The 115343-nt window shown below is 38.4% G+C and carries 99 protein-coding genes, 2 tRNA genes, 3 pseudogenes and 1 riboswitch (1 of these 105 running past the window's edge); of the genes and pseudogenes, 33 read left to right on the top strand and 71 right to left on the bottom strand.

Annotated features, from left to right (window positions below; genetic code table 11):
- The 3 genes from BSO02S_RS14115 to BSO02S_RS14105 all read left to right on the top strand — a co-directional run.
- Nucleotides 1–171: the 3' portion of a hypothetical protein gene (locus BSO02S_RS14115; protein WP_066068294.1), read on the top strand. Its footprint begins 21 nt before the window's first position; 171 of the gene's 192 nt are visible here — the last part of the coding sequence; its start codon lies off the left edge, out of view; it ends in the stop codon at nucleotides 169–171.
- 120 nt (nucleotides 172–291) lie between these two features.
- Nucleotides 292–1203 (top strand): PucR family transcriptional regulator, encoded by a 912-nt coding sequence (locus BSO02S_RS14110; protein WP_066068292.1) that lies wholly within the window; start codon nucleotides 292–294, stop codon nucleotides 1201–1203.
- 107 nt (nucleotides 1204–1310) lie between these two features.
- On the top strand, nucleotides 1311–2411 hold the full coding sequence (locus BSO02S_RS14105) for an ABC transporter ATP-binding protein (RefSeq protein ID WP_066068290.1): 1101 nt from the start codon (nucleotides 1311–1313) through the stop codon (nucleotides 2409–2411).
- A gap of 50 nt (nucleotides 2412–2461) precedes the next feature.
- Here BSO02S_RS14105 and BSO02S_RS14100 read toward each other — a convergent pair whose 3' ends face one another.
- A complete protein-coding gene (locus BSO02S_RS14100) occupies nucleotides 2462–2704 on the bottom strand; it encodes a hypothetical protein (protein WP_066068287.1) in 243 nt (80 codons plus the stop codon).
- Nucleotides 2705–3052: 348 nt separating this feature from the next.
- On the opposite strand from BSO02S_RS14100, the gene BSO02S_RS14095 reads away from it, so the two are divergent.
- The gene (locus BSO02S_RS14095) at nucleotides 3053–3259 is read left to right on the top strand and encodes an alpha/beta-type small acid-soluble spore protein (protein ID WP_066068285.1); all 207 of its coding nucleotides are present in this window, start codon (nucleotides 3053–3055) and stop codon (nucleotides 3257–3259) included.
- Nucleotides 3260–3337: 78 nt separating this feature from the next.
- Here the strand turns inward: BSO02S_RS14095 and fumC are convergent, their stop codons facing one another.
- The gene (gene fumC / locus BSO02S_RS14090; protein ID WP_066068282.1) at nucleotides 3338–4717 is read right to left on the bottom strand and encodes a class II fumarate hydratase; all 1380 of its coding nucleotides are present in this window, start codon (nucleotides 4715–4717) and stop codon (nucleotides 3338–3340) included.
- Nucleotides 4718–5006: 289 nt separating this feature from the next.
- On the opposite strand from fumC, the gene BSO02S_RS14085 reads away from it, so the two are divergent.
- Nucleotides 5007–5627 carry an NAD(P)-dependent oxidoreductase gene (locus tag BSO02S_RS14085; RefSeq protein WP_066068279.1) on the top strand — a complete coding sequence of 207 codons (621 nt, stop codon included), beginning with the start codon at nucleotides 5007–5009 and terminating at the stop codon, nucleotides 5625–5627.
- Between the two features lie 50 nt (nucleotides 5628–5677).
- On the opposite strand, the gene BSO02S_RS14080 is transcribed toward BSO02S_RS14085, so the two are convergent.
- The 5 genes from BSO02S_RS14080 to sigY all read right to left on the bottom strand — a co-directional run bounded on the left by BSO02S_RS14080 (nucleotide 5678) and on the right by sigY (nucleotide 10975).
- Complete coding sequence (locus tag BSO02S_RS14080; protein ID WP_066068276.1) at nucleotides 5678–7693, bottom strand: ABC transporter ATP-binding protein; 2016 nt, start codon at nucleotides 7691–7693, stop codon at nucleotides 5678–5680.
- Nucleotides 7690–9447 carry an ABC transporter ATP-binding protein gene (locus BSO02S_RS14075; protein ID WP_066068274.1) on the bottom strand — a complete coding sequence of 586 codons (1758 nt, stop codon included), beginning with the start codon at nucleotides 9445–9447 and terminating at the stop codon, nucleotides 7690–7692. Before BSO02S_RS14075 ends, BSO02S_RS14080 begins: the two co-directional genes overlap by 4 nt.
- A gap of 470 nt (nucleotides 9448–9917) precedes the next feature.
- Entirely contained in the window at nucleotides 9918–10121 is a 204-nt protein-coding gene (locus BSO02S_RS14070; RefSeq protein WP_066068271.1) for a sigma-Y antisigma factor component, read from the bottom strand.
- Nucleotides 10114–10464: a YxlC family protein gene (locus BSO02S_RS14065; protein WP_066068268.1), complete on the bottom strand. Its 351-nt coding sequence runs from the start codon at nucleotides 10462–10464 to the stop codon at nucleotides 10114–10116. The genes BSO02S_RS14070 and BSO02S_RS14065 overlap by 8 nt, the downstream gene beginning before the upstream one ends.
- Nucleotides 10418–10975 (bottom strand): RNA polymerase sigma factor SigY, encoded by a 558-nt coding sequence (gene sigY, locus BSO02S_RS14060; RefSeq protein ID WP_066068266.1) that lies wholly within the window; start codon nucleotides 10973–10975, stop codon nucleotides 10418–10420. Before sigY ends, BSO02S_RS14065 begins: the two co-directional genes overlap by 47 nt.
- A 208-nt stretch (nucleotides 10976–11183) precedes the next feature.
- On the opposite strand from sigY, the gene BSO02S_RS14055 reads away from it, so the two are divergent.
- Complete coding sequence (locus BSO02S_RS14055) at nucleotides 11184–12086, top strand: nuclease-related domain-containing protein (protein WP_066068263.1); 903 nt, start codon at nucleotides 11184–11186, stop codon at nucleotides 12084–12086.
- A gap of 400 nt (nucleotides 12087–12486) precedes the next feature.
- Here the strand turns inward: BSO02S_RS14055 and BSO02S_RS14050 are convergent, their stop codons facing one another.
- From BSO02S_RS14050 to thiT, 6 genes are all read right to left on the bottom strand, one after another.
- A complete protein-coding gene (locus tag BSO02S_RS14050) occupies nucleotides 12487–14565 on the bottom strand; it encodes a transglycosylase domain-containing protein (RefSeq protein WP_066068260.1) in 2079 nt (692 codons plus the stop codon).
- A 145-nt stretch (nucleotides 14566–14710) separates the two neighbouring features.
- Nucleotides 14711–15166, bottom strand: coding sequence for a helix-turn-helix transcriptional regulator (locus tag BSO02S_RS14045; RefSeq protein WP_066068254.1), 456 nt, complete (start codon nucleotides 15164–15166; stop codon nucleotides 14711–14713).
- Between the two features lie 109 nt (nucleotides 15167–15275).
- Nucleotides 15276–15431, bottom strand: a complete 156-nt coding sequence (locus BSO02S_RS14040; RefSeq protein WP_066068251.1) for a FeoB-associated Cys-rich membrane protein — start codon at nucleotides 15429–15431, stop codon at nucleotides 15276–15278.
- Between the two features lie 21 nt (nucleotides 15432–15452).
- Nucleotides 15453–17456, bottom strand: coding sequence for a ferrous iron transport protein B (feoB, locus tag BSO02S_RS14035; protein WP_066068248.1), 2004 nt, complete (start codon nucleotides 17454–17456; stop codon nucleotides 15453–15455).
- Nucleotides 17456–17680: a FeoA family protein gene (locus BSO02S_RS14030; RefSeq protein ID WP_024030721.1), complete on the bottom strand. Its 225-nt coding sequence runs from the start codon at nucleotides 17678–17680 to the stop codon at nucleotides 17456–17458. Before BSO02S_RS14030 ends, feoB begins: the two co-directional genes overlap by 1 nt.
- Before the next feature lie 163 nt (nucleotides 17681–17843).
- Nucleotides 17844–18431, bottom strand: coding sequence for an energy-coupled thiamine transporter ThiT (thiT, locus tag BSO02S_RS14025; protein WP_066068478.1), 588 nt, complete (start codon nucleotides 18429–18431; stop codon nucleotides 17844–17846).
- A 76-nt stretch (nucleotides 18432–18507) separates the two neighbouring features.
- Nucleotides 18508–18614, bottom strand: a riboswitch (TPP riboswitch).
- Nucleotides 18615–18815: 201 nt separating this feature from the next.
- On the opposite strand from thiT, the gene BSO02S_RS14020 reads away from it, so the two are divergent.
- From BSO02S_RS14020 to BSO02S_RS14000, 5 genes are all read left to right on the top strand, one after another.
- Complete coding sequence (locus BSO02S_RS14020) at nucleotides 18816–19943, top strand: histidine kinase N-terminal domain-containing protein (protein WP_066068245.1); 1128 nt, start codon at nucleotides 18816–18818, stop codon at nucleotides 19941–19943.
- Nucleotides 19944–20068: 125 nt separating this feature from the next.
- The gene (locus BSO02S_RS14015; protein ID WP_066068241.1) at nucleotides 20069–20623 is read left to right on the top strand and encodes a GNAT family N-acetyltransferase; all 555 of its coding nucleotides are present in this window, start codon (nucleotides 20069–20071) and stop codon (nucleotides 20621–20623) included.
- 156 nt (nucleotides 20624–20779) lie between these two features.
- Nucleotides 20780–22087, top strand: a complete 1308-nt coding sequence (locus BSO02S_RS14010) for a hemolysin family protein (protein ID WP_066068238.1) — start codon at nucleotides 20780–20782, stop codon at nucleotides 22085–22087.
- A gap of 304 nt (nucleotides 22088–22391) precedes the next feature.
- Nucleotides 22392–23744: a hemolysin family protein gene (locus BSO02S_RS14005; protein ID WP_066068235.1), complete on the top strand. Its 1353-nt coding sequence runs from the start codon at nucleotides 22392–22394 to the stop codon at nucleotides 23742–23744.
- A 112-nt stretch (nucleotides 23745–23856) separates the two neighbouring features.
- Nucleotides 23857–24042 carry a hypothetical protein gene (locus tag BSO02S_RS14000; protein WP_066068232.1) on the top strand — a complete coding sequence of 62 codons (186 nt, stop codon included), beginning with the start codon at nucleotides 23857–23859 and terminating at the stop codon, nucleotides 24040–24042.
- 74 nt (nucleotides 24043–24116) lie between these two features.
- Here BSO02S_RS14000 and BSO02S_RS13995 read toward each other — a convergent pair whose 3' ends face one another.
- Entirely contained in the window at nucleotides 24117–24413 is a 297-nt protein-coding gene (locus BSO02S_RS13995) for a hypothetical protein (RefSeq protein WP_066068229.1), read from the bottom strand.
- 505 nt (nucleotides 24414–24918) lie between these two features.
- Here BSO02S_RS13995 and BSO02S_RS13990 point away from each other — a divergent pair.
- Entirely contained in the window at nucleotides 24919–25230 is a 312-nt protein-coding gene (locus BSO02S_RS13990) for a HesB/YadR/YfhF family protein (RefSeq protein WP_066068226.1), read from the top strand.
- A gap of 48 nt (nucleotides 25231–25278) precedes the next feature.
- Here the strand turns inward: BSO02S_RS13990 and BSO02S_RS13985 are convergent, their stop codons facing one another.
- Entirely contained in the window at nucleotides 25279–25803 is a 525-nt protein-coding gene (locus BSO02S_RS13985) for a hypothetical protein (protein ID WP_066068225.1), read from the bottom strand.
- Between the two features lie 285 nt (nucleotides 25804–26088).
- Between BSO02S_RS13985 and BSO02S_RS13980 the strand changes: the two genes are divergently transcribed.
- The 3 genes from BSO02S_RS13980 to BSO02S_RS13970 all read left to right on the top strand — a co-directional run bounded on the left by BSO02S_RS13980 (nucleotide 26089) and on the right by BSO02S_RS13970 (nucleotide 29016).
- Nucleotides 26089–27054, top strand: coding sequence for an AtpZ/AtpI family protein (locus BSO02S_RS13980; protein ID WP_066068223.1), 966 nt, complete (start codon nucleotides 26089–26091; stop codon nucleotides 27052–27054).
- Between the two features lie 178 nt (nucleotides 27055–27232).
- Entirely contained in the window at nucleotides 27233–28489 is a 1257-nt protein-coding gene (locus BSO02S_RS13975; protein ID WP_066068220.1) for a DUF445 domain-containing protein, read from the top strand.
- 161 nt (nucleotides 28490–28650) lie between these two features.
- Entirely contained in the window at nucleotides 28651–29016 is a 366-nt protein-coding gene (locus tag BSO02S_RS13970) for a cytochrome-c oxidase (protein ID WP_066068217.1), read from the top strand.
- Nucleotides 29017–29103: 87 nt separating this feature from the next.
- On the opposite strand, the gene BSO02S_RS13965 is transcribed toward BSO02S_RS13970, so the two are convergent.
- The 4 genes and pseudogenes from BSO02S_RS13965 to BSO02S_RS13950 form a co-directional block, all read right to left on the bottom strand.
- Nucleotides 29104–29952, bottom strand: a complete 849-nt coding sequence (locus BSO02S_RS13965) for a TIGR03943 family putative permease subunit (RefSeq protein WP_066068214.1) — start codon at nucleotides 29950–29952, stop codon at nucleotides 29104–29106.
- An 11-nt stretch (nucleotides 29953–29963) separates the two neighbouring features.
- A pseudogene (locus BSO02S_RS13960) lies at nucleotides 29964–30853 on the bottom strand (permease).
- 152 nt (nucleotides 30854–31005) lie between these two features.
- Complete coding sequence (locus BSO02S_RS13955; RefSeq protein WP_084375031.1) at nucleotides 31006–31803, bottom strand: 5'-nucleotidase, lipoprotein e(P4) family; 798 nt, start codon at nucleotides 31801–31803, stop codon at nucleotides 31006–31008.
- 141 nt (nucleotides 31804–31944) lie between these two features.
- Nucleotides 31945–33342: an amino acid permease gene (locus tag BSO02S_RS13950; protein ID WP_066068211.1), complete on the bottom strand. Its 1398-nt coding sequence runs from the start codon at nucleotides 33340–33342 to the stop codon at nucleotides 31945–31947.
- A 341-nt stretch (nucleotides 33343–33683) separates the two neighbouring features.
- On the opposite strand from BSO02S_RS13950, the gene BSO02S_RS13945 reads away from it, so the two are divergent.
- The gene (locus BSO02S_RS13945) at nucleotides 33684–34922 is read left to right on the top strand and encodes a PucR family transcriptional regulator (RefSeq protein ID WP_066068208.1); all 1239 of its coding nucleotides are present in this window, start codon (nucleotides 33684–33686) and stop codon (nucleotides 34920–34922) included.
- Nucleotides 34923–35049: 127 nt separating this feature from the next.
- Nucleotides 35050–36183 (top strand): alanine dehydrogenase, encoded by a 1134-nt coding sequence (gene ald, locus BSO02S_RS13940; RefSeq protein ID WP_066068205.1) that lies wholly within the window; start codon nucleotides 35050–35052, stop codon nucleotides 36181–36183.
- Between the two features lie 47 nt (nucleotides 36184–36230).
- On the opposite strand, the gene BSO02S_RS13935 is transcribed toward ald, so the two are convergent.
- Nucleotides 36231–37646 (bottom strand): SpoVR family protein, encoded by a 1416-nt coding sequence (locus BSO02S_RS13935; protein ID WP_066068201.1) that lies wholly within the window; start codon nucleotides 37644–37646, stop codon nucleotides 36231–36233.
- A gap of 108 nt (nucleotides 37647–37754) precedes the next feature.
- Nucleotides 37755–38738, bottom strand: coding sequence for a M14 family zinc carboxypeptidase (locus BSO02S_RS13930; RefSeq protein ID WP_066068198.1), 984 nt, complete (start codon nucleotides 38736–38738; stop codon nucleotides 37755–37757).
- A 141-nt stretch (nucleotides 38739–38879) separates the two neighbouring features.
- On the opposite strand from BSO02S_RS13930, the gene BSO02S_RS13925 reads away from it, so the two are divergent.
- Nucleotides 38880–39134 carry a YhdB family protein gene (locus tag BSO02S_RS13925; protein ID WP_066068191.1) on the top strand — a complete coding sequence of 85 codons (255 nt, stop codon included), beginning with the start codon at nucleotides 38880–38882 and terminating at the stop codon, nucleotides 39132–39134.
- Nucleotides 39135–39251: 117 nt separating this feature from the next.
- Here the strand turns inward: BSO02S_RS13925 and BSO02S_RS13920 are convergent, their stop codons facing one another.
- The 3 genes from BSO02S_RS13920 to BSO02S_RS13910 form a co-directional block, all read right to left on the bottom strand.
- Entirely contained in the window at nucleotides 39252–39974 is a 723-nt protein-coding gene (locus BSO02S_RS13920; protein ID WP_066068188.1) for an SDR family oxidoreductase, read from the bottom strand.
- Between the two features lie 47 nt (nucleotides 39975–40021).
- Entirely contained in the window at nucleotides 40022–41764 is a 1743-nt protein-coding gene (locus BSO02S_RS13915) for a phospho-sugar mutase (protein ID WP_066068185.1), read from the bottom strand.
- Between the two features lie 208 nt (nucleotides 41765–41972).
- Nucleotides 41973–42359, bottom strand: a complete 387-nt coding sequence (locus tag BSO02S_RS13910) for a YhcU family protein (protein ID WP_066068181.1) — start codon at nucleotides 42357–42359, stop codon at nucleotides 41973–41975.
- Between the two features lie 116 nt (nucleotides 42360–42475).
- Here BSO02S_RS13910 and BSO02S_RS13905 point away from each other — a divergent pair, with 116 nt between their 5' ends.
- Complete coding sequence (locus tag BSO02S_RS13905; protein ID WP_066068177.1) at nucleotides 42476–43399, top strand: RluA family pseudouridine synthase; 924 nt, start codon at nucleotides 42476–42478, stop codon at nucleotides 43397–43399.
- Nucleotides 43400–43475: 76 nt separating this feature from the next.
- Here BSO02S_RS13905 and BSO02S_RS13900 read toward each other — a convergent pair whose 3' ends face one another.
- Nucleotides 43476–43733, bottom strand: a complete 258-nt coding sequence (locus BSO02S_RS13900) for a GlsB/YeaQ/YmgE family stress response membrane protein (protein ID WP_066068174.1) — start codon at nucleotides 43731–43733, stop codon at nucleotides 43476–43478.
- 364 nt (nucleotides 43734–44097) lie between these two features.
- Between BSO02S_RS13900 and BSO02S_RS13895 the strand changes: the two genes are divergently transcribed.
- The gene (locus BSO02S_RS13895; protein WP_066068172.1) at nucleotides 44098–44715 is read left to right on the top strand and encodes a DUF47 domain-containing protein; all 618 of its coding nucleotides are present in this window, start codon (nucleotides 44098–44100) and stop codon (nucleotides 44713–44715) included.
- An 11-nt stretch (nucleotides 44716–44726) separates the two neighbouring features.
- A complete protein-coding gene (locus tag BSO02S_RS13890; RefSeq protein ID WP_066068169.1) occupies nucleotides 44727–45728 on the top strand; it encodes an inorganic phosphate transporter in 1002 nt (333 codons plus the stop codon).
- Nucleotides 45729–45801: 73 nt separating this feature from the next.
- Here the strand turns inward: BSO02S_RS13890 and BSO02S_RS13885 are convergent, their stop codons facing one another.
- The 6 genes from BSO02S_RS13885 to deoC all read right to left on the bottom strand — a co-directional run bounded on the left by BSO02S_RS13885 (nucleotide 45802) and on the right by deoC (nucleotide 53730).
- Nucleotides 45802–49035, bottom strand: a complete 3234-nt coding sequence (locus BSO02S_RS13885) for a hypothetical protein (protein WP_066068167.1) — start codon at nucleotides 49033–49035, stop codon at nucleotides 45802–45804.
- Nucleotides 49032–50444: a glycosyltransferase family 2 protein gene (locus BSO02S_RS13880; protein WP_066068164.1), complete on the bottom strand. Its 1413-nt coding sequence runs from the start codon at nucleotides 50442–50444 to the stop codon at nucleotides 49032–49034. Before BSO02S_RS13880 ends, BSO02S_RS13885 begins: the two co-directional genes overlap by 4 nt.
- 3 nt (nucleotides 50445–50447) lie before the next feature.
- Nucleotides 50448–51485 carry a HEAT repeat domain-containing protein gene (locus BSO02S_RS13875; RefSeq protein WP_066068162.1) on the bottom strand — a complete coding sequence of 346 codons (1038 nt, stop codon included), beginning with the start codon at nucleotides 51483–51485 and terminating at the stop codon, nucleotides 50448–50450.
- A gap of 69 nt (nucleotides 51486–51554) precedes the next feature.
- Nucleotides 51555–52358, bottom strand: coding sequence for a pyrroline-5-carboxylate reductase (gene proC / locus BSO02S_RS13870; protein ID WP_066068160.1), 804 nt, complete (start codon nucleotides 52356–52358; stop codon nucleotides 51555–51557).
- A gap of 24 nt (nucleotides 52359–52382) precedes the next feature.
- Nucleotides 52383–52895 carry a DUF3189 family protein gene (locus BSO02S_RS13865; RefSeq protein WP_066068157.1) on the bottom strand — a complete coding sequence of 171 codons (513 nt, stop codon included), beginning with the start codon at nucleotides 52893–52895 and terminating at the stop codon, nucleotides 52383–52385.
- A gap of 160 nt (nucleotides 52896–53055) precedes the next feature.
- Nucleotides 53056–53730, bottom strand: coding sequence for a deoxyribose-phosphate aldolase (gene deoC / locus BSO02S_RS13860; protein WP_066068155.1), 675 nt, complete (start codon nucleotides 53728–53730; stop codon nucleotides 53056–53058).
- Between the two features lie 472 nt (nucleotides 53731–54202).
- Here deoC and BSO02S_RS13855 point away from each other — a divergent pair, with 472 nt between their 5' ends.
- Nucleotides 54203–56359, top strand: coding sequence for an MMPL family transporter (locus BSO02S_RS13855; protein WP_066068152.1), 2157 nt, complete (start codon nucleotides 54203–54205; stop codon nucleotides 56357–56359).
- A gap of 64 nt (nucleotides 56360–56423) precedes the next feature.
- On the opposite strand, the gene BSO02S_RS13850 is transcribed toward BSO02S_RS13855, so the two are convergent.
- Nucleotides 56424–56765 carry a cupin domain-containing protein gene (locus tag BSO02S_RS13850; RefSeq protein WP_066068148.1) on the bottom strand — a complete coding sequence of 114 codons (342 nt, stop codon included), beginning with the start codon at nucleotides 56763–56765 and terminating at the stop codon, nucleotides 56424–56426.
- Between the two features lie 258 nt (nucleotides 56766–57023).
- Here BSO02S_RS13850 and BSO02S_RS13845 point away from each other — a divergent pair, with 258 nt between their 5' ends.
- The 3 genes from BSO02S_RS13845 (at nucleotide 57024) to BSO02S_RS13835 (ending at nucleotide 59917) form a co-directional block, all read left to right on the top strand.
- Nucleotides 57024–58139: a metallophosphoesterase gene (locus BSO02S_RS13845; protein ID WP_066068145.1), complete on the top strand. Its 1116-nt coding sequence runs from the start codon at nucleotides 57024–57026 to the stop codon at nucleotides 58137–58139.
- Nucleotides 58140–58347: 208 nt separating this feature from the next.
- Nucleotides 58348–59628, top strand: a complete 1281-nt coding sequence (locus BSO02S_RS13840; protein ID WP_066068142.1) for an ArsB/NhaD family transporter — start codon at nucleotides 58348–58350, stop codon at nucleotides 59626–59628.
- A 10-nt stretch (nucleotides 59629–59638) separates the two neighbouring features.
- Nucleotides 59639–59917: a hypothetical protein gene (locus BSO02S_RS13835; protein ID WP_066068140.1), complete on the top strand. Its 279-nt coding sequence runs from the start codon at nucleotides 59639–59641 to the stop codon at nucleotides 59915–59917.
- 49 nt (nucleotides 59918–59966) lie between these two features.
- Here the strand turns inward: BSO02S_RS13835 and BSO02S_RS13830 are convergent, their stop codons facing one another.
- From BSO02S_RS13830 to BSO02S_RS13795, 8 genes are all read right to left on the bottom strand, one after another.
- A complete protein-coding gene (locus BSO02S_RS13830) occupies nucleotides 59967–60614 on the bottom strand; it encodes an urease accessory protein UreH (RefSeq protein WP_066068138.1) in 648 nt (215 codons plus the stop codon).
- Nucleotides 60615–60644: 30 nt separating this feature from the next.
- The gene (gene larC2, locus BSO02S_RS28300) at nucleotides 60645–61118 is read right to left on the bottom strand and encodes a nickel pincer cofactor biosynthesis protein LarC2 (protein ID WP_084375025.1); all 474 of its coding nucleotides are present in this window, start codon (nucleotides 61116–61118) and stop codon (nucleotides 60645–60647) included.
- A 56-nt stretch (nucleotides 61119–61174) separates the two neighbouring features.
- A complete protein-coding gene (gene larC, locus BSO02S_RS28295) occupies nucleotides 61175–62014 on the bottom strand; it encodes a nickel pincer cofactor biosynthesis protein LarC (protein ID WP_066068135.1) in 840 nt (279 codons plus the stop codon).
- Nucleotides 61995–62768 carry a nickel pincer cofactor biosynthesis protein LarB gene (gene larB, locus BSO02S_RS13815; RefSeq protein WP_066068131.1) on the bottom strand — a complete coding sequence of 258 codons (774 nt, stop codon included), beginning with the start codon at nucleotides 62766–62768 and terminating at the stop codon, nucleotides 61995–61997. Before larB ends, larC begins: the two co-directional genes overlap by 20 nt.
- Before the next feature lie 16 nt (nucleotides 62769–62784).
- On the bottom strand, nucleotides 62785–64260 hold the full coding sequence (locus tag BSO02S_RS13810) for a gluconokinase (protein ID WP_066068129.1): 1476 nt from the start codon (nucleotides 64258–64260) through the stop codon (nucleotides 62785–62787).
- 152 nt (nucleotides 64261–64412) lie between these two features.
- On the bottom strand, nucleotides 64413–65216 hold the full coding sequence (larE, locus tag BSO02S_RS13805; RefSeq protein WP_066068127.1) for an ATP-dependent sacrificial sulfur transferase LarE: 804 nt from the start codon (nucleotides 65214–65216) through the stop codon (nucleotides 64413–64415).
- An 88-nt stretch (nucleotides 65217–65304) separates the two neighbouring features.
- Entirely contained in the window at nucleotides 65305–66075 is a 771-nt protein-coding gene (locus BSO02S_RS13800; RefSeq protein WP_066068124.1) for an SDR family oxidoreductase, read from the bottom strand.
- Between the two features lie 22 nt (nucleotides 66076–66097).
- Nucleotides 66098–67366 carry a nickel pincer cofactor-dependent isomerase, group 22 gene (locus BSO02S_RS13795; RefSeq protein ID WP_066068121.1) on the bottom strand — a complete coding sequence of 423 codons (1269 nt, stop codon included), beginning with the start codon at nucleotides 67364–67366 and terminating at the stop codon, nucleotides 66098–66100.
- 268 nt (nucleotides 67367–67634) lie between these two features.
- Between BSO02S_RS13795 and BSO02S_RS13790 the strand changes: the two genes are divergently transcribed.
- Nucleotides 67635–68801, top strand: a complete 1167-nt coding sequence (locus BSO02S_RS13790) for an ROK family protein (RefSeq protein ID WP_066068118.1) — start codon at nucleotides 67635–67637, stop codon at nucleotides 68799–68801.
- 37 nt (nucleotides 68802–68838) lie between these two features.
- Here BSO02S_RS13790 and BSO02S_RS27750 read toward each other — a convergent pair whose 3' ends face one another.
- The 7 genes from BSO02S_RS27750 to uxaC all read right to left on the bottom strand — a co-directional run bounded on the left by BSO02S_RS27750 (nucleotide 68839) and on the right by uxaC (nucleotide 75269).
- Nucleotides 68839–69069 (bottom strand): Gfo/Idh/MocA family oxidoreductase, encoded by a 231-nt coding sequence (locus BSO02S_RS27750; protein ID WP_066068116.1) that lies wholly within the window; start codon nucleotides 69067–69069, stop codon nucleotides 68839–68841.
- A gap of 72 nt (nucleotides 69070–69141) precedes the next feature.
- Nucleotides 69142–70302, bottom strand: coding sequence for a Gfo/Idh/MocA family protein (locus BSO02S_RS13780; protein ID WP_066068114.1), 1161 nt, complete (start codon nucleotides 70300–70302; stop codon nucleotides 69142–69144).
- Between the two features lie 267 nt (nucleotides 70303–70569).
- A complete protein-coding gene (locus BSO02S_RS28015; RefSeq protein ID WP_305781559.1) occupies nucleotides 70570–70788 on the bottom strand; it encodes a sugar phosphate isomerase/epimerase family protein in 219 nt (72 codons plus the stop codon).
- A 60-nt stretch (nucleotides 70789–70848) separates the two neighbouring features.
- The gene (locus BSO02S_RS28010) at nucleotides 70849–71193 is read right to left on the bottom strand and encodes a hypothetical protein (RefSeq protein ID WP_235846923.1); all 345 of its coding nucleotides are present in this window, start codon (nucleotides 71191–71193) and stop codon (nucleotides 70849–70851) included.
- 2 nt (nucleotides 71194–71195) lie between these two features.
- Nucleotides 71196–72095 (bottom strand): AraC family transcriptional regulator, encoded by a 900-nt coding sequence (locus BSO02S_RS13770; protein WP_066068111.1) that lies wholly within the window; start codon nucleotides 72093–72095, stop codon nucleotides 71196–71198.
- Between the two features lie 260 nt (nucleotides 72096–72355).
- Nucleotides 72356–73768, bottom strand: coding sequence for an NADP-dependent phosphogluconate dehydrogenase (gene gnd / locus BSO02S_RS13765; RefSeq protein WP_066068108.1), 1413 nt, complete (start codon nucleotides 73766–73768; stop codon nucleotides 72356–72358).
- Nucleotides 73769–73865: 97 nt separating this feature from the next.
- A complete protein-coding gene (gene uxaC / locus BSO02S_RS13760; RefSeq protein WP_066068105.1) occupies nucleotides 73866–75269 on the bottom strand; it encodes a glucuronate isomerase in 1404 nt (467 codons plus the stop codon).
- A 261-nt stretch (nucleotides 75270–75530) separates the two neighbouring features.
- On the opposite strand from uxaC, the gene BSO02S_RS13755 reads away from it, so the two are divergent.
- Nucleotides 75531–76724: an ROK family transcriptional regulator gene (locus BSO02S_RS13755; RefSeq protein WP_066068102.1), complete on the top strand. Its 1194-nt coding sequence runs from the start codon at nucleotides 75531–75533 to the stop codon at nucleotides 76722–76724.
- A gap of 364 nt (nucleotides 76725–77088) precedes the next feature.
- Here the strand turns inward: BSO02S_RS13755 and BSO02S_RS13750 are convergent, their stop codons facing one another.
- The 9 genes and pseudogenes from BSO02S_RS13750 to BSO02S_RS13715 form a co-directional block, all read right to left on the bottom strand.
- Nucleotides 77089–78162: a Gfo/Idh/MocA family protein gene (locus BSO02S_RS13750; RefSeq protein ID WP_066068099.1), complete on the bottom strand. Its 1074-nt coding sequence runs from the start codon at nucleotides 78160–78162 to the stop codon at nucleotides 77089–77091.
- Between the two features lie 55 nt (nucleotides 78163–78217).
- Nucleotides 78218–79381, bottom strand: a complete 1164-nt coding sequence (locus tag BSO02S_RS13745) for a Gfo/Idh/MocA family protein (RefSeq protein ID WP_066068098.1) — start codon at nucleotides 79379–79381, stop codon at nucleotides 78218–78220.
- A gap of 6 nt (nucleotides 79382–79387) precedes the next feature.
- The gene (locus BSO02S_RS13740; protein ID WP_066068095.1) at nucleotides 79388–80899 is read right to left on the bottom strand and encodes a tripartite tricarboxylate transporter permease; all 1512 of its coding nucleotides are present in this window, start codon (nucleotides 80897–80899) and stop codon (nucleotides 79388–79390) included.
- 18 nt (nucleotides 80900–80917) lie between these two features.
- The gene (locus BSO02S_RS13735; RefSeq protein ID WP_066068092.1) at nucleotides 80918–81400 is read right to left on the bottom strand and encodes a tripartite tricarboxylate transporter TctB family protein; all 483 of its coding nucleotides are present in this window, start codon (nucleotides 81398–81400) and stop codon (nucleotides 80918–80920) included.
- A gap of 26 nt (nucleotides 81401–81426) precedes the next feature.
- Complete coding sequence (locus BSO02S_RS13730; protein ID WP_066068089.1) at nucleotides 81427–82473, bottom strand: Bug family tripartite tricarboxylate transporter substrate binding protein; 1047 nt, start codon at nucleotides 82471–82473, stop codon at nucleotides 81427–81429.
- On the bottom strand, nucleotides 82470–83297 hold the full coding sequence (locus BSO02S_RS13725) for a LacI family DNA-binding transcriptional regulator (protein ID WP_066068086.1): 828 nt from the start codon (nucleotides 83295–83297) through the stop codon (nucleotides 82470–82472). The genes BSO02S_RS13730 and BSO02S_RS13725 overlap by 4 nt, the downstream gene beginning before the upstream one ends.
- A gap of 66 nt (nucleotides 83298–83363) precedes the next feature.
- A pseudogene (locus BSO02S_RS28485) lies at nucleotides 83364–83519 on the bottom strand (LacI family DNA-binding transcriptional regulator); the annotation flags it as partial.
- 140 nt (nucleotides 83520–83659) lie between these two features.
- Nucleotides 83660–87763 (bottom strand): discoidin domain-containing protein, encoded by a 4104-nt coding sequence (locus BSO02S_RS13720; protein ID WP_066068083.1) that lies wholly within the window; start codon nucleotides 87761–87763, stop codon nucleotides 83660–83662.
- Nucleotides 87764–87877: 114 nt separating this feature from the next.
- Nucleotides 87878–90934: a leucine-rich repeat protein gene (locus tag BSO02S_RS13715; protein ID WP_066068081.1), complete on the bottom strand. Its 3057-nt coding sequence runs from the start codon at nucleotides 90932–90934 to the stop codon at nucleotides 87878–87880.
- Between the two features lie 611 nt (nucleotides 90935–91545).
- Between BSO02S_RS13715 and BSO02S_RS13710 the strand changes: the two genes are divergently transcribed.
- The 4 genes from BSO02S_RS13710 (at nucleotide 91546) to BSO02S_RS13695 (ending at nucleotide 97885) form a co-directional block, all read left to right on the top strand.
- On the top strand, nucleotides 91546–93900 hold the full coding sequence (locus BSO02S_RS13710) for a TIM barrel protein (RefSeq protein ID WP_066068078.1): 2355 nt from the start codon (nucleotides 91546–91548) through the stop codon (nucleotides 93898–93900).
- Nucleotides 93901–94114: 214 nt separating this feature from the next.
- Nucleotides 94115–94780 carry an FMN-dependent NADH-azoreductase gene (locus BSO02S_RS13705; RefSeq protein WP_066068075.1) on the top strand — a complete coding sequence of 222 codons (666 nt, stop codon included), beginning with the start codon at nucleotides 94115–94117 and terminating at the stop codon, nucleotides 94778–94780.
- Between the two features lie 192 nt (nucleotides 94781–94972).
- Nucleotides 94973–96454, top strand: coding sequence for a sensor domain-containing diguanylate cyclase (locus BSO02S_RS13700; protein ID WP_066068072.1), 1482 nt, complete (start codon nucleotides 94973–94975; stop codon nucleotides 96452–96454).
- A 171-nt stretch (nucleotides 96455–96625) separates the two neighbouring features.
- Nucleotides 96626–97885 carry an ATP-binding protein gene (locus BSO02S_RS13695; RefSeq protein ID WP_066068069.1) on the top strand — a complete coding sequence of 420 codons (1260 nt, stop codon included), beginning with the start codon at nucleotides 96626–96628 and terminating at the stop codon, nucleotides 97883–97885.
- Between the two features lie 55 nt (nucleotides 97886–97940).
- Here BSO02S_RS13695 and BSO02S_RS13690 read toward each other — a convergent pair whose 3' ends face one another.
- The 10 genes from BSO02S_RS13690 to queG all read right to left on the bottom strand — a co-directional run bounded on the left by BSO02S_RS13690 (nucleotide 97941) and on the right by queG (nucleotide 108804).
- On the bottom strand, nucleotides 97941–98933 hold the full coding sequence (locus BSO02S_RS13690; RefSeq protein WP_425320385.1) for a CAP domain-containing protein: 993 nt from the start codon (nucleotides 98931–98933) through the stop codon (nucleotides 97941–97943).
- A gap of 123 nt (nucleotides 98934–99056) precedes the next feature.
- Complete coding sequence (phnF, locus tag BSO02S_RS13685) at nucleotides 99057–99779, bottom strand: phosphonate metabolism transcriptional regulator PhnF (RefSeq protein WP_066068065.1); 723 nt, start codon at nucleotides 99777–99779, stop codon at nucleotides 99057–99059.
- Nucleotides 99772–100524, bottom strand: coding sequence for a glucosamine-6-phosphate deaminase (nagB, locus tag BSO02S_RS13680; RefSeq protein ID WP_066068062.1), 753 nt, complete (start codon nucleotides 100522–100524; stop codon nucleotides 99772–99774). The genes phnF and nagB overlap by 8 nt, the downstream gene beginning before the upstream one ends.
- Complete coding sequence (gene nagA, locus BSO02S_RS13675) at nucleotides 100511–101719, bottom strand: N-acetylglucosamine-6-phosphate deacetylase (RefSeq protein ID WP_066068059.1); 1209 nt, start codon at nucleotides 101717–101719, stop codon at nucleotides 100511–100513. The genes nagB and nagA overlap by 14 nt, the downstream gene beginning before the upstream one ends.
- Before the next feature lie 113 nt (nucleotides 101720–101832).
- Entirely contained in the window at nucleotides 101833–102321 is a 489-nt protein-coding gene (locus tag BSO02S_RS13670; RefSeq protein WP_235846922.1) for a protease inhibitor I9 family protein, read from the bottom strand.
- Nucleotides 102322–102446: 125 nt separating this feature from the next.
- A complete protein-coding gene (gene yhbH, locus BSO02S_RS13665; protein WP_066068056.1) occupies nucleotides 102447–103613 on the bottom strand; it encodes a sporulation protein YhbH in 1167 nt (388 codons plus the stop codon).
- 339 nt (nucleotides 103614–103952) lie between these two features.
- Nucleotides 103953–105848: a PrkA family serine protein kinase gene (locus tag BSO02S_RS13660; RefSeq protein ID WP_066068053.1), complete on the bottom strand. Its 1896-nt coding sequence runs from the start codon at nucleotides 105846–105848 to the stop codon at nucleotides 103953–103955.
- Nucleotides 105849–106174: 326 nt separating this feature from the next.
- Nucleotides 106175–106648 (bottom strand): tRNA (uridine(34)/cytosine(34)/5-carboxymethylaminomethyluridine(34)-2'-O)-methyltransferase TrmL, encoded by a 474-nt coding sequence (gene trmL / locus BSO02S_RS13655; protein WP_066068050.1) that lies wholly within the window; start codon nucleotides 106646–106648, stop codon nucleotides 106175–106177.
- A gap of 74 nt (nucleotides 106649–106722) precedes the next feature.
- Nucleotides 106723–107586, bottom strand: a complete 864-nt coding sequence (locus tag BSO02S_RS13650) for an amidase domain-containing protein (RefSeq protein ID WP_066068047.1) — start codon at nucleotides 107584–107586, stop codon at nucleotides 106723–106725.
- Between the two features lie 69 nt (nucleotides 107587–107655).
- Nucleotides 107656–108804 carry a tRNA epoxyqueuosine(34) reductase QueG gene (gene queG, locus BSO02S_RS13645; protein WP_066068044.1) on the bottom strand — a complete coding sequence of 383 codons (1149 nt, stop codon included), beginning with the start codon at nucleotides 108802–108804 and terminating at the stop codon, nucleotides 107656–107658.
- Between the two features lie 107 nt (nucleotides 108805–108911).
- Between queG and BSO02S_RS13640 the strand changes: the two genes are divergently transcribed.
- On the top strand, nucleotides 108912–109583 hold the full coding sequence (locus BSO02S_RS13640) for a B3/B4 domain-containing protein (RefSeq protein WP_066068042.1): 672 nt from the start codon (nucleotides 108912–108914) through the stop codon (nucleotides 109581–109583).
- A 79-nt stretch (nucleotides 109584–109662) separates the two neighbouring features.
- Here BSO02S_RS13640 and BSO02S_RS13635 read toward each other — a convergent pair.
- Nucleotides 109663–109736: transfer RNA gene (locus tag BSO02S_RS13635), tRNA-Gly, on the bottom strand.
- A 235-nt stretch (nucleotides 109737–109971) separates the two neighbouring features.
- Between BSO02S_RS13635 and BSO02S_RS13630 the strand changes: the two genes are divergently transcribed.
- Complete coding sequence (locus BSO02S_RS13630; protein ID WP_066068035.1) at nucleotides 109972–110454, top strand: hypothetical protein; 483 nt, start codon at nucleotides 109972–109974, stop codon at nucleotides 110452–110454.
- 153 nt (nucleotides 110455–110607) lie between these two features.
- Here the strand turns inward: BSO02S_RS13630 and BSO02S_RS13625 are convergent, their stop codons facing one another.
- The 4 genes and pseudogenes from BSO02S_RS13625 to BSO02S_RS13610 form a co-directional block, all read right to left on the bottom strand.
- Nucleotides 110608–111195, bottom strand: a complete 588-nt coding sequence (locus tag BSO02S_RS13625) for a CalY family protein (protein ID WP_066068033.1) — start codon at nucleotides 111193–111195, stop codon at nucleotides 110608–110610.
- 239 nt (nucleotides 111196–111434) lie between these two features.
- The gene (locus tag BSO02S_RS13620) at nucleotides 111435–114098 is read right to left on the bottom strand and encodes a M14 family metallopeptidase (RefSeq protein WP_066068029.1); all 2664 of its coding nucleotides are present in this window, start codon (nucleotides 114096–114098) and stop codon (nucleotides 111435–111437) included.
- A gap of 508 nt (nucleotides 114099–114606) precedes the next feature.
- Nucleotides 114607–114918, bottom strand: a pseudogene (locus BSO02S_RS13615) (hypothetical protein); the annotation flags it as partial.
- A gap of 318 nt (nucleotides 114919–115236) precedes the next feature.
- Nucleotides 115237–115318: transfer RNA gene (locus tag BSO02S_RS13610), tRNA-Leu, on the bottom strand.
- Nucleotides 115319–115343 lie beyond the last annotated feature (25 nt).

Genomic DNA, 115343 nt, shown 5'->3' with positions numbered 1-115343 from the left:
CTAACAAATCAAGGTTCTGAATATGAAGGCAGGGATAAGGTCTTCATGGATGTTGACCGAATGATTAATGAGGGGATGTCCGGTGGTTCCGTACATGCCCGCCATGATACAACAAATATCGAAGAAGCCCGAGACCTGCATGAAGAACAACCGCCATATGAATGTGATTAGCCCAAATACGATTGGCTGGCCTTTAACTAAAAGAGGCTCAGCCTTTTTATTTTTCTGCCCTTAAACTGTTATAATAGAAGCTATCTGCTTAGAAAATTTTTGATATCGGGGATATGAACGATGCTAAGAAAATTATTGTCTATATATGAGAATTCTATTTTGTTTCCTGGACGACCGGAAAATCCTGATGAGCTACTTTATATCTTCTTTGATGAAGCCGAAAATGATTGGATGGGTATACCTAAAATCGAAGTAAGTGAACGTGAACTTAGTTTGCTAAAAACTCTATATGAATTGGTTGAGGTTCAGTCAGCAACGGTCAATTCTGCTGCAAAAGGCTGGGATAAATTTTTATTGTTGGATGGTCCTCCCCCTCCGAAATATAGTTCTAAGATGTCTTTTCGTTTTATTCAGTTTCATATTAACCGGGATGATGCTAATCATTTAGAAATTGAGTCTGCTTTAAGAGGCTTTTTTACCGACGAAGCCATAATTATTTGGGAAAATGTTAGCCGGGGAATTGTCATTGAGGAAAAGAAACAGATTTCTCTTTCCGAAGAAGAATTGATTTCTATCTCAGAAACTTTAGAAAGTGATTTTTATGTAAAAATATCTTTTTTTATTGGAAAACTTCAACCTTTTTCCATTCAGCTTCGCTCAAAATATTTACAGGAAAAAGAATACTTTTCATTTGTCATTGCCCGTCTAACCCATCCTTATGTCTATACATTTGAGCGGATCTTCCCCGCCTATTTGGCGTTTCATTTGCCTGAGGAATTAACGCGAATGACCAATCAAGGAATAGTAGAAGTATTTAATGAGGACCCGGAGATGTTTTCAACGATAAAAATTTATCTAGAAAATAATTTAAATGCGAGTATGACAGCAAAAAAATTGTATATCCACCGAAACACACTTCAATATCGTATTGATAAATTTACTGAGAAAACAGGGATTGGCTTAAAGGATTTTTATGGAGCATTTACCGTCTTTTTAGCTTGTCAGCTTTTTGAACAAAATCGAAAAAAGTAACAACGTGCCCAAAAAAGCGTTTTCAAACTTTGTGCAACCTGTCTATACTGATTGTTACCCCATTCCTGTAAACTTGTGTTAACAAGTTAAACAGGGAGGCAATACTAATGGCAGAATTAAAATTAGATCATATTTTTAAAATTTATGATAATAAGGTAACCGCTGTTCAGGATTTCAATTTACATATCCAGGATAAGGAGTTTATCGTCTTTGTCGGACCATCCGGCTGCGGAAAGTCTACTACACTTCGGATGATTGCCGGTCTTGAAGATATTTCAAAAGGTGACTTTTATATTGATGGAAAAAGAGTAAACGATGTGGCTCCAAAAGATCGGGATATCGCAATGGTTTTCCAAAACTATGCCCTTTACCCGCATATGACTGTTTATGATAATATGGCATTTGGATTAAAGCTGCGCAAATTTGCAAAGGATGAAATCGACCGCCGCGTACAGGAAGCAGCCAAAATTCTTGGCTTGGAGGCTTACTTAACTCGTAAACCAAAGGCTCTTTCGGGTGGTCAGCGTCAGCGGGTTGCCTTAGGCCGTGCGATTGTCCGTGATGCTAAAGTTTTCTTAATGGATGAACCATTATCGAATCTTGATGCTAAGCTGCGTGTGCAAATGCGTGCCGAAATTGCTAAGCTTCACCGAAGGCTTGATACAACCACCGTCTATGTTACCCATGACCAAACAGAGGCAATGACAATGGCAACACGCTTAGTTGTTATGAAGGACGGGATTATTCAGCAGGTCGGCTCACCAAAAGAAGTGTATGAAAAGCCTGAAAATGTTTTTGTTGGCGGCTTTATCGGCTCTCCAGCAATGAACTTCTTTAATGGTAAACTAGAAGATGGTAAATTTATGATTGGAAAAACCTCTGTTGCTGTTCCTGAAGGAAAAATGAAATTTCTTCGTGAACAAGGATATGTTGGAAAATCCATTATTCTTGGTACTAGACCTGAAGATATCCATGACGAACCCTTATTCATCAATGCATCTAGTGATACAAAGATTAATGCAAAAGTTGATGTTGCCGAGTTAACCGGAGCGGAATTGATGATCTATTCAACCATTGGCGACCAAGACTTCGTTGCCCGTGTTGATTCCCGGGGCGATATCAAGCCTGGCGATAGCTTAGAACTTGCCTTTGATATGAATAAAGCTCATTTCTTTGATGTTGAGACAGAGTCAAGAATCCGCCCTTAGGGTGAAAAATAAATATTTGCTACTAAAGCCCCGTTATCTATGGAACGGGGCTATTCTTTTATAAAAATGATTTCGTCTTTATAACAAGCAGGACAGCGATAAAGATGCGGGCACCTATGTCCGGAATTCGTATTAGAATATCCGTCTTCTAGCTTCATTAAATCAATTTCCATATATGGACTATAATCATCATAAAAATCCATAAGCCTGCCGCTTTCCATCATAGGATTCCCGCAATTTGTGCACATTAAGTAGACTTCCCGTAAACCATTACAGACGGGGCATATCGACATACATTTCACCCTTTTGTTTTAGAAGATAATCTTAGTTTGTGTTATCTTACCTACCATATGTAGAGGAACAAATTACCAGTCAACTTTTTCGAATAAGTCTTTGAAAATTAATCATAATAAATATTACAAAGCAAGCAACCATTACACAAGGATGGATGAAACCAACTAGGGAATAATAACTGGTGCAACTCCGGATTATCCACCCAAACAAAAGAAACTTGAATGAATCTCCAATTTCTAAATAGTTTATCAAAAGTAACATTGATAATATGGGTTAGGCCAAGGTGGCACTAATATGGTTCAATTCCATACTGACCCCAAACTTATTAAGAGGAGTGTTATACAACTATGCCAAGTAACAACAACAACTCTAATCAACTTTTAGTACCAGGTGTTCAACAAGCACTAGACCAAATGAAGTATGAAATTGCTTCAGAATTTGGTGTTAATCTTGGTGCAGATACTACTTCTCGTGCCAACGGTTCTGTTGGAGGAGAAATTACAAAGCGTCTAGTCCAAATGGCTGAATCTCAAATGGGCGGGTTCCAACGCTAATTTTTAGAAAACCCTTTTATACAACAAATAAATAATATGGCTAAGCCCCCTCCTTTATCGGAGGGGGCTTTCATTGTCTTATACCATCTTTTCAGGCTTTATCCATTCGTCAAATTGATCTGAAGTCACATATCCAGTTTTCACCGCCGCTTCCCTCAAGGTGCTTTTTTCTATAAAAGCGAGCTTGGCAATCTTCGCCGCTTTTTCATAGCCAATATGAGGGTTTAAAGCTGTAACCAGCATCAAAGACCGTTCGACATGTTGCTTGATTATTTCTTCGTTTGCTTCAAGGCCTACTGCACAATTTTTATTAAAGGATTGCATTCCATCAGAGAGAAGCCTGATGGATTGGATTAGATTATAAATAATCACTGGTTTAAAAACATTTAGCTCAAAATTCCCTTGGCTTGCTGCAAAACCAATCGTAGCGTCATTGCCAAAAATTTGACACGCTGCCATCGTTAACGCTTCACTTTGGGTGGGATTTACTTTTCCCGGCATAATCGAGCTTCCTGGCTCATTCGCTGGAATGCTTAGCTCGCCAATCCCGCTCCGCGGCCCGCTTGCAAGCCAGCGGACATCATTGGCAATTTTCATTAAATCAGTTGCTAATGCTTTTAAGGCACCATGCACGTAAACAATTTCATCATGACTTGTTAAAGCATGAAATTTGTTTTCTGAAGATTTGAATGGATACCCTGTAAGGACTGAAAGCTGCTGAGCTGTTTTATCACCAAACTGTGGGTCGGCATTAATTCCTGTACCTACTGCCGTCCCACCAATCGCTAAATCAAGCAGGTATTTACTGGACTCCTTTATCATCTGTTCATTCTTTTCAAGCATCGCCCTCCACCCGCTAACCTCCTGTCCGAGTGTCAATGGTGTTGCATCCTGCAAGTGTGTTCTCCCTATTTTCACTATTTTTGAAAAGGCCTTTTCTTTAATCAGCAGTGTTTCTTTTAATTCTTGAATGGCGGGAAGGAGGTTTTCTGTTACCCTTATATAGGCAGCGATATGCATGGCCGTTGGAAAGGTATCATTGGAGCTTTGCGACATATTGACATCATCGTTAGGGTGAACTTTTTCAGGGCTTCCCTGCTCACTCAAAAATAGGTTAGCGCGATTGGCAATCACTTCATTCACATTCATATTGGATTGGGTCCCACTCCCTGTTTGCCAGACCACTAACGGAAAATGTTCATCATACTCACCCTGATGAATTTGATCACATACTTTGGTAATTGCCTTCATTTTTTCTTCATTGAGCTTTCCCAATTGAAAATTGACAATTGCTGCTGCCTTTTTTATAAAAGCCAGGCCATAAATTAGTTCCAACGGCATCTTTTCAGTGCCAATTTTAAAATTGTCCTTGCTGCGCTGTGTCTGTGCCCCCCAATGTTTCTCTTGTGGGACACGGACCTCGCCTAGTGTATCTTTTTCGATTCTAACGTTTTCCATGTCTATACCCCCTCACTAATTCGTACTACTCAATATGTATTCCCATTACTAACCAATTTATTAATAAAAAAACTGCAGACATTTGTCTGCAGCTTATGCGTTATAGATTGTATATCCGATATAATAAGAAAGGATTAAAAAACTACCGATTAATAGTACAATTGAATACTCTGTCATACACATCCCACCCTTAGTAAATTTAATTGCTTAAACAATTTTAAGTTATCATAGGGGGAAGAACGAACAAGTGATAGAAATTACACTTTAGTGACTAAGGAGTGAATTTTTTGTGAACATTTGCCTTTTTGGAGCAACAGGAAGGGTAGGAATGGTTATTCTCGCTAATGCATTAGCCGCGCAGCATTCTGTCCAAGCCTTGGTAAGAGATTCAAAAAAATTAAATCGAGAAGCTGCAGGGGTTTCAGTTTGGGAGGGTAATGTCTTAAACGAGAGCGATATTGCCCAGTCTATCGCAGGCTCTGATGTGGTCATTAGTGCCTTAAATACTGATGGGAGCTCCAAACTTTCTAGATCGATGCCGTTCATAATCAATAATATGAAAAAGTGTGGCATTAAACGAATTATTACGATTGGTACGGCGGGGATCCTACAGGCTCGTTCGCAGCCTGAAATATACCGCTTTCAATCGGCAGAGTCGAGACGGAAAAGCACTCGTGATGCCGAGGAACATTTAAAAGCCTATTTGCTGTTAAAGGATTCCGGGCTCGATTGGACGATTGTTTGTCCTACCTATTTACCGGTTGGCGAAAGGGTGGGTCATTACAGATACGAAAAAGATTATCTCCCCGAAAATCCTTCCTCAATCTCAATCTATGACACCGGCGATTTTGCTTTTCAGCAGCTTTTTAGCAATGAGTTTTTTGGAACACGGGTCGGGCTTACATATTGAAAGCAGGGTGTCAGGCACCAACAAAATGGTGCCTGACACCCTGTGCTTATTTATCCGGCCAGGTCTGTACTGCCTTGCTGGAGCTGATACATTTGATAATATTTTCCCTTATTGGCCATCAATTCATCATGGTTGCCTTTTTCAACAATCGTCCCGCGGTCTAATACAAGAATTTGGTCTGCATGCCGGATTGTCGATAATCGATGGGCAATGATAAACGTTGTTCGGCCTTTTTTCAAGACATCCATTGCTTCTTGAATAAGTGCTTCAGTCTCCGTATCAATACTGGAGGTGGCTTCGTCAAGAATTAGAATCGCTGGATTAAAGGCGAGCGCCCGGGCAAACGAAATCAGCTGCCGCTGTCCGCTTGAAAGTGTACTCCCCTTCTCGATGACCGGCTCGTCATAGCCATTCTCTAAATTCCTGAACACCTTTTCTGCGCCAACTTCCTTTAAGGCCTTCTCGACTTTTTCCCTTGTGATTGAAGGATCATCTAAGCTTACGTTCGAAGCAATCGACCCTGTAAACAGATAGGGATCCTGCAAGACGATACCCATATGATCACGAATTGTTTGGCGCGGAATACTTTCGATATCCCTGCCATCAATTGTAATTTTCCCCTTTTGAGTATCATAAAAGCGGAAAAGTAAATTCATGATAGAGCTTTTCCCTGATCCCGTATGCCCCACAAGGGCAACCGTTTCCCCGTGCTTTGCTTCAAAATTAATATCCTTAAGCACATATTCGCCTTCTTTATAGCCAAATGAAACATGATCAAAGGTTACATTCCCTTTAAAACGTGAAATTCGCTCCGTGCTGACATTTTCACCAGGCTCATCCATCAGCTTAAAGACGCGCTCCCCGGCAACAAGTGCCTGCTCTAAATTAGCTAATTGATTGACTATGCCTGTGACAGGCTGAAAGAGGCGATTAATATAATCCACAAACGCATATAGCACTCCCAGTGAGATGACATTTGAAGGAAGCAGCGCCTGCCCGCCGAAATACCAAATAAATGCCACAAAGACTAGGTTTCTTAAAATCCCAACTAAGTTATGAGAGGTTAAGGCATTTAAACTTAGCATTTTATTTTGGTAGGTAAAATGCTCATGATTTAGCTTTTCAAAATCCGCTTGCGTTTCTTTTTCACGGCCGAAAGCTTGAATAATACTCATCCCCTGAATCGATTCATTGATGGTCGCATTAATATCGCTGTTCCGCGAACGGATGACACGGTTATATTTAGACGCATACTTCCTGTATAGTAACATCCAAGCAAACAGGATTGGTAATAACAATAAACAAAGCGCCGCCAGCTTCGCGTTCAAGATAAATAAGGCAACATAAATACCAGTAATATAAATGGCGCTGGTAAAAAAGGTGGCAAGCACCGTTACATAAAGTTCACGGATGGCTTCGGTATCATTCGTGATCCTTGCTACCACCTTACCGGCAGGCAGATTATCAAAATATTGAATCGGGAGCCGTTGAATATGGCCAAAGACATCTTCACGCATTTTTTGAATGATGCGGTTGGCCGATTTTTGTAAGAAAAAGCGTTCACCGTATTGAAAAATAGCAGATACAACTAAAAGCCCAAAATAGAGAGCTAATAATTGAAAAATCCCAGGGATCTCCGGCTGGTAAAAGGATAATAGTTCATGTCCCTTGAGGATTTCCGCCTGATAGTCTGCCTCTTCAGAACCCCTTTTTATTACTAACGTTCCTGCCTTCAAGCTTCTTTTTCCATCAAATTCAAGCTTTTGGTCAACAAAAACAAATTTTGCCCCCACCTGCAGTATCTGAACTTGTTTTCCTTTTTGTTCATCATTCAAAAAGTACTTTTCCCGTTTATAATACTTCCCGTTATAATGAACTGCCTGTTTGCCATTTTGTGTTTCATACCAGACAGTCTCGATGCCTAAAATATGTTGGTCAATAATATTTTTGGCAATAAACGGTCCTGCCAGGTCCGTTACGACCGAGATGGTCAGCATGAACAATGCAGCAATAATAATTTTTTTATAAGCATAGGCATATCTGAGCAGTCGTCTTCCCGTTGTCATGCTGTCACCCCATTTTCAAGCTTTTTCTCCACCTGTTGGCGTAAAAATTGTTCCTGATACCACCCGTCCTGCTCCAAGAGCTGTTCATGTGTACCTTCTTCGATAATTCGGCCTTCATCCAAGACAATGATATGATCAGCATGCTGGACAGCTGACATTCGATGAGTGGTAATAATCGTCGTTTTTTCTTTCCTTACCTCGCGAATATTATCAATAATGCTTTTTTCTGTTTTGGCGTCGACCGCTGATAGGGAATCATCAAGAATAAGGATTTCCGGATTTTTTATAAGCGCGCGGGCAATCGAGATACGTTGTTTCTGACCACCAGAAAGTGCTACCCCCTTCTCACCAACAAGTGTACTTAAACCTTTAGGAAGCATTTCTAAATCCTTGCGAAAGGCAGCTAAATCAATGGCTGTCTCTAAATCTTCATCACTCGCATCTTTTCTGCCAAAAAGGATATTTTCTTTCACACTTCTGGAAAAAAGCACATGGTCCTGCGGCACATACCCAATCCAGTCACGAACCTGGCTCAAAGTTTGTTCCTCTAATGGAACACCGGCAATGGATAACTCACCTGTACCAAGTGGATACTGCCGTAATAATTGTTTAATAAATGTCGTCTTTCCGCTGCCAGTTTTGCCGACAATCCCTAGTGTCTCCCCTTGAAGCAGCATTACATTAATATTTTCGAGATTATCACCTTTTGAGGATGGATAACGGAAAGATACCTTTTTATAGTCAATCCGATTGGCTGTTGTAACCTCCAGCGGCTGAAGAGGATTGCCGACTTCCGCCTTGTAGTTGAGCGTTTCATTGACACGGTCTAGCGAAGCATTCCCCCGCTGCATCACATTGATTAATTCACCAATCGCAAACATCGGCCAAATCAGCATCCCTAAATAAACATTAAAAGAAACGAGATTGCCTAATGTAATCGCTTGATGGAAAACTAAATAGGCCCCGTAACCAAGTCCAATTAAATAGCTAATTCCAACAAGGATCTTTATTGTGGGATCAAATAAAGCGTCAATCCTCGCGACGTTAATATTTTTATGATAAACATCTTCAGTTAACTGGTGAAACCGGCTGCTATCGGCCTTCTCTTGGACATAGGCGCGAATCACGCGCACCCCGGCGACAGATTCGAGCACACGGTCATTTAACTCCCCGAAAGCATCTTGCGCTTCCATAAAACGAGTATGAATTCTTTTTCCATAAACCTTCATTAAAATGGCCATAATTGGCAGCGGAATAATCGACGCTAAGGTCAGTTTCCAGCTAATGAAAAGTCCCATTGTCATCAGCAATGTCAGCATCCATACACTTGAATCCACGAGTGTTAAGATACCAAACCCTGCAGTATTTGAAATTGCCTTTAAGTCATTGGTGGCCCGGGCCATTAAATCCCCTGTCCGGTTTTTTTCATAAAAGCCCGGAGTCATTTTTAATAAGTGATTCACAAACCTTGAGCGAAGCTTTCTTTCAACGAGGAATGCCCCTCCAAACAAGCGATACATCCATACATAGGTGATGGCGTAGGATGCTATCATGATGAAAAGAAGAATACCAAGATAGCGAAAAATTTTCTCGTTACTGATGATACCGATATGAATATCATCAATCGCCGTCCCAATCAATTTTGGCGGGATAACATCTAAAATACCCACTATAATTAATAGCGTTACCGCTATGGCATATCTCTGCCAATTTTCTTTAAAAAACCAACTTAACTTTTTTAATACTGCGAACATTGTTGTTTTCCCCCTTTTGTTTAACTATCCGCCTGCTGTCTCATCTGTTTTTTGTGCTAGTCTAACCTCTTGTATCATTAACATGTCATGTTCCCCCTCAGTGTTTTTTGATTAAAAAGAGGCATACCGCAAATAGTGCAGTATGCCCCCTTTAAAAATAGAGACAAAAAAACACACGTTACGTTTCAAATAAGAACGCAACCTGTGTTCATGTCATTTGATCAATTAAAATCGAAAAATTAGACAGAAGCTTCTTCAGGACAGGTTACATTCACATATAAAGTTGTTGAATAAAAGTTGTTTAATTTAATCATCACGTAACCCTCCCTTTCCTTTTATTTCTTCCTTTGTTAGATTATCACTGGTTCATTTAAATGTCAATTCCCATTTTTCAGAATTGTCCTGCCCAGACTGCAGTTCCCAAACTTCCTTACCAGGAATGAAATCAGTCGTAACATTCATCATCATTTTCAGCCACCTCTATTTTTATGAAATATTTTTCGAACAAATAGTAAATAAAATAGGGTTGGCATCGGGGCTTGAATTAATCCGACAATTCCCCATAGCCAATAATTATGATTATGTTTCCTCGCATTCATAAATAAATATATGCTTTGCAAGAGCAAAATAACGACAACAACAATTGGAATAAATAATGGAATGTCCTTACTCATTTCTGGTCGCCTTCTTTATTAGCCGAACACTAGTGTAAGACGCGATAAATATTGTCGTTATGATTTGGACAATAACAAAAATAGTTGGCATTTGATAAAGGGAAACAAGCATCCCACTTATAATGATGAATGCTACAATAAAAAATACCGATAAATCTCTGATAAGCTTTCTTCTAGTATGTTGCTGTTCTTCTACTACCATTTGTTCAAACCATTGTAGATTGGGCGTATAAACAGGGAATTGATCGATTTTATTCAATCCCTCATGTAGCTCGTGAATAGCATCAAAGTCTTGTTTATTTTGTTCTTCGCTGTTCAGTATAATGACTTTCTGTTTCTTCACCTAGCTTCAGCTCCCTTCTGACTGACCTTATTCCGTTATGCACCCGTGATTTAACCGTTCCGGGAGAAAGTTTCATCCATTCTCCAATTTCGTCGTATGAGTAACCATAATAATGCTTTAAAATGATCGGAATCCGGACATCCTCCGGCAGTTTCCCAAGCGCATCAAGAGCGTCATTCCATTCCTCATTTCTGCTTTCAAAATGCCATTTCAGCTTACGAAAGACTTCCTCTTGCCCTTTCCAGTTCTTTTCCTTCTTTTTCTTTCTGCATTGGTCTATGTATGAATTCGTCGCAATTGAAACCAGCCAGGTGGTAAATTTACTTTGACCATTATAAAGGTGAATCTTTTGAATACATTTCGCCATTGTCTCCTGTGCTAATTCTTCTGCTGTATCAGGATTCATTGTAATTTTCATTAAATACTTTACGAGAAATGGATAATTTTCTTTAAACAACATGGCAAATGCAAGATGGTCCCCTTCTTTAGCATTTTTAATCAATGCATCCATTCGGAAATAGTCCTCTCTTTCCCCAACATCCTTGCCTATCTCTTTATCTAGTTAGACGTGTGAAACAGCAAATTGTTCATTCTATTTTTATAGCTTCAAGTTTTTTTATGTAAATGTCAATAATTGTACATATGTTTTTTTAGTTTATCGACATTTTTTTTATAAAATGAAACTGATGTTTAGTTTGAATAAAGAAAGGATGTGCCTTATGGCTTATAAGCCGCGGGACGAACGGGGAGAAATAGCGATTTTAAGAATCTTAAATGCTAGAATGGTTTTGTCTGATGATGAAAAATGGAACTACTTGAAGATGAAAAAGGGTTTTGAAGGGGAAGTGATGTTTGATTCTTTAACTGAGAAGCTTCAGTGTGAATGTTATGTTTTAAATGATTTGCTAATTGAGTTAGACAATTCGAAGTTTCAAATTGACACGTTGGTTATTCAAGACACGATACACCTTTTTGATGTTAAAAATTATGAAGGCGATTATAGTTATGAAAACGGTGATTTCTTCTCCAAGTCCGGTAAGTTAACTAGTAATCCGCTTTCCCAATTAAAACGATGTGATTCCTTACTCCGCCAATTGCTTCAAAAATATGGTTATAAACTGACCGTTGAACCGTCGTTAGTGTTTATTAACCCCGAATTCACTCTATATCACGCTACTAAACAAGAACCTATTATTCATCCTACACAGGTTAATGCCCTAATGAAAAAATTAAATTCGTGGACCGGGAAGGTTAACGGAAAACATAAAAAGCTTGCTGATCTATTAGTTTCCCTGCATCAGATTGAATCTCCGTATCCCAGGGTACCCCATTATAGTTTTGAGGGGGTCCGGAAGAAAATGAATTGTTCATTATGCCAATCGTTTTCGGTAACTGTTAATGGGAGGAAGATAGTTTGTGATAATTGCGGGTGCGTGGAGGGTGTCGATGCTGCTGTGTTACGGATTGTGAAGGAACTAAAGCTCCTATTTCCGGAGCGGAAGGTGACTACTAATTTGGTTTTTGAATGGTGTGGAGGGGTTATATCGGTACATATAATTAGAAGGGTTTTACATCAAAACTATAAAACTTTAGGATCTGGCAGGTGGTTATATTACGAGTAATGCCTCGCTTCTCTTTATGGATTACCTGCAACAAGGGTGGGAAATTACCTTTTTTCTCTTATCAGTGGTAGAAAAAATTATGTCATGGGAGTAAAAATCGAAAGAGATCGTTCTACTTTGATTTTTCCTCTCTTTTTTCAGCTAAATATCGAAATAGAACCACTCTACTTCGATGTTTCCCCTCTTTTTCATGCCAATCATTGAAGTAGAACTATTCTACTTCGATGTTTCCCCTCTTTTTCATGTCAATCATTGAAGTAGAACCACTCTACTTCGATGTTTCCCCAACTTTTCCAAGACAACGTTGAATTAGAACTACTCTACTTCAACAATAACCCTCGTTTTTCGGCCATACCTCGAATTAGAAAAAGGGCGCGAACTCCCCCGCGCCCCTAAACCCTCAATGTCCATGCCCATTACCCTTACCTTTACCCTTACCTTTATCCTTACCCTTCCCTTTCCCCTTCTTCCCCCATTTTTCTTTTTGTTTATTCCACTTTTCTTCCCACTTCTGAACCTCATTTTTGAATTTCTCTGGAAAGTCCTTCTTATTCTTTTCTTCTTCTTTCTTCTTTTTCTCTTCAATCAATGGGGCAATATGCGGCACGTTAAAACTTTGGTTAGGTGAATTTCTGAGTGCTGCCGACATCACCTCACGGAAGACAACGGAGGATCCTGTATTGCTCACAGGTGTTATATAATGCTCTGCATCCGTTTTATCATAACCAACCCAAATAGCTCCGACTAATTGTGGTGTATAACCAACAAACCATTGATCCTTTAGACCATTGATTCCTTTTATCGGGACTTGCGTTGAGCCTGTTTTGCCTGCAGTTTCCCGACCAGGGATTTGCGCCGCTTTTCCTGTTCCCTGCTCCACAACACCAAGCAGCATCGTCGTCATATTGTCGGTAACTGCTTTGGTTGTCACCCGTTCTTTTTTCACTTTCCATTCAGCTACCACCTTCCCATCTGCATCCACAATTTTCTTGATCACATGGGCTTTCATTCGTACACCATTATTAGGAAAAACCGAAAAGGCTTCTGCCATATTCAATGGCGAAACACCCTTATGCAAACCACCAAGGGCAATCGATAAATTACGGTCCTCTTTATCTAACTTAATACCAAACCGTTTAATTGAATCTAATCCTTTTTCGATTCCCAGCTCATTTAACATCCAGACAGCCGAAACATTTTTTGATTCCTTTACGGCCTCATACATCGGCACTTCGCCCGCATATTGATGATCATAATTGCTAGGTTCATAATTGCCGAACTTCAGCGGTTCATCCTTTAACATATCCGTTATTTTCCAGCCATCTTCAAGCGCGGGGGTATAAACAGCTAAAGGTTTGAAAGAAGAGCCTGGCTGTGCCTTTAATTGGGAGGCACGATTGTAGCCCCTAAAGGTATGTTCTCCCCTCCCGCCAACAAGAGCCCTTACCCCGCCTGTTATAGGATCTAGTAAGACGCCGCCGCTTTGAATAAGTCGATCTTTTCCCTCCTGAAACAGGGCATCGTTTTGATATGTTTTCTCAAGAGCCGTTTGCATGTCTGGGTCAAGCTCTGTATAAATTTGATAGCCTCCGGTTAACAATTCATCCTGCGAAAACCCGTGGCTATTAATTGCTTCTTCCAATACCTGGTCAACATAGTAAGGGAACTTACCACGGAATGGATCGCCGCCCTTATCATTCAATACCACTTTCTCCTGTTTTGCTTTTTCAAATTGCCGGCTGGAAATATAGCCCTGTTTCTGCATTTGAATTAAAACGATATTTCGTCTTTCAGTGGCCTTTTCCATATGTTCGTACGGATTCAGGGCTGATGGCGCTTTTATTAATCCTGCCAGGAGGGCCGATTCACCGATAGACAAGTCTTTTACCTCTTTGGCAAAATACTTACTAGCGGCCTGTTTAATTCCCCAGGCACCATTTCCGAAATAAATTTGGTTTAAGTACATTTGCAGGATTTCCTGTTTCGAATAGTTCCGTTCAATCTCAAGTGCTAAAAATACCTCCTGCAACTTCCTTTTTACCGTTTTCTGCGATGTGAGTAACGTATTTTTCGTCAATTGCTGCGTTATCGTGCTCCCGCCTTCGACCATCCCTCCTGCCTTTATGTCACGAAATAAAGCCCTTGAGGTTCCAATATAATCGACACCGTGATGTTGATAAAAACGATGGTCTTCAATTGCAACGATGGCATTTTTCATTGATGCTGGGACTTGTTTGATTGAGACACCCTCATTTTTATTGGCAGAAACCTTACTTGCCACTTCCCCACTGCTATCAAAAAACACCGTTGGCTGTGGAAGCTCATCCTTGAGAGCTGATATATCAACACCCTTGGCATAGAAAAATAGAATCCCGAAGAAAACTAAGATAATAACTAACAACGTTAACACGACTAACTGGACCAAATGTCCCTTTCTCCAATTTTTAAAAATACTACGATCTTTATCTTTCAATACCAAATGTATTCATCCTTTATTTTTAATCTACAACAGATATAATTTTCGATTATTTGCTAGTTTTTATGACGGTTTGGCTAAGAAATTACAGCAAACGTCAAAAAAGAAAAGACGGCAGCGGTAAACTCCATCTTTTTTAGTTTATCCCTTATTCACTTTTAGCTAATTCTTTAAAGCGAGATTTTGACTGCTTTTCATTAACACTGCTAAAAACTCGGTAATTTTTTTCATCCAATATCCGATAATGTTTACTAAGAATATTTTGCTGGAGGATAAATCCGTTTTTCTTCGATACAACTTTCCACCATACCCGGCCGCCTAACGTTTTTGTTTTTCTAAAGTCTATCCCTTCACGGGCAACCGTTTCTAGCACTTCAAGCGGCTCATTCCCAAATAAAAATTGAACGGTTTCCGTTTCCCGAAAAAGAGCACAAATCGAAACGGCCGTAGACCAGTTGGCGTGGACCCTGCCTTTTTCAATTTGCACAAGTGTTTTCTTTGAGACACCAATGATTTCAGCCATTTTATCCTGGGTATAACCTGCTTCAGTTCGTATCAGGCGAACTTTTTCGGAAATCTGAATAATAATTTCATCCCTGGTCATGTTAAGCCCTTCCTTCAAATACGTCTAGTGTAATTTTACACAAGTTTATCTAATCATTCAAATAATTGGATTAAAAAACTGCTATCCATCACAGATAGCAGTTTTATATTTATTGTATTTTGGGCGGCATACCGCACTGGCTTGAACATGAATTTTTCAAATCGCATGCAGCGCATTTTCCCTTTTTCGATTTATTAATAAATTTCACCAAAGCCCAGCTTGCGTATCCGAAAATAGCTGCACCTATCACAATACTGGCTATCATTTGCTCCACCTCTTTTTAGAATTACACAAGTCCAAACAATTTACCGCCTTGATAGATGACCAAGGACAAAATATAAGCAAGTGCAAATGCGTAGATCATTGAAAATGCTGTCCATTTTTTCGAGTTAGTTTCTTTATAGATAGTTGCGACGGTTGCTAAGCACGGAATATACAACAAAATGAAAACCATAAAGCTGTATGCCGCAAGCGGTGTATAGTAGCTAGCTAAAAGCCCCTGCAAGCTGGCATCATTAGGGACAAAATAAATAATGTTCATGGTCGAAATGATTGCTTCTTTTGCTAAGAAGCCTGTAATTAATGAAGCAGCAGCCTGCCACGTCCCAAAGCCAATTGGCTCCAGTATTGGTGCGATGACATTCCCAATTGCTGCTAAAAAGCTGTCATCCATATCCACGTTTAAACCATTAGGACCAACATACGATAACAGCCAGATAAAGACGGAGCCGGCAAAAATAAAGGTCCCAGCCTTTCTTACAAAACCTTTAGCTTTATCCCATGTACTTCTCCATAGCGATTGAAACTGGGGAAGCCTGTACGGCGGCAGCTCAATAACGAATAAAGAAGTTTCCGATTTTAGGATGGTAGAAGAAAAAATCTTGGCCAAGATTAATGCAACAACGATACCTAGCACATAAAGACTTAAGACAACAAATGCCTTATTACCTGCAAAAAAGGCGCCAACAAATAATGCATATACTGGCAAACGGGCCGAACAAGACATTAACGGTGTGAGAAGAATCGTTAAAAGTCGCTCCCTTGGTGCCTCAATTGTTCTTGCCGCCATGATTCCAGGTACATTGCAGCCAAAACCAATCATCATTGGAATAAATGCCTTCCCGTTTAGTCCGACTGATTCCATGATTCGGTCCATAACTAAGGCCACTCGTGCCATATATCCAGAATCCTCTAATAACGAGATAAAGAAGAAAAGAATAAAGATCTGCGGAACAAATACGAGAACCCCGCCAACCCCTGCCACTAATCCATTCAAAATCAAGGCTTGAATAAAATCCGAGGCATTAATTGCTGTTAGTACTGTTTCGAACCCGGAAGTAATTGGACCTGTTAACAAGGTATCTAATGCATCCGATAATGGAGTTCCCAGCCAATCAAAGGTCAGCATAAACATTAAATACATAAGAAGCAGGAAAATTGGCATGCCTAAAAATCGATTCGTAACAATGCTGTCAATTTTTTCCGAAAGAGGAATAATCGAATCACTTTTTCTAGCAACATCAACAATGATCTTCTCAATTATTTCTTTTCTTTTTAAATAAATATAATTTGCTAGTGTTTTGAATGTTTTTTGTTCTTGTAATTTAGACTCCAAGTTTGCCGTAATTTCCGTTAGCTTGTGTGGGTCTGCTATTGTTTTAACATAGTCTTTAACATATTCATTGCCTTCAAAATATTGAATCGCAAGAAAACGCGGCGAATGGTTGGTTTTTCCGCTCAATTCTCCGCTTAAGGATGTTATTGCTTCCTCAACCTCTATCCCATAATAAACGAGGTTCTTTTTCGTTGGCTGCATTGATTTTGTAGAGATAGCATCAATTAGCTTCTCACAGCCCTTTCCGCTTCTAGCAACAACGGGGACGACAGGCACGCCAAGAACCTCGGATAGCTTCTGTGCGTCGATTTGAATTCCACGCTTATTGGCGACATCAATCATATTTAGGCCAATTAGAGCTGGCTTTTCAAACTCTAGCAATTGCAGTGTTAACTGTAAATTTCGTTCTAATTGCGACGCATCTAATATATTTAGCAAGCGGTCAACGGATTCATTTAAAAAGAAAGAAGTGACCACACCTTCATCCTTTGATAAGGGATTAAGTGTGTACACACCAGGTAAATCAATTAAGTGTCCAATATTATTTTTGAAAACGCCGACTTTCTTTTCAACTGTTACACCGCTCCAGTTACCAACATACTCATAGGAACCTGTTAGATTATTAAACAATGAAGTTTTCCCAGTATTGGGGTTTCCAATAAGAGCGATTTCCATTATATTCTCTCCACTTCAATCTGAACTGCTTCTTTGCGGCGGATGCCGACACATTGTCCACAAGATTCAATCATAATCGGGCCGCCAAACGGCATCACGCATTTCACACACACTTCTGACCCTTCAGTTATTCCTAAATCAAGCAAACGTCTTTGAACAAGGTGACCCACATGTGAAATGTCAATGATTTTTCCTTTATCTCCTGCTTTTAAAGAACCAAACATGTATATCACCCTATCCTAGGTTAATTGAGAATGATTATCTTTCTATATTGTCATTTTAACACTAAATCCATATAATAAGCACATAAAATTTGTGACAAATGTACGAAAAGTTTTAAAAAAAAAGGAAAGAGTGGGGACCCTTACCTTTCTTTTGCATTTCATATTAATTTTTTTGCAAAATCATTCTTTTTGGGACCGCACTTATAACTAGAATAATAATGATTGCACTGATAATGAAGCTTGGAAGCATGTACGTTCCATTATAAAGGAGTGAGTAAATCGCAACCGGCTGTCCCTTTGGTGCATATTCGCCAAAGAATACAGCCCCGGCGATTACATGGCAAAAATAGCGAAGCAAACTTCCTAAAAAAGTCCCCAAGACGGCATAGGTAATCCATTTACCTTTTTGCCCTTCTTCAAGAGAATTTTTTATTTTTCCTGCGAAAACGCCTGCTAAGCCCACAACTGTAAAAGCAATAAAGTAATCTATTATCCCTTGAATAATTGTATATATTTGTGCAAATCCAAGTATAAACTGTAATAAGCCTAGTAGAAAGCCCGTTAATAGTCCACCTTTCACACCCCAACGGTAGGCCATTAGGAAAATAGGCACCATCGCAATTGAAATAGACCCCCCCTGCGGCCAAATTCTTAAAGATAAAACCCCTGCAACAAAATCCAATAAATAAGCCAGTGCAGTGAATACTGCTACCTCCGTAATAAATAATGTATTACTTCTCTTTTTGTTCACTCCAATTTCCCCCTCAATTTTTTTAAAACAATAAAAAAAGCAATGCAAGACGATAAGGATTGTCTGCACTGCTTTAATATTCAGCAAACCACATCCCTACGCTAGTGTTAACTAACAGGTTCATAGGGTCAGAACTCAAACGTTCACTCTCAGCCGCCATTAGCAGCTCCCCCTGTGGAAATATTCAATTGTTTCCATAACGAATATACTATTGTTTTACCTCTTTTTCAAGGAAAATATTGCAATCTGTAAGTGATTCCTTTAAGACAATTTTAGCATGGACATATTGGGAAAATAATATTAATTTCATTTTATAAAGGATTTTTGCCGTTATCATCGAATTAACACTGTAATTAGTTTTGTCAATTGGATGGGGGAACAAGCATGATTACGGGAGAACAAACGGAGTTAATCGCATTTTTCAAAAAGAATAAAGAGAAATTGGTCCAAGAATGGGAAAATGCCATTGTCGTCAATCATGGGGATCCCTTTTTAAGGAAAATACATGAAAATGGGGAGGACCTATTGGATGTATTACTTAATGTGGATAAATTACCTAAAGAAGAGCTATTGGTTACCATCGAAACTCTTGCGATAGAAGTATCAGAAGAAAGAGTTATCGCCAATGTTAACCTGGGTGATTTTGTATATAATGTTAATCTTGGCAGAACTATTTTATATCGCTATTTTGGTGAAATAGGAATCCCCTGGCCTGATTTACAAGAATCAATGAATATGATTAATTTTTGCTTTGATAAATTTTTATACTATGCCGTTACACATTATTCGGAGGCAAAAAACAAAATTATCGAAGAAAAAACCATGGTCATCGACTCTACTCACCAGGATCGTTTGACACTTCTTGGTCAGATGACATCAAGTTTTATTCATGAATTTAGAAACCCGCTTACTTCTGTTCAAGGATTTATTCAATTGCTTAAGAGTGATTATCCGAATATGAGGTATTTAGAAATCATTTCAGGTGAGTTGGATCAACTTAATTTTCGTATCTCCCAATTCCTGCTTTTATCCAAAAAGGAATTGATTGGGAAAGAAAAAGATTCTTATGGGATTAACAAGCTAATTGGTGAAGTATTAAACTTTCTTTATCCAAGCATTCTCGACAGTAAAGTTAAAATTAAAAAGGAATTAGTTGAGGATATTACACTGAATGGTTATGCTGATGAAATTAGGCAGGTTTTCATTAATATCATTTTTAATGCTATTGATGTGCTTAATCATCATGGTATTCCTAATCCCACAATCGAGATTATCAGTAGTTTAGATAATAAACAGTTTATCACCATTTATATTTCCAATAACGGGCCAGCTATTCCAACAGAATTACAAAAAACCATTTTCGAACCTTTTTTCACAACAAAAAAACTAGGTACTGGTCTTGGCTTATTCGTATGTAAAGAAATTATTGAAAAACATAAAGGACATTTAGTCTGTGATTCTGCGCCAGATAAAACCACATTTTCCATTTCCTTACCTATTTCTAATCTATAGCTGTATTAGTCTTAATCCCACTTTATTTAAAGCAGGGATTTTTTTATTTCTTTATAGAATATTCTTCCGGGTCTCATCTATTCTGCATATGATGTACTAAAATTTTCAATTGGGAGAATAGGCTTATGTTTACATTAAAAGTTGATAATGAAATCGAACTTCAATTGTTCCAGCCACACCATGCCTTAGCACTTTATCAGCTTGTCGAGGAAAACCGCGAACATTTGCGTGAATGGATGCCCTGGGTGGATAGTATGAACTCACCATATCATTTTGAGTCAATTATCCCTGTCTGGCTTAGTCAATTTGCCGAAAGTAGTGGACTAAATGTTGGAATCCTTTACAAAGGGGAGCTTGTTGGTTCGATTGGCTTAACTCAATTGGATTGGTACAACAGTATGACAAGCATCGGCTATTACCTTGCAAAAAAAGCGGAGGGTCATGGGGTCATTACTCGTTCAGTCAAAGCCCTGCTTAACTATTCATTTTTCAAATTAGGATTAAACCGTGTCGAAATTCGCTGCGGCGTTAAAAATATAAAGAGCCAGGCGATTCCCGAAAGGCTCGGATTTATTAAGGAAGGGATCATCCGCGACGGTGAACAATTAAACGGCCACTTTCATGATCTCTTCATTTATAGCATGCTGTCCCAAGACTGGAAAAAACGTCCTCCACATTGAAAGCTTTCCGGTAGACATCATTCAGCTTAAGCTGCCAATTAGGCAGCTAATTTTTTATTTTTCCCTTCTTGATTTGCTAATAGAATTTTTTTTTGAAATAATAAAAAAGAGTAAAACGTAAGCGAGGTGGCAGGCCTTACTATTGTAAGGTAATAGATGATTTGGATGAACTTGGGAATAATTGCACTGCTGATTGCCTTAACCGCATTTTTTGTGGCCTCAGAATTTGCGATGGTTAAAGTCCGCACAACAAGAATTGATCAATTATTATCAGAAGGAAACCAAAAAGCTGAAATAGCAAAGAAAGTAATTTCCAATTTAGACGGCTATTTATCTGCCACTCAAGTTGGAATAACAATCACTTCATTAATATTGGGCTGGTTAGGTGAACCAACAATAAGGAAAATGTTGAATCCTGTTTTTGAATGGATTCAATTGCCGTTATCATTAACGCAGGTTATTTCGTTTATTTTTGCCTTTGCCATCATCACCTTTTTTAATGTTGTTATTGGCGAATTAGCACCAAAAACATTTGCGATTCAAAAGTCCGAGGAAATAATCATGCTGTTTGCCCCTGCCCTAATTTTTTTCTATAAACTGATGTACCCTTTTATTTGGGCTCTTAATAGATCAGCTCGGTTTGTTACTGGCCTGTTTGGAATTCAACCTATTTCAGATCAGGATATGGTCCTTTCTGAAGAGGAATTGCGGATGATTCTTTCGCAAAGCTACGAAAGCGGGGAAATTAATCAATCCGAATATCGGTATATGAATCGTATTTTCGAATTCGATAATCGAATTGCTAAGGAAATCATGGTACCCCGAACTGAGGTTATTACCCTTTCCAAGGATGCAGCCATGGCAGAGATTATTGAAATTGTAAAGGAAGAAAAATACACAAGATACCCTCTTATTGATGGTGACAAGGACAATATTTTAGGGATTGTTAATATTAAGGAAATACTAACCGATTGTATACAGCAAAAATGTAGTGAAGAACAGCCGCTCCTCCCTTATTTAAAGCCGGTTATTCATGTTATTGAAACCATCCCGATTCAGGAATTATTAGTCAAGCTGCAAAAGGACAGAACTCACATGGCCGTTTTATCGGACGAGTATGGCGGTACGGCGGGAATCGTAACGGTCGAGGATATTCTTGAGGAAATTGTCGGTGAAATACGGGATGAATTTGATATTGATGAACTCCCTCTTATTCAAAAAAAAGGCGAAGCCCACTTTATTTTAGATGGCAAGGTCCTCATAACCGAGGTAAACGATCTCCTCGGTACCACGCTCGAAGAGGAAGATATGGACACAATTGGCGGATGGTTTTTAACACAAAAATTTGATGTAAAAAAAGGGGATACCATCGAAAGGGATCAATATGTGTTCAAAATTAAAGAAATTGAAGGGCACCATATTGTATTTATTGAGGTAACAAAATTCCCGGCGTCTCCAGAGTAGGAGACGTTTTTTATAAGTTTAATTTTTGTAATATTTAGCCTATTTTGTTCATATTCACGTTAATTTGCCATAAAATGTAGATATCAACCTGTATCCAAACTAGAACGTTTGACTGTATGGTTTAAATTCTTTATAATTATTGTTAATTTACAAAGTTGTCGAGGTGGTATAATGACCATGAGACAAGATTAATAGAAAACTAGATATTAGAATGAGAAATACCGAAACATGATACGCGTAGATTTTCTTTATAAAACTGGGAGGTGACTCCTTACCCGTTTAAAAACGGGATAAGGGAACTTATTTGGACATATTTAACTTGGTGATTATAGCCATTTTAATTGCTTTAACTGCTTTTTTTGTTACTTCAGAATTTGCCATTGTTAAAATTAGAAGTTCAAGAATTGATCAGTTAATAGAAGAAGGAAATTCGAAGGCTGTTTCAGCAAAAAAGGTGATTTCGAACTTAGATGAATATTTATCCGCCTGTCAATTAGGAATAACCATCACTGCCCTCGGGTTAGGGTGGAAAGGACAATCGACAATCGAGGAGCTGCTTGGCCCCCTTTTCCTTAAAATAAATATTCCTGAAGGCGCAACGCAGATATTATCCATTGGGCTTGCGTTTGCAACCATTACTTTTTTACATGTAGTGGTCGGTGAACTTGCACCTAAAACACTGGCGATTCAGAAGGCAGAACTAATTACCTTAGTAGTGTCTCGTCCGCTTATCCTATTTTATAAGGTCATGTACCCCTTTATTTGGGTACTTAATGGGTCAGCAAGAATTGTTTCCAGCCTTTTTGGACTTAAGCCTGTTTCCGAAAACGAAATTGCCCATACGGAAGAAGAACTTCGAATTATTCTGTCTGAAAGCTATAAAAGCGGTGAAATTAACCAATCAGAGTTTAAGTATGTAAATAAAATCTTTGAATTTGATAACCGAATTGCGAAGGAAATTATGGTTCCAAGGACGGAAATGGTTTCATTGTCTAAGGATGATACTTTAGAGACATTTATTCAGGTATTACGTGTTGAGAAATTTACAAGGTATCCGATCATTGATGGTGATAAGGACCATATTATTGGGCTTGTTAATATTAAGGAAATCATGACCGACTTAATTGGGAATGAAAATCTATCTACTGGAAACTTAGAATACTATACACGTCCAATTATTAGAGTAATAGAGACCATCCCCATCCATGATTTACTTGTGAAGATGCAAAAAGACCGTGTCCATATGGCGATATTAATGGATGAATATGGCGGTACATCGGGACTTGTAACGGTTGAAGATATCCTTGAAGAAATTGTTGGCGAAATTCGTGACGAATTTGATATGGATGAAATTCCAGAGGTTCGGAAAATTAAGGAAAACCATTATATTATTGATTCTAAAGTTTTGGTGACCGAGGTCAATGATTTATTAGGAGTCGAAATTGATGATGAAGATGTGGATACAATTGGCGGCTGGGTTCTTACCGAAAATTATGATGTAAAAGAAGGCGACTTCATTCTTCATGAGACCTATACTTTTAAAATCCTTGATATGGAAGAGCATCATATAAAATATATTGAAGTAACCAAGAATGTTAATAATGAAGAAACAGCCATCAAGCCTTTGGCAATATCCAATTCGGAAGTCCTATCTTAATTAACATATTGTAGACCGATTTTTTCGGTCTATTTTTTTTCGGAAATTATGTGCATATGACCAATCAACAAGCCCGTTGAAAGCATATCCTGCTCATAAGGAGGGATACAAAATGGATCGTTTAGCAAATTTATTTTTAGCTTGTATATTAGCCGGGTTTGCCCTAATTCATATGCCAACAATTTCGTTTTTATCTGGTCTGTCATCATTTTTTCATGATGTCGGGGCACTTGCAATTTTAGTATTTTCTTTTCTTTTACTTTACCTAGGAGTCAAAGCGCTTTTTACCAAGTTATAAGCAATTTTATTATCAATAAAAAAAAGATCAGATTTTTATTCTCTGATCTTTTTTATTTTAAGCTAATATTATGATTATTTGGATTTAATAATGAGTATATCTTCTTCCGCCTTTGCAATTTTCACCAAATGAGAATCAAGGCGCCTATTGACCTGCTGAATTTCGCTATTGTGTGAATCCTCAATCCGCTGAAGTGATTCTTTTATATCAGAAAGGTCGATTTGGTTTACCGCTACCCTGTGCTCAATGCTGTCTACCTTTTCTAATCTCGAAAGTCTTCTCCCGATATTTTCCAGTGTTTCATTGAATGTATGAATTAAACTTTTTATATCTTTCACATTTTCAGTCAACTTTTCGAACTCTTGCTCCATCGTCAAAAACTCCTTTTTTATTTTTCTTTTCTTATTGCCTTTATTTTATCACGGTTTTCACTATAAACATGTTACAAAAACAGCAACAATCGACCTTTGAAAAAACATTTAAATTAATTAAGAAGTTTTTGCCATGGCACTCATATTTTCCATACCCTTAGTACATAGCCCCCTCCTCCACATTGATCAATGAATTTAATCTTTACTTTATAGGGATACAATTCTTTTAATAAATTCCTCCACGTAAGTTATAATTATTGGCTCTTTTAATTAAAGCGCTTTTTACATAATATGTTGTTGATTTTTAGCACAGTTGTGAACGTTTCCAAACAAATAAATGAACATTTTTTTAAATAACCTTTGTTAATGGAAGCCCGTGCCTTATATCACAGGCAAAACAGGTAAAAAGTTATAATCTTTTACTATAAGGAAATGGATAATCAATTCTTGCAGCCATTTCTATCCTTATGACTCATACCCACTAGGAAAAGGTTGGTGTATAAATATGTTTATTTCTATCGATGAAAGAGCAACTTCATGGTTCTCAAGAGAATTCGAATTTAACAAACCATTCAGCATTCGGATGTTCCCCCAATATGCTGGGTTTGGACAGAAGCATAAAGGTTATTGTATGGCTTTTTCAGCTGAACTTCCTGCCAACGTTGGATTTACGAGAGAAGTAAATGGAATTACTTTTTTTGTTGAAGGCAGTGATATTTGGTTTTTTGAAGATACTGAAACATACTTGTCCGTCGATAATCGCGTTGATGAAATACAGGTAACCTTCAAAGAAGAGGCTGTCATTTCAATTAATTAATCCAAAAAAAACAAGCCAGGCTACCTACCGGCTTGTTTTTTTGTCTTTTTAGTTAACTTGTTTATCTAGACCTGGTGCAAGTAATTTTGCGCTTTCAAATATTGTGCCAAGCTTTTGTTCAGCCTCTGTGAAGGCAGCATTCGCTGCATCAAGAGATGGAGTGTCTTTTTTTAATTCTTCTGCTTTAGTATGGTAAGAAGCGGCAAAATCTTTAAGTACTGCCTCAAGGTCAGCCTTTTGATCTTTTAACCCTGTTGGAATCTGATAGTTAGTTAGCTCATCAGCAACAGCGGCAGCTGCCTCACTTGCTTTTGTCCTGTCTTCAGCCGTTGGTAATTCTTCTTGCTTTGCATCTTCCTTGGACACTTTAGCTACATAAGCATTTAAGTCAGCATCTTTTGCATTAATTTTACTTCCAAGGTCCATATAGAACCTGACTAGTTCTTTCTTAACATCAACTTTGGGAGCTGTTGCAGTTTCCTTCTTTTCTGTTTTTGCATCATCTATGCCTGAGCAAGCAGTTAGCCCAATGGCCATCATTAACGCCGCAAGTAATACCAAGAATTTTTTCATATTAAATTCCCCCTGTATCTCTTTTTATAATCCTCATTTATACTATAAAACTACCTTATATTACTATACTACAAAAATTAAACTATACAATGTATATTATGATTTTAATCTTACCAATCTTGTTTGCTGTATTATTTTGAAAATTAGGAATAAATTGTGAAGTATGTTACAATAATGAAATTTTTTGTATATAATAAGGATATAACCAAAGAAACCATTCAGTGGCTGCATTCCATGCACGTAACCGGTCCTTTACACAAAGACTGTATTAAGGGGGGAAATAGCATGAAACACCAGTTTACAAAATACCCGGGCAATGTTCCTGAAAATTTAGAAATAGGATTCGAAGAAACATGGATCTATGTCCATTACAAAATGGGTACCTTTGAAAAAACTGCTTGTCTTTTGAAGAATGAAAATAAATCCGATGAAGCCTATCTTGAAGAATTTTTTGAAGAGAATAAGGTCTCCGAAGAAATGAAAAAAGAGATTAAGGAATTTCTTAAAAATGAAAAGGGTCAAAACGAAAAAAATTGGAATGAATTCGCAAACTTCCTTATGAAAACACTTTCATTGAACATGGTATTTGGGATTACAATTGCACTATCTGTTTATGGTGGTTATAAGCTGGGAGCATTACTAGATGGCCGCTATAATTTTTATCCTGTATTCACATTGATTGGGACATTTTTAGGAATAGGAATTGGTGGATTAACTGTATATTCGATGGTTCATAAATACTTTAAAACTCCTATTCCATTTAGGAAAGAAAAGGAAGATTCTTTATTTTCAGGACAAAAAGATGACAAAGATTACCCCGTTATAGATGCCGGCATAGAAGAGGTTCGTAATGCTGTAAGAAAGTTTTCCGACAATTTGCCAAAAGGTGTTTATCGAACCATCCTTGTACTGGAGGATAACAGTATTGACTTTCAACAGCTTACTTCTTTTCTTGGCGGGATTCCTTCCAAAAAATACTATATGTCTAAGGAAACCTATGATTTATTTGAAGAAAGTGACAAGCAGATTCCAATCGAAATGGATCTAGTTCAAAAAGCAGTTGACTTATACGTGAAGGAACATAAAGAATACCCTATGCTTAAATTCGACCCGCATCACCGGGTGAATTATTATCAGTTATTGCAGGATCGTTATTTAAAAGCAGCGCCTGAAATCCAATTTTATATTACCGACCTTGATGGCCTCATTACACATATCCGACCACAGAAAAAGAAATTGGATAACTCCTAACTCCCCTCACAGTTGAGCGGAGTTTTTATTTTTCTATCATTGGTATAGGAATGTTACCTTTAACTCCCACTATGCCCTCCATTCCATACATCGCGTATAGGAAACTTGCGCTTTTACTAGTGAAATTGAGATAATAGCATTAGGCAACACTATTTATAAAAAATGAGGGGTTACAAAGATGTTAATACAGAAAAATAAATCGCGGCATCTAGCGACTATTTCTCTTGCAGTGATGGGAATTGGTTTTTTGGCAACCATGCCTATACGACATTCACTTTGGGGAACGATCCTGCAGGGTGGTTTTGAAGCAGGTCTTGTTGGGGGACTTGCTGATTGGTTTGCCGTAACAGCATTATTTCGGCATCCACTTGGTATTCCTATCCCACATACGGCGCTTCTGCCGAAAAACCGTAAAAGAATAATCGCAGGAATTATTTCAATGTTAGAAAATGATTGGCTAACCAAGGAGAGCATTCGGAAAAAGATTGAAACCATCAAATTCGCAGAAAAACTATTGGGGCTTATCGATAAGGAACTACCTTCTCCAGCGGTACAAAAAAATTTCACAACCCTTACGCAGCATTTGATAAAAAAGATAGATATAAAAAAAATAGTACCCTTTGTTGAAAAGGAATTAAAATCTCGACTGAATGAAATAGATAGTAAGAATTATCTACCAATGCTTATTGATCAGATAACCATAAGAAAGTATGATGAGAAGACACTCGATTTCATCCTAAAGGAAATTGATGAATGGGCTAGGAAAGAAAGTACAAAATATAAGCTTGGTGGCTTAGCGGTGGATGCCGTGGAAAATATTAAAGCAGATGGGTTTATGCAGTTTGCTTTAAGATCATTTAGTAACCTTGTTAATGAAGAAAAGTTGGGTAATATTATCCAAAATCTGATTCTAAAAGGTGTGGATAGCTATCGCGATCCCTTTAATCAAAATAGACAAACATTGATGATCCATATTCATAAAAAACTGCAATCGATAAAAAGCGATGAAAAGATTTATGAGGAACTTAATAATTTTAAAACACAGTTAATTGCCAAATGGGAACCACACGAACAAATTTCCGATTTATTAACTCAATTACAGCAGAAAGTTTATGAATTCGTGGCAAACCCCCTCTTCTTCGGTGATTATATCCTTCCTCTTATTAAGAATGGTCTAGAGGAAATAAAGGAAAATCCGGAAAAAATGAACCAGTTTGAAACATGGGTCAAGAAACAAATTTCCAGTTTTGTTGATAAAAATCATTCAAAAATCGGCAGACTTGTCGAGGAAAACTTAGAAAGGCTAGATGATAAAACACTCGTTAACATGGTAGAAACGAATGTTGGTAAAGATCTGCAATGGATCCGTGTCAATGGGGCTGTTTGTGGATTTATGATTGGATTAGTTTTAGTCGGGATAAAAGCCTTCTTTTGATTCTTATCTGAAAGAGCAACCTTGAATTATAAAGGGTTGCTCTTTTTCATGCCTCTAAAAAAATACACATCCTGTCCTCCAATGGCCAAGTTCTTTTTCGGCATTTTCCAACATATTTACTACTGTAGTCAAAATATTAAAGTGAAAAAGGGGGCAGGATCATGGCAATAAAGTTTATCAAGATTTCTGTTGTCTATTTTGTCATCGGTGTTTGTATTGGGATGTATATGTCGATGGCACATAATTACACCTTAACTCCTGTACACGTACACATCAATTTATTAGGGTGGATGTCATTGGCAGTAGCTGGTCTCGTTTACGTTGCTTTTCCAAGTGCAGCGCAAACGACATTAGCAAAGGTTCACTTTTGGCTTCATAATATTGCCCTGCCAATCATGATGATTGGGCTTGCATTTTTAGTAACTGGTACAGAAAGTGCCGAGCCTGCGGTTGCGGTCGGCGGCACATTGATGGTTTTGGGGATTATTATATTTGCAATAAATGTCCTTAAAAATGTAAAAAACTAACCTGCCTTTTTGGTATTATTTATTTAATTTGTCGAACTTTAATTACCTTTTAAGCAGATAAAAGACGCCATTCTTGATGGCGTCTTTTTAGTTTCCCTTATAGACGTACTGATCCTTAGGGGCGGATGTCTTTGTCCACTTTTCTACATTTAAAATAGGGATATTGGTTTTAAAGGGTTGATAATATAGCGTCGATATTTTCCCTTTTACGGTAATCCACTCGTCATTACCAAGCTTTGTGCCCGCTGGCATATCGACCAGCATTCCAAAAACCCCGGAGTCAGCAATACAATGAATGATGCCGAAACGAAATACGAAAATCTGATTTTTATCTATTGTCTCAGCATCGTTAAATACAAACCCTTTAAATTCAATTTCTTTATCTAGGAAATCGCCCGGAAAGTTATATATGGTTTCCATCCCATTTAAATAATTTTTATCATTTAGTGCAATCGTTTTTTGATTGACATATTTTTTCTTTTCATTTTTCATACGGGAATCGTATTCATCTTTTGCATAATAAACACTTGTGTCTGGACGCAGGAATTGCTGTTGCATAAACGGATCTCCTTTTCCCTCATCATAGATTGGGAAATGGAAGCCTTTTGCCTTCACAATATTCGAATCAAGGGTTGCAATCGGGAAAAATAATCCAGAAATAATCGGAAACGCGAAAATCGGATAGATCAAAAGCTTTTTGTACCACTTGTCTTCTTTTGAATGATTGTGTCCGCCATGATCATGTTCGCAGCCGGTTTCTCTTGAATGATCCTTGTTCAACATCAAAATTTGGACGATGGTTAAGACTAATAACGCATAACCGGCTATCGCTGATAGGTACGAATACTTCATGTTGATATATTTTGAAATATCACCACTAAGATGCAATTGAAAGATTAAGTAGGTAAAGCCAATTAAAATTAAACTCCTTATCATGGGTCAACCTCCTAAAACAACAAAGAGTACACAAAGACAACAGCAAATACAGATGAAACAATCATAAATACAAGCCGTTTTTTAAATGTAGCCAGCATCATCAATAAATTCTTAATATCAACCATCGGACCAAAAACTAAAAAGGCCAATAATGAACCAGTCGAAAACGTTGTTCTAAAGGAGGAAGCAATAAAAGCATCCGCTTCGGAACAAAGAGAAAGAATAAAGGACAAAGTCATCATAACAAAGGATGATGATACGGGACCTTGACCAATCGAGACAAGCGTGGCCGTTTTCACGTACGTTTGGACAGCTGCTGCAATGAGGGAACCAATCACTAAATACTTCCCCATTGAGAAAAATTCTTCCACTGCATGTTCAAGTGTCCGCCAAACTTTTTGCAGGACAGTTGTTTTTTCTTCGTGATGATGGTGATGATGATAGGATTCTTTAAACGGATTTCCTTTGTAGCGATAAGCAATTAAAATTCCTACTGCAAATGCAACTACAAGCGCTCCAATCGAGCGGAAGATCGGCATTTTCCAGTGTCGCTGCCGAAGGCGATATAAGTTGCAAATAGAACAACGGGATTGATGATTGGAGCGGTTAACATAAAAGCAATTCCCGCTGATATTGGCACTCCTTTTGCGACAAGACGGCTAACAATTGGAACAATCCCACATTCACACGATGGAAATAAGATTCCTAAAAAACTAGCAAAAATCACCGCGAGAACCTTATTTTTCGGCATAATCTTAGCGATCATTTCTTCAGTGACAAATATTTGGATGATCCCAGAAATAAGCACCCCTAAAGTAACAAAGGGCAGGGCTTCAATTAGTATCGAAATAAAGATGGTATTCATCTGTAAAAATGATTGCGGTAATGAGATACCAAACATTGTAGTAGTCCTCCTATATTTCAAGACTCATGGAAACTACTATACTCTCATCCTAATACTACGTCCAACGATAAATATGGGATAACAAGGATAATTTTTCTTTATTAAGACAAAGAAACGCTGCCAACCAAAAATTAGCAGCGTTGTAATTTTTATTGCTGGTAAATTTCTAAGAATTTCTTTCTAAGCTTAGCTTTTTCTTCGTTGGATTTTCTATAATCATAATTATAGATGGCCCCTTCCCAGTCTCCATACATTGGATTTGGAAAGAGAATAAGCTTTTTGCCGAATTCTTCATTATTCCTTTCCACTGCTTGGATCCTTTCTGAAACTGATAACCCCTCAAAACCGCTGAAGTCCCCTAAGTTGTCGCCAAATAACAGGATAATGTCATGTGTCTTCGCTACTTGATTGCGACGTGTTTCCTTTCCTATTTCACCAGGCTGCTGCAGTAAAACATGTGCTGCATCTACCTGAGGCGCACCAACATTTTGTAAATTTTTCATTGTTGCCTGTTTTTGCGCTTCATTACGGTTGGATATGTAGTAAATCGCAACGCCCTTTGAATCAGCATACCGCAAAAATTCAATCGCTCCCGGCAGGGGTTTCGCGTCTCCCCGGCTAAACCACTCATTCCAATTAAACGGCCTGCCCTTACCTGATAATACATACCAGGCTTGATGCGGGCTGTTATCTAATATTGTCTCGTCAATATCGAGGACAATTGCCGGCTTTAAGCTTTTGCCCTTCGGCCTTTTTCTCAAGATGTCATCCAGTCTCATTTTTCCGAGGTAATAGCCTTGATAATATAAGCCTTTTGCCTCCCCCGATTTTTGAAACCAGAGGACAGACATTGTATTCTGTTCTGTAAAACTTTTCACCGGTTCTGCCCTTGCATTATCACAGTAAAAAGAAAACGATAAAACTGCGGCGGCCGCCAGCATAAACATTTTCCTCACAAACACTACCTCCCTTTCATTAATAATGTTAGTATGTGGAATAGTGAAAAATCCAATCTATTTATTGGAATTGTTCTTTAGGTCTCACTTATGAGTCAGAAAAAAATAAGGCCCATTTCTGGACCCCATTTTCTAACTAGCTTGTTTATCGGCAATCTCTGATGTATCTCTTTTATGATATCCTTTAATATAGTAGACAGCTATCAAAAAGGCAATAAAGAGCGGACCAATAATGATTGCAATTCTTGTATCCTGACTATAACCCATGATCCCGATAACAAAAGCCAAAAAGGCTAGTGATAAATAAGAGGAAAAAGGATAGAGCGGAAGCCTATATTTTAAGGATTTTACCTCTGCAGGTTTTAGGCTTTTACGATATTTAAGTTGTGATAAAAGAATCACTCCCCATGTCCATATCGCTCCAAAGGTTGAAATACTTGATAACCAGATAAAAACCTTTGCAGGAACAATGTAATTCAATACCACTCCAATTAATAGTACAGCAGCAGATGCGAGAACTGCTTTACCTGGGACCCCACTTTTTGTCACTTTCCCAAACTCTTGCGGCGCCTCTCCATGCTGAGCTAAATTAAATAGCATCCGTGCCGTACTGAAGATACCACTATTGCACGAAGATAAGGCTGCAGTTAGTACAACAAAATTAATAATTCCAGCCGCGCCCTTAATTCCGATTTGTTCAAACGTGATAACAAATGGGGAGCCTGTTGTCCCAATTTCTTGCCATGGGAAAATTGACATGATCACAAATAGCGCCCCGACATAAAAGATAAGAATACGCCAGAAAACTGTATCAATCGCTCTTGCAAGAGATTTTTCCGGGTTTTTAACTTCTCCAGCAGTAACTCCAATCATTTCTAAACCAAGATAAGCAAACATAACCATTTGTAAAGACAATAATACGCCTTTAATTCCATGTGGAAATAGTCCGCCGTGTTCCCATAGATTAGAAATTCCTGTAGCAATACCGCCGTTTCCAATCCCAAAGAAAATCATCCCGGCCCCAACTACAATCATTGCTAAAATTGTGACAATTTTAATGAGCGCAAACCAAAATTCTAATTCGCCATAAGCTTTTACTGCTAGGAAATTGACCGTTGCCATAATTACTAATGCCGCCAGCGCCCAAATCCAGCGTGGTATAGTTGGAAACCAATATTCCATATAGATCCCAATAGCGGTGATTTCCGCCATACATGTAACAATCCATAAAAACCAATAATTCCAGCCAGTGATAAATCCTGCCAGCGGACCTAAATAATCTCGCGCATATTTACTGAATGAACCAGCTACAGGTTTTTGAATCGCCATTTCCCCAAGCGCTCTCATAATAAAAAACATAATCAGACCTGCAACTGCATATCCCACTAAAATACCAGGACCTGCCATTTTAATTGTTGTTGCAGAACCAAGAAATAAACCAACCCCAATGCATGCCCCTAATGACATTAAGGCAATATGTCTTTCTTCTAGACCACGATGAAGTCCATCACTATGAGTGTTATTACTCATATATTAATCCCCCTTGATAAATAAGCTTCTAATTTCTTATCATCCCACTTTAAGTATTATCTTCTCTTTATTAGAATAGCATTAATATCATTCTTTTTTATAGCAGTTTTTTATCCCAACCCCTCCGCATCGGGTGATAACGCTTTCAATTTTAAGATAAATAAAATATTCACTCTTTTAAAACTTACCTGAAATTATTTTACCATTATCAATTATAAATTCTTTTGTACAAAAACATGAAATTATTTTTTTTTTTTTGTAAAATAAAACATAGACAACTTGATTCTTGCGAGACATGTAAAAGACAACTATATGTCATTCCATAATTGGAGGACCCTACTTTGAACACTAGACTTCATGATCCATTTAAAACTGCCTTTGATAGTTTAGATGAATTCGCCGACCTAATTAGTCAGGTCCTTAAGTGTCCGATTACAATTGAAGATGCAAATCACAGGCTTCTGGCCTATAGCACCCATGATGAACGCACTGACCCTGCAAGAATTTCTACCATCATTGGCCGCAGGGTGCCTGAAAAGGTTATCAATCAATTATGGAAAGAAGGAACAATTCCCGCTCTTTTAAACACGAACGAACCGATTCGGGTAAAAAGCATGAACGATATTGGCCTTAGCAATCGGGTAGCTATCTCTATTTGGAAGCAAGATGAGGTATTAGGATTTATTTGGGCAATTGAAATTGACAAGTTCCTATCAGTAGAGGATTTTAGTCTATTAAAAAAAGCAGCGGATGCCGTAAAAAATAAACTACTACAGCTTCAGACAAGGAAAAATAAAAAAGAAGAGAGTTCGCAAGAATTCTTTTGGAAACTATTAACGGGGCATCTGAAAGCAAAAGATGAAATCATCAAGCACTTCCATACCTTGCAAATCACGCCCCCCACCTCCTTTGCCATTCTTGTTTTTCAGTTCCAGGAAAACATCACTTCCAAGGAGGAGCACTATATCTCTTACCTGTTAAATACAGATCAGCGAATGAAAATCATCCTTTATACAATAGATTGTAATCAACTTATTCTGTTGGTATCAGCAACCGGCCTTGAAAATCCTTTCGATGAACTTGACCACTTTGCGAGGGTGTTTGTCTTGAAAATGAGCGAACGGTATAGAATTAAGGATATTAATCCTGTCTATAGCAGTATTTGTGAGGATTACCAAAAAACCAACAAAGCCTACGAGGAAATTTTGGAAGTTTTTTCGATTAAAGAAAAATTCCCTTTAGAGACAAAAGACATCTTCAATTATCAAAAACTAGGAATTTATCAGCTTTTTGATCTTATTTTAGAAAAAAGAAGAAACGAAGAATATGAAAATTACTCGTTAAAGAGGCTTCATGAATATGACGGGAAGCATAACAGTAATCTCGTTGAAACCTTAGAGGTCTTTTTAAATAAAGATAACAACATTAATGATGCGGCTAAGGAATTAAATGTTCATGCTAACACATTAAATTATCGACTTAAACGAATCAGCGAAATCGGGGCTGTTAATTTCAAGGACCCGAATCAAAAAATAATCCTTTACTTGGATTTAAAATTGGCTAAATACCAGGGGATTTGAACATTTTGTGAAAATCCCCAAAAAGGATGAAAATCTTTCTCCATTCTTAACAAAGAAATTCTTTGGCAATCATTCTATACTTAGCCATAGGAAAACTATTTTGAAGTTAACTGGGGAGGAATAGAATATGTTTATTGGGGTACCTAAAGAAATTAAAAATAATGAAAATCGAGTAGCGCTTACTCCAGCGGGTGTTGTTTCATTCTTAACTGCTGGCCATTCTGTATTAGTTGAAAAGGACGCTGGAATTGGAAGCGGTTTCACCAACGACGATTACGCCAAAGCCGGCGCTGAGATTATTGATAATGCTGAACAAGTGTGGACGAAAGCTGAAATGATTATGAAGGTAAAAGAACCTCTTTCCAGTGAGTACCAATACTTCCGTCCGGGATTAATTTTATTTACATATCTTCATCTCGCAGCTGAGCCCGCTTTGGCACAAGCTCTTAGAGAGAAAGGTGTCATCGCAGTTGCTTATGAAACCGTATCAGTAAACAGAACGCTTCCACTCCTTACACCAATGAGTGAGGTCGCTGGACGTATGGCGGCTCAAATTGGAGCACAGTTCTTACAAAAAAATAACGGCGGCCAAGGAATCCTGCTTGCAGGTGTACCAGGGGTTAACCGCGGCAAGGTAACCATTGTCGGCGGCGGGATTGTTGGAACAAATGCAGCTAAAATGGCCATCGGTTTAGGTGCAGATGTGACCATCATCGACTTAAGTGCTGACCGCTTACGTCAGCTCGATGACATTTTCGGAAATCAAATCAAAACGTTAATGTCTAATCCTTTCAACATCGCTGAAGCCGTTGCAGAAGCTGACCTTTTAATTGGGGCTGTACTTATTCCTGGTGCTAAAGCTCCTAAGCTTGTTAAAGAGGAAATGGTTAAGGCAATGAAGCCTGGTTCAGTGATTGTCGATGTCGCGATTGATCAAGGCGGTATTGTCGAGACAATCGACCATGTAACAACCCATGATAACCCAACATTTGTAAAGCATGGTGTTGTCCACTATTCTGTTGCAAATATGCCTGGTGCCGTTCCTAGAACTTCAACAATTGCTTTAACAAACGTCACGGTTCCATACGCATTACAAATTGCAAATAAAGGGGTTTTCAAAGCCATTTCTGAAAATGCTGCTTTATTGCTTGGCGTTAACGTTGCGAGCGGAGAAATCACTTACGAAGCAGTAGCAAAGGACCTTGGTTATGATTATGTAACTGTAGAAAAGGCATTAGAAAAAGAACTTGCTGCTATTTAATAGGAAATTGAAATCCCCTCAGAAATTTCTGAGGGGATTTTTAATGTTTATAAATACTTTCGGTGAACCCCTTTCCCGTCATAAGTGAACAGCATTTTTCTTTCTTCAATCATTGATTCAATATGAACTGGTCGGCCCCATAGCTGCTGAATATATGGCAATACTTTTTCAAGATATTTCACGTCGAGTTCGACTCCCTCATACCAATGCTTCAAGTACAACTCGCCGTTTTTCATGTAGTCACCTTCATTGACGGTGATATAAGGGAACCCGCCATTTACCCGCATATTTACTAATTGGTCGCGGATTTGCTCCCATTGCTTGTCAACGATTTTATAATCCCTTCCTTGCTTTTGGAAAAGATACATGTCTTCTCTCATCACAAGATCCTTGTTTAAATAATTACGAAGGAAAGAAATATCCGATTCTACTTCCCGCACCTCAAACATTTTTTCCCTGCCTGAGCCCGGAACTGCTCCCCTAAGCTTCATCTCTTCCGTTGGATTATTATAGCGTTCTTCTATATCTTCAAAAATCTTGATTCCTAAGTAGTATGGATTAATGCCCGTTTTCGATGGCTGCACAACTCCAGCATTCAATTTAGCGAATTCAATCGCTTCTCCGCTTGTTAAATCCATTTCCCTTAAAATTCGTTGATGCCAGTAGGATGCCCAGCCTTCGTTCATAATTTTTGTTTCAAGCTGCGGCCAGAAGTAGAGCATTTCCTCCCGCATCATTGTTAAGATATCCCGCTGCCAATCCTCCAGTTCCCTGCTATAGGTTTCGATAAATAGCAGCAAGTCCTTTTCCGGCCTGGGCGGAAATTTCTTTTTGATCGGTTGATTTGACTCTTTATTATCCTTTTTATCTAATCCCCAAAGATCATCGTAAGGCGTGACAATATGGTGTTCCTGATCCTCATCTTCCTCATCGTCCCCAATCGACCAAGATAGGTTTGGTCTCATCAGCGAGGGGTCAATATGTTCATCTATAGCCAACACTGCATCAAGAAAGGTTTCTACTTCCTTTTTTCCATATTTGATTTCATATTGGTGAATTCTTTCAGCTGTAGCTGCCATACTTTCGACCATATCCCGCTTTGTATTTTGAAAGCGAACATTATTTTTAAAAAAGTCACAATGAGCTAAAACGTGAGCGACAATAAGTTTATTTTGAATAAGCGAGTTAGAATCAAGCAAAAAGGCATAGCAAGGATTTGAATTAATAACTAGTTCATAGATTTTACTAAGTCCTAAATCATAATGAAGCTTCATCTTATGAAATTGCTTACCGAAGCTCCAATGCGAAAATCGGGTCGGCATTCCATAAGCTCCAAATGTATAAATGATTTCAGCAGGACAGATTTCATAACGCATCGGATAAAAATCTAAGCCAAAGCCTGTTGCTATTTCAGTAATCTCACTGATGGCGTATTCAAGTTGCTTGCGACCTTCCACATCCATTAGCCACTCCCCCTTTTCCTCTTACCACAATGTATGAAGTAAAAAGGGGAATGATGAAACAAGATAGAGAAACTACTACTATTTTTCCCTTTGCTCCATGAGGTATGACTAGCGCGGGATTTTTTTCGCTTCGGCTGCAAGTTTAAGGCCCACATAGCGATTCCGTTTCCATTCCTCTTTAAAGACAGATAGAGGCGGATTCGTTTCATCGACTAGAAAACTGATTTCAATCGTTAATGCCGGGCGGTGATAGGTGGTGATAAACCAATCAGTGAAGCCGCCGCCAACAGAGTCTTTCGCCGGCTTTGCTAATTTATAGCTGGTCAATCGAGCTATTTTCTTTGCAATCCGCTTATCGCGCTTTAACTGATTTCCATTTTTAAAGTTCCAAAATATTTCCCTTCCTGCTGTATGATAAGCGACTGCAATCGAAGGGTTTATTTCTCTTATAAAGTTAGTTAAAGCCTTGACCTCCTTTGCTTCAAGGGGCTCCTTTCCTTTATAAAATTTATAATATGGCGCTGAAGGGTCTTTATCTAAAGCTTCCCAGCCCGCAGGATACTGTCTATTAAGGTCGATTCCCATGCCATTTGCTTTCCATCTTTTAAAATTGCGTGAGCATTCATTCATTAATATCAATCGTTCTTGATGTTCGGGCGGAAACATCTTTAGATTATTTTGTTGGATAGCGGCGCCGTCTGGATTTAGCATCGGCACAAACCAAATCGATACTTCATTTAAAATATTCGTTGACCTTGTTCCAAACTTCTCTCTTTCTTGAAAGGCATCAGCATACGTCTCAAGCATTTTCATTAAAAGCATACTTGTCAGCCATTCTCGCCCATGATGTGTGCCAATTAAAATGATATTGGTTTCACCTTGCCCTAGCTTCGCAGCCCAAATAGGTTGACCAAAGTGAGTTGATCCAATTGATTTCACTTCAATTTGTTCTTTGTACTTTTCCCGAATTTCCTCAAGGTCGTTTTCTAGCCGTACAAAAGAATAAGGTTTATTTACTTTAACTATTTTGGCCTGTGCAGTGGAAGTAAATGAAAAGAAGATAATAAGAAGAATAAATAAGAATTTAGCCATAAAATCCCCCTTTGCGCACCAAAGTATACAGGTAAATGTTGATAATGCCACTAACATTGAGTGTCCAACATTTTCTGTGAAAGTTATCTTCAAAATGTCATACAATAATCTCAACTCCTAATAAGGAGGAGATAAAAACAAATGAATAAAATGGATTACGACCGAGCGTTATACTACACACATCGATCCGAATGGGATAATTTGCTGATTTTAATGGTACGAACAAAAGACCAATTTTTATCGAAACGAATTGAACAATTCCTGCATGCTTATAATTTTGAACGTGACTACACTGTGATTGAAACGAAACTATATAACCTTCTTCGTTACATCGACCATGCTAACGAAACTGCAGAACCTGATTCAGATGGGATACCGATGTATAGTCTTTCCTGAAAAACCAAGTGGATACTATTTTTTTTGAGGAACCTTTTAACAACCGGACCAAAGAATTCCACCAAAAAAACACGGCTTCCTGAATCGGAAGCCGTGTTTCAATAGGTTTATTTAATCTTACGCTATAGGATATTGTTGAGCGAAGGGGTGTAAGACAATTTCATCAATTAACATATGTTTTGGTGCAGAGGCCATGTAAACAACAGCATTTGCGACGTCCTCCACCTTAAGCCAATCTGTTTTCTCCGGCAAGCCTTGGGTTGAATCGGCAAAATACGTATCCACCATTCCCGGATTGATGGTTCCTACCCTAATTCCGTATTCGCGTACTTCTTGAGCAACTGACCCTGAAAATCCTTGGACCGCATATTTTGAAGCTGTGTATGCCGCTCCATTTGGAATGGTATAGCGGGCAACGTCAGATGAAATGGTAATAATCGTCCCCGATTTTTGATCCTTCATATGTGGGAGAACCGCCTTCGTAGCTAAAAAAACACCCTGGACATTGACCTCAAATACCTTTTTCCACTCGTCAACGGTTACTTCCTCCGTTTGTTTGAAGAAGCCAACACCTGCATTGTTAACGAGCAGGTTTACTGAGCCATAGGCTTCAATGGTTTTCCTAACAACTTCCTCCATGTCTTCTTCTTTTGAAACATCCGCCTGAACAGGGAGGATATTTTCATAACCCATTTTCTTTAAATCTGCAGCAGTTTCGGATACTTGTGAGGAACTGCCAACGATAGCTAATTTCATTCCTTGTTCTGCCAGTTTTGTGGCTATTTCCTTACCTATTCCTCTAGAAGCACCGGTGACAATCGCGATTTGATCTTTAAGCATAATTTTTTCTTCCTTTCATGATGAAATGACTAGCTGTTTTAACTTACTTAAAATTCTCGAACCATTTTTACTTTTTTATCGACTAGATCCATAAAATCCTTCTCAATTGCTGCTAATTTTCTTTTGCTTTCCTCCAGAGTCAGACTATTTACGCCAAAGTAAAATTTCACTTTAGGTTCTGTTCCTGATGGTCGTAAACAAACCCACGAACCATCTTCAAAGGTATATTTTAAAACATTTGATTTTGGTAACTCAATTTTCTCTTCTTTATTATTTGTTACAATAATGCTTGTTAAATAATCTTCCGTGGTTGAAACTTCCAAAGAACCAAGCTTTGTAATTGGCGCGGCACGAAATGATGCTAGTAATCGCTGAATCATTTCTGCCCCATCTTTTCCTTTTAAGGTTAAGGAACGGAGGCCCTCTTGGTAATATCCATACTTTTCAAATACTTGCATTAACCCTTCATAGAGGGACAGGCTTTGTTTTTTATAAAAAGCCGCAACTTCTGTCGCCAATAGGGCTGCTTGAACAGCATCCTTATCGCGGGCAAAGTCACCGATCAAATAGCCGTAGGACTCCTCATAACCGAATAAGAATTTACGATCACCTGCTGCTTCATATTCATTAATCTTTTCAGCAATAAACTTAAATCCTGTTAAGACATCAACTGTTTCTAGGTGATATGCATGAGCAATCTTTCTTCCTATTTCAGAGGTAACGATTGTTTTTAAAACAACCCCATTTTGCGCAAGAATTCCTTTTTCTTTTTTCTGCGAAAGAATGTAATCAAGTAGTAAAGCACCCGTTTGGTTGCCTGTCAGGACAACATATTCGCCCTCTGGATTAAGAACGGCGATACCTAAGCGGTCCGCATCTGGGTCAGTAGCAATTAACAGGTCTGCGCCCACCCTTTTTCCATCACGAATCGCTAATTCAAAGGCAGCATGTTCTTCTGGGTTTGGACTCTTAACTGTTGAAAACTCCGGATCTGGCAGTTCCTGTTCCTTCACGACCGTAACATTTTTATAACCTAACGCGGCAAGGGCAGCACGTACTGGCTTATTCGCTGTTCCATGTAAAGGTGTAAAAACAATTTTCAGATCCGTTTCGTTTGCAAGGCCAGGATTTTCTGAAATCGTTTTTAATTTTTCAATATAAGCCTCATCAATTTCAGAACCGATCGTTTTAATTAACCCTGCTGCTTTTAAATTTTCTTCACAATCGACCTCTATTAATAATTCGTTCGCAATTTCATTTACCTTAGCAATAACCTGATCTGCTGCTTCAGGTGGCAGCTGGCCGCCATCAGAACCATAAACCTTGTAGCCGTTATATTCTGGTGGGTTATGACTTGCCGTAATGACAATTCCTGAAAAAGCTTGTAAGTATCTTAAGGCAAACGATAACTCAGGTGTGGGCCGTAATTCATTAAATACATATGTCTGAATACCTTTTGATGCAAGTGCTTTAGCAGCCTCCATCGCGAATTCCGGCGATTTGTGACGAGAATCAAAGGCAATGACAACGCCGCGATCTTTAGCCTCTTTACCATGTTCCTCTATGTATGCAGCAAGACCCGCAGAAGCCTTGCGGACTGTATAGATATTCATTCGGTTTGTACCAGCCCCTATTTCACCACGCATACCGCCGGTACCGAATTCTAAATTTTTATAAAAGGCCTCTTCAAGCTGTTTTTCATCCGTTTTTAAGTCCGCTAGTTGATTTTGTAATTCCGTATCCAGTCCTTCATATTCCATCCAACTCTTTACAGTTTCTTTCCAATTCATTTGTTACCCTCCAATTTATGTCTACTGTATATTGTTTCTAAGTTCAAGGCCGTTACTCCTCTAAAAGGCACATGAAATTAGCCGACAATTTTCGCAGTTAATCATGGTAAACTTTTTCTATTTCCCCTCTCTATATTACCTTAAATTCTCCAAATAAGTGAATGAAAAAAACAAGCCTGCTTCAAAAGCAGGCTTGTTTCCCTCACCCCTATACAAGTAATTCATTATCCGCTTTTGAATAAATACTTAGCATGTTGATTTTCATACTTTTTACCTCTACAAACTGATCATATTCAAATGGGAAAAACAATCCAAATTCCAGCAGATTATCAACATTTTTATTAAATAGGGTTGAATACTGTTCATCCAGTTGTGAGAATTCAAGAATTGAGATCAATGTTTGAATACACGTCATTACCTGAAAGGCATCTTTTAAGGTGTTAAAATCTTTAGAAGGATGCAAAACCTTTAACTGCTGAAACTGACAAATTTCCTCATCCGTAAAATAGAGAGGAAAAATATTGGAATAAAAATACCTTACAAGCCCATTTATTTCTTCTTCTTGACTTGGTGTTGGGGCAAACACAATTTTCACTTATAACCCACCTTTGCCATCGCTTATTTCTGTCGTATTATATAGGATAAGAATAACATAATTAAATATGAAAATACGGTGGTAATTATAACCGTTTTGATGAAGAAGGAGAATTTATGCTAAAAACAATACGAATGGGTGAATGGTTTCAAATCGTTGTTCCATTGGCATGGGAAGGCAAAACGCTTGAGCAGATATTTCGCCTTGTATGGGAAGCACCTAAAAAATTAACTCATAGTTTCCGAATGGAGGATAAGGTTTTATTAAATGGGGATCGTGCCAATTGGAATATACCGCTGGCAGAAGGTGCTAAACTCCAGTTCAAATTATTTCAGGAAGAGGAATTACATATCATACCTAATTATATGGAGGTTGATATTCTTTATGAGGATGACCATGTTATGGTTGTTAATAAACCGCCATTTATCACCACCCATCCAAACGACCCTGAAGCGGATACAACGTCACTTGTTAACGCTCTGCAATATTATCTGCAATCAAGCGGGGAATTAAGGAACATCCGGCAAATCCATCGACTTGATCGGGATACTTCAGGTGCAATCCTATTCGCTAAGCATGTATTAGCTGGTGCAATATTTGACAGAATGCTCGTAAAACGGGAAATCAAAAGAACGTATCTTGCATTGGTCCATGGACTTCTTCAGCCAAAAAAGGGAATAATTAATGCGCCAATCGGACGGGATCGACATCATCCAACGAAAAGAAGGGTATCTCCTTCTGGACAGGATGCAATAACACATTTTACCGTGTTAAAAGAGGATAAAAACAACCGACAATCGATTGTAAAATGCTGGCTTGATACAGGGAGAACACATCAAATCAGGGTTCATTTAAGCCACATAGGGCACCCGCTAGCAGGGGATATTTTGTATGGAGGAGAACCAGTAGTAAACAGACAAGCCCTTCACGCCGCTAAACTTGAATTTAACCACCCATTTTCTTATGAAAAGATTGAATGTTATGCACCATTTACAGATAAACCGGTTATTTTTAAAAATATAGATATTAATTTGATTTAAATAGCAAAAAATGCTGCTAACAATGAAAAAGCCTCCCGTATAGGAGGCTTTTTCATTTGGCAAGATAATTGTTCGTTTATTTATCAGCTTTTCTAAAGGCTCGCATAATGAAGCTTAGCAGAAGTGCTAGGACTGCCGCCCCAATGATGGCAGGTATTATTGCGAAATTGGCTACATGCGGTCCCCAATTTCCTAAAACCATTGTCCCCAGCCATGCCCCCACAAATCCAGCAATGATATTACCAATAATGCCGCCCGGTACATCTCTTCCTACGATAAGGCCTGCTAACCAACCAATAATCCCACCAATAATTAATGTCCAAATGAAACTCATTTAGAACACTCCTTTTTAGTATTCATTATTTTACTACTTTTTCAGGCAGTATTGGAAAAGTTACTCGTTTTTCGTGCTACCTGTACCTTTAAAATACCCTAATTTCTTTTTTATACTCATTAATGAATAAAATTCCTGTCTTTTTCCCAAAGATGCTTTTTGGTTCTTCATAAATAAAAAAATACATAATTAGGGGAATTTAGGCAAAGGTTAAAAAAGACCTTTAAATTCAAATAAAATATTCAAAACATTCTAATGTTAAGTTTTTGTAAATTACATAAAATTTGTTTCTTTTTTCGACATTTTTCAGATAAAATAATTTGGTTAGTGTACAACTTTTTCTAAAGAAATTGGGGGTAATCGCATGGCATTCAAAAAAATTGACAAGTTTTCAGCATTGCTTAGTAATATTTCCGCAAATTTAAAAGATAGTTCAAATTACTTTACAGATTACAAATTAAAAAATATTAGTGATTTGAAAATTTTTTCGGAGAAAATGAAGGAGTATGAAACCAAGGGAGACACCTACGTTCATGAAGTAATTAAAGAACTAAACGACGCCTTTATTACTCCTATTGAACGTGAGGATATATTGCTCCTTGCCATGAGCATGGATGACGTCCTAGATGGCCTTGAAGGATGTGCAGCGTTATTCGAAATGTATTCGATTACGCAAGCAGATGATTTTATGAAAAAGTTTGTTGATGCTATTCAAAGCAGTGTACAAGAAATTGACAAGGCCGTTGAACTGCTTTCCAATAAAAAGTTGCCGCAAATAAGGGAGCATGCCATAAAAATAAAAGATTACGAATCAAACTGTGATAACATTTTACGCCAGTCGATTAAAAATTTATTTACAGTTGAAAAAGATCCCATCCGAATTATTCAATATAAGGAAATTTACGAAAACCTTGAGGATATTGCTGACTACTGTCAGACCGTTGCTAATACCCTTGAAACCATTATCATGAAAAATGCATAAGGAGCAAAAATATGAGTCTTATATTCATACTAACGATATTAATCGTCATTTGTGCCCTTGCATTTGACTTTATTAATGGTTTCCATGATACAGCAAATGCAATCGCAACATCTGTTTCGACAAAGGCACTAAAACCTCGCCAGGCCATTTTATTAGCGGCAATCATGAATTTTGTTGGTGCGATGACATTTACGGGTGTGGCAAAAACCATCTCAAAGGATATCGTCAATCCATTCGATCTTACGAACGGCTCTATTGTCATTCTTGCGGCGTTAATTGCAGCGATTCTATGGAATTTAATCACTTGGTATTATGGAATTCCGAGTAGTTCTTCACATGCACTAATCGGCTCCATCGCTGGCGCGGCCGTTGCAGCCCAAGGCCTAGGAGTCCTGAACTATAGTGGGTTTATTAAAATTCTTGAAGCACTTATCTTTTCACCAATTTTAGCTTTTGTTGTAGGTTACATTATTTATAGTATTTTTAAAGTGGCTTTTAAAAACTTCAATTTAACTAAAACGAATCGAAACTTTCGTTATATACAAATTGCAACTGCTGCATTGCAATCTTACTCGCATGGAACAAACGATGCCCAGAAATCAATGGGTATTATCACAATGGCCCTAATTGCCAATCAATATCTTCCCAAAAATGCAGATGTTCCACTTTGGGTTCAAGTCTCCTGCGCTATTGCTATGGGTCTTGGTACCTCGATTGGCGGCTGGAAGATTATTAAAACGGTCGGCGGAAAAATCATGAAGATCCGCCCGATTAACGGGGTTGCAGCGGATTTAACTGGTGCGGGAATTATTTTTGGTGCAAGTTTAATCCATCTGCCGGTAAGTACGACACATGTTATTTCATCTGGAATACTAGGAGTAGGATCGGCGCACCGTCTTAAAGGGGTTAAATGGGATACAGCCCAACGGATGCTGATTACCTGGGTGATTACCCTACCAATTACAGCCCTATTAGCAGGAATATTTTACTTTATTCTGAATTTGATTTTTTAAATTCATGGAGTATTCATTGATTGAAAGCTAGAATTACCAACGAAAAAAGCCGGCACAGAGCCGGCTTTTTTCGTTATTCGGTCATTCGAAACGTTTCCTCGATTATTTCATAAGATGTTTTCAAACGTTCATAAAAGGCCGGCTGATTCCATTCGTCCCATTTATATAAATAAGCGTCCTTCAGCTGTATCATCCCGTTAACTACCTGCGGGAATGTTTGATTTAATGTACCCTCTTCTGCCATCGCAGCTGCAACAATAATTCCATTTGTATTCATCTTAGCCGTTAGACCACTTTCCCATATATCACCCATGACTTCTTTTTGACTAGGGTCCGTAAAATTTAAGAGCTGCCACGGGATCCTTCCCTCAATAATTCTTTTATCGCTACTAATACTTACATCTGTTAACGAATCAAAGTTTTTATCGTTTGGATTTCCATCCCCAAACCTTAGTACCCCTGTTTCGTAAGCTTGAAATGGGATGACCTTCTTAGTTGAGGGAATGGTCAATTCTTTGTTAAGAGCCAAACGGATTGGATGAAATACACCATTATTTTTCTTACTAGCATATGGCTCTTCCTTAATCATATGTAAGAGTTTAGCATACTGGTAATAGAACGTATCATAATAACTATCGACGATAATCCTTGAATCCTTAGGACCAGTTAGTTTAATTAAAAAATCAACTCCAAAATCCGTGTTCACCTTCATCTTGTCAGTCAGAGGTATATTGGTTTGCCCTTGGTTTCCAATCGTGTCAAAAAATAAATAAGCTGCTTGCTTTTGAAAGTCAACAGGACGATTATATTTAAGCAGGAAATATAGGTATCCGCTATCAGATGATATCCGTACCTCCCGTAATGGTTCCTTTTTACCAGTTGAATGATAACTAGTTTTCACACCCGCTATATCCCAATCCTTGTCCACACCATCAACAAAAATTCCAGTTTCCTTATTACTAGATTCAAAACCAAGTAAGCCAAAGTGCTGTTCATTTGTTTGCTGGTTATTCCAATACGGCCGTCGATCTGGATTGTCATAATCCATTGTATTCCATGTCCGTTTAAACCACTCATCCTGCCAGGTGAATACAAGTCCGCCCGCATAACCTTCCGAGACAATGGATTGAAATAGCCGTTTATCGATCTTTCCTTGATCTTTTTCTGAATGAAATCCTTGGTTCATTCCTTCCACATTCTTATGGGTCAAACCCCTTGAGGCGGGAACGCCGAATTCAGCCACGAGAACCGGCATTTGATGTGCACTCAGCAGCTCATGTAAATAGCCGGCATAATTATTTTTCATTCCGCTTGGATCCATATAGTTAACATATGACTCCTCATAGTTAAGGAAATCAGGATAGTAGGGATATATGTGATACGAAGCAAATAGCCCTGCATGAAAATGTTCCGACGCTTTAATATGATTGGGATCAATGGAAACCATGTCTTCTTTCTCCAGTGGTTCAGTTGGGTGATTCAACATATCAGTCGTAACCCAGTTTGTAAAACTCAGTGAATGCTGCCATTGGTACTGTTTCGATTCATAATCCGCAGCATAATCCATTAACTTCGCCAGCCAGATTTCAAAGGCGTTAGCAGCTTTCGTTTTGAAATATACCCCTGCAAATTGACTGATATGTGAGTGCAATCCATTCGTGTTTGTTACCATTAATGGGTCCCACTCTGTGCCAACAATCATTCCAAGCACGTATTTCGAAATATCGTATTTATAAACACCAGCGGCATGCCCGGGGCGCTTCGAAAGTTTGGCATTTCCATGAATAATATCAATCATATTTTTAATTTCTAACCTGGCATCCTCCTGATTGACTTTGGCAAAAGCATCTTGAGTATGAAGAAGATTCTCCTCATTCACCCACGTCCCGTGGAATAGGTATAAAGGACTTTTCGCTATTTGGTTGTATTCATAAAAAGCCTCATAAAACTGGGGCGGGTGAAGTGTGTAAATTCTGATGGCGTTAGCATTCATTGAACCAATTTCTTTAAACCAACGAAAGTATTCTTCTTTTGTAATCGCCGTCTCACCAGGGAAAAAGCCCGGTTTCCCTATCCCCATATTAACGCCCTTAATCAAAAAGTTTTTCCATTTCCCCTCTTTTTGAATTTGGATATAGGATTCCCCTGTTCGGCTGTTCGTTTTGAGACCATCACGCTCAACCAATTCCACTTGTTCTTGTTTATTCACATGCCTCAAACCAGTTTTTAAGATATCCTTCATCATTGGCACGTATATTTCCCAATAAAAAGACCCTTTTGCTCCAACATTCCTTTTCCAAGCATCAAAGCCCTTTGTTTGATAAATCTCAGGAACCTCCGATTCATCTGCATAATCACCTGAAAAATAATAAGAAGAATATTTAGCGTTTTGGTGATAAATAACTGCGGGAAATTCAGCAGGGATCCCATAGCCTTTAAGGTCTTTCTTCGTTTTCTCAGAAACCGGGAGCTTATAGGATGCCAAAATTTCATTTTTATCTTTTGCATCAATAATATCAAACCAATACCGATACTTCCCATGAATTTCACGGGTAAAGTGTTTCTTTCCCCTATCTGTTAATTGAAAAAGGAGCCCTTTTTCATTAATCTCCTTTTTTCCAATGACAACAACATAATTATTTTTACTGACAAAAACGAATCCCTCGCCGGTAAGGGACCATTTCTTGTATTGCTTCTGATAATTCTCCTTTACCCATTCTGGTACCTCCGTACTTCCCAGGTCTGGAAAATACCGTCCAATCCAGCCTGACCATTCAACATTAAGCAAATTAGAGATTTTCTCCTTTGCTGTTTCTGTTGTAGGGCTTGCAAACGTATTAAATTCGGCAATTAATGTTTTCCCATTGGAGTGTAGAAGCTCCTTTTCAATTTGATTCACTTCACTGGATTTAAGCCCGCCATAAATTTTTGCAGAACGCTGTCCCGAAAGATTCTGTCCGTAAAAGTCCTTTTTATATACTCCATATTGGTCTGTTAAATAGAATACATCATAGCTTTTTAAATCTTTTGGCATAGGAACAATCGTATATTTCGCTCCTGTTTTTGGTACAAATCCTTTATAATCATTGTTTGCAGAATATGGTTTTAGTCCATTTTTAAAGTATTTAGCATTGTTTAATATCCATACCAGCCCTTTATGTTCCCGGTAGGATGAATTTGGCACGGTTTTGTCAACAATTAACACGTTTAAGTCCTTAGCAGGCTGGATTTTCCATAACCAAAAAGGGCTCGTCAAAAATAGAATTAAAAAAATTGCATAGATAATTAAGTGGGTTTGTTTTTTCATTCTAAAACACCTTTTCTTTTCATTTCCCCCCAGCTTTTGTCCCCTCTAAGCATCTGCCATACCCCTTCACAGCGCCAAAAGACGGTCAAAGGCCTATACCATATGGTTTCTGTTAAAGAATATAGAAATAGCTTGATGATATCAGATACCTTTGGATACTTTGTCAAACTCCACTCTTCTAAAAGAACAGCAGCCATTGAAAAAATCGACCCATATAAACAAGAAAGAAAAAATAATAAAATAGCAAATTCAATATAGATTCCTCCAAGGAATAAACCAAGAATCATAAATATATAGCCGCTTAGTTCAATCATTGGTCCAAAAAACTCAACAATCCAAAAGTAAGGAAAAGCTAGAAGGCCAATCGATCCGTATTTTGGGTTTAAGGTTATTTTCCTATGAATCCATAGGCTTTCAAATAAACCTCGATGCCAGCGTCTTCTCTGTCTGCGTAAAGTGGTGATGTCCTCTGGGACCTCTGTCCAGCAAACAGGATCCTGGACATAAACAATTTTCTTCCTTTGACCCTTTTCTTTTAACAGCCGGTGCATTCTCACGACTAATTCCATATCTTCCCCGACCGTATCCGTTCGATAACCGCCTGCTTCAATAACCCAGCTTTTTGAAAAAACACCAAAAGCACCAGAAATAATCAGCAGGAGATTATGCCTGCTTAAACCAATTCTCCCCATCAAAAAGGCACGTAAATACTCAATGATTTGCATGACAACTAACGGCTTGTCAGATAGGCCGATGTTTTGAATCTGTCCATTTTGAATTTGGCAGCCATTTGCTATTCGTACACTTCCTCCGGAGGCAATCACATCTCCATTAGAATCAATGATCGGTTTCATCACTTTTAACAAGGCATCCTGTTCAAGTACAGAATCACCATCAAGTGAACAAAAATATGGATATTGGGAAAAATTAAGTCCGACGTTAAGAGCATCTGCCTTCCCGCCATTCACTTTGTCGACAAGAAAAAGATGCGCAAAAATGGCCGATTGATAAATCTTTGAAATCGGCTTCGAGTTTACTTGCTTTCTAACTACTCTTTTTATTTCTTTCATATCATAGTGATCAATCATTTTTTTCAGTGTATGGTCAGTTGAGCCATCATTGACAACAATGATTTCATATGTAGGATAATTCACACTTAATAATGAGCGGACACTGTGGACAATTCCAGCTTCTTCATTATAAGCCGGAACGATAATTGAAATCGGTTTTGTATAGATTTCATCCAAATAATCCTCGTACGCCAGAACCCTGTCGAGCTTGTATTCTTTCCGAAGTTGAAACATCGAAATAACCAAAATAACTGAATAAAAAAAAATGACAATCACCATATAAACAGCGATTCCCCAAGCAAAAGTGGTAACGATGTCATCCCACTGAATAATCAGCATAAATTATTCCCCTTTATGAAGCCATTCCCAGGCCATATCTTTTGCAAAAGAATCCTTTGATGATTCTAAAACCAAACGTAAGATCTCTTTCCCATTTAAGAATTGACAAATAGACTGGCCGGCTTGAAATCGAACCCACCATGATTGATCATGCAATAGCTCAATTAATCTTGGGACTCCCTTTTCTTCCTTCAACTTCCCAATTAATTTAGCTGAAATCATCCGTTCCTCCCATTTAGAAGAATAGAGAAGTTCTAAATACGGTTCAATATTTTTTACATAGCCTATTACCGCCAGTGCCTTTAACGCTCTTAGCTTTACTTCTCCAGAATAATTAGAAAAGATATTTTCCAGGAAGGAAAGATAACTTAGTTCTTTTTTTATGGAAATGACATCAACAATTGCCTTTTGTAATGGGAGCTCAGATTTATGAAAATTAAGGACAAACTGATCAAATTGCCTTTGCTCTAAGCGAAGCAAAATATTGCGATACTCGTATTCAGATAAATGGTTATAATGATTTGTAAGTAATTCGAATAATGGCCCAAAATGGAATAAAGCAAGTATCCTCAAAATATGTATAAGTTCTTGATGTGAAAGCCGTCTTCTTTTTAAAAGCATGTAAACATCGTTTAAAAGGTGATCCATTCCGAAATCCTCAATTTGGTAAAGAGTATTCATACGCGTACTCCATCTCATACTTTTAAGCCGCTTTTGATAGTCATCTGTTAGATACAATGCTGCTAATTTCGATAAACGTTTCTTTTCCTCTTCACGTTCTAATACTTTTGTGTAACGGCTAAGCAGCTCTTCGATTGCTTTTCGCTGCAGAGCTGTTTTAGCAGTCAGTTCCCTTGAAAGCCCTCCCTCTGTAAGTATCAAAGAAATGAGTGGATTATATTTTTCTTTGCAGTGATCGATCCTCTTACTTATCTTTATATCCATTGCTTTACGAATCATTAAGTAAACTAATATGATTCCCAATATTCCTATCATCGCCAAGGTTAGGATTGAAAGGATCAACAACTCATTACTTAGCATTTTATTTCATCCCTTTAATTAACCGTTGTATAAAAGGGTCCATTTAATTGGACCCTTAATTTTGAATAGCTACCGTAAATTTTTTGCTTTATTTGTACAGCTCTCCATTGCTTCCATTACAGTCCCCCCGAATTGCCTTTTCTCAAGGACAGCAACGGCTTCAATGGTTGCACCGCCGGGCGTACAAACATTATCTTTGAGTTCTATTGGGTGCTTTCCAGTTTCAAGTACCATTTTTGCCGCACCAAGTACTGCCTGGGCTGCTAGCCTATAGGCTTTATCCCTTGGTATTCCCTGCCTTACGCCCCCATCCGCCATCGCTTCGATTAACATATACACATATGCTGGAGAAGAACCGCTGATCGATGGTACCGCATCCATTAACTTTTCTTCCAGACGTTCCGTTTTTCCGAAAGTAGAGAAGAGATGCTCCACTTCCATAATTTCTTCCGCACTGAGATAAGGATTAGGACAAATGGCACTCATCCCTTCTCCTACTAATGAAGGCGTATTTGGCATCGTCCGAACGGCCTTAACCTCGAAGCCAAATGCACGTTCAAGATCCAATAAGGTAATCCCAGCCGCAATGGTTACGATTATAGCGTTTCGTTTAATATCCCTTTTAATTTCCTCAATTACAGCTGTATGAAGGTCCGGTTTCACAGCAAGGATTAGAATATCAGCAAATTTAGCAACATCAACATTATTTAGTGAACAATAAATACTATACTTTTGTTTAACTTTTTCAATCGTTTGTGCTGATTTTGCACTGGCGATGATATTTTCTCGGGGAATCCTATTTGATTTTATAATCCCTTCTATCATCGCCTGAGCCATTTTCCCGGCCCCAATAAAACCTATCTTTTTTTCCATATTGATCCACACCTTATCATGATCTTACTTATACATTTTGTTATCTAAGATAATTACATTTTCCGCGTAGGTGGTTCTTCCTACCTCTTTCGTATTTTCAACCAAACGAAATATATTATCACAGCATTGCTTCGCACCTTTAACTAACAATGGTACTCCTATAAAATCAATTTTTAAACCTCTCGAGAAAAAGCCACCCATTGACATGACAAAGGGAACTGTTGGCGAAGTATTGGAAAAGACGATTTTTTCATCAAATTTAAATTTCTCTTGCAATAATAAACTCATTTCTTTTAATGCAGGAACCACATATTTATTCCGTTTCCGTCCAATAGTATAAACGGAGTTTCCGTCCTCATCAACCCCGTGAAAAATAAGCTTTCCAAAGTCCTCCTTTGTTAATTTATTGAAAAACTTCACATTTACTATTTCTTCCCTGGTAAGTTTCCGTTCAGATTGTGGTAATTTCTTTAAATGATAGGCCGCCGCTAATGAAGTAGTGTGTGTCCCACCATAATCATTATAGATATATATCATGGTATCATCCCTTATTTTTTATCTATGTATATTATGTTCTTATAACCTCCCTTCAATTCTGTAGTTAAAATAAGAGTTCATAAATAAAAAAAGAGTAGGTAATCGATTGATTAGCTACTCTTTTTTTATTTATATCCTAATGTAACCTACATTTATATCATTAATAATTGCTAGTAGAAAGCTCACCTTTAGCAATCGAAACACCCGAGCTTGCGCCGATACGAGTTGCCCCTGCTTCGATCATTGCAAGTGCATCTTCACCACTGCGGACACCGCCAGATGCCTTCACACCAATTTTAGGTCCTACAGTTTGGCGCATTAAGCGAATATCTTCGACTGTTGCCCCGCCAGTAGAAAAGCCTGTAGAAGTTTTAACAAAATCTGCGCCAGCTTTGACAGAAAGCTCACATGCTCTTATCTTTTCTTCTTTAGTTAGCAGACATGTTTCAATAATAACTTTTGTTAATGCTTTTCCTTTTGCCGCTTCCACAACGGCACGGATATCTCTCTCAACCAAGTCATTCTGTTGATCTTTAAGAGCAGCAATGTTAATGACCATATCGATTTCATTTGCCCCATTTTCAATCGCATTCTTCGTTTCAAAAGCCTTTGTCTCAGGTGTTGCCGCTCCAAGGGGAAAGCCTATGACCGTACATACTTTCACCTCTGGAGTATTGCTTAGCATTTCTGCAGCCGTGCTAACCCACGTAGGATTAATACATACCGAGGCAAACGAGTATTCTTTAGCCTCTTCTACTAACTTTATTATTTCACCCTTTGTTGCATCTGCTTTTAATAATGTATGATCAATCATCCTGACAACATTTTGAGTCATAACTAAATGTCCTCCCTGTAAATAAATTTATATATAAAATTCAATGTCATTACCACAATGTAACTATACCAGAGGATATGAACATTTGTAAATATAAATATGAACAAATGTAAAATAAATATCAAAAAGTACAAAACAGTACCTGATATGCTGTTGCTAGTCCGTTCATTTAAGCAAGAATTGAGCTGTAAAATGATCTTGCAGCTTATTTTTGATATTTTCTCTATTGTGACAAAGATAATTAGTGAAACCACAATATTTACATTTGTAAAATTATCTTTGAACATATTATCATTCCCTCATTTTGGCATGGAACAGGGGAGGAACTTTATGGAACATTGGTACCATACTATAAATAGGAGCTGATGTTAGACTGAATTACGGACACGAAATAGTCGTTTTTTTTACCTTCATTTCTTCCTGTATACTATATTGAGGAAATAGTTTCCAATTAATAAAGGAGTCGATTGCGATGCAGAAATTTTGGGGGTACATATACAGAAATCGTAAATGGGTGCTGATGTTTTGGATTTTTGCCATATTCCTGTTTGGATTTTTTGCCTTGAAATTACCTACTGTTTTAAGCGGAAATGGCTTTGAATATAAAGGAGAATATAATGAAACAAGAAAGCTCCTCGAAAAAGACTTTGGACAAGCCAAATCCTCGATTATCCTAGTTTTCGAAAAAGACAAAAAGATTAGTGATAAAAAGTTTAAAACATTTGTTCAAGACACATTTAATTATTTAAAAAACTTTGATGGAGCCCAAAAGATCACTTCGCCTTTTGAACACGACGGGATGTTCAAGGATCATTATGCCTATGGACTTATTACTTTCAATAAAAAAGCAGAAAACCTTGGAAAGGAAATCGCCGAACTACAGGAAATCCTTCAAAATGAAAAGGGCCTAAAGGTAACGATGACTGGCGAGCCGATTATTGTTCAAGACCTTAATACCGCGAGCCAGGGGGATTTAGCTAAAGCCGAAATGATTGGCCTGCCGATTGCCTTACTTGTCCTTATTCTTGCCTTTGGGGGTCTTATTGCAGCATCAATCCCGCTTGTCATCGGGGTAGTTTCGATATTAACCACAATGGGAACTGTTTATTTCTTTAGTTACGGTGCTGATTTAACCATTTTCATATTAAATATTGTCCCGATGATTGGACTAGCCTTAAGCATTGATTTTGCCTTGTTATTTATCAATCGATATAAAGAAGAAATACAAACCAAATCCATCGAAGATGCCATAAAAATAACGGTTACTACTGCGGGCCGTTCGATAATCTTTTCGGGCCTATGTGTTTTTATTGGATTAGCTGGTCTTTGGTTTATCAGAATTGATATATTTCAAAATGTTGCCCTTGGAGGGATGACTGTAGTATTTATTTCAGCTTTTTGTGCGTTAACCTTTCTTCCCGCATTGCTTGCCGTACTGGGGACAAAAATTAACAACTTAAGTATCCTTAAATTTTCGGAAGAGCAAACAAGTATATGGCATCGATTTGCTAAATTTGTAATGAGGCGTCCAGTTCTAATGGCAGCCGCCGCACTTGCGATCCTTTTGATGGGACTGATTCCGGTTAAACAAATGGTATTGGCCATACCCGGCACTAATTCCCTGCCTCCTAAATACCCTTCACGGGTGGCCATCGAAATATTTAAAGATCATTTTATTGCTAAAGAAAAACGTGATGAGAAAAAAGTGACCATTGTTCTCGAAACAATAGGAAACGTTCTTGAAAAAAACAATCTTAAAACAGTAAGTCAGGTAATAAATAAACTGGAGAAGGATTCACTTGTTTATACGGTGGACTCACCCTTTTCTGCGACGGGAATAAAAGATGTTGAACAACTTCATCAATTGTTTACCCTAGGTGACAAATCAAAAGTTGCACCGGTAATTGACCACTTCATTAGAGAAAATAAAATGCTTTTGGAGGTGTATTTAAAAACGGATGAACATTCAGCCGAGGCAAGACAGTGGGTAACTGATTGGTCCAATAAAGATTTAGGGATAAGGGCTTCGTTCGGCGGTCCGATTAAATTTGAGCAAGAAATATTTGCAGAAATTTATCAAAAAGCTCCATATGGGCTGCTTCTAATCGTCATTTCCACTTTTGTGATTCTACTGGCAGCATTTCGTTCACTGCTCATTCCAATCAAAGCCATTTTAATGAATGTGTTAAGCCTTGGCTGTTCGTTTGGCATCGTCGTCTTGATTTTCCAACAAGGCCATTTTGGGATAACAGCGGTTGATATTGCATTAATTTTACCTGTATTCGTTTTCACACTTGTTTTTGGGCTTTCGATGGATTACGAAGTGTTTTTGATCTCGAGAATCCAGGAATTCTATTTAAAAACAGGTGATAACAGTGAAGCAACCATCTCCGGATTAACCTATACGAGTAAAATTATTACTTCTGCCGCAGCAATTATGATTGTCGTCACTGGTGCATTTGCCTTTACAGGAGTAATGCCGGTTAAACAGCTGGGGGTTGGCATTGCCATTGCGATTTTTATTGACGCGACGATAGTGAGAATGGTCCTGGTTCCTGCCTTGATGAAGCTGTTAGATGATTGGAATTGGTGGTTTTTTGGCGCTAAAAATAAAAGAATGCTTAAATAAAGCAAAAAGCCAGCATAATCTGCTGGCTTTTTGCTTGTCCTAAGCTGCTTAATAACTTCTGATATTAAACGTTTTTAGCGTAAAGTTTACTTGGAATTTCGCTTAATACCACATACAAGCTTACTGATTCACTGCCGATATTCTTAAAGGCCATTTCTTCTTCGCTGCTAACGTGAATTAAATCTGCTTCGGCTACTTCTGTTTCTGCACCATCAATAATGATTGTACCGGTTCCCGTTACAACATAAAGATAAACTTCTGTTCCCGGATGCTTATGTGTTGGAAGTTGCTGACCCGGTAAGAAATTTAATACAAACGCAGTTGTTTCACCTTTTTTATAGATAACTCTTTTTGTAAATCTCTCTACACTATATTCCATAAATGCTTTTACCGAATTCTTTTCCATCAAATATTCCTCCTTATAATTGTTTATACTAATAGTTTAAATGAAAATCATTTTCAATTAAGTGAGTTACATCACTTTGTCTATTATGTCACAAAACTTCCATATTAGTGTAAACGAAAAGCCAGCCAATATAATGGCCGATTTTTCGTTTTAGGATCTACCCATTTTGATAAGTGAAGCACCCATTTATCATAATTCCTTTAGGATAACGAATACTAAGATTACCTTATTATAAAGATTATGATGGAGGTCTTCTAAGTGCACAAACATAAGGTTTCTTTTCTACTCGTTATCCTTTCGCCTTTATGGCTTGCATGTTCTTCCCTTTCATACGCAGCCTCCGGCATCACTGGGCAGGAGGTGGTTGATTTACGCATCCTTGAGACGACAGATTTACATGCAGATTTGGTCAATTATGATTATTATCAAACAAAAGTAAATAACCGTGTTGGACTAGTTAAAACTGCGACGCTCATCCATGAGGCTAGGAAGGAAGTTAAAAATTCCTTATTGTTTGATGATGGTGACCATTTAAAGGGAAATCCGCTCGGTGAATATCTAGCAAGGATTAAAGGAATGCATAAAGGAAAGAAACACCCAGTTTACCGGGCTTTTAATTATTTGGCTTATGACGCTGTCGCAATTGGAAACCATGAATTTAACTATGGACTTGAATTTCTAAATACCGCCTTAAAAGGCGCTAAAATGCCAGTTTTAAATGCGAATGTTATTTCTATAAAAAAAAATAAACCATACTTTACACCATTTGTAATATTAAAAAGGAATCTGGTTGACATAAATGGATCACAGCATGAATTGAAGATTGGAGTTATCGCCTTTATGCCCACCCAAATCATGAAATGGGACAAGGCAAATCTTGAAGGTAGGGTTATTGCCAAACCTATTGTTGAGTCAGCGAAGGAATATATCCCTATCATGAAGGGGGAAGGTGCAGATATCATTATTGTCCTTGCCCATACAGGCATCAGCAGCACACCCTATACTCCTGAATCTGAACACGATGTCTATTATTTGACACAAATTCCGGGAATTGATGTCGTATTGGCCGGCCATTCACACAGCGTCTTCCCAGGACCAGCGTTTACTCATCTTCCCAATACGAATATAGAGACAGGTAACATCAATGGAAAACCAGTAGTCATGGCTGGTGCATTCGGGAATCGCCTTGGGATTATTGATCTTAGACTTGAAAAAAAAGCAAATAAGTGGACGATAATAAAAGGAACATCCTTCACAAGGCCAATTGCAGATGAATCAGGCAAATCCCTTGTAAAGACGGATAAAGGTTTATCTAAATTAGTGAAACCGGATCATGATGAAACGGTTGATTTTATTAAAAGATTGGGGTTATAAGCGGTGAAAATTAATCTTCGTATTAAGCCGGACATAATCTATCGACATAATTATCAAAATTTTCCTTTACAATCTTGGTATAGTTATATAAAATAATAAAGAAAAAATATATGGTGATTTATTAGGGGGAGTCTGTCACTACAGGCTCCCTTTTGCATTTTTTCATTAATAATGAACTGTATAAATACTTGGGAGAAGAGGTCGATAAATGTCAACTCAAGCACTAGTCGCAATTGGCGTATTCCTTATTACATATGCCTTTATCGTCACAGAAAAGATACACCGAACCATCATTGCAATGGCTGGCGGTATCATGATGGTAATTCTCGGAATTATCGGTCAGGAAAAGGCTCTCCACCATATCGATTTTAATACTCTTGGGTTGCTGACAGGAATGATGATTATTGTCGCGATAACATCCGAGACGGGTCTATTCAAATACATAGCGATTTGGGCCGCAAAAAAAGTCAAAGGAGATCCGTTAAAAATTTTACTCGTACTGGGAGTTATTACTGCATTAGGTTCAGCCTTTTTAGATAATGTTACAACAGTTCTATTAATGGTACCTGTTACATTCAGTATTACAAGACAATTACGAGTAAACCCAATCCCCTTTTTGATTACGGAAATAATCGCATCAAATATTGGGGGTACATCTACACTAATCGGTGACCCGCCGAATATCATGCTTGGAAGTGCTGTTAAAGAATTAACATTTATGGCATTTATTAATAATCTGACAGCTATTTCGTTTTTTATCCTTTTTGTTAATATTGCAATTTTAGCTTTCATCTATCGGAAACAGCTGCGTACATCAGCTGAGCTAAAGTCAAGCTTAATGGACTTAGATGAAAAGGAAGAAATCACCGACAAAACCCTTTTAATTAAGTCGTTAATTGCCTTAGCTTTTACTATTATTGGATTCTTCCTGCACCAGCTGCTGCACCTCGAATCAGCAACAGTCGCATTAGCAGGGGCCTTTCTGTTACTGCTATTAACTGGGGAAACGTATCTAGATAAAGCCTTCGTAAAGGTAGAATGGACGACCATCTTTTTCTTTATAGGCTTGTTTGTTTTGGTATCAGGATTAATTGAAACCGGAGTCATTTCATTACTAGCAGACTATTCCGTTCACCTGACCGGAGGAAATGTCGCGTCAACGTCGATATTAATTCTCTGGGTTAGTGCAATTGCCTCTGCATTTATTGATAATATTCCATTTGTGGCAACGATGATTCCCATGATCAAAGATATGGGAGATCTCGGGATCACTAATTTAGAACCATTGTGGTGGAGCCTTTCATTAGGAGCATGTCTTGGTGGAAACGGTACATTAATTGGTGCTAGCGCCAATGTTATTGTTGCCGGGCTAGCCGCTAAAGAAGGCCATTCTATTACTTTTGGTAAGTTTTTGTTAATTGCCTTTCCATTGATGATCCTTTCAATCATAATATGTACGGTTTACATTTACTTAAGGTATTTAATTTAGGGGGAATTTGATGAGAGTGGAGTATAAATACGACGAAAAGCTTCTGGAGCTAAAGGAGACAGCTAACGGGGATGATATTGAGTTCTCGATTATATTATTGGATAGTGAATTAAAGAAAAGACTCACAAAAGTTCGGGCATTTTTCGAGGAAAATAAAACCTTAACAGATATCCTATATTACATCCATCCAAACAATAGGTATCAAGTCATTGTAAGGAAAGACTTTTATAATGAATTTTTAATCCAATTATTTAGGCAACAATTATTGCTTGAGATTAAATGGGTGTAAAAAATCGGCTGCCAGCGTATTGGCAGCCGATTTTTTACACGTTTAATTTTTACTGCGTCCATAATTGAAATAACCCTTCGGTAATTCCAAGATTATACATATAATAGATCCCGAATAAAAAACTTACTGTACCCGTAAGTTTAGTCAGCATACGGTTAACCCCTATGCTTTTTTTACTGAACACAAAAGGAATTCCAATAATTGTTGTAAACATGAGCATACCGATAATCGTCCCGGTACCAAAAATTAAAATATACAAGGCACACTCCCATACAGAGGAAACGGTTGACATAGTTAATAAAACCATCGCGGCACTTCCAGCCAAACCATGAATGAAACCGATAAAGGTAATTTTTATTAAAGATGCTTTCTCATGATTATGCGAGTCCTGTTTCGAATCTTTAATGAAAAGCATACTCTTCATTCCTAAATACACAAGCATGATGCCGACTAGAAATTCGAGTGACATTGCCCATTTATCAGTTAATTCACCCTTCATCAGGACCAGCATCATCCCGACAATGAAAAGTGTGCTCGTATGACCGATTCCCCAGAATACACCAGTTAATGTAGAACGTGATAGTTTTTTACTTTGACCAACCATGGTCGATACCGCGATAATATGGTCCGGTTCGATTGAATGCTTAATACCTAAAATAAATCCTAGGAATAAAACTGAGAAGAAACTCACAATCAAATCTTTCCCCCCTATTTTCTGCTTTCTTTTCTACTCTTCCTGCCCTAATGATTTCCAAACTTGTTCATAAACCCGTTTCAATGGAATGTTATGAAGTCGTGCAATATTTTTGCATTCTTCAAACTCCGGGGCTCTTTGTACGACTTGGCCTTCGTAAATACCCTCTTTTACTGTCACAGGACCCCACTTTGTTAAAACCTTTCTAAACATTCTTTCTAAGCGGTGTACCGTTAATGGATAGTAGCGTACCCCAAGTGTGGTGGTTTCCTTAAATAGAATTTCCTTCATTGTCTTTACATTTTTCTGTGAGCAAAGCAATTGAAGCAACACGCCTGGTCGATTTTTTTTCATATATATGGGTGTATAGAAAACATCATTAGCCCCAGCCTCAAAAAGGAGGTCCATTACATTGCCAAGCCATTCCCCTGGTATATCATCAAGGTTGACTTCCATTTTGACCATTTGGTAATCAAGATGTTCATGATTGGGAGGATGTAAGTCCACTAGACAAACTCCTTTCACATTAAAAAACCATTTTATGTAAGCAATTTCTCATTCATTTACTCACCAATAATCACTCTTAGAACATTTGGGTGGTTATTAAAGGTTTTTGTTCCTGCCCCATAGCCAATTGATTGAATCTGCATAGAAGGAAGAGAACAAAATTCTTCTGCAAGGACTGCCACAATCGCTGCACCCGTTGGTGTCGTAAGTTCCGCTCTAATATCCGATTGTTCAATCGGCACTCCTTTTAAAATTTCAAGTGTGGCAGGTGCGGGTACCGGATAAATCCCATGGTCAATATGGATTTTCCCCGTACCTACAGGAACTGGTGATGACTTAATGACATCTATTTCCAATTGATGAATTAAGATGGCTGCACCGATAATATCAATAATTGAATCAACTGCCCCAACTTCATGAAAATGAACCTGCTCCAACGGTATCCCATGAATATGTCCTTCCGCTTCACCAATTCTTTTAAATATCTTTAAAGCTGTTTCCTTCACTTGATTAGAAAAAGCAGCGCCCTCAATTAATTTTACAATATCTTTATAGGCACGGTGTTCATGGTGATGGTCATGCTCGTGGCCATGACTATGCTGGTGATCATGCTCATGCTCATGCTCGTGGCTATGACTATGGTGATGGTCATGCTCGTGTCCGTGGCTATGCTCATGGTCATGGGAAAGTCCATCATTCAATAACTGCACATCAAACTTTGTACTAGTAATCCCATTCTTTACTATCTTTTTCCATGCTAATTCATACTCATCATCAATATTAAGCTTTTTTAATTCCTCTTCTAACCGATGAGGGTCTGCACCAGCATCAATAAGCGCGCCAATGACCATATCCCCGCTGATTCCTGAAAAACAATCAAAGTAAAGTGTCTTCATTTTTTCCTGCCCCTCTCTGTGCAAGTTGGTGAATTAACACGGCGTTATATCCCCCGCCAAATCCATTATCAATATTTACAACACTAATCCCTGAAGCACATGAGTTTAACATTGTAAGTAACGCAGATAATCCATTGAAGTTTGCTCCATAACCAACACTTGTCGGGACAGCTATAACAGGATGGGAAACAAGTCCACCTACCACACTTGGAAGGGCCCCTTCCATACCTGCCACAACAACTGAGACAGTCGCATTTTGAATTTCCTCAGCATGGCTTAACAAGCGATGAATCCCGGCAACACCTACATCATAAATCCGATGTACACTGCTTCCCAATACTTCAGCTGTTACAGCTGCCTCTTCAGCCACCGGTAAATCAGATGTCCCTGCTGCAATTACTGCAATGTATCCTTGAGAGTTTGTCTTACCCGCTGCTTCCTTCTTCCAAAAAAGAATTCTTGCCGTTTCATTATAAATAAGATATGGAAGTGTGCTACGGATAAGTTCAGCCTTCGCCTTTGCAACTCGTGTGACAAGTACTTCGTCATTTCGTACCCTTAATGCCTGAACAATCGAAATGATTTGTTCCGCTGTTTTTCCTTCCCCATACACGACCTCTGCGAATCCCTGTCGTTTTTTTCGATGGTGGTCAACTTTCGCAAAACCCAAATTTTCAAAAGTTCCTAATTGTTCCTTCGCTTCTGTTATGCTAAGGGTTCCATTTTGAACTTGCTTTAAAATATCCTCAAGCATTCGATTTCCCCCTTTATTACCTAAAATATTTCACCATATCATTTGCTAACATTTCATAGTTCTGATAGATTTTCTTATAACGAATACTGTTTTCCTTGTTTGGAATAGTTGGCTTACCCATTGGAATATTCTGTTTAATCTCTTCAAAAGAATTTACTTTATTAATAGCTACTAATGAAGTCCATGCTGCCCCCCACGCTGCACTGTGGTGACTTTCCGATACATAAATTTCTGCTTCAAAAATATCGGCCATCATTTGCAGCCAAAGCGGCGACCTGGCTAATCCGCCGTTGACATAAACTTTTTCCGGCTCACCTGTTAAGCGCTCCAATGCTTTTCCAATTTGATAGAGATTAAATGTAACTCCCTCAAGGACTGCACGAATAAAATGTTCCCTTTTATGTGTGATGGATACCCCATAAAAATTCCCTTTTGCCCGCTGATTCCAAATTGGTGCTCTTTCGCCATTTAAATAAGGAAGGAAGAGCAAACCCTCTGCTCCTGGAGCAACCTGTCCAGCATCAGAAAGAAATTCGGTAAAACTTCTTTCATCTTTCAATAGATCTTTTAACCATTGTAAGGCAATGCCCCCATTATTGGTCGGTCCGCCAATGATAGATGAATCCTCTGTAAAAGAATAACAAAACGTTTCCTGATTTTCACTAATTTTAACTCCTTTAGTGACTTGCCTGATAGCCCCGCTAGTTCCAACCGAAACAGCCACCTCACCGGGAAGAATCGCACCATTTCCCAGATTCGCCAATTGTCCATCTGCCGCCCCGACAACTACTGGCATTTCTGGTGAAATACCCATTGCTTCCGCTTTATCGCGTTTAATTCCCATTAATACCTTTGTTGGAGGAACGATTTCAGAAAGCTGATTTTCAGTTATACCTGTAAGTTCTAATAGCTCTTGTTCCCACTTATGTGTTGCCGGATTGAATAATCCTGTTGCAGATGCCATCGAATAATCGATTACCCTTTGGCCAAACCAGCATTGGAGTATATACTCCTTTATGGACATAAAATATTTCGCCTTTTGATATGGTTCATACTCCTGCTCTTTCATCCATAATAATTTTACAAATGGTGTCATTGGATGAATCGGTGTTCCTGTTTTGCTGTAAACATTTTTTCCGATTGTATTAATGATATCTTCAGCTTGTTTATAGCTTCTTCCATCTGCCCAAATTAGGGCTGGAGATATTGGCGTTCCCTTATCATTCACACAAAGAAGTGAATGCATTGCAGCAGAAAAGCCAAGTGAGACAATTTCATTTTTCTCAATAGCCGCCTTTTCTATAGCTTCTCTGGTAGCTACAATCGCAGACTGTTCAATTTCAATTGGGTTTTGCTCCACCCACCCCTGCCTTGGGTATGCCGAATTAATCATTTTCTCAACATCTGCTACTAGTTTTCCATGTAAATTAAACACACACGCTTTCACACTTGTTGTTCCAATATCAAGTCCAATTACAAACTCTCTTGACATGCTTCATCTTCCTTTTCACATTACATTATATTGTAGCTCATAATTATCTTTTATTGCTCTTTTTATGATGGTTAAAAGAAAAGGCTCTGGATTATTCCAAAGCCTTTTCTTTTAACAATTACTTATCTGGCCCAAATTGCCGTTAGAAAAGGTCATTGGGCGAGGACCTTATTCATACTTCCGCTCTGATATCCAATTAAATCTAACGTTATATATTTATAGCCATAGCATTGAAGCTCTTTTACAATCGAATCATGATTTTCCAAAACGATTTTCATATCTTTAGGTTCGACTTCAATCCTAGCAATTTCTTGATGTGTGCGGACCCGAACTTGACGAAGTTGAAGGGATTTTAAATACGCTTCCGCTTTTTCCACCTTAGTAAGCTTTTCTTTAGTAATATACTCACCATAGGCAATCCTTGATGATAGACATGCTAAAGATGGTTTATCCCATGTCGGTAAATCAAACTTTTGTGATAGCTCCCTGATGTCTTGTTTAAACAAATCAGCCTCTTGCAGTGGACCACGAATTCCCTTTTCCTTTGCTGCTTGCATACCAGGACGAAATTCATTCATATCGTCAGCAATAACACCATAAATCACATTTTGAAAGCCCATTTCTTCCATAACCGGAAGTAAATGATCAAATAAACTGCTCTTGCAAAAGTAACAACGATTCTTATTGTTCTCCGCGTAACCTGGAATCGCAAGTTCTGACGTTTCAATCACTTGGTGCCTGACACCCATCTTTTCCGCAAGCACTTTTGCCTCTTCAAGTTCACTAGACGGATAGCTTTCCGAGTCCGCTGTTACGGCTAGCACATGATCTACACCTAATGTGTCCAGTGCAGCCTTTAGCAAAAACGTACTATCTACTCCCCCCGAAAATGCGACAACTACCGATTCCATTTCACGGAGAATAGACTGTAATTTTTTGTATTTTTCTGTTAGCATTGTCCTTTTCTCCCCCCACCATGCTCTAATCTATTACCCACCACTTTTAACCTATTTATTAGGTGGTTGATTTATGTGCACTTGTTTATTATATAGTCATGCTGCCAAAGCCGCCATCAACACGAACTAGCGTACCTGTTACAAAGCTTGAAGCTTTTTCAGAGGCAAGCCAAACAGTAGCACCTTGTAATTCTTCCGCTTCACCAAAGCGCTTCATCGGAGTATGACTCATGATGGATTCGATTCGTTCTTTGTCTAATATTTTTCGATTTTGTTCAGCAGGGAAAAATCCTGGAATAATCGCATTAACACGAATTCCATTCTGAGCAAATTCACGTGCTAAAAACTGTGTAACACTGTTAAGTCCTGCTTTTGAAACGGAATACGTAAACACTCTAGAAAGTGGCGTTGTCGATGAGACAGATGAAATATTAATGATACTGCCTTTTCTTTCCTGTTCAATCATTCTCTTTGCAAAAATCTGACAGGTTAACACAATTCCTTTTAAGTTAATATCCATAATTTTATCATACTCATCCATATTCAGTTCAAAAAAAGGTGTGGCACTATTTGTACCAGGTGCATTCAGGAGAATATCCCAACCGCCGGACCACTGTTCAATTTCATTCGCTACGTTAACTAATGAATCCTTTGAACTAACATCTGCTGAAAATGCCTTAGCTTCCCCGCCGCTTGCTTCGATTTCCTTGACAACTTCCTCTGCCTTTTCAAGATTACGGCCGACAATCGCTACTTTAGCGCCGTAATCTGCTAATCCTTTGGCCATTGCAGAACCTAAGACCCCATTCCCCCCAATTGCAATTGCTGTTTTCCCTGTTAAATCAAATAATTGTGCCATATCTCTCTACTCCCCTCATTATTTAAAATAAATTCCCGTTTTCATCAAATGGGAATTCATAAAGGTCTGAAACCTGCTCCATATTTGGATGACTTGCTATATAGTCAAGAAGCTGTTCGGAAACTTCAATTTCACTTAGCTTTAAGGTATTTTTTATTCGAACCAGTTTGACATTATTGAAATCTAATATATTGCATGTTTTAACAGCCGCTTGAATCGATTGTTTATCGTTTGGTAATGTAGTAGCTATTTTTGTTGGAGCTACAACGGTTGATGTTAAACCATTTGCATAGGTTCCTTCTAAATCCATTTTGTCTACTAGGCGTTGGGTCGTAAAATCTGCGGTTCCAACTCCATTGGCATTACCCTCTGATTCATCTGTTACATCGAGTACCACCATTTTGTTAACATCAGGGCCGCCAGTGGCATATGGAGTGGGATAACGACCTGTGATATTTGGATCCATTCCATCCCCGCTAATATTTTTACCAATTTCATCTATTACAAGAACATCCAATTGATCAAAAAATAGCTTTGGCAATAAGGCTTTAGCTTGTGTCTGTAACCCAGCTTCTTTTTCGATAATCTCTTCTTGTGTTAAAGCTTCAACAATTGCCACTTTGTCAAAAGCATTTTCAACAGTAGCAACCCCGAAAAGGAATGGTGTTTTTTCCATGATGATTTTCGCCATTGCTGGCACATTTTCTGCCATATACTTAAAACCCATTTGATGGCATGCTTCGGCTCCTTTTTGTTTCCCTAAGCCGATACTTATCATCTTCATAAGTCCGCTTTCAACAGGGCCCCGGAATGCCGTATGTGGTTTCACCCGATTGATTACCACAATGCCATCAGCTTCTGAAGCATATTTATCGACATATACAGGCAATCCATTCGACAGTTCGCTAATCTTTACTACTTCCATCGATGAGCGAATTTCACAACCCGCGCTTTCCTCTGTAACCCCAAGATGCGCTAACACTTCGCGCTGTCCTTTCGCTGTAGCACCACCATGGCTTCCCATGCTTGGAACGATGAATGGCTTTGCTCCTAATTCCTTTAAGAACTGCACCGTTACGGCAGTTAATTCCACTAGGCGGTCAAGTCCCCTGCTTCCTATAGCGATAGCGATTTCCATGCCAGGCTTGACTGTTTTTCTAATTTGTTCTTGCTGTAATTTTTCTTTTAAAACTGTGCCGAGATCTACAATCTCTTCGTCGTCAAACTTCACTTTTACTTTTGCCATTTTTGGTATTGGAATATCTTTTAATAACTCTTGAAGTATACCCACGGACAAACACACTCCTTTTCAGTATGTAAGAGTTCTACACTGGATAAAATTCCATGTAAATGGTATGTCTATTTCATTAAAAAACTCTTTTGTAATCCCTTTCATTATAATCCTAAATTAATTTATGAATTTATATAACTTAATTTGTTTACCAAACAAACTAATTACCTGTATAATATCATTATGCTAACTTTACGTCAATAATTATGTAGCATAACATACCATTTTTATTAGTCTATTTCAAAAGAAGAAACAAAGGAGGGATTTTATGCTTACCGGCGATGCTGCATATATCAAAAAAATTAACCGTTCTTTAATCATCAGCAAAATTATTGAATATGGGAAGATTTCTAGAGCAGATTTAGCAAAAATTACGGGATTAAATAAGGCAACTATTTCTGTTCAAGCCGCTGATTTATTGGCGGAAGAATTAATTGTTGAAACCCAGCAAGAGCATAAAAATCTTGGCAGAAGGCCAATCATGCTTTCGATTAACGAGCAGGCTGGGTTTGTATTAGGAGTGGACCTTGATAAAAATTCAATTACGTATACACTTGCAAACATTAACGGTTTTCCAGTTCAGACTGATTCAATTGAACTGCAATCCTCTGATTATCTCGTCATTCTTGGACTATTAATTAAGCATATCAAGGCATACAGACAACTATGCGAACAAGCTCGTTATGGCCTGGTAAGTGTGGTTATTGGGATTCATGGAATTGTAAATAAGGATGAGATGATTTATTTTGTTCCCCAACATCAGTGGCATAACAAAAATTTAAAAGATGACTTAATTAATGAACTTGGTATCGATGTATATATTGAGAACAATGCTAATTTGTGCTCATTTGCCGAAAAAGTATACAAACATCACCAAAGTGAGAACTTATTGTCATTAAGTTTGTATTCAGGAATCGGGCTTGGCATAATGGTCAAAGGTGAAGCTCTCAAAGGATATCACGGTTATGCAGGTGAAATTGGACATATGATTGTTGTCCCTGATGGAATTCCTTGTAGCTGCGGGAATATGGGCTGTTGGGAACAATATGCTTCGGAATCAAGTTTACTTAAACGAGTATCTAAACAGCAGAACAAACTCGATTTAAGGTATGGTGATATCCGAAATTTGCTTTTGGAGCAAGAACCTAATACGTGTAAGCAAATGGAGCATTATATTAAGTTTCTTTCAATTGGGATCAATAATATTATTAATCTGTATAATCCAGAGATTTTAGTTATTAATAGTGAATTACTGCGAATATATCCAAATGCTATATCAGAAATCCAGGCTCACCTCACTTCAACCGTTAGCCATTACTGTGAACTACTCATATCAGACCTTGGAAATAAAGCATCCGTAATGGGAGCCTGTGCTTTAGCAATTAAAAACTTTTTAGAAGTCACTAAGTTAAGTTTAACTATTGACAATAGATAAGCCCTCGAATTCAGGGGCTTTTTCTTTCTTCATATTTTCATTTACCTTCGTTAAGATGCTGTCTTTGATCGTAAATTTCCTTTTTCCAAAAGCACCTGCAGCTCAACACTGGAATCGTCTGCATTGGCGTTGGTAGCAAAAAATAATCCCTTTGCATCGCTTCATCTATATCACAGACTGCCACCAACTGGGCATTCGGGTTAGCCTGTATTGCTGGAATATGAATTTTAGAAATATCGCCAAGCCCTATAACTGCTACATTTAGCATTAGCCGATCCCCTTTGCAAACGAACTCAGGAGTACGAAGAATCTGAGTTCGTTTGATTCTAAAAATAAAAGACTATTTTTTAATTGGATTCTTTTTTTCTTCTTCAATCTTCTTGTTTAATTCTGCCAAATATAATTCTTCATCAATCGGAAGCTCTACTTCTTTACCTAACCAGCTTGATAGATGGATGGCATTTGCCAATGCAACACCCTTGATTCCATCACTGCCAGGTGCAATAAGTGGAGTACCATCGACGATATTGGCTGCGAAGTTTTCTAACACTGAAATATGCTGTGCCCCCCAAACACTATTAAATTCGAGCACTTCTTCACTATAGATATCTTCTGGGCCTTGACCTGTGAAAATCTTCATGACATCTGCCCAGCTTATCGTAGCGCTCATTTCAGACTCAGGTGTTTTAAGGCGTTTGATGGTAATCTTCTTACTATCATCGACAACAATTTTCCCCTTATTTCCTAATATTTCAAAACGGTCAGTACCTAGAATATCGTGTGTACACGTAATAAAGACACCGGTTGCTCCATTACCATAGTCAAGTAATGTCGTTACTTCATCTTCAACGGCGATATTTCGTTGGAAGCCGTATTTTACATTGGAATACACTTTTTTAGGCATGCCACAAATCCATTGAAGCAAATCGATTTGGTGTGGTGCTTGGTTGACAAGGACACCGCCGCCTTCGCCGCTCCAAGTTGCTCTCCATGCACTTTGGTCGTAGTAGCCTTGTGGTCTCCACCATGTTGTAATAATCCAGTTTGTCCGACGAATAGTGCCAATTTCTCCATTATCTATTAGCTCTTTCACTTTTTGATAAAGTGGATTTGTTCTTTGGTTAAAAAAGATACCGAATGTTAACTCTGGTTTTGATGCGGCAAATTCGTTTAATTCTTTTACTTGTTTTGTGTAAACACCTGCTGGCTTTTCTACCAATGCATGGATATCCCTTAGTAATGCAGCAATTCCAATCTCTGGGTGCAGATAGTGTGGTACAGTAGTAACGACTGCATCAACATTACCGCTTTCAAGCATTTCAATGTAATTATCATAGAAGGGAACATCAGGGTACTTTTCTGCACACATTTCCTTTTTAGCTGGGTCAATGTCACAAATTGCTCCGAGTACCATGTTTTTAACTTTACCTTCTGCGATAAATCCTGCGTATGTTCCGCCTTGTGCGCCGATACCAATAATCCCTAATCTAATAGTTTTCATATTCATTTCTCCCCGCTTTCTATTTTTTCTAGAATGTTTATTAGTGACTCATATTGAAGCTTATATCCGCCTGCACCATCCAGCCCCTTGTTATCCTTAATTACGTCTGCCGCATCCTCCAGCTCTAAATCTTTCAAAGAATCAAATAGAACTAAGTGAGGCTCAAGCGTTAAAAAGCCTTTGGAACCGCTATGAATTGCCTTTGCTAGAGGATCTAAGGAATTTTACCTTCCCCGGTGCCACAGACTACCTTTTGACTATCTGTTGTTACACATCCTTGATGTGGATATAGACAATATCATCTTTTAGCAAATCGTAGCATTCTTGACTGTCTTCACCGCACTGGACAAAGTTAGCAAAATCAAAAATGGCTTTAAAGGAGGGCGGGCCAACCTCTTTCAAAATCTCCTTACAGCGCCTTCCAATATCACCATAGATATCTTTTTCATTTTCATGCAGGAAAATCAAATCGTATTTTTCCGCAATCGCAGCAAATTCCTTGATCTTACTGAAAACTTCATCTCTATAGCTATCAGTATTTTCTCCTTATGGAATATAAAAGCTGAATATACGGATATACTGAAAATCTAGTAGATTACTAATTTGGCAAAGCGTGTCCAATATCAGCTTTTGTTTCGTAAAGCCTTCTTCGTCATTAATGAACACCTTGCCAATCGGCGATCCAACGGAAGATACACCGATCCCCGCTTTTTTCAGCCTTGGTTGTACACTATCTTTAATCTCTTCTACTGTAAAATCACCAATGTTTTTGCCATCAATACCGCACAATGAAATGTACTTCATACCTAGCTTCGCTACAACTTCAAGCTGGGTATCGAAATCAGAAGAAATTTCATCTGAAAAGCCGGAAATCATTAAATCTTGATTCATTTCTACTGTTCCTCCTTATTTGCTGAATGATTGCTATTTAATCTATTTCTGCGATAATTTGATGGCGTGATGCCTACCTTATCTTTAAAATACCTACTGAAATGCGCTGAACTCTCGAAACCCGAGTGACGAGACACTTCTGCTAATGACCAATTAGGTTCCATTTCCAACAAATATTTCGCTTGATTAACTCGGCACCCCATCAAATACTCCATCACCGTAAAGCCTGTGACTTCCTTAAATACATGCGAAGCATAGTACTTACTCAAATTTAATTCTGCTGCCAAGCGATCCAAACTAACTTTTTCGGTATAGTTTTTATTAATCCAAGATGCCATCGTCTCGGCATGTTGTTCCTTTTCGGTCGGTTTGCTTGGAACATGGGACAATTTCTTTTGACTTATTTTATAAATCGCTATCAACAATTGAACAAACTCAAGCTTCATTTCCGCTAAAATAATCACGTTTTTTTGGCCTGTTTGTTGCCGTTCTTTATCACTGTTCGAAAGCATACGAGCAATCCTCTCAATCCTTTCATCAACGAACTGGGCCGACTCATCATAACCTGTTCTTAAAAGACAATTATTTAATTTTACAAATGGATCTAATACACGCTTGGCTCCAAGGACTGACAATAACTCCTGCAAGTAAGCAGGTGAAAAATGAATAACACTCCTCGTATATGTGCTTTCCGAGCAAGGGTTTGGGTTCGGCTTATGCAAGGTTAAACCATCCATTAATAAAATATCCCCCGGCTGCAAATCATATATCCGATTATTGATTAAATACCTACATTCACCCGCGTGGAAAAAGTAAATCTCATATTCCAGATGTGAGTGAAAATCAAAGGTTGAAGTCGGCATTCCCTGCATTCTATAATGAGCATTTATCCAATTATCCATTTCTCCCACACCTCCTTAGGAAAGCGGTGTCATTTTTTATTAAAAAAGCATGTCAATTAGAGCTTACTCTCATTTTATTGCTTTTTTAAATAAAAAACATTCCCTAAAATTGCTTACTTTGTTGGAATATTTGACTCGAATTGCTTTTTATAGAAAAATTTCAGATAAAAAAAGAGACAAACCCAGCCTTATTTTGTGCTAGTTTTGTCTCTATTAATACTAAAAGGGACTTATTGTTCTATTTTATGGGAACAAACTTTCTATTCCATCCAGTTTGTATGGAAAACTCCTTCTTTATCAATACGCTGATAGGTATGGGCACCAAAGTAATCACGTTGTGCCTGCAATAGATTTGCTGGAAGTGTTTCAGTGCGATAGCTGTCATAGTAAGCAATGGCGCTCGTGAATGATGGCACCGGAATACCACGCTCAATTGCCACAGCAAGAACTTTACGTAACGCTTGTTGATAACTCTCAACAATCTCTTTAAAATATGGATCTAATAATAGGTTCGCTAATGCAGGATCACGGTCATATGCTTCTTTGATTTTTTGTAAGAATTGAGCACGAATAATACAGCCACCACGGAAAATCATCGCAATATCCCCATAACGAAGATTCCAATCGTATTCTTCGGATGCTGCACGCATTTGTGCAAATCCTTGGGCATAGGAACAAATTTTGCTCATATACAGTGCTTTCCGAACCGCTTCAATTAACTCTTCTTTATTAGCATCATAGGCTTTCGCTTCAGGGCCGCTAAGAACCTTACTTGCCTTCACACGCTCATCTTTCATTGCTGAAATACAGCGGGCAAAAACAGATTCTGTAATAAGTGGAAGTGGAACTCCTAAATCTAAAGCATTTTGGCTAGTCCATTTACCAGTACCTTTTTGACCGGCAGTGTCTAGAATTAAGTCAACCAATGGTTTGCCTGTTTCTTCATCTACTTTTGTAAAAATATCTGCAGTAATTTCAATTAAGTAGCTGTCTAATTCACCTTTATTCCACTCAGCAAATACGGTATGAAGCTCTTCAGCACTTAAATTAAGGACATTTTTTAGAATAAAATAAGCTTCTGAAATTAATTGCATATCGCCATATTCAATCCCATTATGCACCATTTTCACATAGTGTCCAGCTCCATTCGGACCAATATAGGTACAGCAAGGGTCTCCTTCCACTTTAGCGGAAATCGCTTCTAAAATAGGCTTCACTAAATCATAGGCTTCTTTTTTACCGCCTGGCATGATGGAAGGACCTTTTAATGCCCCTTCTTCACCGCCGGAAACACCGGTACCGATAAAATGGAACCCTGCAGTTTCTAGTTCCTTATTACGTCTAATCGTATCTTGGAAGAACGTATTTCCGCCGTCGATAAGAATATCGCCTTCTTCAAGATATGGTTTTAACGATTCAATCGTAGCGTCTGTTGCCGTACCGGCCTTAACCATTAATAAGATTTTCCGCGGCTTTTCTAAAGAGTTCACAAATTCTTCAACAGTACGAGCACCGACAAAGTTTTTTCCCTCAGCTTCGTTCTTTAAAAACGCTTCTGTTTTATCATATGAACGGTTAAAAACAGCGACAGAATAGCCGCGACTCTCAATATTTAATGCAAGGTTTTTCCCCATAACCGCTAGACCAATTACACCAATTTGTTGTTGAGACATATCAAAATCCCTTTCCTTTCTCAAAATACTTATTACTCTATTCTAACCTATTTTAAATATTAAGCCTTATAATTAAACTCCGGAAATTTATTAGGTATTATCTTTCTAAAAAATATCTTTCGGCATTATGATAGCAAATATTTAGGACCATTTGCTCCATGTGCTTCATGTCATTTGGCGCCAACCCTTGTTCCACCCAATCGCCAAGAATGTTACAAAGAATTCGACGGAAGTAATCATGACGTGCATATGAAAGGAAGCTTCGTGAGTCTGTCAACATACCAATAAAGTGACTAAGTACGCCAACATTTGCAAAGTCCTTCATTTGTTTTTCCATTCCATCGATGTGGTCCACGAACCACCAGCCCGAGCCTAGTTGAACCTTCCCTGGAACGCCTTCTTCATAGAAGTTCCCCATCATACCTGCTAACACAACATTATCTTTTTGATTTAAGTTAAATAACACTGTTCTTGGAAGTGCGTTTTCCTGATCAAGTGCATCTAGGAAGCGAGACAAGCCTTCCGCCATATTCGCTTCGCCAACGGAATCAAATCCTGTGTCAGGGCCAATTAGCTCTTTCATTTTGGTGTTGTTGTTTCTCATTGCACCCATATGCAGCTGCATAACCCATTGTTTTTCAGCATACATTTTTCCAAGCTCTTTTAAAAGGAAATTTCGATATGCTACTAATTCGTCATTTGTAAGTTGTTCGCCGCTTAAACGTTTATTGAAAATGGCTTCAACCTGCTGCTTCGATGTTTCCACGAATTCCATTTTTTGAATATCATGATCCGATGCCCGGCCGCCGTTTTCATGGAAATAGGCCACTCGTTGTTTAAGAGCAGCTAAAAATCCATCAAGTGTATCAACCTTCACGCCGGAAACTTGCGCTAATTTTTCAATCCAGCTGGTGAATGTTGGACGGTCAATGAATAGTGCCCCATCAGGACGGAATGTTGGTGCAATAATGGTTTTAAAGGATTCGTCATTTCTCAACAATTGATGGTATTCAAGTGTCGATATCGGATCATCAGTAGTGCCAATAAATTTCACATTGGATTTTTCAATAAAAGCTCTTGCACTATATTCGGGCTTTTGTAACTTTTCATTACATTCATCCCAAATTTCACGGGCAGTTTCCGGGCTTAGTACTTTGTCAATACCGAAAAACATTTTTAATTCTAAGTGTGTCCAGTGATAAACAGGATTTCCAATTAAATACGGTACTGTCCCAGCCCATGCTTCGAATTTCTCCCAATCCGCTGCGTCACCAGTAATGTATCTTTCACTAACTCCATGCATGCGCATGGTCCGCCATTTATAATGGTCTCCCGCAAGCCATATTTGGGTAATATTTTCATATGACTTGTTTTCCCATACTTCCTGCGGATTTAAGTGACAGTGGAAATCAAAGATTGGTGCCTCGGCAGCAGCATTTTCATACAATTTGATTGCTGTTTCTGTGTTTAGCAAAAAGTGATTGTTTAAAAAGGACTTCATCATAGTTCCTCCTAATATACTGAAATGGCTACTACTATTGCGCTCTTCTGTAAACCCTTTCAAAGCATTTTAAAAAATAAAATTCGTTTCATTTCTTTTAATTTGTTTAATAAACAAATTAATTACATGAATAATTTATCATTTTTATTAGGTTTAGTCAATTGACAAGTTAATGAATAAATTGAAATCAGAAAAGACCTATTTACTTTAAACCTGTTATAATTGTAGTAGTACTACAGTTGCTTAAATTGGGGGATTTAAATGGTTACCGGTGATGCGGCATACATAAAAAAAATCAATCGTTCTATTATTATCCGCGAAATTGTCAAAGAAGGGATGATTTCGCGTGCAGATCTATCTAAGGTTACAGCCTTGACTAGGGCTACCATCTCAGCACAGGTGGCTGACTTATTGGAAGAGGGTCTGATTGTTGAAACACAACTTGAGTACAATTTTGTTGGCAGAAAGCCGATCATGCTCTCGTTAAACGGCCAAGCAGGCTATGCGCTTGGAATTGACCTCGATTTTGAACAAATTTCCTTTACACTTTCTAATCTTCTTGGTCAGCCAATTTCTTCAACTATAATTGAAATAAAAACCAATGATTATTCAGAGGTATTAAAAATTTTAATTGAACAGATTAATAAATTCAAAGCAGAATACATGGATAGCCGTTATGGAATTGTTGGAATTGTTATTGCCATCCATGGCCTTGTATCTATTGATGAAATTATTCATTATGTACCGCGGTTTAACTGGCATGGTATTTACTTAAAAAAAGATTTGGAAGAAGAAATCGGTATCAAAATTTACCTAGAAAACAATGCGAATCTTTCCTCATTTGCTCAGAGGGTATTTTTTCACCATGAAACGAATAATCTTTTATGCGCCACCCTCTATTCCGGCATTGGCCTCGGGATGATGATGAACTATGAATTTTTTCGGGGACATGACGGTTTTGCAGGCGAAGCCGGCCATATGATTATCATGCCGGGTGGAAAACAATGCAATTGTGGAAATAAAGGATGCTGGGAAAAGTATGCCTCCGAATCAAGCATTTTTGAATATCTTTCTGAAAAAAGAAACATTAAAAATCTTACATATGAACAAATTCAAAGATGGCTTGAAGAAGGTGATGAGGAAGTAACCGAATTAATGGAACATTTTATCTATTACCTTTCGATTGGATTGAATAATATGATTAATATGTACAACCCGGACGTACTCGTTTTGGAGAGTGAATTGTTGCGTATGTATCCGGACTCTCTAAATAAAATTAGAGAAAACCTGAATTCATCCATCAGTCATTATCGTGAATTATTGATATCCCCGATTGGGAAAAAATCATGCGTTTTAGGAGCATGTGCACTAGCAATTAAACATTTCCTTAATGTGCCTATGCTGAATTTGTCCTTGGTTGAACAAAATCAAAATAATACAAACGCAATCATCTAACAGTTTCCCCTCTTTCAAACTTGGTTATCTTTTAAAGTACTTCTAGCAAAAAACATACTCTTTTTATATACTTTTGAAACCCCTTTCAAAAGTATATAAAATTGAAAATAATTTCATCTCGAGAATTTTTATAGTCAATTAATTAGTTTATTAAACTAATCAACCTCAGATTTTTAGAATATCACCGCCTAATAATTTCGCAAATAACTATTTTGTAAGTGCTACGCTTAAAACATTTCAAACCTAGGACCCCTTTCTATACAAACGTTAACAACACAAAAGCTTCCTAGTCGACTAGGAAGCTTTTGTGGTTTATTTATAATGCTCTTCATTTGGTATAACTGTTGTTCTCACTTCTTTTCATTTACTCTACAACCATCGCTTGCTTTTGTGCTAACAGACAAAGTTCAGCAGCTTTAAATGCATGTTCTTGCGTCATGGCACGTTCTGTCCTGTTTAAGCAGTCCAAAATCAATTCTCCAAAGAAAGGATAGCCGACCTTTCCGCTTAGCTCCATGTGATGTTCGCCTTCATCGTTCACCATATACAGGTGATCACCATTAGGATCACGGGCAATATCAATATACTTTCTAAGCTCAATATAGCCTTTTGTTCCTAGGATGGTTAATCTACCATCACCCCAAGACCCTAAACCTTCCGGCGTTAACCAATCTACGCGAAAATAATTGGTTGCTCCGTTGTCACCAAGTAAGGTGGCGTCTCCGAAATCCTGCAGTTCAGGAAATTGCTTACTATGATAATTCGCAACCTTACTATGCAATACCTTAGCATCCTTACATCCAGCAAAAAATAGAAATTGCTCAATTTGATGGCTGCCAATGTCACATAAGATGCCTCCATATTTTTCTTGCTGAAAAAACCATTCCGGCCGTAAATGTGCATTCAACCGATGCGGCCCTAATCCGAGCACTTGAACTACTCGGCCAATTGCCCCCTCTTGAATGAGCTGGCCTGCAAATACAGCACTTTCCACGTGTAAGCGTTCGCTGTAATAAACCATATATTTTTGGCCTGTAGCCTGTACTTTAGATTTCGCCCGTTCCAACTGTTCAAAGGATGTAAAAGGCGTTTTATCAGTAAAATAATCTTTCCCATGATCCATCACCTGAACCCCAAGTGATCCTCGTTCTGAAGGAATAGCTGCTGCCGCCACAAGATGAACATCCGGATCCTGTAAAATTTCTTGAGCTGAGCTCGCTACACTCACTCCTGGATATACTTCACAAAATTGCTTCACCTTTGCAGGGTCTGGATCATAAACCCATTTTAATGTTGCCCCTGCCTCCAATAGACCATTACACTGGCCGTAAATATGCCCATGATCAAGTGCCATCGCTGCAAAAACAAAATCACCTTTGCCTACCACCGGTTGAGGCTTACCTTGTGGAGCGTAATTCATTCCATCGCTTTTTTGCATCTTGAATGTCTCCTCAATTGCCCAATACTATTTTCCAGTTAATAATATGTTACGTTTATAGATAAATCCTTTTGCCTTCTGCCGCTGACCAATAAGCAGCATAGATTGCTTTCGTAGAATCATAGGCTAGGTTAAAATCGGATTTCGGGTTTCGTCCGAAAGCAATACATTCCATAAAATCCTGGAATTCATCCACATAGCCCCTCACATACTCTTCCATAGGACTTACAAACTGCCAGCCTTGCTTGGTTTCTACTTTCTCGCTAATAAAAATATCTTCTAAATTCCTTTCATTAGCGAAATAAGACAGTGCATGGTTATTTGGTGTCATATTACAAATATGTGCACTATCTGGAGTGAAGACCTCGACTAAATTTCTTACTCCCCCAACAATCATATCTCCAGCCATCACAGCTGCCTTCGTCCCATCTGAAAAAGTGATGCTCACATTTGCCCAATCTTCCACATCTACGGGGCGAGCGGCAATAACGCCTCTATCTTGCTCACTCAAATGATTGGTAATGTTCCCGACTTCTGCGACAATGCTTTCAATATGAATTTCTTCATTCCGGGCCTGTGCCTCCACCTGCTTCAAATAAAGCACGGCTGATAATGGGTGACACCCCTGACGGATCAATGCACCGCCACCAGTATGTGCCCAAAGCGCTGCATGAGCAGCGTGGGAGCCACTGTGACTCTCTTCGCCTTTCAACAAGAGGACCTTGCTTTTCCGTGCTTTGATAATTTCTGCACATTTGGTAATAGAAGGAGCATACACCCAATTCTCAGCATACATGAATAACTTGCCGCTTTGCTCGGCGACTTCACGCAGTTTATCCATGCGCTTCATTACATCGTGATACATCTCTTTTTTTGAAACCGTATGCCCAATATTCGCATCTCCTGTTCCATAAAAGCCTGTCATCGGTTTCTCACAAATGACATGCTTACCTGCCTCCAATGCACGAATGATCATGTCTTCGTGGAAGTGCGCTGGAGTACAAATATCTACAACGTCGATTTCTGTATCTTCCAGCAACTGATCAAACCGAGTATAGATTTTTTCTATACCGTATTTGTCTGCAAACGACTGCACCATTTTATTGGTTGATGCCACTGCCTTCAAACAAACATCAATTCCGAAGACCTTTTTATAACTATCGATGTGGATCGCGGCAATAAACCCGCTGCCTACGATACCGACATTCACTTTTTTCATTTATCGTCACCCCGTGATGTTTTTCTTCTTAAAAATAATTGGCTTTAACTTATCAAAAACTTTTAACTGCGCTAAAATCATTAAGATAATACCAATTACGAAGATAAGACACAATGGTCTAGTTAAGAGTGGTGTAAGGCTGCCGTCAGACAATACCAGTGCCCGTCTTAAATTCGAATCAGCCATTGGACCAAGTACGACACCTAGCAAAAATGGAGCAGCTGGATATTTCATTGCTGCTAAAAGCACACCGAGAATACCGAATATGAACATCATGTAAACACTGGTGATTGAGTTGTCAATTACGAATGAACCAACTGCGCAAAATACGAATACGATTGGCATCAGAATTTTTTTGTCAATTTTGAGCATTTTCACAGTATATCGGGAGATAAGTAGTCCCAAAAGCAACATAACTAATGCGCTAGCTACCAAATACATGCTCATTGTATAGATAAATCCAGGAGATTCACTCAACAACAATGGTCCTGGTCTAAATCCGTGTAACCATAAAGCTGCTAGTAATACAGCAGAAGACGTGCTCCCTGGTACAGCTAACGTCAGAACAGGAATCAAGTTTCCGCCAATCGTCGCATTAATACCGGTTTCTGCAGCAATAACCCCTTCATATGAACCTTTACCAAACTCTTCTTTCTTTTTACTGCGCATTTTCGCAGCCCAATACGACAACCAACCTGCGACATCTTCCCCGACTCCCGGGATAATCCCAACAGCGACGCCAAGGAAGCCGGATCGAAATACAGTAGGAAACTTCCCTTTTAAAATCGAAAGTCCCTTTTTTACTCGTAGATCTATGACTTGTTTAATGGCTTTCATTTCTTGATGTTTAAAAGAACTTACGATTTCAGGAAATCCAAACAATCCAATCATTATTGGAATTAATGGAATACCCCCGATTAAGGCCATGCTTCCAAACGTAAATCGTGGATAGGAGTTCAAGGCATCTAGACCAATCTGGGCAACAAATAACCCAATTAATCCGGAAATCCAACCTTTTAAAGAGTCCCCTCCTGATGTCAAACTGCCGCAAATCATGACGCCAAAAACAGCTAGTAAAAAGAATTCCCAAGAACCGAATTTTAGGGATAGCATTGACAGAAGAGGTGTAAGGACTAAGACACATACTGCTCCGAATAAAGTACCGAGGAAAGCAGAGGCATTTCCGAGAAAAATGCCTAATCCTGCTTCGCCCCTTTGTCCAATCTTATAACCATCCACTGCCGTTGCAGCCGCAGCTGGTGTTCCAGGAATGTTTAACAAGATGGCTGTTTGTACTCCTCCCGAGATTGCACCGACATACACCCCGATTAATGATAGGATCGCTGTCTCGGAAGAGATCCCATAAGTCAAACCAGTCAATAGCGCAATTGCCATTGTAGATGTCAATCCAGGGAGTACACCGACTAATAGACCGAAAAACACGGCTAGCACTAGCGTCAGAAGATTAACTGGCGTAACAAGTTGATAAAGCGTGTCGAGAATATATTGTAAGGCCATGTTATTCATCCTCTTTCCTTAAGGTAATGGCACTTTAAAAATAATTTGGAAAAGCGTAAAGATCGATCCGCTTACACAAGCAGATATAATCGTGATTTTTAGAATGGAACCAGCTTCCATCACTTTCATCAAAATAAACATAAATATGAATGAAGATATTAAAAACGGAAATCTAGGAAGTAGAATAAATACGAATAATGCAAGTATTACTATTCCTAGCAACGTATTTAACGTTTCTTTCGTCTTGATGAAACCGGTAAACCAATGTTTGAATGCACTAATATTGCCTGCTATTCCAACATTTTTTAAACATCTTAAAAATAATAATACGGAGCATAGAGCAATCATCGTTCCAATAAATAATGTTAGCAGTCCTGGTGAAGCGTAAAGCGGACCTCCTACATCTTCATGAATTTCCCAGCTATCCCATATAATATAGACAGAAACTAGAAACAAACAAATTGCCGAAATGAAATCGAGATGTTTAATATTCCCTTCCATTTGTTACTCACCTAATTTCATTGGAATTATTTTTTTGGCTTTGCAATCTCAAATTTCTCAGGTGAAACCTTTGCAACGCCACCATCATACAATGCCCAGTCCACAGTAGATGCAAGCTTGTCGACAAATTTCTGTGCTTCGTCACCGCTGTAGCCAAGAACCTCTACACCCTTTTCCTTCGCAAACTTTTTCAACGCTTCACTTTGGATAGCTTTTTTGAACGCTTCATCAATCTTCTTTACAACCTCTTTTGGAGTATCCTTAGGCACCGCGATTCCAAATGTTTCTCCTAATGGAACAATCGACTTCAATTCAGGATTTGTTTCAGCAATAGAAGGTATTGGGTCTACGCCATCAATTTTAAGCGGCTTGTCTGTTAGTGCTGCAAGTCCTTTTAATTTTTTCCCTCTTAGCATATCTACCATTTCCATTGATAATTGTGGAACAAAATCTACTTCGCCGGATAGAGCTGCTAGAATAGCTGGATTTCCTCCTTGGTATGGAACATGTTTGTAATCAAATCCAAGGGATGATTTTAGTACTTCACTAGCGATATGCCCGCCTGTACCAATACCAGCTGTACCAACAGATACGGATCCAGGTTTATCTTTCAAATCTTTTATTAGCGAGTTAACATCTTTGTATTTAGAATCTTCCTTCACAGCAATAACGTTCGGAGAAAGGGTTGCAATCCAAATATTCCAATCGCGGTGTGTTTGTTCTGTATATCCCATAACTGGGTAGCTTACAAATGCCATGAATCCATTGCCCAACATTGTATAGCCATCATGTTTGGCATTCTGTACACTTAGCGTACCTACTGAACCGCTCGCCCCAGGAGTATTAACGACGGAAATGTTTTTTCCAAGCGTCTTGGACATTTCATCTGCTAATGCTCTGGTTGTCAAATCTGTACCTCCACCTGGATTAAATGGGACAACCATGGTAATATCCTTCTCAGGCCAATTTGATTCTTCAGCTTGAAATTTATCAAAAATTTTCGGCCATGCTAGAGCTAGGACAACAACTAGTGCGATTACAATTCCCCATACGATTCCTTTTTTATTTTTCATTGCAATTCCCCCTGAAAGTTTATTTTTTTTACAGAGTCTCCAGGCAAAACTTCGCAGGAAACTTTTTCTTGATGCCAGGTCTGGCTTTCACTTTCTCCTGCTATGTTTTTCAATAAAACTTCTGCAGCGATTTCTCCAATCTGTTGCTCCCCCTGATTAACGCAGGTAAATTTCGGCATACCGAACTGTGCCCAACTAGGCGTACCGATTATAATAACGGACATCTCTTCTGGAATATTTACGTTTTTCTCTCTCAGAAATCGAATTGCACCTTCCGCCAGGATGTGGTGGCCAAATACAACTGCAGTGATATCTGAATCGTAGCAATGCTTCATTAAACGATAACCCGAATCACTTTCAAGACCACCAAGTTGAATCCATTGATGCTCAACTTGCAATCCGGATTCTTCCATTGCATTGAGGTACCCATCTTTCCTGTCTTGAACGTTAATAAAGGTGTCCCACCCAACAAATCCAATCCGCGTATGGCCATTGTCAATTAAATGTTTTGTAGCCGAATATCCACTACCCAAGTTGTCAGAACCGACGAAATCATATTGATTAAGTCCAACCAACGGTCTTTCAAGTATGACGTAAGGAATCCCTAAGTTTCGAAGATGGTCCGTATTTTCTGTTCCTTGGATTGTCGGACTGATGATTAACCCATCTACGCGTTGTTCAATCATTTTTTTAATAATTTCTCTTTCTCTCTCCATATCGTCCACTGTAGTGCTAATGGAAATAAAATAGCCATACCGATGCGCTGCTTCTTCTATTGCAACGATAATCCGCGTGAAAAATGGATTATCGAACTGTGGAACCAATACCGAGAGAATGCCCCGCTCCTTACCCTTTAAGCTACTTGCTACAGCACTTTTTACGTAATTTAGCTCCTTAGCTGCCTGAAGAACTCGTTCTCTTAATTCTGCACTGACGTATCGTCCTTCAGAATCATTTAGAATGTACGATACGGTAGCAATAGATGTTTCTGCCAGCTTGGCAACGTCACGGAGTGTCGTATATTTCTTTTTCGGTTGTTTCTTCAGGATCGAACACCTCCTTTAAGTAAACGTTTACTTCTTTGATAAAAATAAAAGTAAACGTTTACTTAGGACGAAAAAACTATGTAAACGTTTACTTGTTTCTAGTTTAATAGTTACTCAAAATAATGTCAATATCTTTTTTTTCAGAAAACAATATCTCCTTTTGTATTGGGTATCATTCTATTTAATTGATCATTGTTGGTTTTGACGCTGGTTGTTTTTTTTTTTTTCTTGTTTTGATCCTGGTTATTGTTTTGTCCTTGGTTGTTGTTGTTTTGTCCTTGGTTGTTGTTGTTTTGTCCTTGGTTTTGACCTCTACCTTTCCCAGGTTCTTTGTCTCCATTATCACCTGAACCAGGAGCAATCTTTTCTAACCCATCAAGCGCTGCTTTCAATGCATAAAGGGCGTCAGCTAATTCTCGATCTGTCGTAATGCTAGCTAATGCAAATTCAGCTACTTCAATCGCAGCTTGTAGAGTTGTAAAGGAGCTTTCTGTATAGACTGAATCATCATTTATAATCACTTTTGCCTCAGCAATTAGTTTCTTTAGCGGCTCTTTATTGACTGCTTTATCAACGTCAATTGCCCAAAATTTATTAACGTTAGAAGTACCTGTACCAGTTCCAGATCTCGCGCCAAACATCGTTACCCGCAATAATCTAGCTGTTATTCCTTCAGGAAAAATAAATGTTTCATAATCTGATACGGAATCTCCGCCTGCACCAGGGATAACTTCCATCCCCATAATATGTCCATTACCGAGATTATCCCGTTTCCAATCATCTGCCATCACTTTCGTCCAATTATACCCATCATTTGATATTTCAAAATCAAAATAATACGACCTTCTGATTTGTGTGTCCCTAGAATAGCCAACCGAAACACTTTTTATCACAGCAGACTGATCACCAAGGTAAAATCGAACCCAAGGCGTACCTGATGCGGACCATGAAGTCTTTGGATCCCCATCAATTAAATTAAATACTGATGATCCACTTGTACTTGAAGTGATGGGAACATTCTTGTCAATAATCCCATAATTAACGGTGTATACCGAATCCGACTTTCCGTGCATACTCACAGTAAATGTTACGGCACGATTACCATCCACTTCTACAGCGACATTTGCAGTAGAATCCGCAGTATACGTAATCTCTGGCAATTTAGTATAGTCTAATGCCACAGGTACTGTGTATGAAAGAACATCCTTATTAAAATTTTCTATTGGGACACCGTCAACTAAAATCCCTGTTAATGATGCAAACTGAGATGCAAAGTCACCGGATTCATCAATATAGGCAGGAATTTCACTATTATTAACATTATTTACCGCCTCTTGTCCCAACCTATCTTTCAATTGTTGAATAAACAAGCTTTCAGGTGTCACTTTACTTCCATTGCTATACTCATATGCACGGAAATTAGGGACATTTCCCGGATCCACTGCATCCATTACGAATGGAAGTCTTTCCCCTATTTGTCCGAACAAATAATTGGCTGCAAGCGGATTCTGACTGATGATATATGGACCTGTACTATTGTAGAGAGTATAGTTCGCCCCTGACCAACCATGTGCCGTCCCATTATTCCATCTATTTTGCAGATAAATTCGACCTTCAACATTATCAAATAGCCCGCCAGTAGACCATCGCAAATGAGGCTCATTTGCGTCAAATTGATACTCTGCTTTGTTATTGTAAAATACGTTAGGACCAATAATACTACCCATCACAATAAATCCGTGGCGAGTATATCGAGTATAATTTCGTTGATTCAGTACTAATGTACCTCCTGCATTGGTAAAACTATACCGCCGCTCTCCCCCTGTACCTCCTACTGGTTCAAGACAATTCATATCCTGAATAGTAAGCATACTAACTCCAGTTGCAATAGATACAGCAACATCGATGTGATACGTGGTGATCCTTCTTGCCCAAGCATTTTGTGCATTGCCAAAACGAATAGCCAGTTCGGCATGAAGCTCATCATCAAATGATTTATAATCGACCCCAAATGCAGAATTGATCGCTGTAGTTGATGGATTAAATCTCGAGATAATCTGTATGTTCTCCATACCAACATTATTAATTCTGCCAGTAGGATCGTATTTTGTGATGGTAGAAACGCCATACTTCATATCAAGTGCATCTGCCAATGGCTCTGAAAGAATGATCTCATTCGTAACTTGATTGATCGACTTGATTGTGCGCTCCTCATCTTTGTTAACATGTTCGCTATTAACAACGCCATTTACTGCCCACTGATTAGCAGAGGGAACCCCTGGTGCATCAGTAATCACATCCATTTTAAGATCTTGGGCCCAAGCTGCATTAACAGCTCTGCGAATATTAACCGTATCTCCAATACTTAGTCCATTCACAGTTGCAAGTCTTAGAGTATGACCGCCAGCAGGAACATATTGATCAACAACGTCGATTGGGCTTCCGCTTTTTGATGCTGCCGATCCGGAAAAATTAAATATTGCCGTGTTTTTATCATAGGAACTAGCTACCCAAGTAGCAACCACCTTCGTAACGTTTAGTTTTGCTTCCTCTGATTGGGTATAGTCTTTCCAATTAGCAGGGCTTAATGGTGTTGAATGCTTTTCTATGTTCTCATGGTCATCTCCTTCTCCTTTGATGACGATGCCACTTTCAGAAATTTTAATCGTATTACTCACTCTATAGGTACCCGCTTTTAATAATAGGGCCCCTCTAAAACCATTAGAATCAGGTGCAATCCGTCCTAACATATTGACTGCATTTTGAATACGCTCGGTATCGTCAGTTGTATCGTCTTCCGAAGGCTCAAGAATAATTTTGACCGGTACATTTGGAATTTCCACATCGCCGCCTTGATACCCCACATTGGAGTAATCCATCACAGTGTTGCCAAGGTAATCCGGAACATAGACCAATTTATCTTCATTTAAATAAAGCGCTGGATAAGGATTGGAATAGTTGTATTGAGAAATGTCTTCGTCTACGGCTGTGAAATAAATTTTCTCATAGACGGTTTTACTTCCTTTAATTGTCCATTCAAAAACATATGTTCCAAGGATAGAAGCTTCTATATCAGGCGTAATCACCTTTGTCGAGCCGCTTTTAATAGTTTGCTTTGCAATTGTGTAAACGTTTACTCCATTTGGATCCCTTAATTCACCTGACACTTCAATGTCTTCCTTCGCAGTGATATGAATTTTGGGAACAGTTGTATCTTTTTTTACAATAGCTGGGCGCCCAACGGTTAAACTCATGCCATCGTAATCTGGGACAATTTTTGCTAAATCTCCCGTTGGATAGACTGGTTGATTCGATTCACCATCAGTAATCACTTTTTGAAAAACAAAGAAATTATAAATTTCAATCCAGCTACTTGCAAGCTCACCTGTCACCATCACGTATCGGGCTGAAATTGGCGCCTCAAGATTGCTCATAAATACCTTATTACCGTTAGCATCGGGTAATTCCCTCACATCTTGTTCATACGCAAGGTCCCAACCAACAGGTTTACTGTAATTTATAATACCGTCTGCCCCTGAAACGGTTGCGTTGGAAAGCGCAGCCCATTTAGCTGGGTCATCTGTATATTCGACCCGGTATTTCGAATCTTTAAGTCTTGTTGTTAAAGTCCCCACGTTTGTGCCCCAAGCTACACTAAACTGGTCAATCGTTTGAATTTCACCTAGGTCAACGGCAAGCCAAAATGTATCTTTCCCAGCACTAATACTAGCCGGCTTACTTTGAGACTGATCAACTTGATACCCACTGCCAGCATTGCCTGTTGATTCACCGTTAAAGGCGTTCGAAGGCTTAGTATCATTTCTTATTGAACTTACTTTGATGTTGCCCGGAAAAGGGTTTAGTGCTAGGTTCTTCAGAGTAAAATAATTCACTTGAATCCGATACTCTTTCTTTGCATTCCCTTTAATCAGCACAAACTTGTCACCTGTTACAAGCTCGTCTATCTCCTTTTTTGGAATGTCATTTGCATCCAATACCCTTATAACACTAACACCACCAGTGGAAATTTGCTGATCAAGCTTTTCAAAATTTGTTTTTTCTATTACGACAATAGAGTGTGCACTTTCATCAACATTTACAATATTCGGATGATCTTTATTTAACGAAATGGTTAGTTCTTCTGCAGCAGCCTGAACCTTTGTACCTAAAGTGAATTGAAATGATGTCACTGTTAAAATAAACACTAAAATTAGGCTCAGTCCCTTATTTACTCTTTTATACATGCTTTCACTCCTTTGGTTAGAATCATTCAGTAAAAAAAGGGGCTATCCCTCAGGCGATGATCAGTTTGATTACCTTTGGGATAACCCTGGGACATGGGGACAGGAACCTTGTCCCTAATTTATTGGTTCGATGGTTACCGTTACTTCCTTCACTGTTTTCATACCATTTTTCTCAAAGATGAGTGTTACGAAGACTGTTTCGTTTTTCTTGTTTGTATTTTTCTTTTTCATGATCAATCTATTTTTAACGAGATCGATATAATAATTTGGTTCAACGGTATAGCTTATTTTGATGTCGTTGTCCGCCGCTTGCCCCTGTATTAATTTGACGATCTGATTTGTGACATCAGTTTGAGGATTCATTTTTTTGTCGACCATTACTGAACGAATATATTTTTCTGCTTCTGCATTCAAGGCATCATTGGCCCTTGTGACCTCAATCGTATAAGTTTTGGTAGAATTATCCGCTCCCGTTACAACGATCGTAATGGTATTCACCCCTGCGTTAAGCGTAATCGCTTCGCTCGGCTGACCGCTTTCGGCGATCGTTCCGTTCACTTTCACAATCGCCTCTGCCTCTGCTTTTATTGGTGTAAGCGTCAGGCTCGAAACGCTATTAGCTACCTGCTGCGTGTAGCTTGTCTTTTTAGACGTAAAAGTTTCGTTCAACGCACCCGATGACAAACGAATATCACTCAAATCCGAATAAATATCTGGATTTTTTGTCTTTTCCATCGCTGCTTTCATCTTCTGAAGAAATGCTTTTGTTTCTTGATAAGGTGGTTCAGCTAAATCACCAGGATACCCCTCATCGCCAGGATTCCACAACAATTCGACCGGTATATATTCTCCATTTCTTCCATATGAGCTAACCCTCATATCCCTAAAGATTCTTTCCAAATCCATTAACTCAGTTGTTTCTGCCCCGCCTGGCTTTTTCTTAACTTGAAAGTTGTTTGAATACGGAAGGATTAGGGCGATATCGCTATACCAATCATAGCCTCTCGCATCAAGGCTCATAAAATCTCTGTAGTATCCTGTATCGTTCACAATACCAACGTTGTCCCGATTAACCCACTCTAAGAGCTGCAGTACTTGGTTGGCTGTTGCCAGCATATCACCGTGGTTTTGAACACCGATTTGCACACTTGGATAATTTTCTTTCGCAAAATCGGCAATTTCTTGAATGGCAGGAGTAATTCTGTCTTTCGTAACAGAATCCCAGCCTGAGCGTAAAATATCAGCAGAAGGCGGACCAGCAAACACACGGATAACAGGTGCTCCCATTGCATCTGCCACTTGAATATAAAACTTAGCACGCTCAATATCTAAATCACGTCTATTTTGATTCGGATCGGCAAAATTATTTTGAATCCCCGTACCGCTGATCGCAATTCCTATTTCATCTGCATATTCTTTAATCCGTTTAGCGAAGACAAGAATATCTTTTTGTTGTTCTTTTGTTGGCATTGCTGTATTACTATAACCTGGAATGTAATAACATGTTACATCGACTGCATCAAAGCCGTTATCATGTGCCCACTTGATCGCCTCAAAGGTATCCATCGGTTCAGGTGAAGTACGCCCTTGGATCCATGAGTTTAAATTCATGTTAAATGTATACAAGTTTAGACTTGTTTTATAATCACCGTTATAATATGGCAATTTATGATCTAGTCGAAGATGGTTATAATCAGCATCATTGTATTCAGGTGCCCTCTCTACGACAGGAAGTTCATCACCATTTTCTGCAATGAAATCAAAGGCACTCCAGTCAATCATCTCGCTATTTTCAATTTTTACATATCCATCATATGCAGCCCGGTCAGGCACATGAACCGTCATGTCTGTTACATAATTAAACCACAAACCTTGTTTACCTTCAGGAACCGTAAGTGTAGGTGGTTGTGCACCCAAGTACAAGTGCTTTAAGTTTACACAAAAATAGAACGCTCTTTGTTCGATTACTTCCACTTTTGGAAATCTTGCGATTGCAAGTTTGCTGTCACTAGAACCCTTTGTTTGTGCAAAAGCTTGTGATCGAATTATTTTCACATCTGGAAAATTCACTTCTGTTAAACTTTCAAATAAATTGAACGCTTTTACACCAATTTCTGTTACATTCTCCGCTTTAACTTTTGTTAAATATCTGTTGCCTTCAAAAGCATTTTTCGGAATGACACTATTTTCAAAATTAGCTTGATCGACAATATAGAGCTCTTCAAGCTTTTTAAGTCTGCTGGCAATAAAGCTGCAATCAGCAGGAGCTAAAACGCCTCTTTTAATGGTAAGCACTCGGATATCCTCATAATTACCGTTAAAACCAGGAGAATTTTTGATGGCATCCTCTAGTTTTTTTGTATCAAACGTAGCAATCTCAATTTCTTGCGTTGCCGGCGGCCCATCATCGGCGCCTTTCTCGGTATCGTCACCATTTGACATGATGGTGCAGCCGCTACAAATAGTTGTCCAATCTTCATCATCTCTAAAAATTTCGACCGCTCCTGTCGGAACGTAAATAGTTAGTTTACTAGTATCGACATCATTAAACCAATCAGTCGGTTCACCTGGAAATTCATCAAATACAACTGGAAGATACGTTTTATTAAAGGTAAGTGATGTAAGACTTGTGTTTCCCTTGAAAGACATCGGGCTAATTGTGCGAGTTTCGAGAAACTCTGCTGTCTCTAGTGAGCTACAGCCTTCAAAAGCTGATGAACCAATGTTAGCAGTAGCAATACCTATTTTCACTTCCTTTAGATTTTTAAGACCTTTAAACGCATTATTCGGTATTTTATTACCATTCCATGTTAAATAAAGAGGATCATTCGGCTTTTCTATCATAAAGGATGTAAGGTTAATATAGTTACTAAGAAGTCTTCCTTGATAGTTAAAGTCTGCATTCGCAAGTGTTTTCTTTGTCTTACCTGCTTTAATGACAATCTTTTTCAACTTGGCTGCCTGCTCAGGATTGGTGCTGTCAAAGCCGGCATCCTTCAATAGATCAACAAGTCTATCAGCTCTATCAAACGTGATGACAGCTACCCCATCATCGGTATCTAATGCGGCCTGAACGTTTGAGCTTAATGTAAATTGAAGCGAAGTTAAAATTAATAGAAAAGCTAATGTAAGACTTAGTACTTTACGAGCTTTATATTCTTTCTTATACATGTACTTACCCCTCCATTTTGAGTTATTTGCAACCCTAACACCTATCCTATTATGTTTCTCACGATAGATTTTTCCAATAACCCGTTTTCTCACCTCCAAATAAAGTTCTTCCTAAAGCATTTTTTATAACAATCTCATTAGGTAAACGTTTACATATGAAAATAAAAAAATAAAGTAAACATTCAACGTTTACCTCATTGAAAGTAGACTGTAGTAAATCGTTTACATATAAAATAATTAGCAATGTAAACGTTTACTAAACTAAAGTTTATAAGGACCTCAATTCACTGTCAATAGATTTTTCAAAAGAAATATTATTACCTATAATTACAAATAGTTCTTTTGTATCAAAATGTTAAAAATAATTAGAAAATATTGTTATTTAAAAAACCATGTGCTATATTCCAATTGAATTCTAAAGACTTCTATTAAGCTCTCTTCTAGATTTTCTTCAATGTAATGCAAGCAATCTTTACGGTGTTACAAACACTGCTTGGGAGGTGGATAATCTAAAAAAAAATGAAAATACTCCAGAAATTATGTAAACGTTTACTTATTTAAGTAAAAATTTTACATAAATACGATTCATTTACAAGAAGGGGGATTTATACATGTTAAATATAAAAAATATTTATAGTTTAATCCTTACCACAGTAATGCTAATTGCCCTCCTGCCTATTTCAGCAATTGCAGAAGGCAATCCAGATTCAGAAGGTGCGTTATCGATACGTCTTTCACATTCCGGAGGCGAACTAAAAGAAGCAATAAATAGTACTGGAATGGATTTTAAGGACATTACTAGCCTTACCATTACCGATGGTATACTGAACGCCAGTGATGCGAAATTTATTAACGAAAGTCTTATAAACTTGCAAATTTTTGAACTCATTGGAACAGCAGATTTTGAGAATTCTACTGTTCCAGATAAAGCATTTGAAGAAAACCAATCCCTTCAAAATGTAAAATTTCTTAATACTAGCATTCTCGGAGGAAGAGCCTTTTATCAAGGTAGAATCCACGCTGGTAATCTAAAATCAGTTGAACTGCCGAACTTGACTGCCATGGGCAACAGGGCCTTTTATCGAACAACTATTACATCTCTAACCCTAGGAGAAGAACCTCCCGAAATGCTTCCAACGGGATATTGGTTTAAAGATGTAACAAATTTAACGATTTACGTTCCGACCGAAAAAGCGATTGATAAGTATAAAAACAATTGGGATTTCATGGGTTTCAAAATAAAATTAATTGGTGATGAGAGTGTCGACGATGATGAGGGAGCAGATGAGTTACAATTTTACGATTACAAATATGACCAAGATATAGATCAACCGTATACTGGTGAATACTATACGGGTGATTATAAGCTTAGTCTTAATCTGTATAGCTTTAGTTCGAATTTAAGCGCCTGGATGAATAACAAAAATGATGTTCCGCCAATCGATACATTTGATGCACTAAGATTTGCGAAGCAAGCTGGATTTGATGCGGTCGATATCACTGCTTACTATATTCCGGGTTATGATAATAATTCAATGCCTACCAAATCAGATGAAGAAATTTATGATTTCGTCAGGAAATTAAAGGCGCTTTGTAAAGAATTAGGATTAGAAATTAGCGGTACTGGGGTGCAAAACAATTTTGCCGATCCTAATGCCGAAAGACGTGCTCTCGATGTCGAACGTATTAAATATTGGATCGATGTTGCTGCTGAAATGGGGGCTCCTGTTATGCGTGTATTTTCCGGTGATGTACCGAGAGACATCATGAATCATGGATGGGAAGAGATTGCTAGAGACAGAATTGCTCCTCCTATGCGAGAAATTGCAGAATATGGGGCAACGAAGGGTGTAAAAATAGGTCTCCAGAACCATGGAGACATGACTGCAACGGCCGGTCAAACAATCCAAATACTGAAATGGGTCAATCATCCTAACATCGGCATTATTAATGACACCGGTTACTTTAGAAATTTCCTAAGTACAAACTATGGTCATGACTATAATTGGTACCGTGACATCCGAGCTTCGCTCCCTTATTCCAACAACTTCCAAGTGAAAAAGAAAACCGCTGGACAAGAAACAAATGTATGGCTCGATTTTGATAGACTCTTCACAGATATTAGAAACAGCGATTACAGAGGATATATTCCGGTAGAATTGCTTTGGGTACCTGGAGATGAAGGTCATCCTAGCACTCTTGATTCACCGCCAAATGAAGAAATTCAAGGATTTCTCAATAAGGTGAAGGCTTCTTTAGAAAGAACCAAAACAAGTTCAAGAGTGAAAAACATAGAAATTTCAGGGAAGGAAAAACTCCTTATTGGAGAAAATGACCAAGTTCAAATAAATGGAATATACTGGAAAAACAACAAAAAGTCACAGACTGAAAACGTCGTTTATCATAGCTCCGAATCTTCTGTCGCAACTATCGACGGCAATGGAATAATCACAGCATTAAATGAAGGGAAAACAGTGATTACCGCAGAATATGATTCATTTAGAAAACAGTATGTCCTTAATGTAGAAAAACCATCCGCTTTCGTGGATTTAACTTCATTAGAAAAGCTAATTGCAGAGGCAAAAGCCATCAAAAATGACGATGGTAGATATACATCCAGCTCTTATGAAACATTACAAGCTGCGATCGTTACTGCCCAATCAGCATTAGGAACGATTAAAAATGAAGAAGAATTACGTGAGGCACTTAGTGCTTTACAAGCGGCAATCAATGGATTAGTTAAAGTTGAGTCGGATTCAGTAGAAAATGATAATAAAAATGACCACCCGAACGAAGATGCTTTTAAAGATCAGAATCAAGATAAAAACAATCATAGCGGAGGGAATAAACTCCCTAATACTGCAACAAATATGTATACAATGCTATTAATCGGTAGTACATTGTTTATGTTGGGCGCTGTAACCTTGTTTGTATTCAAAAGAAGAAAATTAAAGAATGAACATTGAGTTATGGGCAGATCACTGCCCTCTCTACTAATAATATTTAATAAAAAGCTAGAGGAATTTCTTCCTCAAGCTTTTTATTTGCCCCAAGATTTTCATAGACAATAAATCAGACACATAATGTTCAATAACTTCACCTCTTGTTCAATATTGAGCAAGAGGTTTTTTTCTATAATAAAAGTAATGAATTAAATATATAAAGATGGGTTGTGTTAATGTGAAAAAACTGCTTTATATAACTGCAAATCCAAAAGGGCTGGAAAAGTCAAAGGGATTGCAGATTGGGGAATCATTTCTTGATGCTTTTCGGGAGGAATCTCCAGATGTTGAAATAAAGAAATTCGACTTGTTTACTTTAGATTTTGCCCAAATGGATGCTGATTTGGTGTCAGCGAGAGGAAAATTAGCAGGTTATGGCTATACATTGGATCAACTATCCGAGGTTGAAAGGGAGAAAATAGTAAAAATGCATGCGCTTGCCGATGAATTTATCACGTATGATTACTTTGTTTTTGTTTCTCCAATGTGGAATTTAAGTTCACCTGCCGTATTAAAGGCCTTTTTGGACAATTTATTTATTTCGGGAAAAACCTTTGAACATACTCCTACCGGTCCAAAAGGACTTTTATCAAATAAAAAAGCAATCCATATCCAAACGAGAGGCGGGCAATATACCGGGACACCAATGCAAGAAATGGAATCGGGTGATCGTTATTTAAAAATTGCCCTTCACTTTCTGGGAATTGAAGTACTGGACACGGTTATTGCTGAGGGATTTGATCTAAATCCGCAAAAGGTTCCCGAAATCCTAGCAATGGCAAAAGAAAAGGCAAAAGCAGCTGCAAAAGAATTGGCTAAATACCCTATTGCCGTTCGGCTATAAGAAAATGTACAAAAGCTTCCGCTTGAAAAAAACAGGAGGCTTTTTTATTTTAAAATATAAACATGCATTTCCCATTCTAGCTTTGTCTAAAATAGTTAATTCATAGTATAATTGGAATGCTTTGAAATAACTCAAAGAAATAATATTGCACAATAGCAAGAAGCACTACAATTCGATATCAGGAGAATTTACATGTTAAGAGATTTTGTTTCAAATGCTACACTTTTAATTGCAACCTTTTCAATTATGGGCGTGTTATTTAAAGATAAGCCCTTAAGGTTATCCTCCCCTTTACCCTCTAAGTTATATTGGGGACTTTTTTTTGGGGTCCTCGGGAACATCTTAATGTTGTTTAGTATTGAAATCAACACTGGGATTATTGCCGATTTACGCCACTTGGCTATTGTAATTGCTGCCGCATTTGGCGGATTTATTCCGGCAATCATTGCATCTGTTATTATTGCAATTGGGAGAGTAATCCTTTTCGGTTTTAGTCATGCGGCCATACTCCCATCAATTGGGGCATTATTAATTGGACTCGTTTGTGGGGCGATATCACCGCTTCGGCTTTCTCGCACATTAAAGGCCTTTGTTATGAATCTTTGCGCTTTGTTAATTCTATCAATCATCTTTTTTATTAAAATTGATGATTTACATACCCTTAAAACTCTTTTAACCATTCATTATCTTATTTCATTAATTGGTGGTTTTATAGCGTATCACTTTTTTGTTTTCGTTGTGGATTCAAATGAAACACAATATAAATTAAAAGAAACAGAAGAACGCTTTCGGTTAATAGCTGAATATTCTAGTGACATGATAACAATGCACAATGAAAAGGCTGAGTATATTTACATTTCACCAGCGGTAAAAGAAGTCATTCATTATGAATATCCAGAATTACTTGGGAAAAGAATCGAGGATTTTATCCATCCTGATGATATTGAGGAGACTAAAGAAAGTTTCGAAACAGCACTAAGTGATGGAGGTGCCGAATCCACTTACCGTTATCGTTCCAGCTTTGGCGACTACATTTGGATTGAATCTACGCTCAAGAGTGTCCACTTTGAGGAAGATGGCAGTAAAAGAGTCATTATTGTCTCAAGGAATATTACCGACCGAAAACTAACCCAACAAAAATTACAAGAGGCAAACGAATTACTAAATAGACTATCATATATGGATGGATTAACGGGAATTGCCAATAGAAGATATTTTGATGAAACATTAGAGAAAGAATGGACGAATTGTCTTTCATCCAATTCGCCGCTTACATTAATGATGTTCGATATTGATTACTTTAAAAAATACAATGATACATACGGCCATTTAACTGGGGACTTTTGCTTACAATTGATTGCTCAAACCATTAAAGATCAGATTACAGGTAACTCAGATTTTACTTTCTACCGTTATGGCGGAGAAGAATTCGCACTAATCTTACCTTCAACAATAATCTCGGATGGTATAAAAGTGGCACAGCATATTCAGGAGACAATCCAGTCACTGCACATTCCTCATAGCAGTTCGGAAATTGCAGATAATGTCACATTAAGTATCGGGCTTGGCACCATTGTCCCGACATCTTCAACAAAGCCGCAAGCATTAATTCAAAGGGCAGATTCGGCTTTATATTTATCAAAAACAAAGGGTAGAAATACAATTTCAACTTAATAAAAAGGAAGGCTGATGCGCTCAAGTCTTCCTTTTTATCGTTATTTCCTATATACAGGCCCAAAAACGACAAATTGTTCTATTTTTCCAAAATATTGCGAAAATTTTGTTGTAAATTGTGGAAGATACCTGTAAAATTTTCCTAAGAGCCTTTATTGGACGGTGAAGTTAATGGACATTACCAAACATTTTCTCATAAGCCTTTCCATCTTAATCATATTTTTATTCTTTGTTGTGATCTTTTTAAATAAAAGCAAAAGGTTCACTTTATCAAAACCCTTCATTATCTTTTTCTTTATCGTAATGGTATGGTTTTGTATTCATTTTTCTTACAATCCAATTCCAGTTGCCCGGGCTGATTTAAGAATTATTCCCTTAGTCATCGGTTCGGTATATCTAGGTATTGGACCCATCCTTGCAATAGCAATAATTATTATTAGAAGTTTTTACGGACTAGATTTAGGTCTTTTTCTAACCTTATTCCTATATGCTCCGCTTGGGATTATTCTGTGGCGAATATACCCTATGTTTTGGAGAAAAAGTCCTGAACGCCGAATTCTTTTCACCGTTGCACTAGGGATGATCCTTGGAGCGATGACAAGCGGGGGCATGCTGATCACCCATCCCTATCTTTATTGGCTTGATTTCTTGTTTGCTTATCTTGTCATCCCGCCACTTGGTATTGGTATCATATCATTTGGTATAGAATTTGTCAGAAGAAATAACGAAATGCAGCAGCAGTTAATTAAAACTGAAAAGTTAAAAGCAGTTGAACAAATGGGGGCCGCCATTTCCCATGAAATTAGAAACCCATTAACTGCAGCCAGCGGATTTGTCCAACTACTTCAAGATGATTACCTCCCAAGGCAGAAAAGGAAGGAATACTTATCCATCGTAAAGGAAGAATTACATTCTGCCGAGCGGGTAATTCAAGATTATTTAACCTTTGCGAAACCGTCCTTGGAGACCTTCGAAGAACTAAATGTAAAAAGTGAACTTCGGCAAATAATAAATATCCTTTTACCCTTAGCAAACCAAAATTCAGTTGAGATTATCACTGATTTTTCGGTAATTGGTTTCATAAAGGGAGACGGACAGAAGTTCCGTCAATGCTTTATAAATGTACTCAAAAATGCTATTGAAGCGATGCCTAATGGCGGTTGTTTATCCATATCCACTGAATTTAGCCAAAGTTATGTAACGATTAGGGTGAAGGACACTGGTATAGGGATGACTAGCGAACAATTTGAACGATTGGGAGAACCCTTTTATTCCACAAAAGGAAAAAATGGAACGGGTTTAGGTATGATGGTGGTATATAGCATTGTCCGGGCAATGGATGGGGAAATATGGGGGGAAAGTGAAGTGGGCGCAGGCACGACATTTCATTTTGAATTTCCTACCATTACATCAATTAGAAAAGGCGAGTAGGAATAACAACTATCTTAACCGACAGAGCTTGGCTCTGTCGGTTAATTTTCATCCCTTATTTCCCTATAAACATTTGGGTCCAGTGTTTCCCGGTATCTTCAAAACCTACGCCAATATGCGTGAAATTTGAACTTAGTATGTTTTTGCGATGCCCTTCGCTATTCATCCAGGCAGTAACTACCTCTTGTGGTGTCCTTTGTCCTTGAGCAATATTTTCACCAGCTGATTTATAGGTCACGCCAAAATCTCTCATCATGTCAAATGGCGATCCGTAAGTAGGACTTGTGTGTGAAAAATAATGTTTTTGCTCCATGTCCAAAGATTTTTTCTGAGCAACCCCGTTTAACTGTGTATCCGCTTTTAAAGCTGGAAGCCCATTTTTCCCCCGCTCGGCATTTGTTAAGTCGATAACCTGCTGTACATATTGACTAACTGTTCCTGTTGTTGGGGCATTATTATTTTGCGTTTGTGCCGGCTGTTTTGGCACTGGTTGTGTTTGCTGTGGTACTGGTCTTGTCTGGTTTGGAGTAGCTGCCGGCTGCTGGTGCCGAGGTACAGTCTGCTGTACTGGTGCCTTTTCACTCGGTCTTTGCTGCTGCAGATACGGCTGTCCTTGTTGAATTAACCCTGTCTGGAAATTTCCCTGTCTAGGGTCAATGCGGATATACTTGTACTTTGCATCTTGAATTAATACCGCTCTAGTGTGAGGATATTGATTACTATTCAAGGTTGTTTGGTAAGCAGAAATCATATCATCATTATTCTTTCTGTTGCTGTGCCTATCATTAAACCGGTTTACATCAAAATCCCTTTGACTGTTATTATTATTCGTATAATCTTCGGTAAGCGGGCCATTATGGTCAATGCCATCATCTCTCCCGTTCCGGACATCAAGGAAATTATTGTGGTTCCTATTGTTATTGTTAGTATTCATACCTACTTGATCGGTACGGTTGTCATTAATTCCTTTTTTATCATTGTTATTACAGGCAGCAAGCCCCAGCGTAAGAAATGCTGTTAAAAGTAACCCCACGGTTTTATTTATCAACCGAATGACCTCCTCTTGAAAAAATTTACTTGCCTTCTTATTTTTCATGTTTTTCAAGAAAAGTATTAATGGTAATAAACTCATGTGTGGGGAAGAACTAGGTATTAACCCAATATAAACTGTTCACCGTTTCATCTGAATCATAAACTTGTAACGATCTGCTCGATAGGCTGATTTTACAAATTCAACAGGGGTGCCATTCTGAAGATAGGTATTTTGTTGAATCAACATTACTGGTGCGCCTTTGTTGATTTTTAAATATTTCGCTTCAACTTGACTGGAAATTGCTGACTCAATTACCTGTGAAGCCCTGTCAATTCTGAAGTTTAGCTGTTCTTCAATGTGTGCATATAAGGATTGGTTGACAATTTGTTCAGTAAGGCCCTGAATTAGATTGGCTGAAATATAATTTGTTTCTAAGGCCATGGGAACACCATCTGCTAAACGGATTCGTTTGATTTCGTATACTGGTTCATTTTCTTGAATTGCTAGCTGCTCAGCAATCTGACTTGCTGCAGGAATAATTTCAAAGTGAATTAATTGGCTTCCTGGCTCCAGCCCTCTCGCTTTCATATCCTCAGTGAAGCTTGTTACCCACTGCAAAGGCTGTTCAATCTTCCGCTCGGCAATAAACGTTCCTTTTCCTTGCAGTCGGTGCAAATAACCCTCGTTAACAAGATGGGTAAACGCCTGCCTGACAGTCATCCGGCTAATTTGGTATTTTTCAGCATACTCTCTTTCCGCAGGCAGCGCATCACCAGGTGTTAAGTCACCTTTTTCAATTAACTCTTTAATATGTTCTTCCAATTGGTAATAAAGAGGAATGGGGGAATTCTTATTAATCATTCTCCATCGAGCTTTCCATTCTGATTAAACTTACTGCCGCTTCATCTGCAATTATTGTAACATTTGGATGATTTTTCAGAACAGAGGCTGGGGAACTTTCATTGACAGGACCGTTCATAAGATTGAACAATGCATCCCTTTTACTTTCTCCTGATATTAACAGCAGAATTTCTTTACTTTGCATAATCGTTGAAATCCCCATCGTAATCGCCTTAGTCGGGACTTCCTCTAAGCGGTTAAAGTATCTTGCGTTTGCATTAATTGTCGAAGGGGCTAAATTGACAGTATGGGTTTTGGAAGCAAATGAAGTTCCGGGTTCATTGAAGCCGATATGACCGTTGCTGCCAATGCCAAGTATTTGCAAGTCTATCCCGCCATGTTCGGTCATTAATTGTTCATATTTATTACATTCTATTTGAAAATCTGCAGCTTCACCGTTAGGAATATGTGTGTTAGCCTGTTTAATATCAATATGATTGAATAATTGATCCTTCATGTAATAGCTGTAACTATTCTTATCTTCACTAGAAAGCCCCACATATTCATCCAAATTAAAGGTAGTTACTTTCTGATATGAAGTCCCGTTCTTTTGATGGTCTGTAATTAAATTTTTATAGGTTCCGATTGGAGTCCCGCCTGTGGCCAAACCCAGTTTAATGCTCGGCAACATAGTTACCTTATCAATTATATATTCAGCCGCTTTTTTACTCATTTGCTGATAATCTTTTACTTCAATAATTTTCACTTTTCGTTTCCTCCCTATTAAAAGCAAGTTCACCAAGGCAGAATGTCATAAAAACTTCGAGATTATTATCAAGAATCACGATGTCTGCATCCTTACCTGCAGTAAGGCTCCCTTTCCTTTCAAAAATATTCAATTGCTTCGCGGGGTTCACCGAGACCATTTCAATCGCTTCTTCAAGTGTGCAGTCTGAATAGGCTACAATATTTTTTACTGCTTGGCCTAATTTTAAGATGCTTCCGGCAAGGGTTCCATCTTCGAGAACGGCCTTTCCTTCCTTTACGGTCACTTCCTGACCACCAAGATCATATTGACCATTTTTCAAACATTTTGCACGCATAGAATCGGTAATTAAAATTAACCCTTCACTCCGTTTTTGTTGATAAGCAAGCTTCACCATCTCAGGGCGGACATGGACCCCATCAACGATAAGTTCCGCTATTAATTCATCACGTAAAAATGCTGCCCCGACAACACCAGGTTCACGATGATGCAGCCCCCTCATTTGATTGTAGAGATGTGTGACGTGGTTAGCTCCAGCATCAACAGCTTCATTCACCTCATCATAGGTTGCATATGTATGACCAATCGAAGCAATGATTCCATTAGCTTTTAAATAGCGAACCATCTCTATGCCGCCAGGTCGTTCCGGTGCCAACGTGACAAGCTTTATATTTCCCTGCGAAAGGGATTGCCATTTTTCTAATTTAGCAAGGTCAGGATCAATAATGTACTGTATTGGCTGTGCACCTGCCATTTTAGCATTCACAAATGGTCCCTCAAGATGAATCCCAAGTACTTCTGCTTTACCTCGTGATTGCTGCCCTGATATATAGTCCCCAGCGTTTAGTAACGCTTTTTCAATTTGCTCGGTTTCTTGTGTCATCGTTGTTGCTAAAAAACTCGTTGTACCTTCTTTAGGCAAAGTCTTGACCATGGTATCTAGTGCTTCCTTCGTACCATCCATCGTATCCGCACCATTAACGCCATGAATATGAACGTCTATAAAACCTGGAATGGCTTTAAAATGGGGAGGAACCTTTACAACCTCAAAGTCTTCTTCATTTGAAAGCTTATCTAATGGCCCAAGCTCAATTATTTTTTGATCTATTATTTTTATATATCCATTTTTAATTATTTTACTGTCTGAATAAACATCGATTTCCTTAAGTAAAATATGATTAACTTTTGAAGCCATTCTGATTACTTCCTTTCAGCTTATACTTCATTTTAGCATTCCATAAGTATAGTTGTCTATACCAATTTTAGATAAAAAAATAAGGGATATCTTTATCATCCCTTAAGGAAATTTTAGCGGGCTTTAGGCGGAGGGTTAAGCTGGTATTCCTTATTTGCATAAATAGCCTCTATTTCAGCGGATCGCAATAACCTATTAATTTTATTCGCAGGCAGTTTCAGGGCTGCTCCATTTAGTGCGGATTTATAGGTATGGACGATCCTATAGGGAATTTGTGCTTGTCCTAGGTACCTCTCAACATCCTTTTGAAAACGGGCATGACTATCCTCTACATCTTTCTCAGCCTGCTCCAATGTCAATGGAACACCAGTCATTTTTGCCAAGGCAAGCGCAGCCTTAGCCGGTTTCGTTTTAAAATGAATGATGATGATAACATCCTTTTCACTTTTCATATCTATCGTGGGGTCAATATATATTTCGTTTGTCATAACTTCCTTCCCCTCTTCTTCCTTAACGTCTTTATGAACCTGTTTATAAATAACGGCACCGACGATTAGACACAACAGACAACTAAACAATAAAATTTTCGTCCATCTTGGCATAGCCGAATCATCCTTCCTTAATTAGGATAATACTAGGCGGAGCTAATAAAAACAACCGAATTCATGCCACCCCCTAAAAAGCATCAGAAAAAATCGACAGGCTCTTTGACCTATCGATTTTTAATCTAAGCATATAATTGCGATTCTTCTGTATGGAAAAAGCTTTTCATCGCATGAAATACATCGGCTTTTTGCTTAAGAATATAATAACGAAAATGCTCATCTTTGATGTTTTTATAGGCAGACATTAGTGTCGAATGGCGGTTGTATTGGTTTACTTCGCCATAGCCAAACATATTAGACACCTTCATTAATTCTTCAACTAGCTTCACACAGCGGGCGTTATCGGATGTGAGATTATCACCGTCTGAAAAGTGGAATGGATAAATGTTGAACTTTCGTGGATTGTATTTGGCATCAATGATCTCTAGTGCTTTGCGGTACGCAGATGAACAAATTGTTCCACCGCTTTCTCCTTTAGAGAAGAAGTCCTCCTCTGAAACAACTTTCGCTTCGGTGTGGTGGGCAATAAACTCAATTTCTACCGTTTCATATTTTGTTCTTAAAAAGCGTGTCATCCAGAAGAAAAAGCTGCGAGCCATATACTTTTCCCATAACCCCATGGAACCACTCGTATCCATCATCGCGATCACAACAGCTTTAGAGTCCGGTTTGACTATTTCATTCCAAGTCTTAAATTTCAAGTCATCTTTATAAATGGGATGGAATGCTGGTTTTCCACTCATGGCATTCCGCTTGAAGGCCGACATCATTGTTCGTTTCTTATCAATATTCCCCATTAACCCTGTTTTACGAATATCATTGAATTCAATATTTTCAACGAGATGTTCTTCCTGCTCTTTTCTTTTTAAATTTGGAAGCTCTAATTGCTTAAACAATGCTTCCTCAAGCTCCATTAAAGAAACTTCAGCTTCAAAATAATCTTCACCTGCCTGGTCCCCTGCCCCCTGGCCTTTACCCGGTCCTTTTTGACCGCTTGAACCGTCACGAGCTACTACGTCACCTACTTGGCTGTCACCGTCACCTTGGCCCACGTGTTTGTTCTTGTCATAATTATAGCGGATTTTATATTCGTCCAATGAACGAATCGGAATCTTTACCACATCTTTTCCATTAGACATAATAATACTCTCTTCTGTAATTAAGTCGGGAAGATTGTTGCGAATTGCCTCCTGGACTTTTTCTTGATGCCGCTGCTGGTCATCGTGGCCTTTACGGTGGAGGGACCAATCTTCTCTTGAAATGACATATTGTTGGTTATCGATTGACATTTTTAATGCCCTCCTTATAAAAATATTTCATTTAAAACTGCACACATTTTTTGTAAATACATAAGATAACGCGAGTGGAAAAAATCGATTAATGAAAACTTGCCGATGGCTGGCCCCTAGGGTCGGTCCATTTGGCATAGCTGATTTAGTTCAGAAATAATCGATATAAATTCTGATACATAAAATTTGGATTACTTTATCCTATGCAGGAATGGAGAATAATTTACAATTAATTTCGACAATTGGGTTTTTGCCCTAGAAAAATGGACAAGTAGATACATATTGAAAAAAATGGACTGACAGATTCCTTCTGCCAGTCCCAGCTATTTTAATCCTGTTTTATCTGTTTAATAGGCTTCCAACATAACGCAATAATTCATTAGCGGATGTCGAATTATAGCCGTGTTCATCAATTAATCGGGCTACAACATTATTGATCTTCTTCAACTGCTGCTCATCTGGTGTTTTCGAAGAAGTTGTTATTTTCACAACATCCTTGAGGTCAGCAAACAATTTCTTTTGAATGGCTTCACGGAGCCGGTCATGGGAGTTATAGTCAAAACGCTTTCCTTTTCTAGCAAAGGCTGAGATTCTAATTAACACTTCTTCCCTGAAGGCCTTTTTCGCATTTTCAGAGATACCAATTTGTTCTTCAATCGAGCGCATCAGCTTTTCATCTGGATTGATTTCTTCTCCAGTTAATTGATCGCGGAGCTTATTCTTATTGCAGTAAGCCTCGACATTATCAAGATAATTGTCCATTAACGTTTTCGCTGACTCTTCATACGAATAAACAAATGCCTTTTGGACTTCCTTCTTGGCAATATTATCATACTCTTTCCGCGCTAAAGAGATATAATTCATATACCGTTCGCGGAGCTCAGTGGTAATTGAGGGGTGCTGATCTAGACCGTCTTTTAACGATCTTAATACATCTAGGGCATTAATAGCTGGTACTTCTTTGCGAATAATCGTGGATGAGATCCGGTTAATAACATAACGCGGGTCAATCCCGCTCATGCCCTCATCTGGATACTCTCTTTTCAACTCCTCGACATCGGCTGTATTAAACCCTTCCACATTCTCCCCATCATAAAGGCGCATTTTCTTCAGTAAGTCGATATCGCCCTTTTTTGGTTCCTTTAAGCGGGTTAAAATCGTAAACATCGCTGCCACTTTTAACGTATGTGGAGCAATGTGGACATCTGATACATCACTTTCATTAATCATTTTTTCATAAATTCTTTCTTCTTGCGATGCCTTTAAATTATAGGGAATTGGCATAACAATGATCCTGGAGTGGAGCGCTTCATTTTTCTTGTTCGAAATAAATGAGCGATATTCTGTTTCATTCGTGTGTGCCACGATAAGTTCATCGGCACTAATTAACGCAAATCGGCCCGCCTTAAAATTTCCCTCCTGGGTTAATGACAACAGATGCCAGAGGAATTTCTCATCACACTTTAACATCTCCTGGAACTCCATCATCCCACGGTTTGCTTTATTTAGCTCCCCATCAAAGCGATATGCCCTTGGGTCTGATTCGGAACCAAATTCCGCAATCGTTGAAAAATCGATACTCCCTGTTAAATCGGCGATATCTTGTGATTTGGGATCAGAAGGACTAAACGTTCCGATTCCTGTTCGTTTATCCTCGGAGAAAAAGATTCTTTCCACTAAAACATCTTCGATTCTGCCGCCGTACTCCTGCTCAAGACGCATCATGTTCAGCGGTGACAGATTTCCTTCAATCCGAATCCCATACTCTTCGTGGAATTCTGCCCGCAAATGATGTGGAATTAAGTGAAGTGGATCCTCATGCATCGGGCATCCTTTAATGGCAAAAACAGAGCCCCTGTCCGTTCGCGAGTAACTCTCCAAACCCCTTTTTAACATCGTTACCAGAGTTGATTTCCCACCGCTGACTGGTCCCATTAATAATAAAATCCGCTTTCTTACATCCAGCCTTTTTGCTGCCGGATGGAAATACTCTTCCACAAGTCGTTCAAGCGATTCCTCTAAACCAAATAACTGATTACTGAAAAATTCGTACTTCTTCGACCCTTTTTCTTCCGTAATCCCAGAATCTTTAAGCATATTATAAACTCGAGAATGTGCAGATTGTGCTACCCATGGCTTTTCCTTTAACAGCAGTAAATAATCAGCGAATGTTCCTTCCCAACGCAGTTTTTCCTCTTCTTCGCGAAACATCTCGATTTTTTTTAAAATATCCATAAGGCCCTCCCCCTGTAGCTTAATCAGAGACGATTAATATACTCTATGCGCTTAAGCTTTTGAACATGCGTAACAGTGGAGAGTTACTGTCTATCTTTTTTGTATCATAAAAGGAATATTGCTCTTTTCATTTTTTAAAGTTAGGCTATAATAAAACTATTAAGCGTTAATGAAGGGGGCAATACATACACATGAACACTTTCATCGTTATTTTAGTTATGATTGCATTTATAACTGCCATATTAACTGCAGGTTATAATGATAAGCCAGGCTCAACAAAATAATAATTAATGAAAAAAGGCTGCCAATTGGCAGCCTTTTATCGTTTATTTTAAGTGTGAGTAGTTTTGCTGCCGCAATGCTTCATAAATGAGAATGGCAGCTGTATTGGAAAGATTTAAGGAACGAATATTATCATTCATCGGAATCCTCAAGGCCCTTTCCATATTATTCTCAATGATTTCCTTTGGAAGGCCGGTTGTTTCCCTGCCAAAAATAAAATAATAATCCTTGCTCGAATGACTGTAATCAAAGCTGCTGTACGTCTTTTGCCCAAATTTTGTTATATAAAAGAACTCACCGCCTGCATTCTTTTCATAAAATTCATCTAAAGAATCATAGTAGACGATCGTAACGTGCTGCCAATAATCCAGGCCAGCTCTTTTTAACATCTTGTCATCGGTCGAGAAGCCTAACGGGCGGATTAAATGTAAACGGGTATCCGTTCCCGCACAAGTCCGGGAAATGTTTCCTGTATTGGAAGGTATTTGTGGTTGATATAAGACTACATTTATTGACACGAATTTCACCTCGATAAAAAACTCTACAAGCCATTATACCACTCAAACTAATGCTTTCAAGAAAAGAACCGCCTTCAATCAATAATGGAATAAAATTTATATTTAATATTTGGTGTATAAGCAGATGAATCCTCATATGCCCAGTACCGCATCCGGCTATTGTACGTATGGGCATTCACTAATGGCATCCCATTAGCATCCCTTCCCGTAACAATAGTGTTATGATTAAACCGTCCGTCCCCTTCAAAATCGTAGCAAATGACATCTCCTAAGACCAATTGGTCTGCACTGCTTACTTCCCTTGCCCGAAGGCCGCTTGTTGAATTAGACAAATATAATCGCAGTGAATTTGCGACTGCCCAGCTGTAGCTCCAAATATTATTTTGAAGCCACCAGCCTCTTCCCCGATTTGGATGGCCCCTCATCGGCGCCCCGCCAGTATGGAGGCATTGCGAAATAAAGTTGGTACAATCCACTTCAAATTTTTTATATGCCGGATTATAGCTATTCCACCAACGTTCCGCGTACTGAACAGCTTTTAGGCGATTGTATTGATAGTTGACTCTCTCCTCATTGTCCTCAAACAAGAGCTCCGAATGTGGTTCTTGATATGCATAGGGGTTTATTTCCTCATCCATCACTAAAGCCTTTTTAAAAAACTTGGCTACTCTTTCTTCCACTTCTTCTTCCATATAAAGATTACCTTTTTGTTTAATTAAATATTGGTAATGGGCATGGTATTTTACTGTTTGAAATTCATCATCAGCACCTACTTCGATAATTTTACCTGAAGCTTTCACTTTCACGATTTCCGCAGATCTTTTTGCAAATGCCTCCTGTTTTTTTTCTGCCTTCGGAAAAAATACCTTATGACTTCTTTTATTAGAGACAAATTGGTCTACTCTTTTTTCAAAAAGATCTTGAATTAATTCAAGCATGTGCTCACTCCCTTTCCTTTCATACATATGAAAGAATACGGGGTTTCAATCTAAAAAAGAGCGAAACCATTAGTTCGCTCCTTTGTTATCACTATAAAAATATAAGCCCTTTTCGATTTCTTTTTGCACTTCGATTTCGGTCTCATTCTCTTTTGCCTTTAATAGCGCCGTAAAAGCAGTCTCCCCGCCAATTTTACCAAGGGCCCAAGCCGCCGTTCCTCGCGAAACAGGGCTTGCCTCCTTTTCTAATACATCGATTAATTCCGGGACAGCTGTTTCATCTTTAAAATGAGCTAGTGCAATTATCGCATTCCGTTGAATTGGCTTTTTCCCTCTCCACGAGCCTGCTGCGTTTCCAAATTTGACTTTAAATTCCCGATTACTTAATTTTAATATTGGCTTCAATAATGGTTTGGCAACATCAGGATCTGGATTCATTTCATCATGAAAATGAAAGTTCTTGCCCTTATTTACAGGACAAGCCGTTTGACAAGAATCGCATCCATAGACGCGGTTACCAATCTTATCCCTAAACTCATCTGGTATAAGCTCTTTTGTTTGCGTTAAAAAAGAAATACAGCGCTGGGCATTAATCTGCCCGCCTTGGACTAAAGCTCCCGTTGGACACGCATCTAAACATTTCGTGCAAGTCCCACATTGGTCTTCTATCGAGGTATCCGGCTCAAAAGGAATACTCGTAATCATCTCTGCTAAATAAACATAGGAGCCAAACTCCGGGGTAATGATGGCGCAGTTCTTCCCACTCCATCCAATTCCAGCCCGCTCCGCAACGGCACGATCTGAGAGCTCTCCTGTGTCTACCATCGATTTTATACGCGCTTCTGGTACCATGGCTATAATAAATTCTTCAAGCCTTTTTAACTTGTCTCTAAGAATATGGTGATAATCAAGACCCCAAGAGGCCCTGCTAAAAATCCCTCTTCGTTCACCCTTCTTGCTTTCAACACGAATTTTCATTTTTGAAGGATAGGCTAAAGCAATCGAAATAATCGAACGTGGTTCTTCGAGTAATAAGGAAGGGGTAACCCTTTTTTCAATATCCGGTTCTTCAAATCCAGATTGATAGCCAAGTTCCTGCTGCCTTATTAACCGGCTTTTCAATTCAGTGAATGGATCGGCAGTTGTGAAACCAATTTTATCGATGCCAATTTCCTTACTATAGGTGATGAGCTCATCTTTTAACTTTTTTATATCCACAGTTTTCCCCCCTTTCCAACTTAGTTCATCTATGAAAGTGGTTAATATTTTTAGTAGCACAACTATTTATGATAAACTATTTTCAATCAATTTTGGAGGTGGAATAGTTGGAAATTCAACTTTCGTCGGAAATAATCAAACAAATTCCGGATTTTAAGCTTGGGGTTATTGAATATGGAAATATCACTGTTGGGGATTCACCACAAATGCTAAAAGGAAGGCTTCAGCTTTTTCAAGAGTCCATATATTTCGATTTGGAGAATAGTAACGTTACAGACCTTCCTGGTATTCAAGAATGGCGAGGTATTTTTAAAAAGACAGGAAAGGACCCGAACCGGTATCGCCATTCTGCAGAGGCCTTATATAGAAGAGTCCAAAAACAAAACTATCTTTCGTCTGTTCAAAGTGCCATCGACACGAATAACTTTTTCTCCCTGCAATATCAAGTACCGATTGGAATCTACGACCAAGATCATTTGCAAGGATCAGTGGAAATACGTATCGGCAGAGAAGGCGAGGAATACATAGGTTTAAACGGGAGGAAAAACTCCCTGGAGCGGTTGATTGTGGCTTCTGATCAAGAAGGGCCGTTTGGCAGTCCTTTTGTCGATTCTGGGCGAAGTCATGTTTCTTTTAGTACAAAAAATGCTTTGCAAATCATTTATCTGAGACCATCAACCGATATGGAAAATGCTAAGAAGTTAACCGAATCGTTAATGAACATGTTTACGCAAATACATGGTGGAGACGCTGCTTTCCGTATTCTGAGTGGACAATAAGTTATTATGTGCGTAAAAATAGAAAAAACGCAATGCATCGTTCTCTTATGTAACGATACACTGCGTTAGTTAGTATGTATGGAGCGGGTGATGGGAATCGAACCCACTACATCAGCTTGGAAGGCTGAGGTTTTACCAGTAAACTACACCCGCATTTTTTGAACAAATGATGAACAATCGGTATCACCAGTTGACCTTTACAATAATACACACAATTTTTATTATCGTCAAGGGATTTGTGCGAAATTTGTCGACTTTTCCTAACATCATTATTAAGTGAAAAGAAAAAGTCCATAAGGGCTTTTTTCTCTTGTTTGGACGTTCATAAATGACTATTATCAGAAAATTTGATATCCTATACTAAATATATTGTTATGAATCTAGTGAGGTGGGAACTATTAAACGAAAACCGATCATTATTTCTATTATTTCTTTTCTAGCTATTGTGATTGGTTTGTCTATTACCTTTTATTTCAAAAATAGCATGCTAACACCAAAGGAGCTGCCAGTCCAACAACTTGAACATTCAAAAATTAATAAAATCGCTATTGGTGCTTATATCTCTAGCAATCATAAATATTGGAATGATGAATTGTGCTGGGGAAGAAGCGAGAATTATAGTTTTACAGTCTTCCAAAAGCATTACACCGAGTACATAGGTGATTTGAATGAAATAATTTATGCAACTGATGATAAAGACTTGAAAGAGGATTTCCTTCTTGCCAAGGATTTATTGGAAAATGCAAATAAAACAAAAGATATCCGTTACTTGATTGATGTTCATCGTATTTTACACGATTTAGATGTTAAATATAATAAATATACAACCAGTGATTATTTTGGAGTCACACAATATGGGAAAAAACACTGACGGGCGGTGCTCTTCTTTTTATTGATTTTCGACAAAGATTGGTTATAATCTTCCAATGGAATTAGCGGAAGTTAACGCCCCTAAGAACAAATAAAGAGAAGGGTTCCACCAAAAGGCAAGACCTTCGGTGAATACCCTTCTTTAAATCAAACCTTATTTCTGCCTGCCCTCTGTTTGGTTAGCTATAAATGTCCAATTAAGATTTAAAGAGTCACCTTGGAATTGGTTTTGATTTGAATTATTATCAATAAAGTTGAATTTGACAACAAGATCATCCAGAGAACCAACAGCAAGCCCTTTTTCTCCTATTATTGGGATGAAAATATTTTGCGCAATTGCATCAGGAGTCATATTTTTCAAGTCAGCTAATGTTGTTTCATAAACTACTTCATTTAACTTATCAAGGTTATATAAGAACTCCACTTGGATATGCTTAGCGAAGTTTTCAGTGTTATCCCCTTTTGCATCAATCACGGTATAATCTGTTTTCAATGTCACGTCCTTGATATCAAGGGAACCGTTGTTAATAAGTTCAAAAGTACGAGTCATGGAATCTCTAGGCTGAAGATTATCCACATCAATGATCACTGTTGGGTTTACAGATAAATCCAATGTTCCCGCTGCAAACGTATTTGTTGTTGTTTCGGTATCACTAAAGTAAGCATATGTAGCTCCACCTATTAGTGATAGACCCAACATTCCAGACATAATGCCCATTCCTAAACGTTTCTTAAAACCCATTTAAAATTCCCCCTCATAATTTTTGTGTTTTTTAGTCCCCTCATCATGGTTGAGATTCCATTTGAGGAGTTAAATCCGTAATTCTATCTCCCTTGCGACAAGGTATGCTGTCGCAAAGGGATAGTTTGTCCACTAGCGGCTAAAGCTAGGACGGATTGCCAGCGGTTTAATTAAATCGCCTGCGATTTTAATTAAACTGTTCCGAAACCTATTGATCCATTAGAGTCAAAATTAGTGCCTCACTTCACAGTTAAATAATCAGCATAGGCGAGGATAGAATTATATGCCTTTTCTGAAATCACACCGGTTTTCTTTTGGCTGTCAAGCAATGTCTTAAAGGTTTCCAAATGCTTTGCAATTTTGTCAGTAGCTTTTTGTTTTTCATACACCTCTAATGCACTTAAATGGGTTGTTAACTGACGAACTGCCAGACTATTAGAGAAACCGCCTTCTTTGTTAAAGCGCTCTACAAGAGCTATTAAGTCTGAAGCTCCAGGCTCTTTAGTTTGGTCGCCGCCAATTGTAAGTGTTACAGAATTATAGTTATTATCTTTACCTTTTGGATTGTAATTATTTTCAACATTCCCTGCCGTATCGACGGAGAAGAATTTAATCGTTGTAGTGGCATCAATTTTTAGCTTTTCTGCACCCTCACGAATTCCAGCAAGCTGAATTTTCGCTGAATCAAACGTTGGCCGGCTTCCGTCTAATGTGTAATAAACAGTAGCCGGTTCACTTGTTTCAATATCCACCTTAACTGATTTAGCATATCTTCCGCTTCCAGGTACTGCCTTTGATTCAGGGTTTGTCTTATCTCCAGCTTGGTCTAACGCGACTTCAAGCATTCCGATAAATCCGTTTGCAAATTCCATCGCCTCTTCATGACCTTCTGCATAAGTAGGCTGGAATCCAACAGAAACCCAACCTTTACCATTCCATAATGGTGCACCTACTTCAAAGTTCCAAGCATAAATGCCTTTCTTATACCAGAAATAATCAGCAGAGTTACCTGCAGCGGAATACAACACATCAGGAATAGGGCCTGTCCGTGTTGGTTGAATGACCGTTCCGCGGTGATCCTGAATAGTCTTTAGAATATGGTCAGATGCTTTCCAATAAAATGCTTCTTCCCCAGCTGTTGGACGAGTCAGTGTTACACGTTTTGCATCATATGCACCTGGAGACCACATGAAGTATCCACCATTGCTATGGATATTCATTGAAAACTTAAGATTATCAAAGTTATCCGCTAACCATACAAGATTCTTTGCTTCAGGCTCAGAGTTTATAGAAGGACCTGCAAATGTGTCACTCGTACAGCTTGTTGAAGCACCGATATAACCATCGAATACTGATCCAATAGAATGATTTCGGTTAAGGTCGACACCCCAGCTGTTGCGGGAATTAAAATCTGAAGCTCCTTCTGGTCCACAGTGATTTGTCATGTTTCTGCGCTGCATATTGTAGTCATAGAAGGTATAATTGGCACCATCAGGGTTAACCGTTGGAACAATGAAAATATCAAGATTATCGACAAGTTTTTTTGTTCCCGGGTCAGTAGCATAGTTTCTTAGCAAACGCTCAGCCGATTCCATAGAAACAAGTGGTGTAACCCACTCACGAGCGTGTTCTTGAGAGTAGCCAAGTACACCCGGTTTGGAACCGTCTCGAACTTTACCAATACGGAATGCCCTTACTGTCATTGGCTCACGGGAAACATTCGCCGGAGCTTTGAGACCATCCGTTAATTTTGCTGATAAAACCCCAACAACTCCATTTCCGACGTTTCCACGGTATGTTGTTGCCGTAACAAGATTGCTGGCATCCTTATTTAGTGCATCAACAACTTGTTTAGCAGTACTTGTAATCTTGCCAGATGAGTCTGTTGCCAATTGAACAACAATCTTTTTACCTGTCTTGATTACATTAAGATTTCGATTTGCAGCATTAGGATTCACGAAGCTTACTTCAATATCGTTGCCGCCTTCATGTCCCCAAGCTTTCGATGTAACGGAAACAGAAGAATTTGTGACAGTTCCCATTAATGCCTGTGCATTACGTCTGTATCCATTTGTTTTATTAGGCATTTCAACTATCTCTAAAATCTCTGGGAATTCCGCCGCCAATTGATCCATTTTGGCGTTCATTTCTGCTGGAGTCATATAATGATCAACAAACCCAGATACATAGTGCTCACCTGGCTCAGGTTTTCCCCCGCCAAGCCATTCTGTTACATTACTTGTCGCAGCAGCTGCTCCTTTATTACTAACTATTGTAACAGTTGATGGAATGCCTGTTATAGGCAGTTCCAAATAGTGGTATAGATAAGCCCCATAATCACTTCTTTTTGCTAATGCTGCTGATTTTTCTACGCCATTCTCCATCCACTTAGCGGTTAATACTGTTCCTGCTACATCTCCAAGACTGGATTTCGCTTCAAGGTAAAGGAAAGTTGCTGATTGGTTCGTGTAATGATTGGCACGAAGAACTTGCAACGTTTCCTCTTCGGCAGCTAGCATTGCATTCCGCTGAACCGTTGTGTTTCTTTCATTGACTCTTTTTTGCCATACTTGCTCCGTCATTAATGTTTCCGCAACTTTGATCCCATTTTTCTCTAGCATCTTAACCTCTGATGGAGTAACGACTGCTTCTACTTCCCACACTCCATCATGTTCATGGATCCCGTGATCAAAATCGATTTCGAGCTCCCTGATTTTTTCTGCTGCGGCTTCGTTAGGAATTTCAAGTGAGACAACCGAGAAGCTTTCTTCTTGCGGGATTAACTCCCCCTTTGCAGTTTCTGCAAAAATTGGCGACCCCAGACTAGCGAACAAGGTTGATGCAACAATTGCTGTACTTGTTGTTAAAACTAGTAATTTGTTTTTCAATCTCTTTTTCCTCAACTACAAACACCCCTTAATAGATTTGGTAAAGCAAGTCTATTATAGGCTTGAATATTTTGAATTTTCTGCTGCATTATGTCTTGAAATAACATTATTGTTTGACATATTTTTACACCGTTACTAAATGGTGTAAATTAATATAGTATTTGTAAATACCTTTAATCTATAAGAATAAATTTCTCTTACCGTAAGAATTCAATATCCTTTGTAAACTAAGTAAACAAAATAAACAAGATAACTTTTACTGATATAATTTGAAATCTTTTATTTTTTGTCTATTTAAATATTTTTTGTCGAAAAAAAGGAATTATGGAGAATTCAATCAAAAAAAAAATAAACAATTTTTTGCTATATAAATAGAATCAAAGGTTTTTTGGGAGTATTTGTCTAAACTTCTGTCAAATAATTGTTGATAAAAAGCCATTCTATTTATCATTGTATTTATTCATTAATTTTCTTTAATTGGCTGATCCATTGGAGTTAGATTATTTAACTCATCTAAAACATACTAATGCACATGCTGAAGAATTTGGAAAATTGCTGAGTTTGTTGCAAGAATTTCATTTGTAAAGGTTTCAACAACTTTTCTGCAATCTTTAAGCAGTTTAATATCACTAAGTGGATTGTTTTTGGGATGACTTTCACGATGAGGAAAATTAAAGAACGCTTTTATTGCTCTTAAACGAGAGTTTATGGTGTCAGTCTGCAATCCCTTCTCTTTCATATACAGATAGACATTTCGCTTAATATCCTCTTTTGTAATAGCTTCGAATGAGGAGTTAATGCCTTGTTCTTTTAGCATTTTGAAGAATACAGATAGTTCATTTCTGTACTATTGGATTGTTTGAGGTTTGAGGTCTTAGGTTTCTGATTTGGCAATCATCAACTTATAATGAAAAAGCGGTTTTGAAATCAATTTCTTTTACTGCTTTTGGTGAGTTAATGATGGATAATTCTTCAATTGATAGTTCATTTTTACGCTTTGCCATTTTTAATTCCTCCCTGTTTAATGACAGGGTACGCACACGATTTTATGTACACGATATTTTTGTAAGAATCGTATTTGAGATAAATAAAAAACGCTTCTTACGAAGTGTAAGAAACGTTGATTTCACTGCATTGGCAAGCAGTGTCATGATACCGGTGATCGGGGTCGAACCGATACTCCTCACGGAACACGATTTTGAGTCGTGCGCGTCTGCCAATTCCGCCACACCGGCGTATTTAAATATTTTGATAAAACTA

Origin of the sequence: Neobacillus soli NBRC 102451 (genome assembly GCF_001591665.1) — a bacterium.
GTDB classification, from domain to species: domain Bacteria; phylum Bacillota; class Bacilli; order Bacillales; family Cytobacillaceae; genus Neobacillus; species Neobacillus soli.
Note: the sequence above shows the minus strand (reverse complement) of the source record. Positions and strands in the feature narration are given on the sequence as shown.

Excerpts from the sequence above, each read along its gene's own strand:
- BSO02S_RS13895 (WP_066068172.1), top strand. The coding sequence starts at position 44,098 with ATGGCATTCAAAAAAATTGACAAGTTTTCAGCATTGCTTAGTAATATT.
- BSO02S_RS13855 (WP_066068152.1), top strand. The coding sequence starts at position 54,203 with ATGCAGAAATTTTGGGGGTACATATACAGAAATCGTAAATGGGTGCTG.
- BSO02S_RS27750 (WP_066068116.1), bottom strand. The coding sequence starts at position 69,069 with ATGCTAAATGTAGCAGTTATAGGGCTTGGCGATATTTCTAAAATTCAT.
- BSO02S_RS13750 (WP_066068099.1), bottom strand. The coding sequence starts at position 78,162 with ATGCAAAAAAGCGATGGAATGAATTACGCTCCACAAGGTAAGCCTCAA.
- BSO02S_RS14030 (WP_024030721.1), bottom strand. The coding sequence starts at position 17,680 with ATGTTTGGTTCTTTAAAAGCAGGAGATAAAGGAAAAATCATTGACATT.
- BSO02S_RS13730 (WP_066068089.1), bottom strand. The coding sequence starts at position 82,473 with ATGAAAAATAAAAAAGGAATCGTATGGGGAATTGTAATCGCACTAGTT.
- BSO02S_RS13770 (WP_066068111.1), bottom strand. The coding sequence starts at position 72,095 with ATGGATAATTGGATAAATGCTCATTATAGAATGCAGGGAATGCCGACT.
- BSO02S_RS13800 (WP_066068124.1), bottom strand. The coding sequence starts at position 66,075 with ATGGCACAATTATTTGATTTAACAGGGAAAACAGCAATTGCAATTGGG.
- BSO02S_RS13955 (WP_084375031.1), bottom strand. The coding sequence starts at position 31,803 with ATGTTTATGCTGGCGGCCGCCGCAGTTTTATCGTTTTCTTTTTACTGT.
- BSO02S_RS13930 (WP_066068198.1), bottom strand. The coding sequence starts at position 38,738 with ATGGCTAAATTCTTATTTATTCTTCTTATTATCTTCTTTTCATTTACT.
- larC (WP_066068135.1), bottom strand. The coding sequence starts at position 62,014 with ATGAAGACACTTTACTTTGATTGTTTTTCAGGAATCAGCGGGGATATG.
- BSO02S_RS13880 (WP_066068164.1), bottom strand. The coding sequence starts at position 50,444 with ATGCTGATTATTCAGTGGGATGACATCGTTACCACTTTTGCTTGGGGA.
- BSO02S_RS14110 (WP_066068292.1), top strand. The coding sequence starts at position 292 with ATGCTAAGAAAATTATTGTCTATATATGAGAATTCTATTTTGTTTCCT.
- BSO02S_RS13980 (WP_066068223.1), top strand. The coding sequence starts at position 26,089 with ATGAAACACCAGTTTACAAAATACCCGGGCAATGTTCCTGAAAATTTA.
- gnd (WP_066068108.1), bottom strand. The coding sequence starts at position 73,768 with ATGTCTCAACAACAAATTGGTGTAATTGGTCTAGCGGTTATGGGGAAA.
- proC (WP_066068160.1), bottom strand. The coding sequence starts at position 52,358 with ATGGAAAAAAAGATAGGTTTTATTGGGGCCGGGAAAATGGCTCAGGCG.
- BSO02S_RS13735 (WP_066068092.1), bottom strand. The coding sequence starts at position 81,400 with ATGGAAGGGAATATTAAACATCTCGATTTCATTTCGGCAATTTGTTTG.
- BSO02S_RS13700 (WP_066068072.1), top strand. The coding sequence starts at position 94,973 with ATGTTAAGAGATTTTGTTTCAAATGCTACACTTTTAATTGCAACCTTT.
- BSO02S_RS14105 (WP_066068290.1), top strand. The coding sequence starts at position 1,311 with ATGGCAGAATTAAAATTAGATCATATTTTTAAAATTTATGATAATAAG.
- BSO02S_RS13865 (WP_066068157.1), bottom strand. The coding sequence starts at position 52,895 with ATGATATATATCTATAATGATTATGGTGGGACACACACTACTTCATTA.
- BSO02S_RS13985 (WP_066068225.1), bottom strand. The coding sequence starts at position 25,803 with ATGAAAAAATTCTTGGTATTACTTGCGGCGTTAATGATGGCCATTGGG.
- BSO02S_RS13660 (WP_066068053.1), bottom strand. The coding sequence starts at position 105,848 with ATGGATATTTTAAAAAAAATCGAGATGTTTCGCGAAGAAGAGGAAAAA.
- BSO02S_RS13890 (WP_066068169.1), top strand. The coding sequence starts at position 44,727 with ATGAGTCTTATATTCATACTAACGATATTAATCGTCATTTGTGCCCTT.
- BSO02S_RS13990 (WP_066068226.1), top strand. The coding sequence starts at position 24,919 with ATGTTTATTTCTATCGATGAAAGAGCAACTTCATGGTTCTCAAGAGAA.
- BSO02S_RS13925 (WP_066068191.1), top strand. The coding sequence starts at position 38,880 with ATGAATAAAATGGATTACGACCGAGCGTTATACTACACACATCGATCC.
- ald (WP_066068205.1), top strand. The coding sequence starts at position 35,050 with ATGTTTATTGGGGTACCTAAAGAAATTAAAAATAATGAAAATCGAGTA.
- BSO02S_RS13670 (WP_235846922.1), bottom strand. The coding sequence starts at position 102,321 with ATGCCAAGATGGACGAAAATTTTATTGTTTAGTTGTCTGTTGTGTCTA.
- BSO02S_RS13695 (WP_066068069.1), top strand. The coding sequence starts at position 96,626 with ATGGACATTACCAAACATTTTCTCATAAGCCTTTCCATCTTAATCATA.
- BSO02S_RS13995 (WP_066068229.1), bottom strand. The coding sequence starts at position 24,413 with ATGGAGCAAGAGTTCGAAAAGTTGACTGAAAATGTGAAAGATATAAAA.
- BSO02S_RS13625 (WP_066068033.1), bottom strand. The coding sequence starts at position 111,195 with ATGGGTTTTAAGAAACGTTTAGGAATGGGCATTATGTCTGGAATGTTG.
- BSO02S_RS13710 (WP_066068078.1), top strand. The coding sequence starts at position 91,546 with ATGTTAAATATAAAAAATATTTATAGTTTAATCCTTACCACAGTAATG.
- BSO02S_RS13840 (WP_066068142.1), top strand. The coding sequence starts at position 58,348 with ATGTCAACTCAAGCACTAGTCGCAATTGGCGTATTCCTTATTACATAT.
- BSO02S_RS14020 (WP_066068245.1), top strand. The coding sequence starts at position 18,816 with ATGATTACGGGAGAACAAACGGAGTTAATCGCATTTTTCAAAAAGAAT.
- BSO02S_RS13905 (WP_066068177.1), top strand. The coding sequence starts at position 42,476 with ATGCTAAAAACAATACGAATGGGTGAATGGTTTCAAATCGTTGTTCCA.
- BSO02S_RS14095 (WP_066068285.1), top strand. The coding sequence starts at position 3,053 with ATGCCAAGTAACAACAACAACTCTAATCAACTTTTAGTACCAGGTGTT.
- BSO02S_RS13835 (WP_066068140.1), top strand. The coding sequence starts at position 59,639 with ATGAGAGTGGAGTATAAATACGACGAAAAGCTTCTGGAGCTAAAGGAG.
- BSO02S_RS14070 (WP_066068271.1), bottom strand. The coding sequence starts at position 10,121 with ATGAGTAAGGACATTCCATTATTTATTCCAATTGTTGTTGTCGTTATT.
- sigY (WP_066068266.1), bottom strand. The coding sequence starts at position 10,975 with ATGGATGCATTGATTAAAAATGCTAAAGAAGGGGACCATCTTGCATTT.
- BSO02S_RS14045 (WP_066068254.1), bottom strand. The coding sequence starts at position 15,166 with ATGACCAGGGATGAAATTATTATTCAGATTTCCGAAAAAGTTCGCCTG.
- BSO02S_RS13975 (WP_066068220.1), top strand. The coding sequence starts at position 27,233 with ATGTTAATACAGAAAAATAAATCGCGGCATCTAGCGACTATTTCTCTT.
- BSO02S_RS13755 (WP_066068102.1), top strand. The coding sequence starts at position 75,531 with ATGGTTACCGGTGATGCGGCATACATAAAAAAAATCAATCGTTCTATT.
- BSO02S_RS14010 (WP_066068238.1), top strand. The coding sequence starts at position 20,780 with ATGATTTGGATGAACTTGGGAATAATTGCACTGCTGATTGCCTTAACC.
- BSO02S_RS14075 (WP_066068274.1), bottom strand. The coding sequence starts at position 9,447 with ATGTTCGCAGTATTAAAAAAGTTAAGTTGGTTTTTTAAAGAAAATTGG.
- BSO02S_RS13740 (WP_066068095.1), bottom strand. The coding sequence starts at position 80,899 with ATGGCCTTACAATATATTCTCGACACGCTTTATCAACTTGTTACGCCA.
- BSO02S_RS13965 (WP_066068214.1), bottom strand. The coding sequence starts at position 29,952 with ATGATAAGGAGTTTAATTTTAATTGGCTTTACCTACTTAATCTTTCAA.
- BSO02S_RS13720 (WP_066068083.1), bottom strand. The coding sequence starts at position 87,763 with ATGTATAAAAGAGTAAATAAGGGACTGAGCCTAATTTTAGTGTTTATT.
- BSO02S_RS13715 (WP_066068081.1), bottom strand. The coding sequence starts at position 90,934 with ATGTATAAGAAAGAATATAAAGCTCGTAAAGTACTAAGTCTTACATTA.
- BSO02S_RS13790 (WP_066068118.1), top strand. The coding sequence starts at position 67,635 with ATGCTTACCGGCGATGCTGCATATATCAAAAAAATTAACCGTTCTTTA.
- BSO02S_RS13850 (WP_066068148.1), bottom strand. The coding sequence starts at position 56,765 with ATGGAAAAGAATTCGGTAAAAGCATTTATGGAATATAGTGTAGAGAGA.
- feoB (WP_066068248.1), bottom strand. The coding sequence starts at position 17,456 with ATGGAAATCGCTCTTATTGGAAACCCCAATACTGGGAAAACTTCATTG.
- larE (WP_066068127.1), bottom strand. The coding sequence starts at position 65,216 with ATGCTAACAGAAAAATACAAAAAATTACAGTCTATTCTCCGTGAAATG.
- fumC (WP_066068282.1), bottom strand. The coding sequence starts at position 4,717 with ATGGAAAACGTTAGAATCGAAAAAGATACACTAGGCGAGGTCCGTGTC.
- uxaC (WP_066068105.1), bottom strand. The coding sequence starts at position 75,269 with ATGAAGTCCTTTTTAAACAATCACTTTTTGCTAAACACAGAAACAGCA.
- larB (WP_066068131.1), bottom strand. The coding sequence starts at position 62,768 with ATGCTTGAGGATATTTTAAAGCAAGTTCAAAATGGAACCCTTAGCATA.
- BSO02S_RS14080 (WP_066068276.1), bottom strand. The coding sequence starts at position 7,693 with ATGACAACGGGAAGACGACTGCTCAGATATGCCTATGCTTATAAAAAA.
- BSO02S_RS14040 (WP_066068251.1), bottom strand. The coding sequence starts at position 15,431 with ATGATAGCCAGTATTGTGATAGGTGCAGCTATTTTCGGATACGCAAGC.
- BSO02S_RS14100 (WP_066068287.1), bottom strand. The coding sequence starts at position 2,704 with ATGTCGATATGCCCCGTCTGTAATGGTTTACGGGAAGTCTACTTAATG.
- BSO02S_RS13970 (WP_066068217.1), top strand. The coding sequence starts at position 28,651 with ATGGCAATAAAGTTTATCAAGATTTCTGTTGTCTATTTTGTCATCGGT.
- BSO02S_RS14015 (WP_066068241.1), top strand. The coding sequence starts at position 20,069 with ATGTTTACATTAAAAGTTGATAATGAAATCGAACTTCAATTGTTCCAG.
- BSO02S_RS14000 (WP_066068232.1), top strand. The coding sequence starts at position 23,857 with ATGGATCGTTTAGCAAATTTATTTTTAGCTTGTATATTAGCCGGGTTT.
- BSO02S_RS13920 (WP_066068188.1), bottom strand. The coding sequence starts at position 39,974 with ATGCTTAAAGATCAAATCGCGATTGTCACCGGTGCTTCTAGAGGAATA.
- BSO02S_RS13885 (WP_066068167.1), bottom strand. The coding sequence starts at position 49,035 with ATGAAAAAACAAACCCACTTAATTATCTATGCAATTTTTTTAATTCTA.
- phnF (WP_066068065.1), bottom strand. The coding sequence starts at position 99,779 with ATGATTAATAAGAATTCCCCCATTCCTCTTTATTACCAATTGGAAGAA.
- yhbH (WP_066068056.1), bottom strand. The coding sequence starts at position 103,613 with ATGTCAATCGATAACCAACAATATGTCATTTCAAGAGAAGATTGGTCC.
- BSO02S_RS13810 (WP_066068129.1), bottom strand. The coding sequence starts at position 64,260 with ATGTCAAGAGAGTTTGTAATTGGACTTGATATTGGAACAACAAGTGTG.
- BSO02S_RS13935 (WP_066068201.1), bottom strand. The coding sequence starts at position 37,646 with ATGGATGTGGAAGGTCGCAAGCAACTTGAATACGCCATCAGTGAGATT.
- BSO02S_RS13950 (WP_066068211.1), bottom strand. The coding sequence starts at position 33,342 with ATGAGTAATAACACTCATAGTGATGGACTTCATCGTGGTCTAGAAGAA.
- BSO02S_RS14055 (WP_066068263.1), top strand. The coding sequence starts at position 11,184 with ATGGCTTATAAGCCGCGGGACGAACGGGGAGAAATAGCGATTTTAAGA.
- BSO02S_RS28010 (WP_235846923.1), bottom strand. The coding sequence starts at position 71,193 with ATGAATCAAGATTTAATGATTTCCGGCTTTTCAGATGAAATTTCTTCT.
- deoC (WP_066068155.1), bottom strand. The coding sequence starts at position 53,730 with ATGACTCAAAATGTTGTCAGGATGATTGATCATACATTATTAAAAGCA.
- BSO02S_RS13900 (WP_066068174.1), bottom strand. The coding sequence starts at position 43,733 with ATGAGTTTCATTTGGACATTAATTATTGGTGGGATTATTGGTTGGTTA.
- BSO02S_RS13780 (WP_066068114.1), bottom strand. The coding sequence starts at position 70,302 with ATGAAAACTATTAGATTAGGGATTATTGGTATCGGCGCACAAGGCGGA.
- BSO02S_RS13650 (WP_066068047.1), bottom strand. The coding sequence starts at position 107,586 with ATGCTTGAATTAATTCAAGATCTTTTTGAAAAAAGAGTAGACCAATTT.
- nagA (WP_066068059.1), bottom strand. The coding sequence starts at position 101,719 with ATGGCTTCAAAAGTTAATCATATTTTACTTAAGGAAATCGATGTTTAT.
- BSO02S_RS13915 (WP_066068185.1), bottom strand. The coding sequence starts at position 41,764 with ATGAATTGGAAAGAAACTGTAAAGAGTTGGATGGAATATGAAGGACTG.
- BSO02S_RS13745 (WP_066068098.1), bottom strand. The coding sequence starts at position 79,381 with ATGAAAAAAGTGAATGTCGGTATCGTAGGCAGCGGGTTTATTGCCGCG.
- BSO02S_RS13875 (WP_066068162.1), bottom strand. The coding sequence starts at position 51,485 with ATGCTAAGTAATGAGTTGTTGATCCTTTCAATCCTAACCTTGGCGATG.